This window comes from Streptomyces sp. NPDC057616, from assembly GCF_042800575.1.
Lineage (GTDB): Bacteria > Actinomycetota > Actinomycetes > Streptomycetales > Streptomycetaceae > Streptomyces.
Genome location: NZ_JBHVGU010000001.1, coordinates 1 through 112,529, shown reverse-complemented (window position 1 = coordinate 112,529; position 112,529 = coordinate 1). Strand labels below are relative to the sequence as shown.

Genomic DNA, 112,529 nt, shown 5'->3' with positions numbered 1-112,529 from the left:
CGGCGTTCGTGCGGACGACGCTCAAGCCGCGCCGCATCATCTGGTTCGGGCCGAAGGAGCAGCGGCCGTACACGCTGAACGTGCTGCGCTCCGGCGCCAACCCCACAGCCGTGGAGGGGACTTATGTGCAGCGTGGCTTCCTGCCCCGCTGGCTCGCCACCTTCTTCGGCGTCCTCACGGCACTGGCGATCACGTTCGTCATGCTGTGGATCGCGTACAAGCCGGCCGTGAGCACGGGCGCGACCGAGAAGCCGGTCGAGGCCGGCAACCCGCTCGCGCCCACCCCGACGCCCAGCCCGGTGCTGTCCACCGCCCCGGCCCCGTCCCCGACTCCCACCACCGACAGCGGCGGCGGGGACACCGGCGCCGGTGGCTCGGGCGGCGGTGGCGGGGGTGGGGGCGGCCCGGCCACGCCCACGAAGAAGAAGCCCAAGCCCGTGGTGCCCGCGACCAGCATCCTGCTGCGCAACACCACCACCAAGAAGTGCGCCGACGTCCCGGGCTACGGCAAGGGCACGTCCGACGGTCCGGTGCGCGAGTACACCTGCGACGGCACCGGCGACGACAACCAGCTGTGGAACCTCGAGGTGAAATACCCCAAGGGCGGTCCCGGCGGACGTCCGCTCTTCCAGATCCGCAACGTGAAGGACCAGCTCTGCATGGATCTGCCCAACTACGGGGCGGAGCCGGTCCGGTCGCCGATCACCGAGTACGCCTGCAACGGCACGACCGCCGACAACCAGCTGTGGTGGATCCAGAAGCAGGACAGCGGCGCCTACTGGATCCGCAACTTCGCGAGCGACAACAAGTGCCTGGACGTGGCCGGTTACAGCACCGGCGGCAACGACACCGACCTCACCCTGTTCGACTGCTCCACCACCGACGACCAGGAGTGGCTCGTCGTGCACCCCTCGGAAGGCTGACGTGACCGGTCTGTGGACCTCCCTGGAACCCGCCTCCGCGACGGTGGACCCGGGCGGCAGTACGCGCGTGCGCCTGCGGCTGCGCAACACGGGTGACGTCGTGGACGAGTACCGCTTCGAGCCGGTCGGGTCCATCGCCCCCTGGACGACGGTCGAGCCGCAGACCCTGCGGCTGTACCCCGGGACGACCGGGACGGTGGACCTGACCTTCGCGCCACCGCGCACCCCCGACGCCGTAGCCGGTCCGAACCCGTACGCGGTCCGGATCACGCCCACCGAGCATCCCGAGGCGACGGCGGTTCCCGAGGGGAACCTGACGATCACGCCCTTCACGGAGGTGCGGGCCGAACTCGTCCCGCCGACCGTCAAGGGGCGGCTCCGCGGGCGGCCGCGCCTGGCCGTCGACAACCTCGGCAACACCAAGCTCACCGCCTCGATCAGCGGCAACGACAACGGCGACCAGCTCTCCTACGAGATCTTCCCGAGCAACGTGCAGATCGAACCGGGCCGTGCCGCGTTCGTGAAGACGACGCTCAAGCCGCGCCGCATCATCTGGTTCGGCGCCAAGGAGCAGCGGCCGTACACCCTCAATGTCGTCCGCTCGGGCGCCAACCCGCTTCCGGTGGAGGGAACTTACCTCCAGCGTGGGTTCCTGCCCCGTTGGCTGGCCACCTTCTTCGGCATCATGATCGCACTGGCGATCACGTTCGTGATGCTGTGGATCGCCTACAAGCCCGCCGTGAACAGCGGTGCCACCGAGAAGCAGGTCGAGGCGGGTGCGGCGCTCACGCCGACCCCGACGCCCACGCCGGCGCTCACCCCCGCCGAACAGCAGCCGTCCACCCCGGTGCCGGCCGAAACCGTGAAGTCGGACGGTTCGGGCGGGAGTAGTTCGGGCGGTTCAGGGTCCTCGTCCTCCGGTGGGGGCGAGAAGTCCGGTGGCGGGGCGAAGGCCACGCCCAAGAAGTCCACCCCGGCAGCGGTGGGCCGGCTCATCATCGGTCAGGGGTCCGACCGATGCGTCTACGTCCCCGGAACCAAGAACGGCGTGGGCAAGGACGGCACGCAGCTGGCGATCCGGGACTGCTCCCACTCGGCGGCCAACCAGAAGTGGGACTTCCGCGGCGACGGCACCGTGCGCTCGGTCGGCATGTGCATGGATGTGGCCTGGGGCTCCTCGGACGACGGGGCGCACATCCAGCTGGCCCGGTGCAGCGGCAACCCCGCCCAGCAGTTCGTGCTGAGCCAGCAGGGGGACCTGGTGAACCCGCAGGCCAACAAGTGTGTGGACGTCGTCGACAACAAGACCGACAACGGAACCAAGCTCCAGCTGTGGTCGTGCGCGGGCACGCCCAACCAGAAGTGGCGGGTGGAGGACTAGAGGTCCGGGGTGCGGGGCGGCCGGTGTTACCAGGCGCCCTCGCCCGGCACCAGCCGGCCCGCCTTGCGGTACTCGCGGCGGGCGCCCTCCAGGAGGTCGTCCCCGGTGACGAGGTCGTCCCGTCCGGCGGCGAGATACGCGGCGGTCACCACGGCGCTGCGGATCGAGCCGCCGGCGAGCTCGAAGTCGGCCGCCACCGTGTCGAGTTGGACGCCGTCCACGCACGGGACGTGGGACAGGCTGTGCCGCCACAGCGCCAGCCGCTGCTCGCGGTCGGGGAACGGGAAGTCCACCACCAGGTCGAGGCGCCGGGTGAACGCCTCGTCGATGTTGGCGCGCAGGTTGGTGGTGAGCAGCGCGATCCCGTCGAAGGACTCCAGCCGCTGGAGCAGATAGGCGCTCTCCATGTTGGCGTACCGGTCGTGCGAGTCCTTCACCTCGGACCGCTTGCCGAAGACGGCGTCGGCCTCGTCGAACAGGAGCACGGCGTCGGTCCGGTCGGCCTCGGTGAAGATGCGCTCCAGGTTCTTCTCGGTCTCGCCGACGTACTTGTCGACCACCGAGGACAGCTGGACGACGTAGAGATCCAGGCCCAGTTCGGCGGCCACGACCTCGGCGGACAGGGTCTTTCCCGTGCCCGACTCCCCCGCGAACAGCCCGAGCACGCCCCTGCCGCGCCCGCCGCCCGCGCTGAGCCGCCAGTCTCCGAGCACGCGGTCGCGATGGCGGGCGCGCAGGGCCAGTTCGCGCAGCTGGGTGAGAGGGCGGTCGGGCAGGACCAGGTCGGTCCAGTCGACGGCCGGGCGGATCCGCCGGGCGTGCTGTTCGAGTCCCGAGGCCGACTGCTGGCGGGCGGCGAGGCGCAGATGGGCGGGGGAGAGCGGGGTGCCGTCGAACCGGGCCAGGCTCCGGGCCGCCTGCGCGGCGCGGGCGATCCGGTCGCCGGGCAGGTGGTACGGGGCGACCGTGGCGGCCAGGTCGAAGCCCGGCTCCTCGCCGAGCGCATCCGACCAGGCGTGCAGCGCGGCCGCGTGCTGCCGCGGCACGTCCAGCGCGAGCGGGTCCTCGTCGCACCACTGCGGGTCGTACGGGCGGGGGCCGGCGATCAGCACGGGTACGTCCGTCGCGGCCGCCAATTCCCGTATCAGTGAGGCCGGTTGCTCAGGCAGGCCCATCACCACGACGGCCAGCCCGCCCAGCCTCGCCTCCCGCAGCAGGTCGGGCACGCGGTCCTCGGGGCCGGAGAACCGCAGCGCCGGGACGCCCGCGAGGTCCAGGGCCGCGGCCGCGCAGGCGACGCCGTCGCCCTCCCGGCGCTCGCGGAGATAGGCGGTGAGCGGCGGACGGGCGGTGAGGCGGGCGGCCAGCCGGTGCACGAGGCGCCCGAACTCGTCCTCCGTGGAGGGTTCTTGGACGTCGTACGGCTGCGGCGGTGCGGTCGGCGGGTGCAGATGCCCGGCGAGCGCCGCGTCGGGGGTGTCGTCGCCGAGCAGGTGTGCCACGAGCCGGTCCGGCGCCCGCAACGAGCGGCTGAGGAAGGGGCGTTCGGGCTCCTCCACGGTCAGCAGCCCGAGGCCGGACAGCGGGGCCGTCGGGTGCAGCCGGGCCCGGGCGCCCGGCGAGTGGACCGGGGCGCCGAGCAGGTCCAGGGCGAGCGAGACGGTGGCCCGGCGGCGGCTGACGTCGTCGTTGAGGTAGCCGTACAGCGGCTCGAAGGTGCGGTCCAGGTCCGGGGCGACGGCGATCAGCAGCAGCGCGGCGTCCAGCTCGGTCAGGCCGAGCCGCGCGGACAACTCGGCCAGCCGGTCGTGCGGTTGCCCGCCGGGGTCGGCCGGAGCGGGCCGCACCGGCTCCACCGGCCGCAGCAGATGCCGTACCGCCTCCTCCGAGAGGTACAGCCCGCGCAGCGGATCGCCGGCGGTCGGGTCGTCGGCGGACCGCTGCTCCACGAGCAGGGCGACGCGGTCCCGCAGGGCGTGCAGCCGGGCGACGAGGGCGGCGGCGGGGCCGGAGTCCGCCGTGTCGTACGGCGTCGTCTGCGTCTGCGTGGTCACGCGACCGGTCCCGTCCCGCGCTCGCGCCGGGTGATCCGGCGGGCGTTCCTGGCCGCGGCCACCTGGGCCGGGCGGTGGGCCCGCTCCTCGGAGACCGCCGCGGTGTCGTCCATGGTGCGGACGCGGACCGCGGCGCCCTCGGTGACGGGCGGGCCGGCGTCGTACTCCGGGTAGGCCGGGAAGGGCGCGGTGACCACGAGGTCGAGGGACGGCTTGAGTTCACCGCCGAGGGCGGACCAGATCTCCGCCATGGACCGGGCCTCGGTCTGGATGCCCGCCACCGACAGCGGCACCGTCAGCCCCAACTCGCCGAGGGCGCCCGGCAGTTCCGAGGGGGCCAGCAGTTCGCGCGGGATCAGCGTGGCCAGCACGGCGGACAGCAGGCGGTGTTCGTCCTGCGGACGTTTCGTCCACGCCGTCAGCAGGTACGACAGCCGGAACCAGCGCGGGGGCTGGCGCCGCTTGACCACCACGTCCCGCTCGTCGTGCACCGGGACGTGCCCGCGCTGACGGCGGTTGATGTCCTCACGGATGTCGTACAAGTAGGCGTTGATGGTGGGGGAGTTGCGCCGGGCGGCCCAGTCGCGGGTCGGGGCGTCGAAGGCGACGTCGATGCCGGAGCCCGCCAGCGCACCGCCGCCGAGCAGGCCCTTGAGGACCTCGTCCACCTCGTGGATCACCGTGTTGCTCCCGCCCCGCGGTGCCGGTCACCGCACGAAACCTGCCGCCGTACCCGATCCTGCCCGCGTCCGTGCCGTCCGCGCAGGCACGCAGGGGACGGCGAAGGGGCGCAATCCGCTGCCCGAGGGGGCCGCGCGAACTGCCCTTTCGATCAGATGTAGCCTTCCCGAAGGGCATACGCGACCGCGTGCGCCCGGTTGCGAAGGTGCAGCCGGGTGGTCAGCCCGTGGATCACATTCTTGACCGTGCGTTCGGAGTAGGACAGCTTGCCGGCGATCTCTCCGGTGTCGAGGCCCTCGGCGACCAGACGCAGCACGTCCACCTCGCGCGGGGTCAGCCCCGAGGACGGCACGCCCGTCCGGCCGGCGGCCCCGCGGTGCAGCGCGCCCACCTGGCTGATCAGCCGGCCCAGCAGGTCGGCGGGCAGGTCCCCGTCGCCGCGCGCGGCCGCGAGCACGGCCTGCACCAGACGGGTCGCGGTCGCCTCGTGGCGCCACACGATGGCGCCGACCCCGCACTCGATGACCTCCAGCAGCTCGCTCTCCCGCAGCGAGCTCACCACCAGCACCGCCCGCGCCCCCTCGCTGCGCACCAGCCGGCGCAGCCGGGTCAGGGCCGCCTCGTCCAGTACGTCGTCGACGAGCAGCGCGACCGTGCCGGGGCCCGAGGCGCTCTCCTCCCGGAGCTCGACCTCCGGGTACCGGCGCAGCTGGCCGATCGCGCCCTCGCGCAGGATCGGGTCCATTGCGTGCACCGCCACGGGTATCCGTTCCGGCACGTCGGCCGTCCCGGATCGTCCGGTCCGCGATGAGCTGAGCAAGCGTTTCCCCCATGTCCACGTGCCGGCCACCTCGGTGGGGTCGGCGGCCAGCGTGCACTCGTCACACTCGTGTGGCGGGTGGGGCGGTTGCAATCGTGGAGCACCACGAGCAGCACCACGAGATCGGCGGTACGGCTACCACGACGGTGCCGCGGCGTCCGGTTCCCCGATGGCGGATACCGGCCGTAGTGGGACTTGTCACGCCACCGCCCGGCGGCCGGGCCCGTCCTCGACTGCGGTACACGTCACGTCCGACCAAGGAGGCAGGGATGTCCGAAGCGTCGCCTGAGCAGCCCCGCGAACACCGGGAAGCCGCCGCGCTGTTGGCGGACGCGGCCGCGCGCGCCCGGGCCGGCACGGGCGGCGTGGTACTGCTGCGCGGGGCCACCGGCACCGGCCGCACCACGGTCCTGGACGCCGCCGCGGAGTCCGCCGCCGCGCACGGCATGAGAGTCCTGCGCGCCCGCTGCTCCCCGGGCGACGCCGCGGTGCCCTTCGCGACCGTGCACCAACTCCTGCGGCGATTACCGGCGTTCGAGCGGGCGGGCGAGGTGCAGCAGGGCGGTGAGCGCGAAACGGGCGCGGAACTGCGGCAGTTGCTGCACGCACACGCCGACGAGGCACCCCTCCTGCTCGCCGTGGACGACGTCCACCTCGCCGACGCACCCTCCTGCCGCTGGCTGGTGGAGACCGCCCGGCACGTGGACCTCCTCGCCATGCCCGTCCTGCTGGCCGTCACCGAACGCAGCCAGTACGACATCGACCCGCCCGCCCCCGGATTCAGCCACACCCTCTCGCCCGCCCTCGTCCGCACCCACACCCTCACCCCGCTCACCACGGGCTCGGCGACCGCGCTGGTGCGCGCCGACTTCCCGTACGCGTCCGGCCCCTGGGTCGCCGACTGCGTACGGGCCGGCGCCGGCAGCCCCCTGCTCCTGCGCGCCCTCCTCGACGACCTGGGCGGCTCGGCCCCGCGCCCGGCCGTACCGGAGACGTCCGCCGCGCTGTACCCGGGCGAGTACCCGGCGGCCGTCTCGTGGTGGCTGGACAGCGCCGGTCCCGGTACGGCGGAGGTGGCCCGCGCGCTGGCCGCGCTCGACGAGGGCTGGGAGCGCCGCGGCGGTGTGCCCGACCCGACCGTCGGCCATCTCGGCTCGCTGCTCGCCGAGTTGGCGGGCGCCGACCCGGCGCGGGTGACGGGATGGCTCACCGCCATGACCGGGCTCGGCCTGCTGCGGCCCGACCCGGACGGCCGCCCCCGCTACACCCACCCCCTGCTGCGGGACGCGGTGCTCACCGGGGTGCCCGTCGCCCGGCGCCGCGCCGCCCACCGGGCCGCCGCGGAGGCGATGCTGCACCGCGGCGCCCCCACGGAGACCGTGGCCCGCCAACTGCTGCTGTCCGACCCGGTGGACGGCGTGTGGGCGGCGTCGGTCCTCCAGGACGCCGCCGCCCTCGCCCTGCGCGACGGCCGCAACGACGACGCCGTCGCCTATCTGCGCCGTGCGCTCGACGAACCCCTGCCCGACGAGCGCCGCCAGCGGCTGCTGACCGAGCTGGGCTCCCTGGAGGTGACGGGCCGCAGATCCTCGGCCGGCATCCCCCGCCTGACCGAGGCGCTGCGGCTGCCCGGCACCCCGCAGGACCGGGTGCGCGCCGCGATGGCCCTGGGCACCGCCCTGGCCGGACGCGGTCGGCCCCGCGCCGCCGTCGAGGTGCTGCGCACGGTGGACGAGGAACTCGCCGGCCGCACCGACCTCGGCGACCGCCTCGACCTCGCCGGCACCCTGCAGAGCGCCTCCGCCCTGCTGTCCGACCAGGACCAGACCGTACGGCAGGAGGTGTACCGGCGGATCTCCGAGACCGCCGAGCACGCGCCGGAACTCGTCGGCCCGGCCACCCGCGCCCTGCTCGTGCGCTACGCCGCCTCCGCCGGGCTGATCTCGGCGGACGAGGCCATGCGGCAGGTGCGCGCGCTGCTCGCCCAGCCCGCCGACGCGCTCACCGAGCCGTTCCTGGTCGGCACGGCCGCCGCGGTCGCCCAGTGGGCCGACGAACTCGACGAGGCCGAACGGCTCGTGGAGCGCGGACTGGCCGGCCAGCGCCCCGGCCTGCTGCACCCCATGCACCAGGCACTCCTGAACACGCGCGCCGACATCGCGGCGGCCCGCGGCGAGTACGGGCGGCTCCCGGCCGAACCGCCTCTCCCGCCCGACGCCGGGCCCGCCAACGAGCACGCGCACACCCTGATCGCCCTCGTGGAGAGCGGCCGTACGGCCGAGGCCCGGCGCCTCGCCGACGGCTTCGACCTCCACGAGGCGCCCGACAACTGGGAGTTGAACCGGTTCCTGTACGCACGGGGGGTACAGCGAGCCGCCGACGGCGACCCGGCCGGGGCGCTGCACGACTTCCTGGAGTGCGGCCGCCGCCAGTCCGCCCGCGAGGTGGTCAGCCCGGTCGTCACGCCCTGGCGCTCGGCCGCCGCCGAATGCCGCCTCGCCCTCGGCGACCCGCACCAGGCGCTCGCGCTCGCCGAGGAGGAGCTGCGGCTGGCCCGGCGGTGGGGCACCCCCCGCACGATCGGCCGCGCCCTGCGCACGCTCGGCATCGTCACGGGCGGCCGCCGTGGGCTCGAACTGGCCGAGGAAGCCGTACGGCTCCTGCGGGACGCACCCGCCGTGACCGAACCGGAGCTCGTCGCCGCGCTGATCGCGCAGGGCCGTCAGCTGACCGCGGCGGGGGAGGGCGGGCGGGCCCGGGAGTGCCTGCGCGAGGCGGCCGAACGCGCCGAACGGCTGGGCGCGCTGCGGCTGCGGACGCTCGCCGAGGACGCCCTGCGCGAGGGCGGCGCCCGCCGCCCCGCCCTCGTCCGCACCGGCTCCGGCTCCCTGACCGGCAGCGAACTGCGCATCGCCCAGCTCGCCGCCGACGGCCGCACCAACACCGAGATCGCCGGCCTGCTGCACCTGGCCCGGCGCACGGTGGAGACCCATCTCACCAGCACCTACAAGAAGTTGGGGATACGGCGGCGAGGCGAGCTGCGGGAGGCGCTGGAGGTCGGCTAGCTCCCGGCCGGCGGCGGTGGCGGCGGGACCACGGTCGCCGTGAGGCCGAGATGGTTGTCCGGGTCCTGGAGTTCGGCGCCCTGTGTCCCCAGCATCCGGCGGACCGCAGGCTCCGGCATACGGATCACCACCGGCCTGCTGAGCGTCGTCTCGCGCTCCGCCGTACCCGTACGGCCGCTGCGCACCCGGTGGGTGACCTCGGCCACCGCCCTCACGTCCAGCGTGAACTGGACCAGCACCGAGCGCATCTTCGGCTTGTGCAGCGGCATCGAGCCGGAGGAGTTCGCCGTCGCGTCGGTCGCGCCGCCCGAGCCGCCCGCGTTGCCCATCAGCTGGTTGAGCCGGAACTCGTCCGCGTTGAGCAGCCCCGCGCCCGCGAGCCCCCGGGCCTGCCTGCCGTGGTCGGCGGAGCTCTGGCCGTCCGTCTGGGTGGGGCGCGGCGCCTCGAGACGGCTCTGGCCCACCGTCTCGAACGTCATCTTGTCGCCGACGCCCAGCACCCGCCCCGCCCGCAGCCGGGCGTGCAGCGAGGCCCGCAGGTCCTGGCCCTCCGCACCGGACGCGTGCACCGGCGGCAGGTCGACCCCGGCGGAGGTGAGCAGCGGCAGCGCGGCGGTCATCCACTCGGTCGAGATCGCCTCGCCGAGTGCGTACGCGGCGGCCTGCCCCTGGTCGCGGAACCGGTCGCCGCCGCCTGCCTGCCGTACGGCTGCGGTCATCAACTCCCGTACCTGCGGCGCACCGTGGAACCCGTTGACCTGCGCCTCCATCGGCAGCCGCACGCCCGCGGCGCGCCATGCGCCGAGTCCGGTGGGCGCCGGACCCCGCCCGGCTCGCGGCGCCGGAGCGGCCGGCGCGACCACCCGGTTCAGTGCCTCCAGGTCCTTCCGCAGGACGCGGTGGGTCAGTGCGAGCCGCCGGTCGTTCAGCACGGCGAGCCCCAGCCGCCGCCCGCCCCGGTACAGCTCCAGGCTCGCCGAGATCGGCACGCGCATCCGCGCCGACGGCGCCGCGCCCGCCTCCGCGACCGTCTTCATCCCCAGCTGCCCCCGGCTCGCGGTGCCGGTGCGGCGCGAGTCCCCGGAGGCGTAACCGGCGCCCACCGCACCACCGGTGCTCTTCAACTGGCCCACTCCGCCCTCGGGTCTGCCCGATCCGGCGAGGACGCCCTCGACGCCGCTCACCGCCCCCCGGTCGTGCGAGGTGGCGCTCTGGGAGACGGCGGAGGTGATGTACTCCATGTCCCGGCCGTCGCTCGGGTCGCCCTCGTACGTCCCCGCACCCCGGCGGGTGATCCTGAACACCGCCCAGCAGGGCGTGTTGCGGCCGTCGAGCAGTTCGACGGTGACCCCGCCGTCCATCGCGCCGGACAGCAGCCCGGCGGAGCCGTCCCGGTCGAGCACACGCAGCAGCCGCTGCACGTTGTCGTTGCGGTCCTTGAGCTGCTGCCGGGGCAGCAGGTCGTCGGCGAGGCCCTGACCCCCCTGGCGTACGAGGTCCGCGCGCAGCCTGCCCAGCAGCGGGACGAAGTCCGGCAGGTCCTCGATCATGCCGAAGCCCAGCGCCGCGTCCGCCCTCAGGGAGGGGCCGGCGGGGCGCGCCGGGGCCGGCCCGGGTGCGGCGGTCCTGCCCGCGGCCGCCCGCTCCTGAGCCATCCGCGAGCTCTCCGCCCGGCTCTCGCCGTGCGGCCGGGACGACGCCGTGGTGGAGACCGCGCTCTCCTGGTCCAGCCCGAGCTGCCGCCGGATGCGGGCCGGCAGCTGCGCCTCCGTCAGCCACACGCCCGCCGCGGCCGGCAGCGTCCGGGCGCCCTTGGCCACGTAGGGTCCGCCGCCGGTGACCTTGACCTCCGCGACCATGTTGACCAGCACGTCGCACTGCACCAGGTAGAGCGGCGCCTTCTTCGGCGTGTGGGCGTTGCGCTCGACGGTGCCGGACAGCGCGGACGCCTCGCTGTTCCCCTCGCCGCTCGTACGGAACGCGGACAGGCCCTGGCCGGTGCGCCACTCGGGGCCGTTCTCCGACACGGTGGCGCCGAACTGCACCGTGCTGGAGGTGCCCTGACCGCTCTGCCCGGCGGACTGGTGGCCGCCCAGCACGAAGGTCTCCGTGCCCGGGCCCGCGCCCTGGTGCAGGAACCTGGGGTTGGCGAGGGCGAGCCGGGTGCCGACCGCGCCGTTGAGGGCCGACAGACGGCGCGGGTAGCGAAGGTTCTTCACCACCCAGCCCGAGGACGCGGCCTGCCGCAGCGCCCCCTGGATCGCCCGCTCGCCGAGCCGCTCCTCCAGCGCCTGCCGCGGCGCGAGCCCCTCCGCGGCCAGCGTGGTGTCCCGGTCGAGGCCCTTGTTGCGGGCGGCGGCCCGGGCCAGCAGCTCATGGGCGAGGGCCCGCACCGGCTCCCCGTCGAGGGTCTCCACCAGCTGCCAGTCCTTCAGCAGGCGCCCGGCGGACGGCCTCGGGGTGAGCGTGGCCAGGTCGCCGATGCCCTCGGCGGCGAAGTCCTGGTCGGGCGCGGCGGGCGCGGCGCGGCGCGCGCCGACCACCGCGTCGAGCCGGTCCTTGCCCTCCTGGTCCAGCGTGAACTCGGTGGGCGTGAGCAGCCGTACGTCCTGTTCCGGCAGCCGCAGCCCGGCCAGCAGGGCGGACTCCGGCGCGTCCTGCCCCGGGGAGCCGAGGGTCAGGCCGCGGGCCAGCTTGCGCTGCCGGGAGGTCATCGTGACGTCCACGTCCAGCCGCAGCGGCGCCGAGAAGGCGGCGGCCGAATCGGAGCCGTTGGCCACGATGTCCGAACGGCCGGTCGGCCCGGCCTGGTTGCGCCGCGTGCCGGTGCTGTGCCGCTCGTAGCGGGCCGAGCCCGTCAGGACCCCCGGGACCATCCGGGCCTGGCCGAGCACCAGACCGCCGATCGAGCGTGAACTGCTGCGCCCGCTCAGCGAGTTGCTGGTCACACCCGAGTGGGCGCGCACCAGCCAGTCCTTGATGTCGCCCTGGTAGTCGGCGTCGCCGAGCTCGCCCCTGACCCGCAGCTGCACGTCGTGGGAGTGCATCGCCGACTTGCGGCGCAGCCGGACGGTGATGCCCGTGGACAGCAACTGGTCCTTGTTGACACGCAGGTTGGTCTCCGACAGGGCGGTCATCAGCTCGCGGTGGTTGCGCCGCTGGGCCTCCGCCTCCTCCCGGCTCGCACCGGCGCCCGGCGCGGTCGTACCGAAGCCGGGCAGGTAGCCCGCGAGCCTCGGGTCGGTGGCGAACAGCTCGCTCACCGCCCGCACCATCGGCCCGGTGTCCAGTTGGCTCAGGACCACGTTCGACCCCTTGCCGCCGTAGGCGAGATGGCGCTCCACGTCCACCTCGTCGCCGTTGTCGCCGGTCCGCTTCGGCTTGCCGGTGAACTCCCCGGCCGTCATCCCCGGCGGCAGCGGCAGTCCGAGGCTCTGCGCCTCGTCGGCCCGCAGGCTCATCCACACCCGCATCGAGTGGGTGGCGACCCGGCGCCCGGGATGCAGGATCATCTCCGCCGAGCGCGGGCCCGTGCCCTCCGCCGTGAACTCCACCGTCCCGTGGTAGAGCACCTTCTCGCCCCGGACCTCGGCACCCTGCCGGCTGGAGACGGTCTGCTCGGTCGCGGTGAAGCGCGCCTTGCGGGCCGCCGCGACGGGCATCGCCGTGCCCCGTACGACGGCCGCGTTGCCGGCCGCGCCGACCCCGATGGCCGGACCCGCGCCCGCCGTGATCGCCCGGCCCTTGCCGGCGCTCTCGGTGACCGAGGTCTGGGCCTGCTGGTGGGTGCGCAGCTGGGTCTTTCCGGTGCCCCAGGCGGGGGAGAGGCCGGTGAGTGCGGCGCGCAGACGGTAACTGCCCGCCGTCTTCCCGTCCTTGGACTGCAGGTCCTCGCCGACCACGCCGTCCCGCAGCAGCCGGGGCATGTCCTCCAGGACGGTCGCCGTGGAGGTCGCCTCGTACAGCCGCGCCAGGCCCGGGGCGCCTGGTGCGGTGAGGGAGGGGTGCAGCACGGAGCGGACGGCGTCGAACAGGCCGCGGCCACCCTGGTGCGGGGCGGCGCTGTCGGTCACGGCGAGCGGCGCCAGCGAGTCGGCGAGCGAGACGCGGCCGGGCGTGGGATCACCGGCGGCGAAGGGCGTGGGCGCGGCCGGCGTCCCGGTACCGGCCGGGACCAGATGCTCGGTCGGCACGCGCTGGCTGAGCGAGCCGGAGGCACGCAGCAGCTCCTCGTGCTCGGCACCGTGCTTCTTGATCCGTACGAGGTAGCGCACCTTGCGGACCACCTCGACCGAGCCCTTGTCGCTGCGCAGCACGCGCGGCTCGGCCACACCGCGCTGGCTGCGGGACTCCCGCGAGGACTGCCAGGGCTGCACGTTGCCGGTGGCCGCCCCGCCCAGCCACAGTCCCGGCACCACCGGCGCCAGCCCGAAGGCCAGTCCGCCCGCGCCCTTGCTCGACGAGGCACCGGCCGTGGTGCTCGTGGCGGCGGCGGTGTTGTGCTGGACGTCGACCTTGGTGTCCTTGCCCTCGGCGTCGTCGTCCAGACCGGCCTTGGGAGCGCCGTACGGGTCCGCCGGCGCCTCCTCCAGCAGGTCGTTGGGGTGGAAGACGGGCGGCCGGTCGTCGGGTGCCGGGGCGACGGAGACGGTGACGTCCCACGAGTCCTTGCCCTTGATGCCCTCGACCGCGAAGGCGCGGCCCTGCCCGAAGAACGTCTCGGGCCGCCCGGCCAGCTCGCCCGCGATGTCGGCGACCGTGCCGCCACCGTGTCCGACGACCGCGGCCACCGCGTTCTTCACGAACTCGTGCCCGGTCAGCCCGTACGCGGTCGACAGCCCGCCCGCCGCCAGATCCATCAGGTACGGCGGCAGCACCAGCCCCGGGATCTGCTCGTCGACGTCCGGCAGCGGCGCGAACGTACGTGGTACGCCCGCCCGTTGGCCGCTCCGCCGCAGCGCCTTCACCGTGGCGGCGTTCCCCGCGGAGTTCTGGAAGGCGAGCAGGGGGTGGGCGGGATCCGCGGTACGGGGCATCCGGGGTGCCGCCTGCGCGTCCCCGCTCCTGCCGCCCCCCGACCTCTTCTGTGTCCGCACGGCCTCAACGTAACCAGCGCGGACGCGGCGGGAAGTCCGTCCTTCAACTCCCCATCTTCTTGCCGTCGTTGATCCATCAAGGTGTCAACTCCGGGACATCTGACGGCCATCTGCGGCCCGGGCGGCGGCGCGAGCCGCCCAACCCGGTGGGCTACTTGAGGTAACGCCTCGAACTGGTGGACGCACCGGGGCGGTTGGGGCACCGTGGACTCCGCCGTGATGAGGCGACGATCAGGGGAGGTACGTGCGTGAGCGAGGTACGGGGGTCCGCCTACGCGCGGGAGCTGACCGATCTGCTGCAGAGACTGAAGAGCCGGGCCGACTGCAGCTACGAGGCCCTGGCCCGCAGGTCGGGCGTGAGCGGCTCCGCCCTGCACCGCTACTGCTCGGGCGCGGGCGTGCCCAACGACTTCGATCCCGTCGCCCGGTTCGGCAAGGCGTGCGGGGCCGACGCGCAGGAACTCCTGGAGCTGCACCGCCTGTGGGTCCTCGTCGACGCCGGCCGAAGACGCGGGGGTCCGGCCACGACGGTGACCACGACGAACCCCGAGACCACAACTGCGGCCACCACCGCGGCCACGGCCGGGACCACGGAGGCGACCGGCGCCGAGGCGACGGAACCGCCGGCCACCTCGCCCGACAGCCCGGCCCCCGACGGGGACTCACTGAGCCTCCGGCCGTCGTACCGCCGCCTGTTGCGGCGGTTGCGACGGTGGCCGGTCGTCCTCGGGGCCCTGCTCGTCATCGGCGCGACCGTGACGGGTGCCGCCCTCCTCACCGGCGGGTCTCCGGCGGGCGCCGACGAGTCGCGCGACCGCCCTCTCCTCACGGCGAAGTGCCGGTTCGTGGCCATGGGGCACCAGGACTCCTGCGTCCGTGAACTCCAGCTCCGGTTGCAGCAGGCCGGACTCGACCTGGAGGTGGACGGCGCCTTCGGCCCCATCACCCAGATGCGGGTCGTCGTCTTCCAGCTCCTCGCGGGGCTGGAGGCCGACGGCGCGGTCGACGACCGCACCAAACGCGCCCTCTACTCCGGCCGCGTCAAGGCCCACCCCTGGTCGCCCGCGCGGGTCGACCGGCGCATCCGCGAGGTCTTCACCGAGGACGCGGACCGCGCGAGCGGCATCGCCAAGTGCGCCTCGAACCTGGACCCGCTCTACAGCCTGGGCAACAGCAACGGCACCCGGAACTGGGGGGTGTTCCAGCTGTACGACGGCACCCTGCGCACCCTGGGCGGCACGCCCCGCAAGGCTCTCGACCCGGAGTGGAACATCCAGGCCGCCCATCGGCTGTGGGCCCGCACCCACGACTTCCGCGCCTGGCAGTCGTGCGACCAGGCGTACCGGGCGGGGGCGTCCAAGGCGAAGCCGGCCACGTCGAAGGGGCCGTAGGGGCGGGCGCGAGGACGGCCGGCGTACCGGCCGCATCCCGGCCGCCGTCCCAGCCCGTCACGTCGCCGCACGTCGCACGGGGTGGGACAGCCCGCTGTCCCGATGTCCCGCAGATCGTTGGCCGCGCCGCCCGGTGCTGCCATCGTCCTCTCCGCCGCACTCTCCGGGCGGCGTGGACGCGGCGAAAGGGCTTGGACCGGTGGGCAGTTCACGGCGTGGCGACGGCCGGTCCCCCGACCGGTCCGGCCGGCGGCCGGTGCTCCTGGACGGCGCGGTCGTGCCGGGCACGGGGGTCCCGGCGGCGGCGGGCCTGCACGCCGTACCGGCGCGGTCGGAGATCCAGCCGCCGATCGCCTGCTGCGCCGACTGGGGCGCCCGGCCGCCCGCGCGGCCGGTCACGGTGCACGCCGCGCGCCCGCACAAGGTGATCGTGCACCACAGTGCGGGCGCCGGCTCCGGGGTCGGCCCAACTCCGCACGCCTTCGCCCGGTCGATCCAGGACGCGCACCTGGGGCGGGGCCGGATCGACTCGGGTCAGCACTTCACGATCAGCCGCGACGGGCAGGTCATGGAGGGCCGCCACCGCAGCCTGGAGACGCTGCTCGGCGGCGCCGCCCTGGTCGCGGGCGCGCACACCACGGCGCAGGACACCATCGCCGTCGGCATCGAGAACGAGGGGAGCTACGGCACCGCCCAGCCGCCCTCCGAGCTGTACGCCTCGCTCGTCGAACTGTGCGCCGCCGTCTGCACCCGCTACGGCCTGCGGGCGTACCAGATCTACGGGCACCGGGACTTCACCGACACCGACTGCCCGGGCGACCAGCTCCACGCCCGCCTGCCGCGGCTGCGCGCCGACGTCGCCGCCCGCGTCGGCGGCAGCCCGGCGGCCCCCGCCTGGCCGACGCTGGCGGCGGGCGCCACCGGCGAGCGGGTGCGCAGCGTGCAGTTCCTGCTCCGCCGGCACGGGTCCGCGCCGACCGTCACCGGGACCTACGACTCCGCCACCGTGCGGGCCGTCCGCACCTTCCAGTCCGCGGTCGGGGCCCGGGTGGACGGCGTCGCCGGACGGCAGACCTGGAACCAGCTCGTCGCGCCGCTCGCCGTGGGCGGCCGCGGGGAGGCCGTCCGCGCCGTGCAGGGCCAACTGACCGCGTACGGCTCCGACGTGCGGGTGGACGGCGCCTTCGGGCCCGCGACCCGGGCGGCGGTGGCCTCCTTCCAGGCCGGCGCGTCACTGCCGGCCGACGGCGTCGTGGACGCCCGCACCTGGGCCGCCTTCGTCGCCTGACACACCATCAATCAGTAGAGGAGATGAAGGACTTGAACACCAGAACCAAGCTCGCCGCCGTCCTGGGTGGCACGGTGCTCACCGTCGCGCTCGCCACCACCGGGGGCACCGCCTGGGGCGCCCCCGGGGCATCGGCGCCCGCCACCTCCGCGGCCGCCGTGACCAAGCTGAGCCAGGCGGACGCCGCGAACCGGCTGCGGAACGCGGGGGTCACCTGGTCGTCCAGCGGCAACTGCACCGACCGCAACAACGCCCACTGCACGTCCTTCGAGCAGATCAACCTCGCGACCGTGCAGGGTGCCATCACGCTGAAGCACGCCAGCGGCTGCGCGGTCGCCATCACCGGCGGCACCGAGACGGGGCACGCCTCCGGGACGTACAGCCACTGGAACGGCTACAAGCTCGACTTCAATCCGGCGACGTGCCTGAGCAACTACATCACCGGCACCTTCACCTACATCGGCCCGCGGGCGGGCGACGGCGCCCCGCAGTACCGCGCCGCCTCCGGAAACATCTACGCCCGCGAGGGCAACCACTGGGACGTCATCTTCTACTCCTGCGGCTGCTGAACACCCGCGCCCGCGACGACGGAACAGGCGCACCACCGCGTCACCCCCCACTCCCACGACCAAGGACGTTCCGCATGTTCGGCAACCGCAGTAGATCCGGCCACCGTGCCGCCACCCGCCCGCGAAGAGGCCCGCGCCGCGCGGCCCTGAGCGCGGCCGCCCTCTCCCTGCTGGCCGCGGCCGGCACCACGGCGCTGACCGCCCCGCCGGCCTCCGCGGCGACGGCCGCGCTGTGCACGACCACGCTCAGCCCGGGCGCGAGCGGATCATGCGTGTCCGCGTTGCAGTCCAGGCTCGACCAGCTCGGTGCCCACCTCGCGGTGGACGGCTCCTTCGGCCCGGCCACCCAGAACGCCGTCGAGGCGTTCCAGGGGCGTGCCGACCTGGCCGTCGACGGCATCGTGGGCCCCGCCACCCGGGGCCGTCTCGACAACCCCGGATCGGTGAACCTCGCCACCCGGTCCGCCGCCCAGATCGAGACGATGATCCGCCAGACCTTCCCCGACAACCTGGAGGACAAGGCGATCCGGGTCGCCCGCTGCGAGTCGGGCCTGAACGAGATAGCCGTCGGCCGCAACAACAACGGCTCGCGCGACTTCGGCGTGTTCCAGTTCAACAACGGCGGCACGCTGGAGTCCTACCTCGGCACCACCTCGCGGGCCCTGGACGCGCCGCAGAACATCGCCGCCGCCTACCGCCTCTACCAGGCCCGCGGCTGGCAGCCCTGGACCTGCCGCAACGCCTGACCTCCGAACGCCGCGGCCTCGTCCGCACCGGGCTCCCCTCCCTGGACGACCCACGACCGCGGCCCCGCGCCGCCCGCCGACCCCCCGGCGGGCGGCGCTCGTGGTGTCCCGGTGCGGTGGAAGGCCCCGTCGCGTCTATGTAAGATTCAATCTACGTAAGGTTTCATCTGCCTTTCTGGTGAGGGAGTCCGCCGATGGAGTTCAAGGGCAGAGCGGCCGACCTGCAGCTCCTGGGACGGCAGCTGGAACTGGTGCGTGCGGGCGCGGGGGCCACCCGGGGCCAGGCCGTGATCATGACCGGGCGCCGCCGGGTGGGGAAGTCGCGCCTGGTCCAGGAGTTCTGCGACCGGTCAGGCTCTCCCTATGTGGTCTTCCAGGCGACCCGGGGCCGTAACGCCGTGGCCGAGCGGGCGGATTTCGCCGGAGTGCTCGCGCAGTCCGCCGTGCCGGGAGCGGAGTTGGTGGCCGGGCTGCGGGCCACGGACTGGAATCAGGCCCTGCGCTCGCTGGCGATCGCCCTTCCCGACGACGTCCCGAGCATCGCGGTGATCGACGAGGTGCCGTGGCTGGTGGAGCAGGACGCGGAGTTCGAGGGGGCCCTGCAGACCGTCTGGGACCGCCACCTGTCGGCCAAGCCGGTGCTCCTGATCCTGGTCGGCAGTGACATGTCGGTGATGGAGGCCCTGCAGTCGTACGGCCGTCCGTTCTTCGGGCGGGCGACGAAGATGACCGTGCAGCCCCTGAACCTCGCGGATGTCCGGGCGATGACCCGGCTGGCCGCGGCGGACGCGGTGGACGCCCTGCTGATCACGGGGGGCTTTCCGGAGATCGTCCAGTCGTGGCGACCCGGGATGAGCCGGAGGGACTTCCTTCGCGAGGCCATGGCGAACCCCTTGGCGCCACTGCTCGTGGCGGGCGAGCTGTCGCTGCTGGGGGAGTTCCCCGAGGCGTCGCACTCGCGGGCCGTACTGGAGGCGGTCGGCACCGGTGAGCGGACCTTCTCCGCCATCGCCGCACAGGCCGGCGGCGCGCGTGCGCTGCCGTCGGGCACACTGTCTCCCCTGCTCAACACCCTGCAGGCCAAACGGGTCGTGGCGGCGGACCTGCCGCTGTCGGCGAAGGCCGACACCAAGAACAAGCGGTACCGGATCGCCGATCACTACCTCCGGTTCTGGCTGGCCTTCCTGCAACGGGGGATGCCCCTCATCGAACGCGGCCGGGGAGACCTGGCTCTGGAACGCATCGAGCGCTCGTGGACGACCTGGCGCGGACGTGCCGTGGAGCCCGTCGTCCGCGCATCGCTGCTCCGGCTGCTGCCCGACGGCCGCTGGCCGGAGACGGAGGCGGTCGGCGGCTGGTGGAACCGGCAGAACAACCCCGAGATCGACCTGGTCGGCGCCGACCGCGAACCAGTGGCGGGCGCGGTGCACTTCGTCGGCTCCGTCAAATGGCTGGAGTCCCAGCCCTTCGGCAGGCGGGAGTACGACGCCCTCGCGCGGGACGTGCTCGCCGTGCCCGGCACCGGACCGGACACCCCGCTGGTCGCCGTGTCACGCAGCGGAGTGGCCGGCGATCTGCCCCTCGCCGCCCACTGGGGTCCGGAGGACCTGGTCCGCGCCTGGGAGTAGGCCTGGACGGGGGCGGGGGCGTGCCCGTCCGTCAGGCGAGCGTCACCTCCACCGGCAGCTTCTTGATGCCGTTGACGAAGTTGGAGCGGACCCGGGGGACGTCGCCGGCCAGGCGGATGTCGGCGAGGCGCGGAATGAGCTCCTCGAACATGATGCGGATCTCGGTGCGGGCCAGCAGGTTGCCCAGGCACAGGTGCGGGCTGCCCTTGCCGAAGGTGACGTGGTCGTTGTTCCCGCGGGCCACGTCGAAGTCGTAGGGGTTGCCGAAGACCTGCTCGTCGCGGTTGCCGGAGGCGTACCACATGACGACCTTGTCGCCCTCCTTGACCCGCTTGCCGCCGAGCTCGACGTCGCGGGTCGCCGTGCGGCGGAAGTGGTAGACGGGGGAGGCCCAGCGCAGGAACTCCTCGACCGCCGTGGGGATCAGGGACGGGTCGTCCTTGAGGCGGGCCAGCTGCTCGGGGTGCTGCAGCAGGGCCAGCATGGAGTGGGTGATGGTGTGGCGGGTGGTCTCGTTGCCGGCCACCACCAGGAGCAGGAAGTAGTTGTCGAAGTCCTGCGCGGACAGCGGGACTCCGTCCCGCGGCATCGTGTTGACCAGCTTCGAGACCAGGTCCGTGCCCTCGCCGCCGCGCCGCTGCCGCGCCAGCTCGCGGCCGTACTCGAAGACCTCGATCGACGCCGGGGAGCGGAAGGGCAGGTCGCGGTACCTCTCGCTCTCCTCGCTGTGCAGCAGCACGTCCGCGTAGTCGGGGTCGGTGTTGCCGATGATGCGGTTGCCCCAGTCGATGAGCTGCTGGTTGTCCTCGGAGGGGACGTCCAGCAGACGGGCCAGGACGTTGATGGGGAAGTCCGCGGAGACGTCGGCCACGAAGTCGAAGCTGCCCTTGGCCAGCGCCGCGTCCAGCGTCTTGGCGGTCAGCCCGCGCAGGAAGTCGCTGTAGCTGTTGATGACGCTCGCGCCGAACTGCCGCTGGATCACGCTGCGCAGCGCGCGGTGGCGGACGCCGTCCATCTCCAGGATCGAGGCGCGCTTCTTGATCTGGTCCTCGTCGACCTCCTCGAGGTTGACGAACTTCGTCGAGGTGAAGGTCTCCGGGTCGCGGTCGACGGTGGCGATGTCCGCGTGCCGGGTGACCGCCCAGAAGCCGGAGTTGGGCGCCTCCTCGGGCTGCCAGTGCACCGGGTCCTCGTGGCGCAGCGTGTGGAACATCCGCCACGGCGTGATGCCGTCGGCGAAGTTGTCGAGGTTCGCGAGGTCGACCTGCTCGATCGGCAGCGGCTCGGCGAGGGCGGCGCGCAGCTCGGCGCGGGTGGTGGGGACGGCGGGAACGGTGGGACTGGTCATGGCGGTGAATCTCCTGGACGAAGGCGTCGGCGGGACTGCGGCTGCGGCCGCGGCGGGATCACAAGTGGTACGCGTACTCGGTGAACTCCCAGTCCGTGACGTGCCGGCCGAAGCGCGCGAGTTCGTCGCGCTTGTAGGTGAGGAAGGAGCTGGTGAACGCCTTGCCGAGCACCTCGGTCAGGGCGGTGTCCGCCTCCAGCGCGTCGAGCGCGGCGGACAGGGTCTGCGGGAGCAGGGCGGCGCGGGTGGTGTCGTAGCCGTAGCCCTCCAGCGGGGACGGCGGCTCCTCGCCCGCCCGCACGCCCAGCAGCGCGGCCGCGATGGTGCCCGCGATCAGCAGGTACGGGTTGGCGCTGGCGTCGCCCAGCCGCAGTTCGAGCCGGGCCCCGCGGCCCCGCTCCGGCGGGATGCGGACCATGGCGCTGCGGTTGTCGAGCCCCCAGTCGATCAGCCAGGGCGCGAGCGTGTCGGGGCCGAAGCGCTTGTAGGAGTTCACGGTCGGGTTGGCCAGCGCCGCGAGCGCGGGGGCGTGCGCGACGATGCCGGCGACGGCGTGCCGGGCGGTGGCGGAGAGGCCGTAGGAGCCCGCCGGGTCGTCGAAGGCGTTGCGGCCCTCCTCGTCGTCGCAGGACAGGTGGAGGTGGAAGCCCGAGCCGCCCGCGTCACCGAAGGGCTTGGCCATGAAGGTGGCCAGGTTTCCTTCCTGGCGCGCCAGTTCCTTCACGGCGGCCTTGAAGCGGAAGGCGCGGTCGGCGGCGTCCAGGGCGGCGGAGTGGGTCAGGTTGATCTCGTACTGGCCGCCGTCGAACTCGTGGTTGCCGGTGATGACGCCGAGCCCCAGGTCGCGCAGGTGCCGCAGGGTGCGCAGCAGGTGGTTGCCGGGGTCGGCGCGCAGGCCGGCGGTGTAGACGGAGCCGGTGGTCTCCGGCGAGCGGCGCCAGCCGGTGGGGGTGCCGGGGGCGGGCTCCAGCAGGAAGTACTCCAGCTCGGGGCCGACGACGGGGCGCAGCCCCTGCTCGGCGGCCCGGGCCAGCACGGTGCGCAGCAGGTCGCGGGGCGACTCGGGGGCCGGGGCGCCGGTGGCCGGGTCGGTGACCTCGCCGAGACAGGTGGCGACGCCGGGCTCCCAGGGCAGGACGGCCAGCGTGGACAGGTCGGGGCGGACGGTCACGTCCGGCAGGCCGGCGTCCAGACCGCCCGCGACCGCGGCCACGTCGCCCTGCGGGCTGGTGTGGTAGACGGCGCGGCAGAAGGCCAGGCCGTGGTCGCAGGCCGACGGCAGGTGATCCAGCAGCACGTCACGGGCGCGGTCGGTGCCGATCAGGTCGGGGTAGACCACCCGGACGACGTCGACGCCCTCGGCAGCGAGCCGTTCCATGTGCCGGCGGATGTCTGGAGTGGCGGATGCGCTCACCGGTGTCTCCTTGGCGGAAGGGTGGGGGACTCCCAGGCGTACTCCGGACCTACGGAGATGTCACGGAGCTATTCGTTTGAACCCGAACGGTATGGAGGGAGTCGGCGCCCCGCAAGGGGGTGGTGCAAAAAATTTATCCATCTGGACAGCTATTGACCAGGGTCCCCGGGCTTCCTATGTTGTTTGAAGCCAAACGAGTCAGGGTGGCGGCTTCCCCGGAAACCGTCCCCTGTGGCCGAGGGGCCCGGTCCGTCCGGGCCGGGCCCCTCTTTCCGCTTCCCGCCCCGACGCCTCACCCTCAGGAGGACCGCCATGAAGGTCGTCGTCGACATGAACAAATGCCAGGACCACGGCCAGTGCGTCTTCGCGGCCCCCGACGTCTTCTCCATGGACGAGGCCGGCCATCTCGCGTACGTGTCCGACCCGGACGACGCCCTGCGCGACGAGGTCGAGGAGGCCGCCGACGTGTGCCCCCTCCAGGCCATCCGGATCGAGGCCTGACATGGGCGGCCGTATCGTCGTCGCCGGCGCGTCGATGGGCGGCCTGCGCGCCGCCGAGCAGCTGCGCGCCGCCGGCTGGACCGGGGCGATCACGGTCGTCGGCGACGAGCCCCACATGCCCTACAACCGGCCCCCGCTGTCCAAGGAAGTGCTGGCCGGCAAGGCCCCCTTCGAGTCGCTGGCCTTCACCCCGAAGGCGGTCGCCGCCGACGTGGAGTGGCTGCTCGGCGCGAAGGTCGTCGAGGCCCGCCTCGACGAGCGGACGGTCGTCCTCGACGACGGCACGCCGCTCTCCTACGACGGACTGGTCGTCGCCACCGGCATGCGGCCGCGGCGCCTGCGCTGCCCCGGCCCGCTCACCGGCCGGCACACCGTGCGCACCCTCGCCGACGCCCAGGGCCTGCGCGACGAGCTGACCCGCCCCGGCGCCCGCGTCGTCGTGGTCGGCGCCGGATTCATCGGCTGCGAGGTCGCGGCCACCGCCGTGGGACTCGGCGTCCGCGAGGTCACCGTCGTGGACCCGCTGCCGCTGCCCATGGCCGGACCGCTCGGCGAACTGCTCGGCCGGGCCCTGCTCGAGCGGCACCAGGAGCGTGGGGTGCGCTTCGAACTGAGCGCCACGGTCGCGGGGTTCACGGGCGTGGACCGCGTCGACGGCGTCGTCCTCGGCGACGGCAGGGTCCTTCCCGCCGACGTGGTCGTGGAGTCGGTCGGCTCCGTCGCCAACGTCGAGTGGCTGCAGGGCAACGGCCTCGACCTCACCGACGGCGTGCTCACCTGCGAGCAGCTGCGCGTCGGCGGCCGGCCCGAGGTCGTCGCGGTCGGCGACGTCGCCCGCTTCCCCAACGCCCGCTACGACGGCGTGCCCCGCCGCGTCGAGCACTGGTCGATCCCCACGGACACGGCCAAGCACGCCGCGAAGGCTCTCGTCGCCCATCTCACGGGTGAGGAACGGGAGTTGGCGCCCTTCGCGCCGCTGCCCACCTTCTGGAGCGACCAGCACGAGTTCCGGCTGCAGTCCTTCGGGGCGCCGGTCCTCGGCAAGGACGACGTGCGCGTCCTGGACGGTGATCCCGGCGGGGACGTCCTCGTCGGCTACCACACCGACGGCCGGCTCGTCGGCGTCGTCGCGCTCGGCGGCCAGGCCGCCGCCATGGGCGCCGCCCGCTATCGCGCCCAGCTCCTGAAGCAGCCCGCCCTCACCGCGTCCCTCACCGCGTAAGGAACCCTCCCTGATGTCTGCTGTCCGTGGTTACTTCCACCCCAAGACGGCGACGGGCGCCTCGTCGCTGATCCCGTCCCCGCCGTGGCGCTACTCGGGCGACCTGCTCACGATCGAGTACCGCACCGACCCCGCCCGGGTGCGCGAACTGCTGCCCGAACCCCTGGAGCTCGCGGACGAGGACCCCGGCGCGGTCGCGCTGATCTGGGCCGACTGGCAGTCCTGCTCCGCCTCCGGCGACGAACTGCTCGACCCGGTGCTCGCCCAGTACAAGGAGGCCTTCGCGGTCGTCCGCTGCAAGTACCGCGGCCAGACCTACACCCGCTGCGTCCACATCTGGGTCGACAAGGACTTCGCGATCGCGCGCGGGCTGCACCAGGGCTACCCGAAGAAGCTCGGCTCCATCCACCAGACGCGCCCGCATCCCTACGGGCCCGCTCCGCGGATCGAGGCCGGCGCCCGCTTCGGCGCGACCCTCGCCGCCGCCGACCGCCGCCTCGCCCAGGCCGTGGTGACCCTGCGCGAGCCGTCGCAGACCAACGGCTTCGTCAACGGCCACCCCATGGCCCACCACCGCTGGCTGCCCTCGATCGAGAAGGGCAAGGGGCTCGCGCTGGACGAGCTGATCGAGTCCGGTGCGGCCTCCTTCGAGGGCGGGCAGCCGTGGACCGGCGACGCCGAGCTGGAGCTGTTCGAGGCGCCGACCGAGGAGCTGGCCCGCCTGGAGATCCGCGAGCCGATCGCCGCCTACTACCGGCAGGTCGGAGTGGTCTGGGACGGCGGCCGCCTGCTGGAGTCCGGCACCTCCGGTGCCGAGTGACCCCCGCACACAGCAAAGGACCTGGAGACCGGACATGACCGAGCACACCCTCACGGTGGCCGGGGTCGCCGTCGACACCCGGCACTGGATCGGCGGCGAGCGCGTCGCCTCCGCCGGCACCTTCACCGACGTCTCGCCGATCGACGGCAGCGTGATCGGCGAGATCGCCCGCGGCACCGCCGCCGAGGCCGAGGCCGCCGTCGCCGCCGCGAAGGCCGCCTTCCCCGGCTGGGCCGCCACCCCGCGCGCCGAACGCGCCCGGCTGCTGCACGCCGTCGCCGACGGCGTCGAGAAGCGGATCGACGAGCTCGCCATCGTCGAGACCACCGACAACGGCGCCCTGCTGCGCTCCCACCGCCGCGGCGTCATGCCGCGCGTCGCGCACAACTTCCGCTTCTTCGCGGACCGGCTGCTCACCCTGGAGCACGAGGACTTCGAGACGCGCGGGCACACCAACCACGTCAGCTGGGACCCGGCCGGACCCAGCGTGCTGATCACGCCGTGGAACGCCCCGCTGATGCTGTCCACCTGGAAGGTCGCCCCGGCCCTCGCGGCCGGCAACACCGTGGTGCTCAAGCCCGCCGAGTGGTCCCCGCTGACCGCCTCGCTGCTCGCGGACATCGCCGCCGAGGCCGGGCTGCCCGCCGGGGTGCTCAACGTCGTCCAGGGCTACGGCTCCGAGATCGGCGACGCCCTCACCGCGCACCCGGACGTGCGCCGCATCAGCTTCACGGGCTCGGTGCCGACGGCCCGCCGCATCAGCGCTTCGGCGGCGGCGAACCTCACCCCGCTCAGCCTCGAACTCGGCGGCAAGTCCCCGCTGCTGGTCTTCGCCGACGCCGACCTCGACCTCGCCGTCGACCTCGCGGTGGAGCAGTACGACAACGCCGGGCAGGTCTGCCTGGCCGCCACCCGCATCCTGGTCGAGGAATCGGTCGCCGAGGAGTTCACGCGCCGCTTCACCGCCAAGGCGGCCGGCCTCGTGCAGGGCGATCCCCGCGACGAGGCCACCGACATCGGCCCCAACATCCACCCCCGCCAGCTGGAGAAGATCGACGGCTTCGTGCAGCGGGCGCTCGCGGCCGGCGCCCGCGCCGTGATCGGCGGGCACCCCGAGGACGGCCAGTACTACGCGCCGACCCTGCTCACCGACGTGGCGCAGGACAGCGAGATCGTCCAGGAGGAGGTCTTCGGCCCCGTTCTGACCCTGCAGACCTTCCGCACCGAGGAAGAGGCCGTACGCCTGGCCAACGACACCCGCTTCGGGCTGGCCGCCACCCTGGCCACCGGCGACAAGGAGCGCGCCGGGCGCGTCACCGCCCGGCTCGTCGCGGGCACCGTCTGGGTCAACTGCTTCTTCGTCCGCGACCTCCAGGCCCCCTTCGGCGGCTCCCGCCACTCCGGCGTCGGGCGCGAGGGCGGCACCTGGAGCTTCGACTTCTACTGCGACCTGAAGAACACCGTCACCGCCCCGAAGGGATGGAAGGACCATGGGTGAGATCGTCGGGGCGGGCCTGCTCGCCCACGTCCCCACCATCGTGCTGCCCGAGGCAGACCGGCTGGAGCTGAACGAGGGCAAGGAGATCACCCTCGTCACCGGCCTCCAGCAGCTGCGCACGGAGGTCTTCGAGCGGGACGACTACGACACCGTCGTGGTCCTGGACTCCCACTGGGCGACCACCGTCGAGTTCGTCGTCACCGCCCAGCAGCGCCGGGCCGGGCTCTTCACCTCCGAGGAACTGCCGCGCGGCATGTGCCGGATGCCGTACGACTTCCCGGGCGACCCCGAACTCGCCCACAACATCGCCTCGTTCGCCGACAAGCACGGTACCTGGATCACCGCGATCGAGGACGATCACCTGCCGATCTACTACGCCACCGTCAACCTGTGGAAGTTCCTCGGCGAGGGCCTGCCCGGCAAGCGCTGGGTGACCGTCGGCGTCTGCCAGACCGGCGACATGGAGGACCACCTGCGGCTCGGGCGGGCGCTCGCCGACGGCATCGCCGCCACCCCCGGCCGCCGCGTCCTGCTCATCGCCTCCGGTGCCCTCTCGCACACCTTCTGGCCGCTGCGCGAGCTGCGCGACCACGAGGCGAGCGACCCCTCGCACATCTTCACCCCCGAAGCGCGGGCGGCCGACGAGGAGCGCGTCGCCTGGTTCAAGGAGGGCCGCCACGACAAGGTCCTCGACACCATGGACGAGTTCTGGAGGTTCAAGCCCGAGGCGAAGTTCTTCCACTACCTGATGATGGCCGGCGCCCTCGGCGAGCAGGCCTGCACCGCCCGCGCCCGGCAGTACGGCGAGTACGAGAACTCCATCGGCACCGGCCAGGTCCACCTGTGGTTCGACCGCCCGGCCGACGGCTGGACCGGCACCGGCCTGCCCGCCACGTCCGCCCCGCGCACCCCCCACAGCCGCTAGGAGCCACGACCATGCCCGAATACCGCCGCATCCTGCTCGACGGCGCCGCCGTCCAGGTCACCGTCGACGGGGACGAACTCGTCGCCGGGGACGGCCGCCGCGTCAAGACGGAGGAGGCACGGCACCTGCCGCCCGTCGTGCCCTCCAAGGTGATCGCCGTCCACCTCAACCACCGCAGCCGCGTGGACGAGTTCCGGATCAGCCTGCCCGCCACTCCGACCTACTTCCACAAGCCGACCTCGGCCCTCAACTCCCACCGGGGCGCGGTCGTCCGCCCCGAGGGCTGCAAGTGGCTCAACTACGAGGGCGAGGTCGCCATCGTCATCGGGCGGACCGCGCGCAACATCTCCCCGGCCGAGGCGGGCGAGTACATCGCGGGCTACACCGTCGCCAACGACTACGGCCTGCACGACTTCCGCGACACCGACGCCGGCTCCATGCTCCGGGTGAAGGGCTCCGACACCCTCTGCCCGCTCGGCCCGGGCCTGGTCACCGACTGGGACTTCCACGGCAAGAGCCTGCGCACGTACGTCAACGGCGAGGTGGTGCAGGACGGTTCGACCGACGAGATGCAGTGGGACATGCACTACCTCGTCGCCGACATCGCCCGCACCATCACCCTCTACCCCGGCGATGTCCTGCTGTCCGGCACCCCGGCCAACTCCCGCCCCGTGCGGCCCGGCGACGTCGTCGAGGTCGAGGTCGAGGGCCTGGGCCGGCTCACCAACCACATCGTCACCGGTCCCACCGCCGTCCGCACCGACGTCGGCGCCCAGCCCACCGAGTCCGAGGAGGTGCTGTCCACCGCGCTCGGCGGGGACTGGGAGTTCCGCGGCATCCGCCCGCCCCAGCGGTGATGCCCACCGCGAGACCGCCCGGCACCGGGCCGGCGACCGAGCCGCCCGGTGCGCGGGCCCGCGCAGGTAGGGTCGCTCGCATGACCGACTCCGCCGACGCACCCCAGAGCCGGAAGCCCCGCAGGCGTCTGCACTACGGCGAGGGCCGCGAGGCCCTGCTGAAGGCGGCGGTGCGGGTGGTGGCGCGCGGCGGGCTGCGCAGGCTCACCTACCGGGCGGTCGCGGAGGAGGCCGGGGTCACCCACGGCCTCGTCGTCCACCACTTCGGCTCCCGTGACGCGCTGATCGAGGCGACCCTGGAGCACACGATCCGCACCTCGCTGAGCACCAGCGCGCTCGAACCGGGCACCGGCAAGGTCGCGGACTTCGCGGCCGGGGTGCCCGAGATGGTCACGGCGGACCCGGACCTGCAGGCGTTCCAGTACGAGCTGCTGCTGGAGTCGCGCCGCAGGCCAGAACTGCTGCCCCCGCTGCGCGAGCTGTACGACGAGTACTTCGACGCCACGCAGCGCGAGCTGAGCCGCATGTTGCCGGCCGGCGCCGACATGGGGCTGGCCCGGCTGGTCTTCGCCGCGCTCGACGGCCTCGTCCTGCACCAGCTCGTCCTCGGCGAGCCCGAGGTCACCGTCGCGGCGCTGGACGAGCTGCGCTCCCTGCTGCGCACGCTGGACGCGAACGGCGACTGACCTGCGCCCGCGCACGGCCCCGGACGTTCCGCGTCCGGGGCCGTCGTACATTCCGAAGCGGAAAAATCATCGCCTGACCCCCTTGTCATCCGGATAGTTCCGGCCCACTATGGGGCAACTCGTTTGGCTCTAAACAATCCCCTTTCCCTTCCCAGGCAGGTGATCCGTGTGGACAGTCAAACCGTCCCGAGGAGTCAGACGACACAGGGCGACTCCACGGCAGGCCGGCTCAAACCCAACTCCCTCGGGGTGCTGGGCATCCTCTTCTTCGTCCTGTCCGCACAGGCTCCGCTGACCGGTATCGCCGGGGCCGTGCCCATCGCCGTCGCCATCGGCAACGGCGCGGGAGTGCCCTCCGCCTACGTCGTGGCCGGCCTCGTCGTCCTGCTGTTCTCCGTCGGCTTCGTCGCCATGGGGCGCCACGTCGTGGACGCCGGCGCGTTCTACACGTACATCGGGAAGGGGCTCGGCCGCCCCGTCGGCTCCGGCAGCGCCGGTGTCGCGCTCTTCGCCTACTGCGCGATCCAGGCCGCGATGTACGGGCTCTACGGCAACATCGTCAGCGGCCTGGTCCAGCAGTACGCGCACGTGCACATCGCCTGGTGGGTCTTCGTCCTCGTCACGATGGCGATCGTCCAGGTCCTCGGCGCGGCCGGGATCGAGATGGGCGCCAAGGTGCTGGCCGTGTTCGTGCTGGCCGAGTTCAGCATCCTGTTCGTCTTCGCCCTGGTCACCTTCTTCAAGGGCGGCGGCCCGCAGGGCCTGGACTTCTCCGGCAGCTTCTCGCCCGGCGCGGCGCTGCAGGGCGCTCCCGGCGTGGCGCTGATGTTCGCCGTGGCGTCGATGTTCGGCTTCGAGGCGACCGCCATCTACGGCGAGGAGGCGCGCGAGCCCCGCAAGACGGTGCCCCGGGCCACCTACCTCTCCGTCGTCGCCATCAGCCTCTTCTTCGCCTTCACCTCGTGGATGCTGGTCTCCGCCCACGGCGCCTCCCACGCCACCGCGGACGCCGGCAAGGCGCTGTCCGGCGGCGACGCCTCGGGCTGGGTCTTCGCGCCGATCACGGCGCTGTTCGGCGGCTGGGCGGGCGACGTCCTGCCGGTGCTCCTCGCGACGTCCCTGTTCGCGGGCATCCTCGCCTTCCACAACTCCGCCAACCGCTACCTGTTCTCCCTCGGCCGCGACGGGCTGCTGCCCGGCGGGCTGTGCAAGCTCAACAAGCGCCACTCCCCGTGGTCGGCGGGTGTCGTGCAGACCGCGGTCGGCGTGCTGCTGGTCATGCCCTTCGCCCTGCTGGGCAAGGACCCGGTGCTGACCCTCTTCTCGTGGTTCAGCGGCGTGGCCGTCCTGGCGATCATGCTGCTGTACTTCCTGACGTCCGTCTCGGTGGTCGTCTTCTTCCGCCGCGAACGCCTGGACACCCGCACCTGGAACACCCTGATCGCCCCCGTCCTGGGCGCCCTCGGGATCGCCGGCGCGATCTGGCTGATCCTGGCCAACTTCACCACCCTCATCGGCGGCGATCCGGCCACGGCGACCTGGCTGGGCCTGGCCGTCCCGGCGGTCCTGGTGCTGGGCGTGGCCGCCGACCGCGTGACCCGCAACAGGCCGGCGACGCAGCCGGCCCCGGCCGCCGAGGCGGCCTTAGTCCGCGGCTCCCGGCAGCCATGGTCCGGGGGGTGCACCGACCCGTGTGCCCCCCCGAACCTCCAGCCCGGATCCCTGCCACCCGCTCCAGGAACGCGTCCACCAGCCGGTGGGCGTTGCCCCGGGCCACCGTCTCCAGCTCCCGGGTCCGGGCGAGCAGCTCACCCGGGTCCACCCCGTGCTGCAGGCACTGCTCGGTGCCCCCGTTGGCGAGGTACAGCTCCACCGTCGCCGCGGTGATCTCCGGATGGAACTGCACCCCCAGACTGCGTCCGGCCCGGAACGCCTGCGGGCACACCGCGTTGCGGGCCAGCTCGGCCGCGCCGGGCGGCAGGACGCAGCGGTCGTAGTGCCACTGGAACCACGGGCCGGGGCCGATCAGCGACGGGTCGTCGGTGTCGATCCCGACCCAGCCGATCTCCGCGCGCGGTGACGCCTCGACCGAGCCGCCGAGCGCGGTGGTCAGCGCCTGGGCGCCGAAGCACACGCCGAGGACCGGGACGCCGCGGTGGTGGGCCTTGCGCAGCAGGGCCAGCTCGCCCGGTATCCAGGGGCCGACCGCCGTCTCGTCGTACACCGACCAGGGCGCGCCCAGCGAGACGACCAGGTCCCAGGCGTCGGCCGCGGGGAAGTCGAAGGCCACGTCCGGCGCGTGGTGGCGGTCCTCGGGCACGACCGTCACGACGGTGAGGCCGTAGCCGCGTTCCACGAGCCGGGCCCCGACCGGGCCGGGGTCGGTCACGTGGTCGTGCTGGATGACGAGTGCGCGCACGGGCGGGCTCCTTCCCGGGGTCCACGGACCGCCGCGGGCGGCCGTGAACTCTTGTGATGGCGGTCCCCGCATCATATCGTTTGGAATCAAATAAACGGGAAGCCAGATCGAAGCCAGATCGACGACGTCCGGAGGGACCGCATGCGGGACATCACCCACGACGAGTGGCTGCGCCGGGCCAAGGCCCTGGAGCCGTCCGGCGCACACCACATCGACGGCGCCGGCGAGGCCGGCTCGGGAGCGGCCTTCGCCGCCGTCTCGCCCCGCGACGGCCAGGTGCTCACCCAGGTCGCCGACGGGGGAGCGGCGGAGGTCGACGCGGCCGTCGCCGCCGCCCGCCGCGCCTTCGACTCCGGCCCCTGGCCGCGCCTCGCCCCCGCCGACCGAGGCCGCCTCCTGCTGCGCATCGCCGACCTGCTGGAGGAGCGGCGCGCCGAACTCGCCCTCACGATCAGCCTGGAGATGGGCAAGCCGATCACGGACGCGTACGTCGTCGAACTGCGGGCCGTGATCAACACCTTCCGCTGGTACGGCCAGCTCGCCGACAAGCTGACCGACGAGTCGCCGCACACCGCCCCGGACGCCCTCGCGCTGGTCACCCGGGAGCCCGCGGGCGTGGTCGGCGCGGTCGTCCCGTGGAACTTCCCGCTGACGCTCGCCGGCTGGAAGCTGGCCCCCGCGCTCGCCGCGGGCTGCACCGTCGTGCTGAAGCCCTCGGAGAACTCCCCGCTGTCCGCGCTGCTGCTCGGCCGGATCGCCACCGAGGCCGGGCTGCCGCCGGGCGTGCTCAACGTGGTGAACGGCGAGGGCCCGGTGGCCGGCCGCGCCCTCGGCCTGCACCCCGACGTGGACGTCCTGGCGTTCACCGGCTCCACCGCCGTCGGCCGGCACTTCCTGCACTACGCGGCCGACTCCAACCTCAAGCGGGTCTGGCTCGAACTCGGCGGCAAGTCGCCCAACATCATCCTCCCGGACGCCCCGGACCTGGAGAAGGCCGCCGCCACCGCCGCCTGGGGCATCTTCTTCAACCAGGGCGAGATGTGCACCGCCCCGTCCCGGCTGCTCGTCCACTCATCGGTCGCCGACCGCGTCACCGAGGCGATCGTGGCGCGGGCCGGTGAGCTGAGGGTCGGCGACCCGCTCGACCCGGCGACCGAGATGGGCGCCATGGTCGGCGAGGGCCATCTGCAGCGCGTCCTCGGCCACATCGGCACCGGCATCGAGGAGGGCGCCCGCCTGCGCGCAGGCGGCGGCCGCGCGGGCACCGGGTCCGGCGGCAGCTTCCTGCAGCCCACCGTCTTCGATCGGGTGGACCCGGGCATGCGGCTGGCCCGCGAGGAGATCTTCGGCCCCGTCCTGTCCGTCCTCGCCTTCGACGACCTGGAGGAGGCGGTACGGCTGGCCAACGCCACCGAGTACGGCCTCGCCGCCGGCCTGTGGACCTCCGACCTGTCCACCGCCCACCGGGTCTCGCGCGCCCTCAGGGCCGGCACGGTCTGGGTCAACTGCTACGAGGAGGGCGACCTGACCGTCCCCTTCGGCGGCATGAAGCAGTCCGGCAACGGCCGCGACAAGTCCGCCCACGCCATCGAGAAGTACACCGAACTGAAGACCACCTGGATCCAGCTGTGAGCCCTGCGACCACACCCGCGCGCCCCCTGATCGCGGTCCCCGCCCGCTTCGCCGCCACCACCTCCGCGCTGCGGTACGCCGCCGAGGTCAACGCCCGCGCCCTGATCGAGGCCGTCTGGCGGGCCGGCGGCGAACCGGCGAGCATCCACCCCGCCCCCGGCGACGTGGCCGGCCGGCTCGCCCGCTTCGACGGCGTGCTGCTCCCCGGCGGCGGCGACCTCGCCCCGCACCGCTACGGCGCCACCGACACCCACGACAGCGTCTACGACGTCGACGACGTCCAGGACGACTTCGACCTCGAACTCGCCCGGCAGGCACTGCACTTGGGCCTGCCGCTGCTGGCGGTCTGCCGCGGCCTCCAGGTCGTCAACGTCGCCCTCGGCGGCACCCTGGAGCAGGACATGGGCGGCCCGGAGCGCGAGCACCGGCACGTCGTGCACCCGGTGGCGATCCTGGAGGGCTCCCTGACGGCGCGGGCCACGGGTGAGGAGAAGGTGGAGGCGTCCTGCTACCACCACCAGCGGATCGACCGCACCGGCACCGGCCTCACGGTCACCGCACGCGCCGCGGACGGCACCGTGGAGGGGCTCGAACGGCCGGGCTCCGCCGGGTGGTTCACCGCCGTCCAGTGGCACCCGGAGGACACGGCCCACGAGGACCCCGCCCAGCAGGGCCTCTTCGACGCGCTCGTCCGGGCCGCCGCGCGCGAGCGGCACTGACCCCGGACCCCCCGCGCCGTCCCGGCCCGTCCCGTCCCGGCCCTGTGCGTCTCAGCCCTGCGCGCGTCGTCCGCTGCGGCGCGGGGCGGGCGGTGCCCCGTCGAGGAGGGCGAGCCGGCGCTCCTCCCCCTCCTCCTCGACCTGGAGCACCACCTGGCGCAGCCCCTGCGCGATGCCGCGGCATTCCTCGTCGCTGAGCCGCGAGGCGACGAACGCCTCCTCCTCGTTGAACGCCGGGAAGAGCCGCCGCATCAGCTCCTCGCCCTCGTCGGTGAGGCTGAGCAGCACCAGCCTGCCGTCGGTGGGGTGACCGGCCCGCCGCACCAGCCCGCGCTTCTCCAGCGTCCGCGCGACCCCGGTCAGCGTGCCCTTGGAGATGCCCGCCTCCTCCGCCACGTGCCGGGTCTCCGACTCGCCCCACACCCAGACCACCCACAGCACCACGAACGCCGTCCAGGTCAGATCGGCACCGCGCAGCACGGAGTTCTCCAGGTGCTGGCGGACCGCGGAGGCGGCGCGGTAGATGTTCGCGACGACCGCCATCTGGTCGCGGCGGATGGGAAAACCGCCGAGCTTGGCCTCCGCCAGCTTCTCGGCTTGCGTGATGGATCGTTCGCCGGGCACGGGCACACTCCTCGGGTGTCGTTCGGATCCAAATTGTACGGAACCGTGGAATTCCGCGACGGCGGCAGGCCGGAGCGACCCCGGGCGGCGCGCGCTCAGTAGCTCTCCTGAAGCCGCCCCGCCACGTACTCCTCCCGCAGCACGTTCTTGCGGATCTTGCCCGAGCCGGTCAGGGGGAAGGTCTCGACGAAGATCCAGGAGCGGGGGGTCTTGTGCGGGGCGAGGTGGGCGCGGACGTGGTCGAAGAGCTCCTTGTCGGCCACGGTGCGGCCGGGGGCGAGGCGGACGAAGGCGGCGACGCGTTCGCCCCAGACCGGGTCGGGCACGCCCACGACGGCGACCTCGGCGACGGCGGGATGCTCGGCGAGGACCTGCTCGATCTCGCGCGGGTAGATGTTCTCGCCGCCGCGGATGATCATGTCCTTGAGGCGGCCGTCGATCCGGCAGTAGCCGCGGGCGTCCATCGAGGCGAGGTCGCCGGTGTGCAGCCAGCCGTCGGTGTCGACGGCGGCGGCGGTCTCGGCCGGGGCGTCGAGGTAGCCGGTCATGACGTGGTAGCCGCGGGTGCACAGCTCGCCGGTGACACCCGGCGGGACGACCGCGCCCGCCGCGTCCACGATCTTCACCTCGGTCAGCGGCAGCGGCCTGCCGACCGTGTGGGCGCGGTCCTCGGGGGAGTCGTCGAGCCGGGTGATGGTGATGCCCGGGGACGCCTCGGTCTGGGCGTAGATGATGCACATCGGCACGTTGAACGCGTCCTCGACCCGGCGGACCAGCTCGGGCGGCACCGAGGCGCCGCCGGAGAGCATGTAGCGCAGGGAGGAGAGGTCGGTGCGGGGGAGCGCCGGGTGCTCGAGCATCGCGAGGAGCATCGTCGGCACCCCGCCCATCACCGCGCACCGCTCCGACTCGGTGAGTTCGAGCATCAGGCCCGGGTCGAAGTGGGGAGGCAGGACCTGGGTGCCGAGGCTGCTGATCGCGGAGAGCGTGGCCAGCACGCAGCCCGCCGTGTGGAACAGCGGCATCGGGTTGAGCTGGGCCTCGCCCGGCCGCAGCCCGAAGGTGCGGACGTAGGCGAGGCGCGCGTTGTTGGTGATGCCGCGGTGGTGCAGGACCACGCCCTTGGGCAGGCCGGTCGTGCCCGAGGTGTACTGGATCTGGGCCGGTGACAGCGGTCCGGCCACGGGCAGCTCGCGTTCGCCGGAGCCCTCGGCGCAGAACTCCGCCCAGTCCTCGAACAGCACGCTCGTGTGCAGGCCGGGCAGGTCCGCGCGGATGTCCGCGAGGGTCCGCTCCATCGGGTTGCCGCGGTACTCGCGCAGCAGGAAGACACCGGCCGCCCGGGAGTGGCCGAGCACGTGCCGCAACTCCGCGGCACGCAGCGCCGGGTTCACCGTGACCAGGGTGATGTCCGCGAGCGCGGCGGCGAGTTCGAGGATCACCCACTCCGGGATGTTGTTCGCCCACACCGCGACCCGCTCGCCCGGTGAGAAGCGCTCGAGCAGGGCCCGGGCCGCGCGCTCCGCCTCACCGAGCAGTTCGGCGTACGTCCACCGGCGCCGCGCGGCGGGATCCGTCACCCCCTCGACCAGGGCGACCGTGTCCGGTGCCCGCCGGGCGGCGCCGCGCAGCAGCGATCCGACGGTTTCCTCGAGCAGTTCCTCGCCGCCGGTCTCGCCCGGCCAGTACGACGTCGCCACCATGTCAGCCCCCGGAGGTCCCGCGTGCCGTGGTCGGTCGGCCACGGCGCCAGTATCCAGGACCCGGGCCCGCGGCCCAATCCCCGCGGGCGCACGCTCAGTTGCCGGCGGCGGACGGCCCGACGGAGCGTGCGGCGACCTTCGCCAGATGGTGCGAGAACACCTCCCGCGCCTCCGGCGTGAGCGTGCGCAGGGCGACCAGGGCCGTGATCACCACGTCGCAGAGCTCGCCCTGGACGTCCTCCCAGGTGTGCGTCACCCCCTTGCGCGGGTTCTGCCCCGTCGCCCCGATCACCGCCTCCGCGACCTCGCCGACCTCCTCCGACAGCTTGAGCACGCGCAGGAGCAGGCCCTCCCGGCCGTCGAGGGGGCGGTGGCCGTCCAGCCAGGTCCACAGCTCGTCGACGGTGGACCAGAGGTCGGCGGAGGAAGGCGCGGGGGGCTGATCGGTCATGCGCCCAGCCTGCCCGCCCGCGTCACTCCTTGAACAGCGCCTCTTCCTCCTCGAACAGAGCCTGCTGCTCGCCCTGCTGCCCCTGGCGCACTCTCTTGTTCCGGGCGCCCACGACCAGGGCCGTGGCGGCGGCCGTCACACCGAGGGCCGCCGGGACCATCCAGCCGCGGTCCACGACATGGCCGAGCGCGTGGTCGAGGGAGAGGCGGCCGGGGCCCGTGATCGCGAGTCCGGTGGCGGCGAGCGCCAGGGAGGCGGCGTACTCGTAGCCGCCGTCCATGGCGAAGAAGCCGTTGGGGGCGTGCACCGCGGAGGCGCCCACCATCGCGCCGGCCGCCGCCGCGCCCGCCGCCGGGGTGGCGAGGCCCACCGCGAGCAGCGCGCCGCCGCCGGTCTCCGCGAGACCCGCCGCCGTCGCGCTCGCCTTGCCCGGCGCGTAGCCGACGGACTCCATGAACTGGCCGGTCCCCTCCAGCCCGTGCCCGCCGAACCAGCCGAACAGCTTCTGCGCGCCGTGCGCCATCAGCACACCGCCGGTACTCAGCCGGAGCAGCAGCAGCCCCAGATCACGCCGGTCGTAACAGCTCATGGTCTCTCCCGGTACAGGCGACAGGAACAGTTCCCTCCGTGTTCCACCGTCGCACCTCCCCGCGCCCCCGTACCCGCTCGCGCCGCCGTTCGGGTGGCGGCTCCCGACGCGTGGTGTGAGTCTGACTGCCATGACGATTCAGCCAGCCAAACTCAGCGATCCGGCCGTCCGCGCGTTCGTCACCGCCGTCAACGCCCACGACCGCGACGGCTTCCTCTCCCTCCTCACGGAGAACGCGACGATGTCGGACGACGGCTCCGACCGCGAACTCACCGAGTGGGTCGACCGGGAGATCTTCTCCTCCAACGGCCACATGGACGTCGACAACGAGTCCCAGGGCGGCCGCGCGCTCCTCGCCCACTACCGCAACGACACCTGGGGCGAGATGCGCACCCGCTGGAGCTTCACGGTCGACGACGACGGCCGCATCTCCCGCTTCGAGACCGGCCAGGCCTAGCGAGTTCCCTGAATCGTCCTCCGAGGGCTTGTCCTGGCGTGCACTCCAACTCCTAGCGTCTGTGGGCATGGAGACGAACAGAACTCTCGGACGCAGCGGTATCGACGTCAGCCCTCTCGGCTTCGGCTGCTGGGCGATCGGCGGTGAGTGGTCCGACCCGGACGGACAGCCCCTCGGCTGGGGCAAGGTCGACGACGAGGAGTCCGTACGGGCGATCCGCCGTGCCCTCGATCTCGGCGTGACCTTCTTCGACACCGCCGACGCCTACGGGACCGGGCACAGCGAGCGCGTGCTGGGCCGCGCGCTCGGCAAGCGGCGCGCGGACGTGGTCGTCGCCACCAAGTGGGGCAACGTCTTCGACGAGTCCACCCGCACCGCCAAGGGCCAGGACGACTCCGTGGAGCACGTCCGCGAGGCGCTCACCGCCTCGCTCGCCCGGCTCGGCACCGACTACGTCGACCTGTACCAGCTGCACATCTCCGACGCCGGCCCCGACCAGGGCGCCCGACTCCGGGACGTCTGCGAGGAGTTGGTCGGGGAGGGACTGATCCGCGCCTACGCGTGGAGCACCGACGACCCCGCCCGCGCCGCCGTCTTCGCCGAGGGCGCCCACTGCGCGGCCGTGCAGCACGCCCTCAACGTCTTCCAGGACGCCCCCGACATGCTCGCCCTGTGCGAGCGGGAGGGCCTCGCGAGCATCAACCGCAGCCCGCTGGCGATGGGGCTGCTGGCCGGCCGGCGCCAGGACCGGCTGGAGGCCGGCGACATCCGCAGCAGGCCGCCGGCCTGGCTGCCGGGCTTCGGCGAGGGCACCGGCGCCGACCCCGGCTGGCTCGCCCGCGTCGACGCGGTGCGGTCCGTCCTCACCAGCGACGGCCGTACGCTCGCGCAGGGCGCCCTCGGCTGGATCTGGGCCCGCAGCCCGCGCACGATCCCGATCCCGGGCTTCCGCTCGGTGGCCCAGGCCGAGCAGAACGCCGGAGCCATCGCCAAGGGGCCGCTCACCGCGGCGCAGCTGGCCGAGATCGACCGGCTGCTGGAACGGTGAACGGCCCCCGCGGGGACGCGGCTCAGTAGCCCTGGTTGCCGTACCGGGCGTACTGCTGCTCGTCGCCGTGGACCTGCTGCTCCGTCAGCGTCAGCCGGCCCGCCGCGATGGTCGCCAGGCGCGGTGCGCGGCGGGCGATGGACGAGTCGTGGGTGACCATGACGAAGGTCAGCCGGTACTCGTGCCACAGGCCCTCCAGCAGGCCCATGATGTCGTCGCGGGTGCCCTCGTCGAGGTTGCCGGTGGGCTCGTCGGCGAGCAGCACCTTCGGCTTCTTGACCAGGGCGCGGGCGATCGCCACGCGCTGCTGCTGGCCGCCGGAGAGCTCGGCGGGCGCATGGCCGAGGCGCTCGCCGAGGCCGACGGAGCGCAGGGCCTCGGCCGCGCGCTCGCGGCGCTCGGCCGGCTTCACCCCGAGGGGCACGAGGGCCGTCTCGACGTTCTCCTGGGCGGTCAGCGTCGGGATGAGGTTGAACGACTGGAAGATGATGCCGATCTTCTCGGCGCGCAGCCGGGTCAGCTTCGCCTCGCCGATGCGGGCGAGGTCCACCCCGTCCAGTTCGACGCTGCCCTCGGTCGGCCGGTCCATGCCGCCGATCATCTGCAGCAGGGTGGACTTGCCGCCGCCCGTGGGGCCCTGGATGACGAGCTGGTCGCCGTCCTCGATGGTGAGGTCGATGCCGCGCAGCGCCTCCACCGTCTCCTTGCCCCGCGTGTAGCGCTTGGTGACGCCGGTGAGTCTGTACATGGGTTTCTCCGTCAGGGAAGCAGGCGTGAGGGAAGCAGGGGGTGGGGCGTCGCGTCCCGGGGGGAGTGGAGGCGGCGCCCCGGATCGGGGGCGGGTGTCACGAGACGCTGCGCAGCGCGTCCGCCGGGCGCATCCGGGAGGCGCGCCAGCCGCCCATCGCGCCGGCGATCAGACCGCCGGTGACCGCCAGGCCCACCGCGAGCGCGATGGTGGTCGGCGAGACCGGGGCGGAGAGGGCGATCTCCATCGTGCTCGCGGCGGACTGCCCGCCGGGACCACCGCCGCCCGGGCCGCCACCGGGTCCGCCCATGCCGCCACCGCCGCCGGTGCTGCCGAGCTGCGCGGTCAGCTTCGGGCTGATCGCGGTGACCGCGTAGGCGGCCGCGAGGCCGAGGGCGATGCCGAGGGCGCCGCCGATGAGGCCGTTGACCATGGACTCGCCGACGACCTGGCGGGTCACCTTGCGGCTCGGCCAGCCGAGCGCCTTCAGGGTGCCGAACTCGCGCACCCGGCGGGAGACGGCGGAGGAGGTGAGCAGCGCGGCCACCAGGAAGGCGGCGGCCAGGACCGCGATCGACAGCCACTTGCCCACGCTGGTCGCCAGGTTGGAGGCCGTCGACAGCGAGCCGGAGACGGTGGAGGCGAGGTCGGCGGAGGTGGTGACCGTCGTGCCGGAGATGTTCTTCTGGATCGTCTTCTTGACGGCGGCGATCTGCTTCGAGTCGGTCGCCTTGACGTAGATCGTGGTGACCTTGTCCTTCGCGTCGGCCAGGGTCTGCGCCTGCTTCAGCGGCAGGAACACGTCGGTGGTGGACTCGCTGCTGTCGGGCGTCGCGATGCCGATGACGGTGTACTTGGTGCCCGAGACCTTGAAGGTCGAACCGACCTTGTACTTCTTCGACTTGGCGTACGACTTGCTGACCACCGCGACCTTGGCGTCGGTCTGCGCGGCCGTGAAGGCCCGGCCCGAGGTGATCTTCGATGTGGCCAGCGGGCCGAGGCCCTGGTCGGCGACGTCGACGCCGGCCACCGAGTAGGCGTTGACGTTGAAGGAGGCGCCGCCGCCCTGGACCTGCGGTTGCCCGCCCCCGGTGGAGCCGCCGGGGCCGCCCTGCTGGGCGGAGCCGGAGGTGGACGTCTTGGCCTCGCCCTGGGTGAAGGAGCCGTCGACCTTGGTGACGTTCAGGGCGATCGAGCCGACCGCGGCGGACACGCCCTTCTGCCCGGCGACCTTGCCGACCAGCGAGGACGACAGGGCCTGACCGCCCTGCGTCATGACGCGGTCCGAGCTCTGCTTGCTCTTGCCGCTCGACTTGGCGTCGAACTTGAAGTTCGGGCCCTGCGAGCTGCCCGCCTTGGGAGCCGACTGCGCCTTGGTCACCGTCATGTCGGTGCCGAGGCCGTAGAGCGACTTGAGGACCTTGTCCTGCGCCTGAGTCATGCCGGCCGACACCGAGTTGACGGTGATGACCAGAGCGATACCGAGCGCCAGACCCAGTGCGATGACCAGAGCCGCCTTCTTTCTCCGGCCCAGTTCGCGCTTGAGATAGATGCCAAACATCCCGTTCCTCGAAGGTTCTTGGCGCCCGCTGTGGGCGCTGCCACAAGCTAGGGAGAAACCTTTGAGGGGCACTGAGTAAAAGGTGTGTCAGAGCTGAGAAAGCCGGTTTCCGGGTCAGAATTCCGTAAGACAGGCAATTCTTATGCTCCCGACGGGCTACTGCCAGGAAGCTCCTGTTGGGTGCGGTGTACGGTCCCGGGATGCGCGATTTCTCTCCGCCGACGCGGCGTGCCGCTCTCGGCCTGGCCGCTGCCGCCGTTCCGCTCGCCGCGGCGGCCCCCGCTTCCGCCGCGACCGCCGTCGTCGGCGGTGCGCGACTTGCCCGCAAGGGAATTCAGGTGAGCGGTGTCACAGGCCTGCCGGAGAAACTCACCGCGAGCGCCTGGATCGTCGCCGACGGCGACAGCGGGGAGGTGCTCGCCTCCTTCGACGCGCACCGGCGCCTGGCCCCCGCGTCCACGCTGAAGATGCTGTTCGCCGACACGGTGCTGACGAAGTTCCACCGCACCGACCGGCACAAGGTGACCGCCGCCGACCTGGCCGACATCCCCGCGGGCTCCAGCCTGGTCGGGATCAAGCCCGGGATCACCTACACCGTCGAGCAGTTGTGGCAGGGCGTCTTCCTGCGCTCGGGCAACGACGCCGTGCACGTGCTCGCCCACATGAACGGCGGCGTGGCGAAGACGGTCGCCGAGATGCAGGCCAAGGCCGAGGACCTCCAGGCGCTGGACACGCATGTCGTCAGCCCCGACGGCTTCGACCACAAGGGCCAGCTCTCCTCGGCCTACGACCTCACCCTGTTCGCCCGGCACGGGCTGAAGAACGCCGACTTCCGCGAGTACTGCCACACCCGCACCGCCGCCTTCCCGGCCGGCGGCAGCAAGACCTTCCAGATCCAGAACACCGACCGCCTGCTCACCGGCGCCTGGGGCCTGAAGACGTACGACGGGCTGATCGGGGTCAAGAACGGGTTCACCAGCCACGCGGGCAACACCTTCACCGGCGCCGCCACCCGCGGCGGCCGGACCCTGCTGGTCACGGTCATGCATCCCAAGAGCGGCTACAACGCGGTCTACGAGGAGACCGCCGCTCTGCTCGACTGGGGCTTCGGCAAGGGGAGTTCGGCCAAGTCGGTGGGCACGCTGGTGGAACCGGTCAGCGAGGGCGGGGCGCGCGCGAAGCCGACGCGAACGACCGCGCGGGCCGCGGCCGGGGCGCCGGGCACACCGGCCGGCAGCCCGTCCGCCTGGCGCCTGCTGGAGGGCGCGGGCAGCACGGTCGTGCTGCTGGCGGGCGGGGTGTGGGCGCTGCGCAGGCGGCTGCGGGGAGACGGCGGCCGGCACGCGGGCTGAACATGCGGCAGCCGCTCCACCCACCGGTGCTTCTCTCGCGGTCCCACGCGAGATCCACCCCCACCCGGTGCGGTGGAACGGCTGCCGTTCCCCCCTCGGTTAGGACTACGGAACGAGGGCCCTCCAAGTGTGAAGCTCCTGTGGAGGAGATTCGAGCATAAGCGTCCGACCGGCCGCTATGGTCCGGATGTTCAGATTCCGCTTGTGCAAGTTGATGAGTTGAGCACCGGTGCGCGCGGCTCAGCCCCGGCCCACGTACGGCATCGCGGTGGCCAGGACCGTCGCGAACTGCACGTTCGCCTCCAGCGGCAGCTCGGCCATGTGCCGCACCGTGCGCGCCACATCGGCCACGTCCATCACCGGCTCGGGCGCGATCTCGCCGTTGGCCTGCAGCGCCCCGGTCTGCATCCGGGAGGTCATGTCGGTCGCCGCGTTGCCGATGTCGATCTGCCCGACCGCGATGCCGTAGGGCCGCCCGTCCAGCGACAGCGCCTTGGTCAGTCCGGTCAGCGCGTGCTTGGTCGCCGTGTACGCCACGGACATCGGCCGCGGCGTGTGCGCCGAGATGGAGCCGTTGTTGATGATCCGCCCGCCCTGCGGGTCCTGCTCCTTCATCCGCCGGTAGGCCGCCTGCGCGCACAGGAACGCCCCGTTGAGGTTGGTGTCCACCACATGCCGCCAGGCGTCGTACGGCAGCTCCTCGACCGGCACCCCGCCCGGGCCGAAGGTCCCCGCGTTGTTGAACAGCAGGTCCACCCGCCCGAACCGCTCGACGGTGGCGGCGAACAGCGCGTCCACCTCGTCCGGCCGTGAGACGTCCGTCCGTACGGTGAGACCCGCCGCACCGGGCACGAGGGCCGCCGTCTCCTCCAGGGTCTCCGGGCGCCGTCCCGCGAGCGCCACCGACCAGCCCGTCCGCAGCAGCTCCACGGCGACCGCCCGCCCGATGCCGGAGCCGGCACCGGTCACGACCGCGGTCTTCGGCTGCTCTTGAGTCTGCATGGCATTCATGGCCCGCAGCGTAGGCGAGGGTCCGGCATGCGGGACGCGAGCGTCCGCCATCCGGCGGCTCAGGCCGGTGTGACAGCCTCGCCCGGGTAGCGGACGCCGATGCGGTCGCGGATCGCGTCCAGCGTCCGCATCACCGCGAGGGTGCCGTCGAGCGGCACCAGCGGCGACTCCGTCTCGCCGGCCCGCAGGGCGCGCATCACCTCCCGTGCCTCGTGCTTGAGGCTGTTGCGGGGCCCGTCGGCGGGGGCGGCCGCGAACTCCTCCGGGTCACGGCCGTCGCGGTGCAGCACGAAGCGGTCCGGGAAGAAGAAGCCGTGCGGAATGTCGATGCGGCCCGCGGAGCCGGTCACCGACGCCGTGGTGCCCGTACCGCCGGCGATCGAGCAGTGCACCGAGGCGAGCGCGCCGTCGCCGAAGCCGAGCAGGGCGCCCGTCTGGAGGTCGACGCCCTCCTCGGAGAGCACCGCCCGCGCCGTCACGTCCGTCGGCTCACCGAGCAGCAGCTGCGCGAACGACACCGGGTAGACGCCCAGGTCGAGCAGCGCGCCGCCGCCCTGCCCGGGATCGCGCAGCCGGTGGGTGGGAGGGAACGGCCCGGCCAGCCCGAAGTCGGCCTGCACCGTGCGGACCTCACCGATCGCCCCGTCGTCGACGAGGTCCTTGAGGCGCCGCACCAGCGGATTGCAGTACATCCACATGGCCTCCATCAGGAAGCTCCCGCGGCCCCGCGCCAGCGCGACCAGCTCCCCGGCCTCGCGCGCGTTGAGCGTGAACGCCTTCTCGCACAGCACGTTGCGCCCGGCCTCCAGGCACAGGCCCGCGGCCTCGCGGTGCGCCGAGTGCGGGGTGGCGACGTACACGACATCGATGTCCGTGTCCCCGGCGAGCGCGGCCCAGTCGCCGTACGCCCGCTCGATCCCGAACCGCTCCGCGAACGCCTTCGCCGACGCCTCGGTCCGCGAGGCCACCGCGACGACCTCCGCGTCCGGCAGGTCGATCAGATCCGCCGTGAACGCGGCGGCGATCCCGCCCGTCGCGAGGATGCCCCACCGCAGTCTCTCCGCCGTCATCCCGGACCCCGTCCTCGTCTGGCACTCGTATGGCATTCGGCACTGTGTACGAGCTGAGAGCATAGGTTGCGGACGACTCGGAGAGGGAGGGGCGCATGACGGCCGAGCAGGGGGCCTCGACAGCACACATACCGCGGGCGGCCGGAGCGGACGACGAACCGGCCGCTCCCGCTGTCCGCCGCACCGGACTGCTCGTCACCCTGATCCTCGGCGGTCTCACCGCCACGCCGCCGCTGGCGATGGACATGTACCTCCCCTCGCTCCCGGAGGTCACCGGCGCCCTGCACGCGCCCGCCTCCACCGTGCAGCTCACGCTCACCGCCTGTCTGCTCGGCATGGCGCTCGGACAGCTGGTGGCCGGCCCGATGAGCGACCGGTGGGGCCGCCGCCGCCCGCTGCTGACCGGTCTCGTCGCCTACGTCGTCTCGACCGTCCTGTGCGCGTTCGCGCCGACCGTCGAAGTGCTGGTCGCCTTCCGGCTGGCGCAGGGCCTGGCGGGCGCGGCGGGCATCGTCATCGCGCGGGCCGTGGTCCGGGACCTGTACGACGGCGTCGTGATGGCCCGCTTCTTCTCCACCCTCATGCTGATCAGCGGGGCCGCCCCGATCGTCGCCCCGCTGATCGGCGGGCAGATCCTGCGGGTGACGGACTGGCGGGGCGTCTTCGTGGTGCTCACGGTCGTCGGCACGGCGCTGACCGCGCTGGTGTGGGCGAAGCTGCCGGAGACCCTGCCCGGGCCCCAGCGGCACGGCGGGGGAGTGGGCGAGGCCCTGCGCACCATGCGCCGCCTGCTCGCCGACCTCCCCTTCACCGGCTTCATGCTCACCGGCGGCTTCGCCTTCGCGTCCCTGTTCGCCTACATCGCGGCCTCCCCGTTCGTGATCCAGGAGATCTACGGCGCCTCCCCGCAGACCTTCAGCCTGCTCTTCGGCCTGAACTCGCTCGGGCTCGTCGCCGTCGGCCAGCTCAACGGCAAGGTGCTGGTGGGCCGGGTCCGCCTGGAGCGGGTGCTGGGCCTCGGACTGGCCGTCGTCGCCGCGGCGGCGACCGCGCTGCTGCTGATGTCCACCGGCGTCCTCGGCACGGCCGGCCTCGTGCCCGTCGCCGCCGCCCTGTTCGTCCTGATGTCCGCGATGGGGGTGACGCTGCCGAACGCCCAGGCGCTCGCCCTGATGCGCACCAAGCACGCCGCCGGGTCCGCGTCCGCGCTGCTCGGCACGTCCTCCTTCCTCATCGGCGCCGTCGCCTCCCCGCTCGTCGGGGTCGCCGGGGAGCACACCGCCGTCCCGATGGCCGTCGTCCAACTGGCGGCAGCACTGGTGGCGCTGGCCTGCTTCGTGGGAATGTGCCGTCCTTGGAACGGGCGTGCGAACGCGGAGGGAGCAGAGAGCTGAGCGCACCGAGACTGCGCAGGGACAGCCCCGAACGGGCGGGCCTCGACCGCGGTGAACTCCGCCACCTCGTCCAGGAGGTCCACGACCTCACCACCGGTGAGCGGCCGTGGGCCGCCGGCACCGTCGTGGTCGCCGGACGCGGCCCGGTGATCGCCGTCGAGGAGGCGGCGGGCTGGGCGGTGCGGTACACCGCCTACGACCCCGACCGGGACCGCGGGGTCGAACTGCCCGCCGGGGCACGGGTCGCCATGACCGTCGACACCCCTTTCGACCTGGCCTCCCTCACCAAGCTGTTCACCGCGGTCGCCGCCGTGCAGCAGATCGAGCGCGGCACCCTCGGCATCGACGCCCGGGTCGGCGCGTACCTGCCCGAGTTCGTGGCGGCCTCCCGGCACGGCATCACCGTGCGGCAGCTGCTCACCCACACCTCCGGACTGCGCCCCGAACTCCCTCTTCACGACTGCGCGGACGACGGCGAACGGCTCGCGATGCTACGCGCGGAGAAACCCGTGGGCGTGCCCGGCACCTACACCTACTCCGACCTCAACTTCCTGCTGCTCCAGTTCGTCCTGGAGCGCAGCACCGGCCGCACCCTGGACGTCCTGATCCACGACGGGATCACCCGGCCGCTGGGCATGCTCTCCACCGACTTCGGGCCCTGCCCCGGCGCGGCCGCGACCGAGGACCAGCGCCGGTCGTGGGCCAAGGCCGACCGGGGCATGGTGCGCGGCGTCGTCCACGACGAGAACGCCTGGTCGCTCGGCGGGATCGCGGGCCACGCGGGCATGTTCTCCACCGGAGGGGACCTCGCCGTTTTTTGCCGCACGCTCCTCGCCGGCGGCTCCTACGGCCCCGCCCGCATCCTCGGCGCCGACTTCGTGGAGCTGCTGCTGACCCCTCCCGGACTGGGCTTCGCGATCGACCAGCCGTGGTTCATGGGCGAGTTGGCGGGCCACGGGGCCGCCGGGCACACGGGGTTCACCGGGACGTCCCTGGTGCTGGACCCCGCGACCGGGACGTTCCTGGTGCTGCTCGCGAACACGGTCCATCCGGTACGGCGGCGGGCGGACAGCCGGCCCCGCGCCGCCGCGGCGACCCGGATGGCCCGGGCGGTACGGCCGGTGTAGCCGTGCGGGCGTCGGGCCCGCCGGACAGGCTGAAATAATCGCCCGGTGAACGCCCCCGCATCCCCGGCCGAGACCCTGCGCACCGCCCTCGCCGCCCTCCTCGACGGACTTCCGCCCAAACGGGCCGCGCAGGCCGTCGAGCGGCTGATCGCCCACTATCGCGGGGCCACCCCGACCGACGCCCCGATCCTGCGCGACCGCGCGGACGTGGCCGCCTACGCCGCCTACCGGATGCCGGCGACGTTCGAGGCGGTACGGGCCGCGCTCGGGGAGTTCGCCGACGCGGTGCCGGACTGGGAGCCGGGCAGCCATGTGGACGTCGGCGGCGGCACGGGGGCCGCGACCTGGGCCGTCAGCGCCACCTGGCCCGGCACCCGCGGCGTCACCGTGCTCGACTGGGCCGAACCCGCGCTCGCCCTCGGCCGGGAGATCGCGGCCGCCAACCCGGCGCTGGAGCAGGCCGGTTGGCGGCGCGCACGGATCGGCCGGGAGCTCGCCCTCGACGACACCGACCTCGTGACCGTGTCCTACGTGCTCAACGAGCTGACCGAGGGCGACCGCGCCGCGCTCGTGGACGCCGCCGCGTCCGCCGCCCGGGCCGTCGTGATCGTCGAGGCCGGCACCCCCGGCGGCTACGCCCGCGTCATCGAGGCCCGCGACCGGCTGATCGCGGCCGGCTTCCGCATCGCCGCGCCCTGTCCGCACAGCGCGGCCTGCCCGATCGTGCCCGGTGAGGACTGGTGCCACTTCTCGGCCCGGGTCAGCCGCTCCTCCCTGCACCGGCAGGTCAAGGGCGGTGCGCTGCCGTACGAGGACGAGAAGTTCAGCTACGTGGCCGCCACCCGCCTGCCGGCCCGGCCCGCGGCCTCCCGCGTCGTGCGGCGGCCGCAGATCCGCAAGGGGCAGGTCCTGCTGGAGCTGTGCGAGCGCGACGAGCAGCTGCGCCGCTCGACGGTCACCAAGCGCCACGGCGACCTGTACAAGGCGGCCCGGGACGCGGACTGGGGCGACGCCTGGCCGCCGTACGCGCAGGAGCCGTAGGGCCGCGGAACGATACCGTCGCATCATGGTCAAGAAGCCCGCCCCCGACGCCACCCGCCGCAGCGAGCGGTCCCGTCGCGCGATCTACGACGCCGCCCTCGCCCTGGTCGCCGAGGTCGGCTACCCGAGGACGACCATCGAGGGCATCGCCGCCCGGGCCGGCGTCGGCAAGCAGACGATCTACCGGTGGTGGGGGTCCAAGGCGGACGTCCTGCTGGAGGCGTTCCTCGACCTGAGCACACAGGCGGCCCGGGAGGCGGGCCAGGAGCCGTACGTCATCCCCGACACCGGCGATCTCGCGGCCGATCTCAAGGCCGTCCTGCGGATCACCGTCGACCAGCTCAAGGACCCCCGGTTCGAGGGGCCCTCCCGCGCCCTGGCCGCCGAGGGGCTGGTCAACGAGCGGCTCGGCCGCGAGTCCGTGGCCAAGCTGCTCGAACCCTCGCTCCAGCTCTACGCCGCCCGCCTGCGCTCCGCCCAGCAGGCCGGCCAGGTGCGCCCCGAGATCGACCCGCGCATCGCCCTGGAACTCTTCGTCTCCCCGCTCGCCCAGCGCTGGCTCCAGCACACGGGCCCGATCTCCTACGAGTACACCGACACCCTCGTCGAGTACGCCCTGCACGGTCTCGCCCCCCGTACCCGGGATGTCCCTTCTGACACCCCGGAGCGCGGCCCGGTGGGACCATAGGGCATGCTGGTCCGCACGACGGCAAGGCGAGGAGATTGATGAGCGCGGAGTTCGGCGGCCGAACCGGCCGGCAGGGCAAACTCTCCCAGTGGCTGCGCGGACGCCGCCCGAAGGAGGACGGCGCCGACGACGGCGGCCGTGAGGCCCTGCTGGTGGCCGCCGCCGGAGCGGGCCTGCCGCTCGCCCCCGCCGCCCATCCCGCCCCCGGCTACGGATGCTCCTGCGACCGCGTGGGCTGTCCCACCCCGGCCCGCCACCCGGTCTCGTTCGCCTGGCAGACGCAGTCGACCACCGACCGCGCGCAGATCGAGCGCTGGGCCCGGCACCAGCCGCGGGCCAACTTCATCACCGCGACCGGCATGGTGCACGACGTGCTGGACGTCCCCGTGGAGGCGGGGCGGCAGGCGCTGCAGCGGCTGCTCGCCTCCGGCATCGAGGTCGGCCCCGTCGCGGAGAGCGACGACGGCCGGCTCCTCTATTTCACCCTCACCCGCGGCACCCCCGAGGACGAGGACGAGTGGTGGCCCTGCGAGCTGGACTGCCACCCCGAGACGATGGACGAGCACCCCGGACTGCGCTGGCACTGCCGCGGGTCCTACGTCCTCGTACCGCCCGCCCGGCTGCCCGGTGACGACGGCGCGGCCGTGCACTGGGTGCGCGGCCCGGAGCATCCCCTGCCGGACCCGCTGAGCCTGCTGGAGATCCTCACCGACGAGTGCGCCCGCCACGCCGGCGAGGAGACCGACCACGTTGGCGCGGCCTGGCCGCTGCGCCACTGAGACCGGCCCGCCCCGGCACCACGGAACCCGGAACCCGGTTCGCTACGACCCCTGGGCCGAGGTCAGTCCCTCCAGCCGGGACAGCACCGACACCTGCCCGCCGCCCGCACCCTGCCTCGGGTCCAGTGCGATGCCGTTCGAGATGAACTCCATCGTCAGCGACTGCTTGATCTCCCCGGTCGTCAGCGCCTTCACGCTCGCGTTCGGGGTGGGGATCGAGGTGCCCGCGGCCGCCGTCTGCTTCTGGTAGCGGCGGGTGGTGAAGAAGACCAGCGCGCCCCCGTCCGCGGTGCGCAGCGCCAGGGGCGCGTAGTCGCCGCTGATCAGCGGCTCGTCGATGTACTGCGTGACCAGGCCGGGCCGCTTGCCGTCCTTCGCGCGCTGCGCGCGCCAGCGGTCGGTGTACGGGCCGGCGGCGAAGGTCCTGCCGCCCCTCTTCAGGTACGTCGCGTAGTTCCGGCTCATGTCCTGCGGCGCGACGGCGAGTTCGGTGGAGTTCGCGGGCACGGCCTCGGCCCAGCCGTCCGCGTCCTTGCGCACCTTCGGCAGGGTGCCGGGGGAGACCAGCGTCAGGTACGCCACCCGCCACGTCCGGCCCAGGCCGTCCCGGGTGAACACCAGCACCCAGCGCAGCGAGCCGCCCTTGTTGCCCTTCGCCTCCGCCACGAACCAGCGTGGCCAGCCCGCCTTCTTGGGGATCGTGTACGTCACGTCGGTCAGCTTCAGCGGTGTGTGCGACGGATTGCCGCCCGGGTTGATCGCATGGCCGGCCTTGAGGCGGGCCGCGTCTATGTCGCCGAGGGCACCGGTGACATGGTCCGCGTCGAGCGAACTGTCGTACGCCTTGTCGGCCTTGTTGTACGCCGTGGTGAACTGCTCGAGGGCCTTGGCGGCCTCGGCGCGGGTGGAGGAGGGGAGCACCTCGCGCTCCCCGTGGACCACCACGCAACCGCTCGCCGTCATCGACAAAGCGGTCACCGAGGCCGCGATCAGCGCAGTCCGGTCAAGCCTGCGGAGCCTTCGAGGGCCGCGATCCCTGCTCATCAGGTGCCTTCACCTTCCCCTTCCCGGAGGCGAACCCTACCGGGGCGAAGAACACCGCGAGCGTCGGGATCAGGTACAGCAGCCACACCGTGACCTGGAGAACGGTCGGGTCGGGCTGGAAGTTGAAGACGCCCTTCAGGAGCGTGCCGTACCAGCTGTCCGGCGGGACGGTCCCGCTGATGTCGAAGGCCAGATGCGTCAACCCCGGGATCCAGTCCGCCTCCTGGAGGTCGTGGAAGCCGTACGCCAGCACGCCCGCCGCGACCACGACCAGCATCCCGCCGGTCCAGGTGAAGAACTTCGCCAGGTTGATCTTCAGGGCGCCGCGGTAGAACAGCCAGCCCAGCAGGATCGCGGTCGCGAGACCGAGGGCCACGCCGATCAGCGGGCGCGGGGTGCCGTCGCTGGCCGCGTGCACCGACGCCCACACGAACAGGGCGGTCTCCAGGCCCTCGCGGCCCACGGCGAGGAAGGCGGTGGCGACCAGGGCGCCGGTGCCCATGGCGAGGGCGGCGTCCAGCTTGCCGTGCAGTTCGGACTTCAGATGGCGGGCGGTGCGCCGCATCCAGAAGACCATCCACGTCACCAGGCCCACCGCGATGATCGACAGGGAGCCGCCGAGGGCCTCCTGCGCCTGGAACGTCAGCTCCTGGGAACCGAATTCGAGCGCGCAGCCGAAGCCCATCGCGATCAGGACGGCGACGGCGATGCCGATCCAGATGGGCCGGATGGCGTCCCTGCGGCCCGTCTTGACCAGATAGGCGATCAGGATGCAGACGACGAGGCTGGCTTCCAGACCCTCGCGCAGACCGATCAGGTAGTTGGAGAACACGGGCTACGCCTCCTTGGAGAACAGCGTGCTGCCCCACCAGTCGTCCTTGTCACGGACGCCGGGCGGGACCGCGAAGACCGCCGAACCCACGTGCTGGATGTACTCGTTGAGCGCGTCCTGCGCCGACAGCCGGCGCTGCAGCGGGATGAACCCCTTGCGCACGTCGCGCTGGTAGGCGAGGAAGAACAGACCGGCGTCGAGCCGGCCCAGGCCGTCGGTGCCGTCGGTGAAGGAGTAGCCCCGGCGCAGGATCGTGATCCCGTCGTTGGAGTCGGGGTGCGCGAGCCGCACGTGCGCGTCGGGCTTCATCGCCTTCAGGAACGGCTTGTCGTGCTCCTTGGCCTTGCCGACCGGGGCGCCCTCGCCCTTGTCGCGGCCGAACACGTCCTCCTGCTCCTGCAGCGAGGTGCGGTCCCAGGTCTCGATGTGCATCCGGATGCGGCGCGCGACGAGGTAGGACCCGCCGGTCATCCAGTCCGCCCCGTCCTTGTCGCCGACCCACACGAACTTCTTCAGCCGGTCGGTCTCGGTGCCCGCGATGTTGCGGGTGCCGTCCTTGAAACCCATCAGGTTGCGCGGGGTCTGCGCGCCCGGGGTGGTGGACGAGGTCTTGCCGAAACCGAGCTGCGACCAGCGGATGTTGACCTTGCCCATGCCGATGCGGGCCAGGTTGCGGATCGCGTGCACCGCCACCTGCGGGTCGTCCGCGCAGGCCTGGATGCACAGGTCGCCGCCGGTACGGGTCCTGTCCAGGTTGTCGCCGGCGAACTGCGGCAGGTCCACCAGGGCCTCGGGCCGCTTGTCCTTGATGCCGAACGCCTCGCCGTACTTGGCGAACAGCGACGGCCCGAAGCCAATCGTCAGCGTCAGCCGCGAGGGCTTGAGGCCCAGCGCCTCACCGGTGTCGTCCGGCGGCGCCTCGGCGAGACCGCCGTACGCGCCGTCGCCGACCGCCTTCCCGGCGCTCATCCGGCGCGCGGCCTCGGTCCAGTCCTTCAGCAGCTGCACGAACTCGGCGCGGTCCTCGGTCTGCACGTCGAACGCGGCGAAGTGGAGTCTGTCCTGCACCGGCGTGGCGATACCGGCCTGGTTGGCGCCGTGGAACGCGATGGCGGCGCCGGTCTCGGCGGCGGCCGGGTCCACGTCGTTGCCGACCCGGCTCATCGCGACGCCGCCGCCGGCCGCGGCGGCACCGAGCGCGAGCCCGGCCCCGCCCCAGCCGATCAGCGAGCGCCGCGACGGCTTGCGGTCGGCGTCGGCGGTGGTGGCTTCCTGGGTGTCCGTCATGTCGGTGCGTCCCTACTTCGCGACGGCGGCGGCGAGTTGGGAGAGCGGCTCGGCGAGCGCGTTCACCGCGTCCGAGAGCTCCTTGCGCTGTTCCTCGGTGACCTTGTCGTACGAGACGAACCCGTCCGAGGTCGCGTCGGTGCGGTACTTGTCGAGCGTCTTGTCCAGCGTGGCGAACTGCTTGTCGAGCTCGGTGGTCAGCGCCTTGTCGTTGGTCTGCGCGACCGGCTTCAGCAGCTCGTACGCCTGCTGCGCGCCCTCGACGTTGGCCTTGAAGTCGCTCAGGTCGGTGTGCGAGTAGCGGTCCTCCTCGCCGGTGACCTTGCCGGTGGCGACCTCGTCGAGCAGCTCCTTGGCGCCGTTGGCCATGGAGGTCGGGGTGATCTCGGCCTTGCCGACCCGCTGCTGCCAGTCCTTGAGGTCGGTGACCAGCTGGTCGGCGAGCGTCTTCTGCGCGGCGCCGATCTTCTTGTCCTGCCACAGCGCCTTCTCCAGCGCGTGCCAGCCGGTCCACTTCTGGCCCTTCTCCAGGCCGTCGGCGCGGGTGTCGGTCTTGGGGTCGATGTCGCCGAAGGACTCGGCGATCGGCTCCGTGCGCTCCCAGCCGACGCGGGAGGGGGCGTAGGCGTTCTGGGCGGCCTTGAGATCACCGGTCTTGATCGCCTTGGCGAAGGTCTCCACCTTCGGGATGGTCGCGTCGGCCTGCTCCTGCGCGTACTCGCGGTAGGCGGCGACGGCCTTGTCCAGCCGCGGGTCGCGCTTGGCGGCGGCGCCGGAGCCGGTGACGGTGAGCTTCTGGCGGACGCCGTGGCCCTTCATGCCGGGCCGGCAGGCGATCTCGTACGAGCCGGCCTTCACCTCGGCGGTCAGCGAGTACTTGGTGCCCGGGCCGATGTTCTCCTTCTCCGACACGATCCGGTCGTCCGGGAAGAGGATCTCGACCTCGGTCGCCTTGGAGCCCTTGTTCTCGATGCTCAGCGTGACCTGGCCGGCCGGCACCGACTTCGAGGAGGTGTCGCAGGTGGAGTCCGCTGCCGTCACCTTGATCGCGGCGTCCCCGTCGGCCTTGCTCTTCTGGGTGCATCCCGTGACGGCGGTCAGGGCCGTCACGGCGGTGACGGCGGTGACGACGGAGAGTCTGGCGGCTCGCATGCACGCTCCTGAGGCTGGCGAAAAATCGAGGTCCGGGCTCACGAAGGATGGTGAGGCTCGCCTAACTTATCTAAGGCTTGCCTGCGTGATACCCACCCATACGGTGATTCAGCTCTCATGGACGCTGTAAGGGCACGGGGCGATCACGCCGGCCTAAAACGAACGTCAAGGACGGGTCAACGGAAAGTCAAAGGTGGGATCGTCCCGGAGAGTGTTCCCGTGGACGGAGGGCACAGGGAACTGCTCGGGCCGGGACGGCTGGTGCTGCGGATGCAGGACCGCCCCGTGCTGCTGGGCCGGTCGGCGGGCGGGGGATGCTGTCCCGATCTGTATCTCCACCGTCTCGACGGCTACCGCTCACCGCTGCCGCCGCTGCGGTCAGTACGCGCGTTGGCTGGAGGAGGCCCAGGGCACGCCCCTGCGGGACGGGCGCTGGGGGCTGTCCGCACGGGCCGCGTTCCAGCCGGGCGTGCGGACCGAGGACTTCGTCCGGGAGTGGCCGGGCGGGCGGCTGGGGTTGTCTCGACGGCTGGCTGATCCTCGACGGCCACGACCGTGCGGTGGCGGCGCTGGCGGAGGACCGGGTCCCGGAGTGCGTGGAGCTGACCCGGCTGGTGGACGAGGAGCAGTGGCGGCGGGACGTCGCGGAGGTCGCCGAGGGGCACGAGTGGCGCATGGCCGGGCTCGCGCGCCGGCCCGCCGGCCCCGGTGTCGACCGCCGGCGCCGCACGCTGGAACGGGCGTACGGCGACACGCTCGCGACCCTGCCGTACATCGCGGGCGCCATCCGGTTCCTGCCCCTGCCCGGCGGCCCCGCGGCCTGGGACGCCCTCGCGGCCCGCGCAGTGTTTCAATGCCCGGGTGACTGATTACGACGTGCTGCGCGTCTTCTGCGCTCCGAACGGCGGCTACGGCAACGAACTCGGCGTCGTCCGTGAGGGATCCGTCATGCCCGGACGGGCCGAACGGCAGGCGTTCGCCGCGAAGCTCGGGTTCAGCGAGACCGTGTTCGTCGACGACCCGGAGCGGGGGGTCGTCGACATCTACACGCCCACGCTGCGGCTGCCCTTCGCCGGGCACCCCTGCGTCGGAGCGGCCTGGCTGCTCGACGTGCCCGAGCTGGTGACGCCCGCCGGGGTCGTCGGGGCCCGCCAGGACGGGGAGTTCTGCTGGATCGAGGCCCGCGCGGAGTGGGCGCCGCCGCGGACGCTGCGCCAGTACGCCACGGCCGCCGAGGTCGACGAGCTGCCCGTGCCGCCGAAGGGTGAGTGGATCTACGCCTGGGCCTGGGAGGACGAGCCCGCCGGGCGGGTGCGGGCGCGGGCCTTCCCCGGGCGCGACGACGGCATCGACGAGGACGAGGCGACGGGCGCGGCCGCACTGCTGCTGACCGTCCGGCTGGGCAGGGCGCTCAACATCACGCAGGGCGCCGGCTCGCAGATCCTGACCGCCCCGCAGCCCTACGGCTGGGTGGAGATCGGCGGCCGGGTGTACCTGGAGCGCCAGCCGGAGCGGTGACGGCTACGCGCTGAGCGGGAACTCCTCGCCCAGCGCCCGGAAGACCTCCGTGTTCAGGCCGAAGGCCCGCCGGCACTCCGACACGATGCGCTGCTTCTCCAGGTCGTCCGCGCGGACGGCGTCCAGGAGCTCGCGGTAACTCCGCTTGAAGGCGGCCGGGTTGGCGATCCGCTCGAAGACGTAGAAGCGCACGCCGTCGCCCTTGCGGGCGAAGCCCCACGTCCGCTCCGCCCTGCCGCGGATGATCTGCCCTCCGGAGAGGTCGCCGAGGTAGCGGGTGTAGTGGTGGGCGACGTACCCGCCCGGCCACCGCTCGGCGCACTCCCGTACCCGCGCCGCGTACGCCCGCGTCGCGGGCAGGGCGGACAGTCCCGCCCGCCAGTTCGGCCCGCGCAGATGCTCCAGGTCGCGCTCCAGGGCGGCCAGCCGGTACAGCTCGGGGCGGACGAAGGGGCCGGCCACCGGGTCCGCGGCCAGTCGCTCCGTGCGGGACTCCAACGCCTCGTACACGAACCAGAGTTGCTCGGTGTAGCGCGCGTAGGCGGCCAGGCCCAGGCGGCCGCCCAGCAGGTCGCTCATGAACGTCGAGCTCTCGGCCTCCGTGTGCTGCTCGTGGGAGGCGCTGCGGATGACGGTCGAGAAGGGGTCCATGCGCCTCATCTTCTAAGGTAAGGCTAACCTAAGTCAATGCTCGGTCGAGGGCTTCCCGACCTCTCGTCGGTAAGGTTCCCGACATGGTGTCGGGAAAACGCGCAGGAAAAAACCCGCCCCGGGCAGGAGCGGGTTCCCGGCGCGTGGTGTCACGGGAGGGTGAGGATCTCCGCGCCCGTCTCCGTGACCACCAGCGTGTGCTCGAACTGGGCCGTCCGCCTGCGGTCCTTGGTGACGACCGTCCAGCCGTCGTCCCACATGTCGTACTCGTGCGTCCCCAGCGTCAGCATCGGCTCGATCGTGAAGGTCATGCCGGGCCGGATGAGCGTCGTCGCGTGCGGGCTGTCGTAGTGCGGGATGATCAGGCCCGAGTGGAACGACGAGTTGATGCCGTGGCCGGTGAAGTCGCGGACCACGCCGTAGCCGAAGCGCTTGGCGTACGACTCGATCACGCGGCCGATGATGTTGATCTGGCGGCCCGGCTTGACCGCCTTGATCGCGCGGTTCAGCGACTCGCGGGTGCGCTCCACCAGCAGGCGGCTCTCCTCGTCGACGTCCCCGACCAGGTACGTGGCGTTGTTGTCGCCGTGGACGCCGCCGATGTACGCCGTCACGTCGAGGTTCACGATGTCGCCGTCGCGCAGCACCGTCGAGTCCGGAATGCCGTGGCAGATCACCTCGTTGACCGAGGTGCACAGGGACTTGGGGAAACCGCGGTAGCCCAGCGTGGAGGGGTAGGCGCCGTGGTCGCACATGTAGGCGTGGGCGACCTTGTCCAGCTCGTCGGTGGTGACGCCCGGCGCGATCAGCTTGGCGGCCTCCTCCATCGCCTGCGCGGCGATCCGGCCCGCGATCCGCATCGCCTCGATCGTCTCGGGCGTCTGCACCTCCGGGCCGGTGTACGGCGTCGGCGCGGGCTTGCCGACGTACTCGGGGCGGCGGATGTTTCCGGGCACGGAACGGGTGGGGGACAGGTCCCCTGGTACGAGCAGCGACTGGCCAGACATGCCAGCGAGTCTAACGAGCCGCTGTGGGGGAACATGTGCTTGGCGAGAGGAGCAGGTCATGGCGTTGTTCAAGAAGCGCACGGTCGGCAAGCCGGGCGAATGGTTCTACTGCCTGAAGCACAAGAAGGTCGAGGAGGGGCCGGAGTGCCCCGCCAAGGACCGGTTCGGGCCCTACGCGTCACGGCAGGAGGCCGAGCACGCGATGGAGACGGCCCGGGAGCGCAACCTCCAGTGGGACAACGACCCGAAGTGGACCGACGCCCCGGCCGGGCGCCCCGACGACGACTGACCGGACACCGCTGCCGGGCGACGGCCGGTCAGATCTGGGCCGGTGCGCCGTCCGACGGCGCATCGGCCGCCACGGCCGCCGTGCGGCCGGCCCGCAGCCGCGACGCGTGCTCGTTCGTGCGGACGTCGTAGGTCATCAGATTCGGCAGGCACAGCGCGAGCAGGCCGACGGCGCCCGCGCACAGCAGGCCGCCGGACCACACGGACGCCCGTACGCCCCACCACGCGGCGAAACCGCCCGACCGCACCTGGCCGACCGTCGGGCCGACCGAGTACGACAGCAGCTCGATCCCGGCGAGCCGCCCGCGCAGCTCGTCCGGGATCGTCTGGTTCCACATGGCCCCGCGGAAGATCCCGCTGACCATGTCGCAGCCGCCCGCCACGGTCAGGAACAGCAGGACGAGCCATACGTCGCCCACGACGCCGGCCGCCGCGATCGCCAGGCCCCACAGCGCGGCCGACAGCACGACCAGCCGGCCGTGGCGGTGCACCCGTGAGGTCCAGCCGCTGGTCAGGCTCACCAGCAGCGAGCCGAAGGGGACGCTCGCGTACATCAGGCCCAGCGACCAGTCGGCGTCCAGTTCGTCCGCGAGGAACGGCAGCACCGCGAGCGGCATCGCCAGGAACATCGCGGCGAGGTCGACGGCGTAGGTGCCGAGGAGCTCCTTGCGGCTCCAGGCGTAGCGGGCGCCCTCGGCGATCGCACGGAGCGACGGCTTCGCGGCCTCGTGCGCGGCGGGGGAGGCGGCGATGCGGACCACCAGGGCGACGGAGACGGCGAAGGTCAGCAGGTCCGCGCCGTAGGCCCAGCCGAGTCCCGCGTACGCCACGACGACGCCCGCCACCGCCGGGCCCGCGACGCCGCCGACCGTCCAGCGCAGGGAGTTGAGGGAGGCCGCGGCGGGGAGGTGCTCATGGGCCACGATCCGCGGGAACAGCGAGTCGAGGGCCGGCCGCTGCACCGAGACCAGCGCGGAGGACAGGGCCGCCACGGCGTACAGCGGCCAGACCGCGGGGTGCGGCAGCAGGGCGTTGAGCAGCAGGGCCGCGGACAGCAGGCCCTGTCCCGCCTCCGTCCACACGATCAGCTTCCGCTTGTCCAGCGCGTCGGCGAGCGCACCCCCGTACAGCCCGAACACCAGCAGCGGCAGCAGCTCCACCGCCCCGATCGCCCCGACCGCCGCGGCCGACCCCGTGAGCTCCTTGAGCTGCACCGGCACCGCGACGAACGTCAGGAAGCTCCCGAAGTTCGAGACCGTCCCCGACACCCACAACCGCCGGAAGTCGGCGGAGGCCCGCCAGGGCGCGAGGTCCGGGAGCAGGGCGCGCAGCCGGGAGGAGCGGGGGGCGGCGGGTTCGGAGGAGTCGGCGGTCACGAGCGGCCATGCTCGGCCGCGCCGCCCCCCACGGCAACTGCTTTTCGGCACGGCAGAAGCCCTGTCGCTCCGCTCGCCGGCACGCTCGCCGCGCCGGGCGAGGGCAAGACGGCCCTCGGCTGCCGCGGCCGCGGGGCCGGTGCGCCGCGACCGGCGTCGCCCGCCTCCGCGCTGACGCCCTGGGCGTCCGGTCGCCGGGGGCCGGTTCGTGGGGGAGCCCTGGTGGATGGGCTGACGCGCCGCTCCGGGTGACGGCGTGGTGGCCCTCGGCTGCCGCGGCCGCAGGGGCTGGACGCCCCGGGCATCCGTGCGCCGGGGTCCGGTTCGCCGGGAGCCCGCGGGGCTACCAGCCCGCCGGTGGTGGGGCCGTCAGGTGGTCCGCCAGGCGGGCCAGGCGGTCCCGCAGGCGGCGCCGGCCGCGCGGGGACGGCAGGGCGTTCTCCCCGGCCGCCGCGCTGACCAGGTGCTGGACGGTGTCGAGGTCGAGTTCGGACGGGGCCGGGACCGCCAGGCACTCGTGGGCCATCCCGGTGAGGTCGTTCTCGTCCGCGCCCAGCGCGAGGACCGTCGTGCCGGCCCGGCGGGCGTCGTGGACCCGCTCCAGGAGCAGCGCGTCCGGTCCGCCCGGGGAGACCACGAGCAGGGTCTCGCCGCGCCGGGCCGCGGCCAGCCGGCCCAGCCCGACCGCCAGGTGCGCGGGATCGGTGGGACGCGCGTCGTGCCGTACCAGGGTCGGGGTCAGCTCCGGAGTGCCCGACCAGGCGGCCTCGTCCACCAGATGGGCGGCGAGGTGCCAGGGCTCGTACTCCTCGGTGCCGACGAGCAGCAGCCCCCCGCCGTGCGACACCACCGAGCCGCGCAGCGCCCCGGCGAAGCGCCGGGTGGCGCCCAACCACTCGGTTCCGGCGAGGACTTCGCGCAGCAGCGCGACCCGTACGGCATCCATGCGGACGCATCCTGCACCCAACGGGCACCCGTGACCGGGAGTTCACCCCCAATTCGCCTGCCCGGGGGACAGGAGGCGAATGACTGAAGCCACCGTCCCCTTCCGCGCGGGCCGCGAGGGATACGCGAGTTACCGGATCCCCGCCGTGGTCAGCACCGCGAACGGCACCCTGCTCGCCTTCTGCGAGGGCCGGGTGACGTCCGCGAGCGACCACGGCCACATCGACATCGTGCTCAGACGTTCGACCGACGGCGGCCGCACCTGGGGCCCGCTGCAGGTCGCCGCGAGCAACGGCACCGACCTCGCGGGCAACCCCGCCCCGGTCGTCCTCGACACCGGCCGCATCCTCCTCGTGCACGTCCGCTCGGCGGCCACCGCCTCGGAGGACCTGATCGTGCGCGGCAAGGTGAAGGATGCCGACGGGCGCCGCGTCTGGGTGCAGCACAGCGACGACGACGGGCTCACCTGGACCGGCCTGACGGAGATCACCCCGCAGGTGAAGAAGGCGGGCTGGCGCTGGTACGCCACCACGCCGGGGCATGGCATCCAGCTGGGCACCGGCCGGGTCGTCGTCCCCGGCAACCACACCCTGCCGCCGGCCGGCACCGACGTGGGCGACGAGGGCAGGTACAACGGCGGCCACTGCCTGCTCAGCGACGACCGCGGCGCGACCTGGTCCCTCGGCTACGTCGACGACACCCCCGACGGCTACATCAACGCCAACGAGACCACCGCCGCCGAACTCCCCGACGGCCGCGTCTACTTCAACACCCGCACCGACTCCGCCTCGCCCGGCAACCGTGCCGACGCCCGCTCCGGCGACGGCGGGCTGACCCTGCGCACCGGCTTCCGCCCGCAGGCCGGCCTCGACGGCCCCGTCTGCCAGGGCAGCCTCCTGCAGCTGCGCGACCCGGACGTCCTGCTGTTCTCCGGCCCCGCCTGCCCGTCCGCCCGGGCCCTGATGACCGTGCGCGCCTCCACGGACGGCGGCATCACCTGGCGCCCGGTGTGCACGGTCGACGGACTGCCCGCCGCCTACTCCGACCTCGTACGGATCGACGCCTCCACCGTCGGACTCCTCCACGAGACGGGGGACTTCGGGGCGTACGAGCGGATCGTCCTGCGGCGGCTGCCCGTGACGCGCCTCACCCGGGAGCCGGTGAACGGGCTCTGACCGGCGGGGCCGCCCGGGCCGGACGTACAGTCGGCCCATGACCTCTACCGACAGTGCTGCACAGACCCCTGCGAAGGCCCCCGCCAAGGACCCCTGGGACCTCCCCGACGTCTCCGGACTCGTCGTCGGAGTCCTCGGCGGGACCGGGCCGCAGGGCAAGGGACTGGCCTACCGGCTGGCCAAGGCCGGGCAGAAGGTGATCATCGGCTCGCGGGCCGCCGAGCGCGCGCAGGCCGCCGCCGACGAGCTCGGGCACGGTGTCGAGGGCGCCGACAACGCCGAGTGCGCGCGCCGCAGCGACGTCGTGATCGTGGCCGTGCCGTGGGACGGCCACGGCAAGACGCTCGAGGCGCTGCGCGAGGAGCTGAGCGGCAAGCTGGTCGTCGACTGCGTCAACCCGCTCGGCTTCGACAAGAAGGGCGCGTACGCGATCAAGCCGGAGGAGGGCAGCGCCGCCGAGCAGGCCGCCGCCCTGCTGCCGGACTCGCGGGTCACGGCCGCCTTCCACCACCTGTCGGCCGTGCTGCTCCAGGACCCGGAGATCGCCGAGATCGACACCGACGTGATGGTGCTCGGCGAGGTGCGCGACGACGTCGAGATCGTGCAGGCGCTCGCCGGCCGCATCCCGGGCATGCGCGGCGTCTTCGCCGGCCGGCTGCGCAACGCCCACCAGGTCGAGTCGCTGGTCGCGAACCTGATCTCCGTGAACCGCCGCTACAAGGCGCACGCCGGACTCCGTGTGACGGACGTGTGAGTGCGTGGGGGACACTGGAGCCGTAGCAGTGTCCCCCCGAACAGGAGCGGTGTTCTCCCGAGCCCGCCGACAGGAGCCGAACGACATGCCCCGCCTTGGCGTCTATGCCTTGATCGTCTTCGTCCTCGCCGTGGCCGCGGCCGTGGTCTCCTTCGCGCAGGGCAGCTGGCTGGGGATCGTGTGGATCCTGCTGGCGGGACTGTCCAGCAACATGTGCCTGTACTACGTCAGGCGGTCCCGGGGCGCCTACCAGAAGCGGTAGAGGCCGTAGCCGAACGAGGTGTCCCAGTCGCTGACGCCGAGCCCGCGCAGGATCGCGTCGACGAGGTCGAAGAACACCGCGTTGATCGACGGCACCCACAGCAGCGCGAACACGAACAGCAGGCCGAACGGCGCGAACGGCTCCACCTGGCGCTTGAGGCCGGGGGACAGCCAGGGCTCCAGGATCCCGTAGCCGTCCAGGCCCGGCACCGGCAGGAAGTTCAGGATCGCCGCGGTGACCTGGAGCAGGGCGAGGAACGCGAGGGCGTAGCGGAAGTCGCTGGGCACCCCGTCCAGGGCGTGCAGCCAGAACGGTGCCGTGCACACGGCCGCGAACAGGACGTTCGTCAGCGGGCCCGCCGCGGAGATCAGGCTGTGCCGCCAGCGCCCCCGGATCCGGCCCCGCTCGATGAAGACGGCGCCACCGGGCAGGCCGATGCCGCCCATGATGACGAAGATCACCGGGAGCACGATGCTCAGCAGCGCGTGCGTGTACTTCATCGGGTTCAGCGTGAGGTAGCCCTTCGCGCCGACCGTGATGTCGCCGCTGTGCAGGGCGGTGCGCGCGTGCGCGTACTCGTGCAGGCACAGCGAGACGACCCAGGCCGCCGTCACGAACAGGAAGACGGCCAGGCCCGGTTGCGCGGCGAACCCGGTCCAGGTGGCCCATCCCGTCACCGCCGTGACGGCCAGGATCCCGAGGAAGACGGGGCTGACCCTCCGGTCGCTGCGGCTGGTGGTGGCGGTGGTCATGGGGCTCCCTGGACGATACTTTCCCGCGGTGGGACTGCCCGACGGTACCGGGCGCACGGGGAAAACGTCTCGCGGTGGTGCGGGGGTTCCGTGGAAGGGTGGGCGGTCGGGGCCCCGGCGGCCGTCGCGGGCGCCACGCGTTCCGGGCCGCGCGCCGCACCGCCCGCCCGAACCCCGTGACCGGCCCCGACGTCTACGGAGACAATGGACCCCGTGCGCTACCGCATCCTCGGCACCACCCAGGCGCTCCGCCCCGACGGCACCCCCGTCCAGGTCGGCGGGGCGCGGTTGCGTGCTCTGCTGACCGTGCTCGCCCTGCGGGCCGGCCGCACCGTGCCGGTGAGCCTGCTGCTCGACGAGGTCTGGGACGGCGATCCGCCCGCCGACGCGCCGGGCGCGCTGCAGGCGCTGGTCGGGCGGCTGCGCCGGGCCGTCGGCGCGGACGCCGTCGCCTCCGACGAGGGCGGCTACCGGCTCGCGGCCCGGCCCGACGACGTCGACCTGCACCGCTTCGAGCGGCTGACCGGCGAGGGCACCCGCGCACTCGCCGACGGCGACCCCGCCAAGGCCGCCGTCGTCCTCGACGACGCCCTCGGCCTGTGGCGCGGCCCCGCGCTCGCCGACCTGCCCGACCGCGCGGCCGAGGCCGCCCGCTGGGACACCCGCCGCCTCGACGCCCTGCGGGCCCGCCACGGCGCCGCCCTCGCCCTGGGCCACGCCGAGCAGTCCCTGCCGGAGCTGACCGCCCTGTGCGACACCCACCCGCTCGACGAGCCCCTCCAGGCGCTGCGGCTGCGCGCCCTGCGCGACGCGGGCCGCACGGCCCAGGCGCTGGCCGCCTTCGAGGACGTACGGCGGCTGCTGGCGGACCGGCTGGGCTCCGATCCGGGACCCGAACTGGCGGCCCTGCACGCCGAGTTGCTGGGCGCGAGCCCCAAGGCCGCTCCCGTGCGTCGTGAGCAGCGGCCGGCCGTCGGTGCGCCCACCCCGCATCAGGCTCCGCGCCCCGGCAACCTCCGCGCCCGTCTCACCTCCTTCGTCGGCCGGGAGGCCGACATCGATGCCATCCGCGGCGACCTCGCCACGGCCCGGCTGGTGACGCTGCTCGGCCCCGGCGGGGCCGGCAAGACGCGGCTGTCGCAGGAGGCCGCCGAGACCGTGTCCGACGCGGCCCGGGACGGGGCGTGGCTGGCCGAACTCGCCCCCGTCGACGACCCTGAGGCCGTGCCGGAAGCCGTCCTCACCGCCCTGGGAGCCCGCGAGACCGTGCTGTACGGCGCCGGGGCCGAGGCGATGCGGGCCGCCGGCAGCGAGCGGCACGACGACCCCCTGGAGCGGCTCGCCGAGCACTGCGGCAGGCGCCGCATGCTGATCGTCCTGGACAACTGCGAGCACGTCGTCGACGCCGCCGCCCGGCTCGTGGAGGCGCTGCTGGAGCGCTGCCCCGAGGTGACGGTGCTCGCCACCAGCCGTGAACCCCTCGGCGTACCGGGGGAGTTGCTGCGCCCGGTGGAACCGCTGCCGGAACCGGTGGCGCTGCGCCTGCTCGCCGACCGGGGCGCCGCCGCCCGGCCGGGCTTCGCCGTCGAGGAGGACCCCGAGGCGTGCGCCGAGATCTGCCGGCGCCTGGACGGACTGCCGCTCGCCATCGAACTCGCCGCCGCCCGGCTGCGGATGCTCACGCCGCGCCAGATCGCCGACCGGCTCGACGACCGCTTCCGCCTGCTCACCTCCGGAAGCCGTACGGTGCTGCCCCGCCAGCAGACGCTGCGCGCGGTCGTCGACTGGTCCTGGGACCTGCTCGACGAGGACGAGCGGGAGGTGCTGCGCCGGCTGTCGGTGTTCGCCGGCGGCTGCGACCTCGCCGCCGCCGAGGCCGTGTGCGGGCCCGCGGCGCTGGAGGCCCTCGGCTCGCTCGTCGACAAGTCCCTCGTCGTGGCCGCCCCTTCGGGCGACGGCGAGATGCGCTACCGGCTCCTGGAGACGGTCGGTGAGTACGCGGGCGAGCGGCTGGCCCAGGCAGGCGGACAGGCCGAGGCCGGGGCCGCCCACCGCACGTACTACCGCGAACTCGCCCGCCGCACCGACCCGTTGCTGCGCGGCCCCGACCAGCGCGGGGCCATCGGCCTGCTGGAGCGCGAGTACGAGAACCTGCGCACCGCGCTGCGCCACGCCGTCGCCGAGGGCGAGGAGCAGGAGGCGATCTGCCTGGTGCTGTCGCTGGCCTGGTACTGGCAGATGCGCGACCTGCGCATCGAGGCCCGCAACTGGTCCCGCGAGGTCCAGGCTCTCGGCCCCGACCCCTTCACCGAGCCCGTCCGACCCGCCGTCGCCGTGTGGGAGCGCTGCACGGACACCCCGCCGCCGTGGAGCGGCGAACTGCTCCTGGAGGCCCGGCGCGGCCTGCACCTCGTCCATCTCGCCTGCATGGACACCGAGTTGGACGTCTGGCAGACCCCGCAGGCGCAGACCAAGCTGCGCATCATCGCCGAGACCTACGCCCCGGGCCTGCCGCAGACCTGCCGCAGCCCGGGCTCGCTCTGGTTCTTCGCCGTCATGCTCACCGGCGACATGACGAAGCTGCGCGAGCTGGTGGAGGCCACCGTCCGCACCTGCCGGGCCACGCCCGGCTACGAGTGGGAGCTCGCCGCCGGCCTGCACATGCGGGCCAACCTGCTCGCCAACCGCAGCGACTGGGCGGGCGACGCGATCAGGGACGCCGACGAGGCACTGGAGATCTACCGCCGCATCGGCGACCTGTGGGGCACGGCCGAGGCGCTCTCCGCGCGCGGTGAGGCGAACGAGAAGCGGGGCAAGTGGCAGGCGGCCGCCGGCGACTACACGTCCGCGATCGAGCACGCCGAGCGCCTCGGCGCCCGGGCCCAGGTGGCCGTGCTCACCGCCCGGCTCGGCGCCGCGCTGCTGGAGGCGGGCGACACCGAGCGCGGCGAGCGGCTGCTGCTGGAGGTGATCGCCCAGCAGGACGGCTCGGGCAACGAGGCGATGCCCGCCGCCCGGCTGTTCCTGGCCGGCCGCTACGGAATGACCGGCCGGATCCCGCAGGCGCGCGAGCAACTCCGGCTGCTGCGCGAGCAGTTCAAGATCGCGCACTTCGTCGTCTTCGACGCGTTCATCCTGGGCACGGAGGCCTGGCTGGACGGCGCCGACGGCCGCCACGAGGAGGCCCTGCACAAGATCCGGGGGGCCCTCGCGCGGGCGGGCGACCCGCTCTCCGAGGCCATCGCCCCGTCCATGCGCTCCACCTACCTGACGATCGCGGCGATCGCCCTGGCCGGTCTGGACGGCGGCGGCCGCGCCCCCGACGCCGCCCGCTGCCTCGGCGCCGCGGAGCGGTTCCTGCCGCCCGGGCACGTCCCCTCGTACCTGGAGCGCGAGGCCCGCGAAAGGGCCGAGGCGGCCACCCGGGCCGCCCTGGACGACGCGGCGTACGAGGCCGCGTACGCGGAGGGCGGCGGCCTCTCCACGGAGGAGGCCACCGCCCTGGTCTGAGCTCCGGGGGTGAACGTCAGCTCTTGGTAAGGCAGTTGTGGATTCAGCTCTTGGTACGGAACTTGTGGATGGCGTACGGCGCGGCCACCGCGGTGATCGCCACCGACCAGCCAAGGGTCACCCACAGGTCGTGTGCGACCGGGCCGCCCACCATCAGCCCGCGCGCCGCGTCGGCGAGCGTGGACAGCGGGTTGTAGTCGGTGAAGGCCTGCAGCCAGCCCGGCATCGACTTCGTCGGCGCGAAGATCGAGGAGCCGAACTGCAGCGGGAACAGCACCAGGAAGCCCATCGCCTGCACGGACTGCGCGTTCTTCAGGACCACGCCCAGGGTGAGGAACACCCACATGATCGAGGAGGCGAACACCGCGGACAGGCCGACGGCCGCGAACAGACCGCCCCAGTGGTGGATGTCGAACCCGACCAGCACGGCCACGATCATCAGCACGGTGGTGGCGAACAGCATCCGCACCAGCTCGACCGAGATCTTCGCGAAGAGCACCGAGCCGCGGCCGATCGGCAGAGACCGGAAGCGATCCATGACACCGGAGTTGAAGTCCTGGCTGAAGCCGGTGCCGACGCCCTGGGACAGCGTCATGCTCATCATCGCGATCATGCCCGGGATGACGTACTGGACGTACCCGTCCTGACCGCCGCCCAGGGCCTGCCCGATCGAGCCGCCGAAGACGTACACGAACAGCAGGGTGAAGACGACGGGCATCAGGATCGCGTCGAACATCGACTCCGGGTCCTGCTTGATCCACAGCAGGTTGCGGCGGACCAGGGCGCCGGTGTGGCGCAGGTGGCCGCGCAGCGAAATACGGGCGTCGGCGACCGGAGCGGTGGCGGTTGCGGCACTCATACGGCGACCTCCTCGCGGGTCTCGGTGGGAACGGCGTCCTGGGGGGCACTGGCGCGGTGGCCGGTGAGGGACAGGAACACCTCGTCCAGGCTGGGCAGTTCGGTGGTGATGGAGCTGAGCGTGATGCCGTGCGCCATGACCACGCCGACCACGGCGGTCAGCTGCTCGTCGCTGAGGATCGGGACGAGTACGGTGCCGCTGTCGGCGTCGACGGTCGTGGTGGCCAGGCCCGTGATGCCGAGCCCGTCCAGGGCGCCGGCGAGCGGCTCCAGCTGCAGCCGGTCGGCGGGCCGCACCCGCAGCGTCCGTCCGCCCACCTTGGCCTTCAGCTCGTCGATGGCGCCGCCCGCGATGACCTTCCCGCGGTCCACGACGGTGAGTTCGGAGGCGAGCTGCTCGGCCTCCTCCATGTACTGGGTGGTCAGCAGGACGGTCACGCCCTCACCGACCATGGTCTTGACCTCGTCCCACACCTCGTTGCGGGTGCGCGGGTCGAGCCCGGTGGTGGGCTCGTCGAGGAACAGGACCTCCGGGCGCCCGATCATCGAGGCGGCCAGGTCGAGCCGGCGGCGCATACCGCCGGAGTAGGTGCTCGCGGGCCGCTTGGCGGCGTCCGTGAGGGAGAACCGCTCCAGCAGCTCGTCGGCACGGGCGCGGGCGTCCTTGCGCGGCAGGTCGAGCAGCCGCCCGATCATGTAGAGGTTCTCCCAGCCCGGGAGCTTCTCGTCGACCGAGGCGTACTGCCCGGTCAGTCCTATCACCCGGCGCAGCTGCCGCGGCTGGCGCAGCACGTCGTACCCGGCGACGGTCGCCTCGCCGGCGTCCGGCGCGAGCAGGGTGGACAGAATCCGCACGAGGGTGGTCTTGCCGGCCCCGTTCGGCCCGAGCACACCCATCACGGTGCCCTCGCGCACGTCCAGGTCGACGCCGTCCAGCGCCTTGGTCTCGCCGTAGTGCTTGACCATCCCCCGCACGGTGACGGCCATGCCGCCGCCACTGGCGTTGTTGTCGATTCGCGTCATGTCCGGAACGGTGCCAGGCCCCACCGACAAACGACCGACAGGCCACCGACACGCACCGACGAGCACCGACAGACCGCCGACGGGGAGGAGAGGCCGGCAAAGAAGCAGCCCGCCGACGGGGGACGATCGGCGGGCTGCCTTGGTGCCGCAGTGGCTCAGTGGACGGAGTTCTCCTCGGCCGGGAAGGTCCCGCCGACGACGTCCTCGGCGTACGCCTTCACGGCGTTGCCCATGACCTCGCGCAGGTCGGCGTACTTCTTGACGAACTTCGGCACCCGCCCGGGGGTCAGGCCGAGCATGTCGGTCCACACGAGGACCTGCGCGTCCGTCTCGGGACCGGCGCCGATGCCGACCGTCGGGATGTGCAGCACCCGCGTCACCTCGGCCGCCAGCTCCGCCGGGACCAGCTCCAGCACGACCGCGAACGCGCCCGCGTCCTGCACGGCCTTGGCGTCGCGCAGCAGCTGCTGGGCGGCCTCCTCGCCGCGGCCCTGGACGCGGTAGCCCATGGCGTTGACGGACTGGGGGGTCAGGCCGATGTGGGCCATGACCGGGATGCCGGACTCCACCAGGAGGCGGATCTGCTCGTGCGAGCGCTCGCCGCCCTCCAGCTTGACCGCGCCGACACCGGCGTCCTTGACCAGCCGGGTCGCCGAGCGCAGCGCCTGCACCGGGCCCTCCTGGTAGGAGCCGAACGGCAGGTCGCCGACGATCAGGGCGCGCTGCGTGCCGCGTACCACCGCGGCCGACAGCATGGTCATCTCGTCCATGGTGACGGGGACGGTCGTCTCGTACCCGAGGTGGCAGTTGCCCGCCGAGTCACCCACCAGGAGCACCGGGATGCCGGCCTCGTCGAACACGGACGCGGTCATCGCGTCGTAGGCGGTGAGCATGGGCCACTTCTCGCCGCGCTCCTTGGCGAGAGCGATGTCGCGCACGGTGATACGGCGCGTGCTCTTGCCCCCGTACAGCGCCTTGCTGCCGTCGGAGGGCTTGTTCTGCGCAGGCTGGGCAGCCGAGAGCTGCGTCATGACAACGGCTCCTTCAGTCATCTCGAGGCGCCCTGACGGCGTCCCCGGATCACGTCCATGGTGGCACCTCGTGCCAGCCCGAGCCAAGGGGACCTACGTCACGCATGCTGCACGCGGCGGTCGGCCCGTGTAAGGGCTGAGTAAAATAATTTCGATACGGTACGGTCTCGTATTCTAATTATCTACCCTGGTGGCCATGACCACTCCTCCTGCCACCGCCGGCCGGATCCCCGAAGAGGTGCACCGGCGCCGCTGGGCGATCCTCGGCGTGCTGATGCTGAGCCTGCTGATCGTGGTGCTCGACAACTCGATCCTGAACGTCGCGATCAAGACGATCTCCACCCCGGCTCCGATCGGCCTCGGCGCCACGCAGAGCGAGCTGGAGTGGGCGATCAACGCCTATACGCTCGTCTTCGCGGGCCTGCTGTTCACCGCGGGCCTCATCGGCGACCGGGTGGGCCGCAAGAAGGTGCTGCTCGGCGGTCTCGTCGTGTTCGGCATCGGATCCGCGCTGGCCGCCGAGTCCGGCTCGCCGGCCCAGCTCATCGCCTTCCGCGCGCTGATGGCGATGGGCGCCGCCTTCGTCATGCCGGCCACCCTCGCCGTCCTCATGAACGTCTTCGAGCGCGACGAGCAGCCCAAGGCCATCGGCATCTGGGCCGGCGGCGTCGGCCTCGCGATCGCCATCGGCCCGATCACCGGCGGTCTGCTCCTCGACCACTTCTGGTGGGGCTCCGTCTTCCTGATCAACGTGCCGATCGTGCTGCTCGCGCTCGCGCTGATGGTCTGGCTGGTGCCGGACTCCCGCGACCCCCGGCCCGGCCGGGTCGACCCGATCGGCGTGGTCCTGTCCGTCGTCGGCCTCGTCCTGCTCGTCTACGGCATCATCAAGGGCGGCCAGCTCGCCGACTTCACGGACACCACCGTGCTGTCGACCATCGGCGCCGGCATTCTCGTGCTCGCCCTGTTCGTGGTGTTCGAGAAGCGCAGCGACCACCCGTCCCTGGACGTCACGTACTTCAAGAACAAGGTGTTCTCGGCCGCCATGGCCGCCATAGCGCTGGTCTTCTTCGCGCTGATGGGCGTGACCTTCTTCTCCGTCTTCTACACCCAGAGCGTGCGCGGCTACTCGCCGCTGCAGTCCGGTCTGCTGATGCTGCCGCTGGCCGCCGCGCAGATGATCTTCGCGCCGCGGGCCCGGCTGGTCGTCGACCGCTTCGGCAACAAGGCCACCACCGGCGGCGGTCTGCTGCTGCTCGCCGGCATGCTCGCCGCCTTCGCGGGCTTCGAGGCGGACACCCCGATCTGGGTCCTGGAGGTCGTCTTCTTCCTCATGGGTGCCGGCATGGCGCACGTCATGACCCCGACCAGCGTGGTCATCATGCAGGCCCTGCCGCGCGAGAAGGCCGGCTCCGCCTCCGCGCTCAGCAACACCTTCCGCCAGGTCGGCGGCGCGCTCGGCATCGCCGTGCTCGGCTCGGTGCTGTCCACCGCGTACCGCACCGGCATCGAGGACAAGCTGGGCCTCCTCCCCAAGGGGCTGAGGGACACCGCCGGCGAGTCCATCGAGGCCACGCTCGGCGTCGCCGCGAAGCTCGGCCCGCAGGGCAAGGGCCTCATCACCCCGGCCAACGACGCCTTCCTGCACGCCATGCACGTCACCGCCCTGTGCGGCACGGGCGTCGCGCTGCTCGGCGCGCTCGTGGTCTTCCTCTTCCTGCCGGGCAAGCCGGCGGCGCCTCAGAAGGGCGAGGAGCAGCAGGAGTTGGTGGCAGCGGCGGAATAACTCCTTCCGGCCTGCTCGGGGGTGCCGTACACAAGGGAGAATCGGACCAGCACACCGAAGGGACGCAGTCACGTGAGCCTCGCCGACAGCCAAGCCGATCCCGGGGCGCCCACCAGGGGCCGCCCCCGCAGCGAGGCCGTCGAGCGCGCCATCGTCGAAGGCGTGATGAAGCTCCTGGAGGACGGCGTGCCGCTGGCCGAGCTCTCCATCGAGCGCATCGCCCGCACCGCGGGCGTCGGCAAGGCCACCATCTACCGCCGGTGGAACGGCAAGGAGGAGCTCTTCGTCGACGTCATCCGCGCCGCCGAGCCGCCGGACCCCGAGCTGCCCGGCACCTCGATGCGCGACGACCTGGTGGCGATGCTGGAACAGCTGCGCCGGCGTGGGGTGATGACCCGGTCGTCGGCGCTGCTGCACAACGTCTTCGCCCAGATGAAGAGCAGCCCGCGGATCTGGCGGGCGTACCAGGCCGCCGTCGTCGAACCGCGCCGCCGGCTCCAGGTCGAGGTGCTGCGGCGGGGCCAGGCCAACGGCGAGATCCGGGCCGACGTCGACGTCGAGTTGCTCAACGACATCGTCGTCGGCCCGATGCTGCTGCGCAGCGTCATGCGGCCGGACGCGGACCTGCCCGAGGGCCTCTCGGAGGAGATCGTCGACACACTCCTCGAAGGTCTACGGCCCGTCAGCTGACCTCCGGCCCGCCGGTATGTGCGCGTTCCGTCACAGAGCACGCTTTCCGTCCGCGCATGCGGAACTCACCGCCCCGACTTCTTCGTCCCACAGCCCGTACGGCCGTCACGGGACGGCGAGATCGAAGCCGAACATCCCCTAGGGTCGTAGACAGGGGGACGGACGGTGGGCATGGCAGGCAGTGAGGCGACGCGGTATGGCGCAGCAGGCGTACATGACGGAGACCGACAACGGCGGCTCGGGGCCCGAGCGCCGGGGTGACCGCTTCCGCCGCCTGCTGAACCGCCTGTTCTCCGGCTGGCGGGGCGATCCCAGAATCTGGCGCCGCGGCATCGTGACGGCGGCGGTGGCCGTCCTCCTCGCACTCGTGATGCTGCTGCACGCCCGGATCCCCAACAGGGTCGGCAACCTGGGCAGTCTCACCGAGACCTTCCTGCCCTGGCTCGGCCTGCTGATCCCGGTCCTGCTGCTGATCGGGCTGGTACGCAAGTCGGCCACCGCGCTGATCGCGCTGGTGGTGCCGGTGGCCGTGTGGCTGAACCTCTTCGGCGGCCTGCTCACCGACAAGACCGGCGGCGGCGGCGACCTCACCGTCGCCACGCACAACGTCAACGCCGACAACCCCGATCCCTCGGGCACGGCCCGCGACGTCGCCGCCTCCGGCGCGGACGTGGTGGCCCTGGAGGAGCTGAAGGCGTCGGTGGTCCCGGTCTACGAGCGGGCGCTGGCCCCGACGTACAAGTACCACTCGGTGCAGGGCACGGTCGGGCTGTGGAGCAAGTACCCGATGACCGGCGTCAAGGCCGTCGACATCAAACTGGGCTGGACCCGGGCGATGCGCGCCACGATCGCCACCCCCGAGGGACAGGTCGCGTTCTACGTCGCCCATCTCCCGTCCGTCCGCGTCAAGTTGGAGGCAGGGTTCACGGCGCGCCAGCGCGACACGAGTGCCGACGCGCTGGGCGAGGCCATCGCCGACGAGCCGCTGAAGCGCAAGGTGCTGCTCGGCGATCTCAACGGCACCATGAACGACCGCTCCCTGAACGGCGTGACGGCGCAGATGCGTTCCACGCAGGGCGCGGCGGGCAGCGGCTTCGGGTTCAGCTGGCCGGCCTCGTTCCCGATGGCGCGGATCGACCAGATCCTGGTCCAGGGCGTCGAGCCGGTGAGCTCGTGGACGCTGCCCGCGACCGGCAGCGACCACCTTCCGATCGCCGCTCGTGTGAACCTGGACACCGGCTCCTGACCCCTGGGAATTCTGAGCCTGGCAGAGTTTGTTCCGCAACTGAACATAGACTGTGGAACACACGTACCTCTGCTCTCCGAAAGGAACAGGCTCCTCCATGCCCCTGGCCCTGCTCGCTCTGGCCGTCGGCGCTTTCGGTATCGGCACGACCGAGTTCGTGATGATGGGACTGCTGCCCGACGTCGCGGACGACCTGCACATCTCGATCCCTGCCGCGGGGCACCTGGTCTCGGCGTACGCGCTGGGCGTCGTCATCGGCGCCCCGCTGCTGGCCGCGGTCACCTCCCGGATGTCCCGCCGCTCCGTCCTCATCGGCCTGATGGCGCTGTTCGTGGTGGGCAACACCCTGTCCGCCTTCGCCCCCGGCCCCGACTCGCTCCTGGCCGCCCGGTTTTTGAGCGGGCTGCCGCACGGCGCCTTCTTCGGCGTGGGCGCCGTCGTCGCGACGACCATGGTGGCGCCGGAGCGCAAGGCGCGCTCCGTCTCGCTGATGTTCCTCGGGCTCACCGTCGCCAACGTCGCCGGCGTCCCCGTCGCCACGCTCATGGGCCAGCACCTGGGCTGGCGGGCCACCTTCCTCGCCGTCGGCGCGATCGGCCTCGCGGCCATCGCCTCACTCGCGCTGCTGATCCCGCACGACCACACGCCCGCCCCCGCCGCGGGCCTGCGCGGCGAGCTGGCCGCGCTGCGCTCCCTGCCCGTCTGGCTGGCGCTCGGCACCACGGTCGCCGGGTTCGGCGCTCTGTTCGCCGCCTACAGCTACGTCACGCCGATGCTCACGAACGCCGCCGGCTACGCCGAGACCAGCGTGACGCTGCTGCTCGCCCTGTTCGGCGTCGGCGCGACGATCGGCAACCTGGCGGGCGGCCGCCTCGCCGACCACTCCCTGCGCGGGACGCTGTTCGGGGGCCTGCTCGCTCTGGCCGCCGTCCTCGGCCTGTTCCCGCTGCTGATGTCGGCGCAGTGGAGCGCGGCCCTCGCCGTGGTCCTGCTCGGCGCGGCGGCCTTCATCACCGGCTCGCCCCTCCAGCTGATGGTCATGGAGAAGGCTTCGGCGGCCCCGTCCCTGGCGTCCTCCGCCAACCAGGCCGCATTCAACCTGGCCAACGCGGGCGGAGCCTGGATCGGCGGCCTGGCCCTGGCGGCCGGCTTCGGCGTCACGTCCCCGGCCTTGACGGGCGCGGCGCTGGCGGTACTCGGACTGGGCGTGGCGGGCGCGGCGTACGCGGTGGACCGGCGGCGGGAGGTCGTCCGGGTGGGCCGCGTGGTCGCCGCGCATGTACCGGAACGCTCGGGGATGCTGCACCGCTGACCTGGGCTCCGCCTCCTGGCCCCGTCGTGTCGGTGCGCTCACCGCTGAACCGGCCCCGACGGACCGCTCCGACGGCCCGCTCCGGTCCGGCCGTTCAGTCCCGGTCCGCGCCGGCGAAGTCGGGCAGTTCCGTGGACAGCAGCCCGGCGGCCGCGCCGTCGAGGAGCCGGGCCGTCTCGGTGGAGCGGGGCACCATGGTCTTCTCGTAGGCGCGGACGGCCTCGTCGACGGTGTCGGTGTGCGCGATGGCCAGGGCGAGTTCGCAGGCGTCGAGCATGGCGAGGTTGACGCCGACGCCGAGCGGCGGCATGAGGTGGGCGGCGTCGCCGAGCAGGGTGACGGTGGGGTGGTGGTCCCAGGTGTGCGGCACCGGCAGGGCGAAGATCGGGCGGTCTACGTAGGGGCCGTCGTTGCCGGTGATCAACTCGCGCATACGGGGCGACCAGTGGGCGTAGCGCTCCAGCAGGACGTGGCGGATGCCGTCGGTGTCCTCGGGCGTCAGGCCGGCGGCGGTGATCCAGTCGGCGGGGACGCGCTGGATGACGTAGACGCGTATGTGGTTGCCGCTGTTGCGCTGGGCGAACAGGGCCCGCTCTCCGTCGGCCGCCGCGGCGCTGCCCTGACCGACCAGCTCGGCGATGCGAGGATGCCGGTCGTCGACGTCGTCGAACCGGGCCTCGAGGAAGCTCACGCCGCTGTACTCGGGAGTGGCGCGGGAGACGGCTCGCCGGACCGTGGACCAGGCGCCGTCCGCGCCGATGACGAGATCGGCCTCGGCGGTGGTGCCGTTCGTGAAGTGCAGGGTCCGCGGTCCGCCGGCGGGGCCGGAGACCTCCTCGAGGGTGTGGCCCCAGCGCACGGTGCCCGGGCGCAGGGAGTCGAGCAGCAGGTCACGCAGCTGGCCGCGGTCGATCTCCGGCTTGAACTGCTCGCCCTCCTCGGGGAGATGGTGGAAGAGCATCGTGCCGGCCGTGTCCAGCTGGCGCATCTCCTGCCCTTCGGGGCGAGCCAGCCGGAAGAAGGCGTCGAGCAGCCCGGCTTCACGCAGGGCGATCTGGCCGTTGTCGGCGTGCAGGTCCAGGGTGCCGCCCTGGTTGCGGGTGCCGGGACCGGCGTCCCGGTCGTGGACGGTGGCGGTGATGCCGTGCCGCTGGAGGATGCGGGCGCAGGTCAGGCCGCCCGGGCCGGCGCCGATGACCGCGATGCGGGGTGCGTGGGTGGTGTTCATGGTGGTCTCCGCTCGTGACGTGCACACGGCTGTGCCGCGGCTGCCGGTGGGTGAGGGGAGTCCAAAGAAAAGCACACCGACTCAATAAGTGCAACGACTCAACTTTTGAAGTGGTATCACCTTGGCGGTACGCTACGGGCATGCCCGACACCACGACCGACACCGGATCCACCGCCGCGCCGGCGCCCCAGGGCCGCCGCGAGCGCAAGAAGGCAGCCACCCGCCGGGCCATCGCTGACGCCGCGCTGCACCTGTTCCTCCAGCGCGGATACGACGACGTCGGCATCCGCGAGATCGCGGACGCCGCCGACGTGTCCACCACGACGCTGTTCAAGCACTTCCCGGTCAAGGAGGCCCTCGTCTTCGACGAGGAGGACGACGTGGAGACCGCCCTGCTCGCCGCGGTACGTGAACGGCCCGAGGGCCTGACCGTGCCCGCGGCGCTGCGCGAGCACGCACTGCGCTCCCGGATGCTCACCGCGGACGGCGACCCCCGCTTCGCGGCCTTCCTGCGCCTGGTGAACGACACCCCCGCCCTGCGCGACTACCGGCAGAACATGTGGCTGCGCCACACCGCCGCCCTGGCGCACGTCATCGCGGAGGAGAGCGGACTTCCCGCGGACGATCCCGCCTGCACCGCCCTCGCCCACTTCGCCCTCGAAGCACCCCGTGCCGCCCAGGGCCATGACGACCCCCGCCAGGCCGTCACCCGCGCCTTCGAACTGCTGGAATCCGGCTGGAGCACGCTTGCACCCACCCGTGGGCAAGCGTCCTGAGCGCAGCTCTCGCCGCTACGGTCCGGCCAGCTCGCACCAGACCGTCTTGCGGTCCGCCGCCTGCTCCACGCCCCAACGCCGGGAGAGCTGGTCCACCAGGGCCAGACCGCGGCCGGACTCCGCTGTTCCGGTGGCGGACAGGAGGGTCGGCAGCGCACGGGGGTCCGGATCGGTGACCTCGACGCGGGTGTGGCCGTGCGGCGTGCCGGTCACGCGCACGGTCACCGGCGTGCCCGCGCCGACATGGTCGATCACGTTCGTCACCAACTCTGTCGCGCACAGGCGGACTTCGAAGCCGAGCGAGCGGAGGTGGTGGCGCAGCTCGGGCACCGCCTTCGGGGTCGCGAGCAGGCTGAGTTCGAACGTCATCGCCCGGCTGCCGTCGTGCGGAGGGCGGTGGCGAGCGCCTGGGCCGTGGCGGTGTTGCAGTTTCCGAGCGCGACGAGGCCGGCGGGCGGGGCGTACGCGCCCGCGAAGCTCGGCAGGTCCGCGCGGAGGGACGGCAGTGTGATGCCGTGCAGGGCGAGGGCGGCGCGCAGGTTCTCGATGCAGAGGGTGACGTCGTACGGGGTGGGGGGATGGTCGGGCATAGGGGGTGTCAGCCTTCTGTGCGGTGTGTGACGAATACCTCACAGAGTGTCGCCAAGGTCGCTAGCGTGGAAGGGGATTCGCGTCCGCGACGCGAACGGCGGAATCGGCAGGGCGAGTTACGGCGGTGAGCGTGTGGTCCGGCGCAAGGACATCGACGGTTCGATGAGCGTCCCCGACTTCTACGGCAAGGAGTTGCGGTGGAAGAGGGAGGCGGCGGGGCTGTCACTGGAGCGGCTGGTCGAGGGCAGCTTCTACGGCAAGTCGTACTTGAGCGACATCGAGCACGGCAAGCGGCGCATGCCCATGGATCTGGCGCGGCACGTGGACGGGGTGCTGGGGACCGACGGGTACTTCGAGCGGCATTGTGAGGATGTGCGGCGGGCCAGGCGGGGGCCGCACGCCGCGTACTTCGAGCGGGTGCTGGAGGCGGAGAAGTACGCGGAATCCATTGAGGAGTGGTGCCCCAGCACCTTCCCCGGGCTGCTCCAGACAGCTCCTTACGCGCGGACACTCGTCCGGTCCGCCCATCCGGCGGCCGCCGAGGAACGGATCGAGGAGAGGGTGCGGGCCCGGCTCGAGCGGGCGCGCCTCTTCGAGGACGACCATTCCGTCCCTGAGTACTGGGCGATCCTGCACCAGTCGCTGCTGACCGACGCCATCGTGCAGCCGGTCGAGATGGCTGCGCAGCTCGACCGGATCTTGGAGCTGGCCGGTCGGCGCCGGATCACTCCGCAGATCGTTCCGCGGACGTGCGGCGCGTATCCCCTGATGGCAGCTTCCATCAAGGTCATGACGTTTCCGGACGCCCCTCCGTTGATCTACAGCGAGGCGTCCTACAGCGGGGACACCATCGACGATCCGGCCCTCGTGAAGCAGTACCGCAAGGCATACGATCGGCTCAGGGCCGTCGCGTTGTCGCCAGACACGTCCCTCGCCATGATCAAGGCCGCCGCAGAGGATTATCGAAATGGCAAGCACCCGGATCGACTTGAGTGACGCGCTCTGGATGAAGAGCAGTTACAGCAACGGGGACGGCGGGGACTGCGTCGAGGTCGCCGCCCACATCCCCGGCCTCGTCCCCGTCCGGGACTCCAAGGACCCCGGCGGCCCCGCGCTCCTCATCACCGCCGCCGCCTGGGCCCCCTTCGTCGACGCGCTCAAGTCGTAGGGTCGTCGAAGCGGGCAAGATCCCGCAGCCAGGCCCGTGCGTTGCTGTCGGACGGCGCGCGCCAGTCGCCGCGCGGTGACAGTGAACCGCCCGCCAACACCTTCGGCCCGTTCGGCATGGCCGAGCGCTTGAACTGCGCGAAGGCGAAGAAGCGTTGGCAGAACACCTCCAGCCAGCGCCGGATCTCCGCGAGGTCGTAGGCGACCCGCTTCGCGTCGGGGAAGCCCGGCGGCCAGGCACCGCCCTCCGCGTCGTGCCAGGCGTGCCACGCCAGGAACGCGATCTTCGACGGCCGGAACCCGTACCGCAGCACGTGGAAGAGTGTGAAGTCGTGCAGCGCGTACGGCCCGATCTTCGACTCCGTCGACTGCATCTCCTCGCCCGGCACCAGCTCCGGGCTGATCTCGGTGTCGAGGATCGCGGCGAGCGTCTTGCCGGTCTCGTCGTCGAACTGGCCGCTGCTGATGACCCAGCGGATCAGATGCTGGATCAGCGTCTTCGGCACGCCGCCGTTGACGTTGTAGTGGCTCATCTGGTCGCCCACGCCGTACGTGGACCAGCCGAGCGCCAGCTCCGAGAGGTCACCGGTGCCGAGCACGATGCCGCCGCGCTGGTTGGCCAGCCGGAACAGGTAGTCGGTGCGCAGCCCGGCCTGGACGTTCTCGAAGGTGACGTCGTACACCGGCTCGCCGGTGGCGAACGGATGGCCCATCTCCTGGAGCATCAGCCGCGCGGTGGGCGTGATGTCCAGTTCGGCGGCGGTGACGCCCAGCGAGTTCATCAGCTTGTGGGCGTTGTCCTTGGTGTGGTCGCTGGTGGCGAAGCCGGGCAGCGTCCAGGCCAGGATGTCGCTGCGCGGGCGCCCCGCGCGGTCCATCGCGCGCGCGGCGACGATCAGCGCGTGCGTGGAGTCCAGACCGCCGGAGACCCCGATGACGACCTTCGGGCCGCCGATCGAGGCGAGGCGCTGCTGGAGCCCCTCGACCTGGATGTTGTACGCCTCGTAGCAGTCCAGGGCGAGCCGCTCGGCGTCGGCCGGCACGAACGGGAAGCGCTCCAGGCGGCGGCGCAGCCCCAGGTCGGTGAGCGGCGGGGCGAGTGCGAAGGAGACCGTGCGGAAGTCGTCCGTCCGCGCCTTGTGCGTACGGCGGTTGTCGTCGAACGTGCCCATCCGCATCCGCTCCTGCCGCAGCAGGTCGAGGTCCACGTCCGCCACCGCGTAGCTGTCGCCGAGCGGGAAGCGCTCGGTCTCCGCCAGCAGCACGCCGTTCTCGTACACCATGGCCTGGCCGTCCCAGGACAGGTCGGTGGTCGACTCGCCGAGGCCCGCCGCCGCGTAGACGTACGCGGCGAGGCAGCGGGAGGACGCCGAGCGGCACAGCAGCTTGCGGTCCTCGGCCCGCCCGACCGTGATCGGGCTGCCGGAGAGGTTGACCAGGACGCTCGCCCCGGCGAGGGCGGCCTCTGCGCTGGGCGGCACCGGCACCCACATGTCCTCGCAGATCTCCGCGTGCAGCACGAGACCGGGGACGTCCGCGGCGGCGAAGAGCAGGTCCACGCCGAACGGCACGCTCTCGCCGCCGACCCGGATCGAGCCGCCGCGCTCGTCGGCGCCGTCGCCGATCTGCCGGCGCTCGTAGAACTCGCGGTAGTACGGCGGGTACGACTTGGGCACGACGCCGAGGATCCGGCCGCGGTGCACCACGACCGCGCAGTTGTAGACCCGGTTGCGGTGGCGCAGCGGGGCCCCGACGATCAGCACCGGCAGCAGCCCGGCCGACCCGGCCACCACGTCCCCGAGCGCCCCCTCGACCTGGTCGAGCAGCGCGTCCTGGAGCAGCAGGTCCTCGATCGAATAGCCGCACAGCACCAGTTCGGGGAAGACCGCGACGGCGACGCCCTCCTCGGAGCAGCGGCGCGCGTGGCGCAGCACCGCCTCCGCGTTGGCGGGCGGGTCCGCGATGACGGTGTGGCCCGTGCACGCGGCGACGCGCGCGAAGCCATGCTGATAGATCGACCAGAAGTTCAATTCAGGCACGCCCCCAGTGTAATCGTCAGAGCGACACAATCCGCGGTGCGGGGGGTGGGGGCGGCCCGGGCACGGCGAAGGGGCGCGGGGTGAAGCCACCCCGCGCCCCCTCAGGCTGCCGTTGCCGGCGGCGCCTCAGTGACCCTTGTACGAGTTGACGTAGCCGTTCGCGGGCGTGCCCACGCCGGTGACGTCGTCGTAGCCCTTCACGGCGGACAGCGAGCTGTCCTTGCCGAGGGAGCGGACCGAGGTGGACAGACCGCCCGACGCGTCGACGCCGTTCACGAAATCGACACGGGCGACGGCCAGGTCGTAGCCGACCGGGTTGTCCGTGACGTCGTGGTACAGCTTCGAGCCGTACTTGGAGTAGATCGTCGGGTTGGCGAAGCCGATCGCCTTGCCGCCGCGCGCCTCCTGGGCCAGGGCCTGTACGGCCGCGATCACCGGAGCGGCGAGCGAGGTGCCGCCGATGCGGTACTCGCTGTACTGCTCCGACCCGTCCGGGAAGGTCTGCGTCTGGCCGACCTTGAATCCGGTGTTGGGGTCGGCGATCGCCGAGATGTCAGGCACGACCCGGTTGCCGGCCGCGTTGTTGGCCGTGGCCAGCGCGTTCGGCACGACGCCCTTCTGGTACGCCGGCTCGGGCACCGTCTTGCTGGTGCCGCCGCCCGCGCCCGAGGTGAAGGCGCCCGGGAAGCCGACCCAGCTCTTGCCGTCGGTGGCGAGGTTGGCCTTCTCCGTGCCCCAGCCGGTCTCCCACAGGTACTTGTCGTCCTTGCCGACCGCCAGCGAGGTACCGCCGACCGCCGTCACCCAGGCCGAGTTGGCGGGGGTGTCGACCTGCTTCGTGCCGGTGTTGGCGACCTCGTCGCCGTTGTCGCCGGAAGAGAAGTAGAAGCCGATGCCCTCGACCGCGCCGAACTGGAAGACCTGGTCGTACGCGGCCGCCAGGTCCGGCGTCTGGTTGGCCTCGATGTCGCCCCAGGAGTTGGAGACGATGTCGGCCAGATGCCTGTCGACGATCTTGCTCAGCGAGTCGAGCAGGTCGTCGTCCATGCAGGAGGAGGCGCCCACGTACGTGACGTTGGCGTTCGGCGCGACCGCGTGCACGGCCTCGACGTCCAGGGTCTCCTCGCCGTACCAGCCGGAGGCGTCGCACTCGTCGGCGCCGGTGTGCGTGTACTTCTTGGGCAGCACCTGGCTGAGCTGGCCCGTCTTCCAGGTGGCGTCGCCGTGCGCCTTCGCGTAGGTCTGTGCGTCGAAGGCGATGGTCGGCGAGGCGTACGCGTCCGTGATGGCGACACGGACACCCTTGCCGGTGTACGAGCCGGCGCCGTAGGCGGCGCGCAGCTGCTTGCCGGTGTACCCCTTGACCGCGTACGGGATCTTGTGACCGTACGCCTCGGGCAGCGTGCTCGCGACATTGGAGCCGTAGTACGAGGAGAACGGCCCGGAGTTCTTGAACACCGCCCCGGGACCGGGCAGTTGGTCCTTGTGGTTCGCCTTGTGCGGCGCGTTGTCCAGACCGGTGACGGTCAGGACGGCACCCTTGAGGCTGTCGGGCGCCGAGGCCGTCTTCGACGGCGCGCGGTAGGTCTTGGAGCCCTTGGTGAAGTTGTGCAGCTGGGTGCCGAACGCCTTCTCGGCGGCGGCCACGTCACCGGTGACGGAGACGTAGTGCTGCGTGACGCCCGTGACCTTCAGGCCCGCGGACTTCAGCCACGACGTGACCGCGGCCACCTGGGCCTTGGTCGCGCCGAAGCGGGACTGCGCCTTCTTGGCGCTGAGGTACTTGCCGTACGAGGCCGAGCTCGGGTCGGAGACGGCCTTCGCGTACGCGGCGAGGCCCGCCGCGTTCTTGCCGGCCAGATAGACCCGGGCGGAGACCTGGGCGCTGTTGGACGTTGCGCCCTTGTCCGCCTTGGCCGTCGCCCACGCGGGCTTGGTGCCCGCGAGAGTCTGCCGGCCCGGGTTGTCCGCGGCGTGCGCCGCGGGTATGCCGAGCGCCAGCGCGCCGGCGATCATGGGCAGTGTCGCTGCCATGCTCGCGGCGCGCATCGTGGCGCGGTTGGATCTCATAGAACCCCCTGCGATGCGGTTCTTCGCATGTGTCGGTTGCCGCCTGCCCCTGGTGCCCGGCACCGCGGCGGAGGCGCGGGCAGTGATCAAGCGATAGGGGCAACTCTTGCGATGAACCGTTCATGCCAGGGTGATGCGTAAGCCAAGAGAAGCCCAAGGAACCGTCAGGTTGGGCGATTTGGGGCTTTCGTTCCTTCGGTGGCGTTACGAACGGGCCTGTGCGCCACGTTCCTTGAGCATGCCGGCCATCAGCTCGATCTCCGACTGCTGGGCGTTCACCATGCCCTGCGCGAGGTTCTTCTCCACGCCGACCGTGCACTTGGCCACGCAGCCCTCGGCCATGTGGATGCCGCCCTTGTGATGCTCCGTCATCAGTTGGAGGTAGAGGATCTCCGCCTGCTTGCCGTTGAGGGTGCCGAGCTTCTTCAGCTCCGCGTTCGTCGCCATGCCGGGCATCAGCGAGCCGTCGCCGCGCTCGGGCATGTCGCCCATGCCCATCCAGGCCATCGGCGGCTTCGCCGACACCTTCGGCAGCTCCCACAGATCCAGCCAGCCCAGCAGCATGCCGCGCTGGTTGGCCTGCGTCTGCGCGATGTCGTAGGCGAGCCGCCGCACTTCGGTGTTCTTCGTGCGGTCCCGCACGATGTACGACATCTCGACGGCCTGCTGGTGGTGCACCGCCATGTCGCGGGCGAAACCGGCGTCGGCGGAGTCGGCGGCCGGAGTGCTCGGGGCGGAGTCGCCGCCGTCCTCGGCGACCGCGTAGGTGATCGCGCCGGCCGCGACGAGCACGGCCGCCGCGGCCCCGGTGATCCAGCCGATGTACGCCTTCACGTCACATCGTCCCGCCGGTGCAGGAGGCACCCGGCTCCGGCGTCTGCTTGCCCTGCACGTACGTCTCGAAGAAGGCGCCGACCTTCGGGTCGTCGGCGCTCTTGACGCTCAACTGGTGCCCCCAGGCCGACAGTTCGATCGGCGCGGACTGGTCGGCGTACGGGCTCATCAGCGAGTACGGCGTCTGCTTGACCTTCGCCGCGAGCGTCGCCACGTCCTTCTTGGCCGCCTTGTCGGTGTACGTCACCCACACCGCGCCGTGCTCCAGGGCGTGCACGGCGTTCTCGTCCTTGACGGGCTTGGTGTAGACGTCGCCGTTGCAGTTGAGCCAGACCGGGTTGTGGTCGCCGCCGACGGGCGGGTGCATCGGGTACTTCACGGCCGTCTGGACGTGGTTGCGGGTCAGCTTGCCCGTCCAGGTGCGCACCCCGTCCGCGCCGGTGACGAAGTGTCCCGAGCCCTGGGCCTTGGAGTCGGCCGCGGTGTCCTTCTTGCCGTCGTCCTGCGACTTCACGACGTAGACGCCGCCCACCACGAGCCCGGCGACGACCACCACGCTCGCGGCGACCGTCAGGATCCGGTTGCGCCGCTGCCGGGACTGCTCGGCGCGCCGCATCTCCTCTATCCGCGCCTTGCGTGCCGCACCGGTGGTCTTGTTGGCGGAGCCCATGGAGTGTCCTTCGGGGGAAAGGGACGGTCGGGTTCGCTGATGGTAATGGGGCGGGCGGGACGTTCCACGGGCAGGTCACAGGAATGGCCGGATCGACAGGAACCCGACAGGATCCGGCCGGTGACCGCAGCGCCGATAAGTTGAACCCGAGATGCACATTATTTAGGCTGGTGGTATGCGGCTGCTCCGATCCACCGACCTCGCGTTGCGCGTGCTCATGCGGCTCGCGGTCGCCGACGAGGCCACTCCCACGACCCGTGAGGTCGCGGCCGACATGGACGTGCCCTACACGCACGCGGCGAAGGTCGTGGCCGAACTCCAGCACATGGCGCTGCTCGACGCCCGCCGCGGCCGGGGCGGCGGCCTCTCGCTCACCGCGAAGGGCCGCGCGGCCTCCGTGGGCGCGGTCGTCCGCGCCTTCGAGGGCGACGGCGACGTCGTCGACTGCGAGGGCGCGACCCCCTGCCCCCTCGCCCCCGCCTGCCGCCTGCGCGGCGAACTCCGCCGCGCCCAGGAGGCGTTCTTCGCCTCCCTGGACCCGGTGACGGTGCAGGACATCGTGGCGGCCCCCACGGGGACGCTGCTGCTGGGACTGCCGACGGTCCGCTGACGCGGGTCCCGTGCGTACGGCACGCAGCCGGCACCTGACGCGACCGAACGAGCCGGCGCCCCCTGCAGGGAGTGCCGGCCGTGGGGCTCGGGGCGGGTCAGGCGCGGGTCAGCCAGAGGTCCGGGCCGAAGACCTCGTAGTGGATGTCGGCCGGGGCGACGCCCTTCTCGAGGAGCTGGGTGCGGACCGCGCGCATGAAGGGGAGCGGGCCGCAGAGGTACGCGCGCGTGCCCTCGGCGACGGCGACGTCGGTGAGGTCGACGAGGCCGGTGCGGGTGCCCGGGGCCGCGTCCGCCTCGTACCAGAAGTGCGCGGAGGCGTCCGGGAGCTTCTCGGTGTACGCCTCGTGGTCGACGCGCAGGGCGTGGTCCGCGGGGGAGCGGTCGCCGTGGACGACGGTCACCGGGGTGCGGTGACCGGTCTCGGCGAGCCGCGCGAGCATGGCGACCATCGGGGTCACGCCGATGCCCGCGGACGCGAGCAGCAGGGGCGTGCCGTCGCCGTCGTCGAGGACGAGGTCGCCGTACGGGGCGGACAGCTCCAGGACGTCACCTTCCCGCACGCGCGCGTGCAGGTGGTTCGAGACCTCGCCGTCGGGGGCGGCGCCGTCGCCCGGCACCCGCTTCACGCTGATCTGGCGGACCGTCGAGCCGGGCGCCCCGGACAGGCTGTACTGCCGTATCTGACGGGCCCCGTCCGCGAGCTCCGCGCGCACCGACACGTACTGGCCCGCGCGGAAGCCCGGGACCTCCCCGCCGTCCACCGGGCGCAGCCGGAACGTGGCGACGTCCGCCGTCTCCGCGAACCGCTCCACGACCTCCCAGCGCCGCCAGCCGGTCTCGGCGGACTCCTCGTACAGCCGCCTCTCGATGGCGGTGAGGGCGTTGGCCATCAGCCAGTAGACCTCGTCCCAGGCGGCCGCGACCTCGGGCGTGACGGCCTCGCCGAGGACCTCGGCGATCGCGGCGAAGAGGTGCTCGTGGACGAGCTCGTACTGCTCCGGCGTGACGCCCAGCGAGGCGTGCTTGTGGGCGATGCGGGACAGCATCGCGTCCGGCCGCCGGTCCGGGTGCTCCAGCAGGTGTGTCGCGAAGGCGGCGATCGAGCCCGCCAGCGCCTGGCGCTGGGTGCCGGCGGCCTGGTTCCCGCGGTTGAAGAGGTCGCGCAGCAGCTCGGGGCGGGCGGCGAACAGCCCGGCGTAGAACCGCTCCGTGATCTCGGCGAGCGACGCGCCGACGGCGGGGAGGGTGGCGCGGACGGTGGCGGCGGCTGGTTCGGAAAGCATCGGGGCTCCTCGTGAACTCGGTACGACCGCACGCTAGTTAAACTTGCATCTGAGATGCAAATTAAAACGGCGTGGCGCTCCTCACGTGCGAGGTGGGGCGGGGCATTACGGATGGCGGTCCGAGCAGGCAAGATGGGCAGCGGAGCCGTGCACCCGCCGTATGCGAGGGATTCAGACCCGCGCCGTCCACGTCGATCAAGGTCGGCAACGCGCATGAAATGCTGTTGTGGTGTGATGCTCAGGTGCCCGACCGCCTCCTGCGGGACAGGGAGACAGGCGGCCTGACCAGCAAGGATGGGGAAGCGGAAGATGGACAAGCAGCAGGAGTTCGTGCTCCGGACCTTGGAGGAGCGCGACATCCGGTTCGTACGCCTGTGGTTCACGGACGTGCTGGGCTTCCTCAAGTCCGTCGCCGTGGCCCCGGCCGAGCTGGAGCAGGCCTTCGACGAGGGCATCGGATTCGACGGCTCCGCGATCGAGGGCTTCGCCCGGGTCTACGAGTCCGACATGATCGCCAAGCCGGACCCCTCGACCTTCCAGATCCTGCCCTGGCGTGCCGAGGCCCCCGGTACCGCCCGCATGTTCTGCGACATCCTCATGCCGGACGGCTCCCCGTCCTTCGCCGACCCGCGCTACGTCCTCAAGCGCGCCCTGACCCGCGGCTCCGACCTGGGCTTCACCTTCTACACCCACCCGGAGATCGAGTTCTACCTGCTCAAGGACCGTCCGCTCGACGGCACGCGCCCGACCCCGGCCGACAACTCCGGCTACTTCGACCACACCCCGCAGAACATCGGCATGGACTTCCGCCGCCAGGCCATCACCATGCTGGAGTCGATGGGCATCTCGGTCGAGTTCTCCCACCACGAGGGCGCCCCCGGTCAGCAGGAGATCGACCTCCGCTACGCCGACGCCCTCTCGACGGCCGACAACATCATGACCTTCCGCCTGGTCATGAAGCAGGTGGCGCTGGAGCAGGGCGTGCAGGCGACGTTCATGCCGAAGCCGTTCTCGGAGTACCCGGGCAGCGGCATGCACACGCACCTGTCGCTGTTCGAGGGCGACCGGAACGCCTTCTACGAGTCCGGCGCGGAGTACCAGCTCTCCAAGGTCGGCCGCTCCTTCATCGCCGGTCTGCTCCGGCACGCGGCGGAGATCTCCGCGGTCACCAACCAGTGGGTGAACTCCTACAAGCGCATCTGGGGCGGCTCGGAGCGGACGGCCGGCGCCGGCGGCGAGGCCCCGTCGTACATCTGCTGGGGCCACAACAACCGCAGCGCCCTGGTCCGCGTCCCGATGTACAAGCCGGGCAAGACCGGTTCGGCGCGCGTGGAGGTCCGCTCCATCGACTCCGGCACCAACCCCTACCTCGCCTACGCCGTCCTGCTGGCCGCCGGCCTCAAGGGCATCGAGGAGGGCTACGAACTCCCGCCGGGCGCCGAGGACGACGTCTGGGCCCTCTCCGACGCCGAGCGCCGCGCCATGGGCATCGAGCCCCTCCCGCAGAACCTCGGCGAGGCCCTGGCCCTGATGGAGCGCAGCGACCTGGTCGCCGAGACCCTCGGCGAGCACGTCTTCGACTTCTTCCTGCGCAACAAGCAGGCGGAGTGGCACGAGTACCGCTCCGAGGTGACGGCGTTCGAGCTGCGGAAGAACCTGCCGGTGCTGTAGGCGCGCGTTCGCCGCCGTTTCGGTGAATGGGGCCGATGGTCACAGACTGTCGGCCCCGTCGCGTCAAGCCGGTCCCCTGTGACGCCCTGTCAGGCGGCGAAGAGTGTCAGCAGTGTGGCGATCCTGCCCTCGCGCACGGTGATGACGTCGATGCCCCGCGCCGCGGGTTCCCCTTCGGGGCCGAACGCCCAGGCGAGAGCCCCGTCGCCGGGTCCGGCGTAGCGCTCGCCGTCCTCGGTGAAGCGGAAGGACGGCGGCACCCTGTCGAGCAGGGCGCGCGCCTTCTCCTCGAGCGCGTCCCAGCCTGTGACGGCGCCCTCCGGATCGGTGAACACGACGTCCTCGGTGTAGATCCGCTCGATCGCGGCGCGGCGGGAGTGGGCGTCGCGGTTGCCGAACACCTCGTGCAGATTGGCGGCCAGCAGGTCGGTCACGGTGTGCATGAAGCTCCTACGGTGTGGTCGCCGGGGCGCGTGCCGGGCCGGTCGGTCACGGCAGGCGCCCCGGCGGTGGTGCACGGTGGCGGGGTCAGTGGATCATGACGGTCAGATCTGGCTGGCGCCGCCGTCGACGTAGATCTCGGCGCCGGTCATGTAGCCGCTGGCGTCCGACGCCAGGAACAGCACGGTCTCGGCGATCTCGTCGGGGCGTCCGAGCCGGTTCATCGGCACGCCGGAGGCCAGGCCCTTGAGCAACTGCTCGGCGGCTTCGGCGTCGCCCGCCAGACCGCTCAGGCCCGGCGTCTCGATCGGACCCGGCGCGATGCTGTTGACCCTGATGCCGCGGCCGACCAGCTCGGCGGCCCAGCTGCGCGTCAGCGAGCGCAGCGCGGCCTTGGTGGCGGCGTAGACGCTGAACGACGCGGCGCCCTTGGTGTCGATGTTGGAACTGGTCACGATGACGGAGGAGCCCTGCTTCAGCAGGGGCAGCGCCTTCTGCACGGTGAACAGGGTGCCGCCGACGTTGGTGTTGAAGGTGTCGGCGTAGTGCTGCCAGGTGATGTCGGGCAGTGCCGCGAACTCGCCGCCGCCGGCGTTGGCGAACACGATGTCGAGCCCTCCCCGTCCGCCGATGGCCGTGAACAGCCGGTCGAGGTCGTCGAGGTTCGCGACGTCGGCGCGTACCCCGGTGGCGTGGTCGCCGATCGAGGCGACCGCCTCGTCCAGGGCCTGCTGTCGGCGGCCGGTGAGGAAGACGTGTGCGCCCTCGGCTGCGAGCCGCCGTGCGGCGGCGAGGCCGATGCCGGAGGTGGCACCGGTGACGAGAGCGGTCTTGCCGTCGAGCTGTCCCATGATCAGGTCTCCTTGAAGGAATCGCGGTCTTTTTCTGTACCGTTCGGTACTGAAGAACAGCGGCTCCTCCCGGGCTATTTCCGTACCGGCCGGTTAAGATTGACGGCACCTGATGACGGGGGTGTGGGGATGGCGGGACGAGGCAGACCTCGTGGCTTCGACGCCGACGCGGCGCTCGACCGCGCGATCGAGGTCTTCTGGCGTCGGGGGTACGAAGGCGCCTCGCTGAGCGATCTCACCGACGCCATGGGGATCAACCGGACCAGCATGTACGCGGCGTTCGGCAACAAGGAGGAGCTGTTCCGCCGTGCCGTCACCCGCTATGCGCTGGCGGACATGGCCTACGCGCGCGAGGCGCTCACACAGCCCACCGCGTACGCCGTCATCGAGACCTTCCTCCGGGCCAACGCCGACGCGCTCACCCGCGCCGACCGCCCGCCGGGATGCCTGTCGGTGCAGGGAGGCCTGGCCGAGGGCGGCGAGAACGGCCACATCGCCAGGTTCCTCGCCGACAGCCGTCTCGCCGGCGAGCAGGCACTGGCCGCACGCCTCGCCGAGGCGGTGGCGGCGGGCGACCTGCCGGCGGACACCGATCCCGTCACCCTGGCCCGCTACGTCATGGTCGTCAGCGAAGGCAATGCCGTCCACGCGGCCGCGGGCGCGGACCGCGGTGCTCTGCATGCCACGGTCGACATCGCCCTGCGCGCCGTCCCGGCCTCCGGCGCGGAAGGCGCCGACTGGGCCGGGACGGGCGGTCAGGTTCCCTGATCTCGCGGGGAGCCTGGGCGGCCTGGCCCCCTGCTCGGGGATCTCGGCAGGTCAGGGGCGGGTCAGGCGTGTCTGGAGGATCGGTCGCGGGGGTCGGTGAAGCCGAGGGCGCGGTAGAGGGTCTCGCCGTCGGTGGTGGCGGTCAGGCGGACCGTCGTGGCGGCCGTCTCGTCGGTGAACCAGGTCGGCAGCGCGCTCACGCAGGTGCGGGCGAGTTCCCGGCCGCGGAGGTCCGGTGCGGTGACGACGTTGGCGATCTCCCGCGCAGGCCGTGACGGTTGCGCGGGCTCGGGGCGTGGTCGTCGATCGTCCCGACGGCGCAGCCGACCGGGCCGGCATCCGGCAGCTCGGCGACGAAGGCCAAAAGGCCACGAAGGCGGCGAAGGCGCTCCCGTCCTTCATCCGGCGGGCGCCGCGTTGACGTGTCCATAGTTTGCCGGGATTGTCACAGGTCGCGGTGATCTCGGTAGTGAAGTGCGGCTTCGTGCTACTCAGTTGAGGATGACGGGTGGACGAGGGACGGCCGGGCGGCGCCTGGCGAGGTCTGTTCTGGCGGTGGTCGGCTTCGGCGGCGCCGCCGTCTTCTCCCACTACTTGCTGGGGGATTCGTGGAGTGACGTGATGTGGCTGGCCGCTTCGCTGGCGTTCGTGTGGATCGCCGTGCAGGAGGCGTGGGACGCCCGCGGGCGTCGGGGCGGTGAGTGAAGGGCGTCAGCGGAGCGGCTGGCCGATGCCCATCAGATTGCCCTCGCTGTCGCGGAACCACGCCGCGCGTTCGGCGCGGGCGCCCTTGCTCGGATAGTGGCCCTGGACCTCGGTGATGCCGTTCACGGTGCGCAGGCCGGGGACGTCCACGTCCTCGAACCGCACGCCCCGTGACCTGAGTTCGGCCACGACGGCGTCGAGGTCGTCGACCTCCCACGCCATCTGCGTGAAGGTGCCGGGCGAGGCGCCCGTGGACTGGAACACCACGAACTCCGTGCCCGCGGTGCGGTAGAGCAGTCCGCCGGGCCGTTCGTCGACGGGGTCGAGGCCGAGCTTCTCGGCGTAGAACCGCCGGGCCCGTTCCAGGTCGCTCGCGGGGAGCCGGGGCATCACCCGGGCCCCGGCCATCGTCTTCCGGTCGTCTGCGGTCATCCCTCCACTGTGCCCCGCCCGGCGTCCCCGGGCGCGCGGTCAGCCGACGTACGCGGGGGACACCGCCGCCCTGCCGACGCGCCGTGCCGGCCCCGTGCCGTCCGCCGGGACCTCGTACAGGTCGGCCCCGTAGTCGCCGGCCAGGGCGTAGACCAGCGTCCTGGAGTCGCGCCAGACGGCCTGGTCGTCGACGCTGCGGGACTCGGCGAGTGCGGTCTCGTGCATCGTGCGCAGGTCGAGGATGTAGAGCCGCCACGGGGCGTCCTTCGGGAGGCCCGGAACGCGCTTCTTGAAGGCGATGCGGGTGCCGTCGGGGGAGAGGGACGGGCACTCGACGTTCGTGTGCAGCGTGGTGACCGTGCGCCTGCGCACGTCGCCGCGGACCAGGTAGGTCCGGCCCTTCGTCGCGAGCGTGGCGTAGAAGGTGCGGTCGTCCTTCGCGAACGTCACGCCCCAGAAGTTCACGTCCGCGGCGTGGTAGTCGTGGCCGTCCTTGACGATCCGGAACTCCTCCAGGGACGGGGTCAGTTTCCCCGTCCGTACGTCCACGATGGCCGCGCGGGTGGAGAAGTTCGTGCCCGCGTACGAGTCGCCGCCGACGAACGCCGTCCACGCGGCGAAGTGCCCGGTGGGGGAGACGCGGGCGCGGGAGGGGATGCCGGGGACGTCGTAGCGGTCCTTCTCCTTCAGGTGCGCGTCGAGGATCAGGGCGCGGTAGGTGTCCGAGACGGCGCCGTGCACCGCCTGCAGACACACTCCCGTGCCCGAAGCGGCGTGGAAACGAAGGCACTTGACGCCGGATGCGGTGCGCGGGCCGGACGGGTCCGCCGCCGGGACGGCCGTCAGCTCGTCGCGGTGCGGGCCCCAGGCCAGGTTGCGGAAGACCATGCTGCCGGGGGCGGTAAGGCTGACGGTCCCCGAGGTCACGCGGGGGCCGCCGGGCTGGGCCTGGTCCCTGCGGTCCGCGCGCGCCGACGCGTGCAGGATCGACGCCACGGCGACGGCCGCGAGCGCCACCACGGCCGACAGCAGGATCAGGATGCGGTTGCGTACGGTCATGCGGTGGCCTCCGGGGGAGCGGGGCGCAGGGCCGTCAGGGAGAACGCGAAGCACAGCGCGAGCGCGGCCGTCGACGCCAGCAGCGCCGTACGGTCGCCCCACAGGGTCCACGCGGCGCCGAAGCCCAGCGAGCACACGAAGCGGGCCAGCGCCTGCCCCGTCTGCACCACCGCGAGACCCGACGAACGCAGCTCCTCGGGCACGCCGTCCGAGGCCGCCGCCATCAGCACGCCGTCGGTCGCCGCGTAGAAGCAGCCGTGCAGGAGCAGGACGGCGTACGGCAGGGCCGTGCCGTGCCAGGAGGTGAGCAGGAGGGCGTACACCGCGAGCAGCGCGGCGTGGCCGGCCAGGAAGATCCGTCGGCGGCCCACCCGGTCGGCCAGCCGGCCCAGCGGTACGGCCAGCAGCAGGAAGGCCGCCGCGGTGCCCAGCGGGAGCAGGGCGAACCAGCGGTCGGGGACGCCGAGCCGGCGTTGGAGGAGCAGATAGACGAAGGAGTCGCTGACCGTCGCCAGGCCGAGCAGCAGGGCGCAGACGGTGATGCGGCGCAGGTCGCGCCGGCGCAGCAGGCCGAGGGCGGCGCGCAGGGTGGGGGCGGCGCGCAGGGTGGGGGCGGCGCGCGGGGCAGGGGCGGCGCGCAGGGTGGGGCGCACCGCCTGATCCACCGCGGGCGCGGCGGAGGTGCCGGGCACGAACAGCACCAGCACCAGCACGCCGAGCGCCGCCACGCAGAAGCTGACCGTGAACACGGCGTCGTAGCCGTCCACCGTCGCCCGCAGGATGAGGAAGGCCGCCGGCGGGCCGAGCAGCGCGCCCGCCGTGTCCATCGCGCGGTGCACGCCGAAGGCGCGGCCGCGGTTGTGCGGCGTGGACGACAGGGAGATCAGCGCGTCGCGCGGGGCCGTGCGCAGCCCCTTGCCGGTGCGGTCGGCGGCCAGGATCAGGCCGATCGGCGTCAGGGAGTGCGCGAGCAGGAGCAGCGGCTTGCAGAGGGCGGAGAGGCCGTAGCCGAGCCCCGCCACCCACTTGTGGCGGCCGCCGCCGCGGTCGGCGAGGTGGCCGCCGACCAGGCGGACGAGCGCGGAGAAGCCGTTGTAGATCCCGTCGAGGAGCCCGAAGCCCAGCGGGGACAGGCCGAGGCCCGCCACCAGGTAGAGGGGGAGGACGGCCGTCACCATCTCCGACGAGACGTCCGTGATCAGGCTGACCGAGCCGAGCGCGAGGACCGTGGGGGCGACCGCGGCGCGGCGCCGCCCGGCGAGTGGCCGGACGGCGCCGTCCGCGGACGCCGGCGCATCAGGAGTGCTTGCGCGGCTGTCCGCTACGTACATCTCAGGAGGCCCAGATCCCCGTGATGTCGGACGCGGAGGAGGCGTTGCCCGCGTGGGTCGTCAGGCCCTGCGAGTCCTCCAGCGTGCGGAGCAGGTTGTAGTGGTTGTACGTGGTGGCGCTGCTCGACCCGGCCGTCGCCGGCTGGCCGTACAGGACCGTCGGGATGCGGTTGCCGGCCAGCCTGTTGTCCTCGTCGAAGGTGACGACGAGCAGGCTGTTGTGGGTCTTGGCCCAGGTGGCGTAGGCGCCCAGGTTGTTCTTCAGCCAGGTGTCGCCGGTCGACACCGAGCAGTCGTGCATGTCGCTGCACAGGTTGGGGGTGACGAAGGAGACGTCGGGGAGGGTGGAGTAGTCGGTCGGGAACTGGGCGAAGGTCTTCGCGGACGACGTCGGTACGTTGGAGAAGCCGAACCACGGGTTGTGCTTCTGCGCGTAGTTGCCGCTGCTGCAGGTCGTCGAACCCTGGCTGGGCAGCGACTCGTTGTAGCTGGCCCAGGTCTTTCCGGCGGCGATCAGCTCCGAGGCGAGGTTGGCGGCCGAGGAGAAGCCCGGTGTGACGCAGCTGTCGTCGGTGACGCCCTGGGTGGAGCCGGAGAACAGGGCGTAGTAGTTGGGCTGGCTCGGGTGGGTCTGGGCGTACGACTGGGTGAGGACCGCGCCGCCGGTCTTGAGCGAGTTGATGTACGGGGCGCTGGAGGAGCCGATCACCTGGCTGTACGCGTGGTTCTCCATGACCACGACCACCACGTGGTCGGGGGCCGGCACGCCGGACGCGGCCGACGAGGAGCCGCCGAGGCCTGTCCACAGGCCGGCGGCCGCCGCCGCGAGGGCGAGGGCGGACGCGACCGCCGCGCGGCCGCGACGGTACGTGGGGCTGGCGGAGCGTGCTGTACTGCCGGACACATCAACCTCCGGAGGGGGGAAGGGCGGGGGCGGCGGTGCGGACAGAGCATGCACACGCCAAGATTCCCCCTCCCCACGTCACCCAACCCGCCCGGTGAAGAGCGGGTGAACTACTCCCCGGTGACTCGTTCCGCTCTCAACTACTCCTGCCGGGCGGCCTGTTCGGCCAGCACCCGGTGCAGCGGCTCGCTCTCCCGGCGCCGGTACTCCTGGATCGCCCAGCCGTTGCCGTCCGGGTCCTTGAAGTACATGAAGGTGGCCCCGTCCTGCGGCGCGAACTGCTGCGGCTCGGTGACGTCGAGGCCGCGCGCGGTCAGCTCCTCGTACGCGGCCTTCGCGTCCGTCACGCACAGCTGCATGCCGTGGTACGTCCCCGGCTGCGGCGTGCCCGTCGGCACCTGAAGGCCGTCCACGAGCGCGATCGAGCACCCCGACCCGGGCGGCGTCAGCTGCACGATCCGCACGCCGGGCATCACCTCACCGTCGAGGTCCACATGGAAACCGACCTTGTCCCGGTAGAACTCCTTGGCCCGGTCCACGTCCGAGACGGGCATCAACAGCACTTCGAGACTCATGTCCATCGAACGACTCCTTTGTCGTGCGTCGGTCACTGCCTGGATCACTGACATGTCCCTCACGCGCATCGCCACCGTCCACGACGGCACGGCTCCCCCTCACCGAAGCCGAAATCGGCGCGGAGCGCCACCGAGAACCCGAAGACGCGCCCAAGTCCCAGGTCAGACGGCCACCACCTCGGGAAACACCCGGGCCACCGCGGCCGTACGGCTGGAGACGCCGAGGCGCGCGAAGACGTGCTCCAGGTGCTTGCGGACCGTGCTCGGGGCGACGACGAGCTGCGCGGCAATCTCCCCGGTGCTCAGGCCGCGGGCCACGCAGCGCAGGACGTCCAGTTCGCGCACGGTCAGGTGGACCGGGGGCCGGCGCCGGCGGGCGGCGTCCCGGTAGATCTCGTAGAGGTGGGGCGCCATGAGCCGGAGCGTGGTCATCTCGTGCTCGCTGAACGGCTTCGCCTCCTCGCGCAGGAACTGGAAGACGCGGGTACGGCCGGGTGCGGTGGGCAGGGCGACGGCGGCGATGCACTTGAAGGGGCTCAGCGCCTCGCTGTAGATCGGCAGGTTCATCAACTCGCGCACCGGCATGAAGTCCGTCATCTGCGTGACCTCAGGCGCGGCGTGCGGCCCCTCGACCCACAGGCACTGCAGGTGCTGGTGGCGCCAGCGCCAGTAGCCCGCCAGATCGGCGTCCCAGCCCAGGCCGCCCCAGTTGTCGTACGGCGTCTCCTGCTCGTTGACGTGGATGCGTGTGGGGACGTCCAGCTCGGAGAAGCAGGCGCAGTCGCACGGGACGAGGCGCTGCATGCCGGTGAGCAGGGACTCCGGGGGCACCGCGTCCGAGGGAGCGTGCCGGGCCCCGTCCAGCACGTCCGCCATGTGCCGCAGATGAGCCTGTGCCGTGGTCATGTCGGCCTCCCGGGGCCGGACTTCGTCCTGTTCGCAATGTAGGGCCTCCACCCGCCGCCAGCCCGGGATTCGTCAAATGGCGAATGGGCTCGGGGCCTTGGTGCGCGCACGGTCGAGGGGTACGGCCGTTGCGGCCGCAGGCCCGAAGGAGGCATCCCATGCGGTACATCCGTTCACGTCCGTGCCGCGCCGCGGCGGCCGCCGCCGGGGCCGGTGCCCTGACCGCCGCTCTGCTGACCACCGGCTGCGACGGCCCGTCCGCCGCTTCCGCGGCCACGGACGGCAAGGCGGCGTTCTCGGCCGTGCGCTTCACCTTCGGCGCCCGCGGCGGCATCGAGTTCTCCGGCGCCTCGCGCGCGGCGGTCACGCCGGCCGGCAGCCACCCGGTGACGGCGGGGCGCCCGTACCGCTTCGGGCGGCCCGGCGACCGGCTTCTGGTCGTGCTGCGGCACTGGCCCGGGGCCCGCACGGAACGGGCCTCCCGCGCGCACCTGCCGCGCCTGTGGCCGCCGGACGAACCGGCCGTCGAAACAGGGTTCCTCGTCGACACCGCCGGCTGGGTGCGGGCCGGCCTCGACGGGAACCCGCTGCAGTGGCTGCGCCGCGACGTCATCCGCGTCGACGCCACGAACAACGCGGCCGGCGACCTCACCCGGCTCACCCTGTCCGAACCGCACGGCCGGCCCGTGCCGCCGCCCGCTACGCGCGCGTGCGCGCGCCACGACGGCTCCGCCCCTCGCCGGGCCGCATTGCCCGGGGTCGAGCGGGGCACGGACGTCCGGGACGCACTCGCCCGGCTGAGCGCCCTGTGCCTCGACGTCCAGTACGCCGGCGCCCGCGGCGGCGGCCGACCCGGCACTGTCCGGCAGGTCCTGGTGCCGCTCGCCGAGCCGCTCGTGCCTGTCGTGGCCGTGCCGTCGGTCGGTGGCCCGTCCCCCGGTCGCGCCCCCGGCGACCAGGTCCTCCTGGACCCGTCCCGTCCGGCCACGGTGGTGGTGGCCCGCTGAGGCCGGGGCGGCCGGCTTCGCCCGTTCCACCCATCGAAACCGGACCCCCGCCCCGGCGCTTCCGTCCTGGTCTCCGGCTAGGCTCGGGCCAGTACGACCTTGATCCGACGGGAGGACCGGGGATGACGGTGCCGGGGCGCAGGAGCAGTACCTTCTCGCGGCTGCTGCGGCACGGCTTCACCGACCCCTCCGCCGCCGAGCGGCTGCTGGACAGCGACGAGCTGACGCCCGTACGCAGCGACCCGGTGCTGCTGGAGGCGCTCGGGGCGACCGCCGATCCCAACCTCGCGCTGCTCGGTCTCGTACGGCTGCTGGAGGCCCAGCCCGGCCCCACGCGCCGCGAGCTGCTGGACACGCTGATAGCGGCCAAGCCGCTGCGCGACCGCCTGCTCGGGGTGCTCGGCGCCTCCGCCGCTCTCGGCGACCACCTGGCCCGGCACCCGCGCGACTGGGAGGCGCTGGTCACCTACGAGCCGCGGGACCTGCACCCGGGGGTGGAGGAGTTCGAGCGCGGCCTGTCCGGGGCCGACGACCCCGTCTCGCTGCGCATCGCCTACCGCCGCTGCCTGCTGTCCATCGCCGCCCGTGACGTGTGCGGCACCACCGACGTCGCCGAGACCGCGGCCGAGCTCGCCGACCTCGCGACCGCCACCCTGCGCGCGGCCCTGGCCATCGCCCGCGCCGCCGCGCCCGAGGATGCCGCGCTGTGCCGGCTCGCGGTCATCGCGATGGGCAAGTGCGGTGGCCACGAGCTCAACTACGTCTCCGACGTCGACGTGATCTTCGTGGGCGAGGCCGTCGACGGCGCGGACGAGGCCAAGGCCCTGCGGTCCGCCACCGCGCTCGCCTCGCACATGATGCGGGTCTGCTCCGAGACGACCGTCGAGGGCTCCATCTGGCCCGTCGACGCCAATCTGCGGCCCGAGGGCAGGAACGGCCCCCTGGTGCGCACGCTCTCCAGCCACCTCGCCTACTACCAGCGCTGGGCCAAGACCTGGGAGTTCCAGGCGCTGCTCAAGGCCCGCCCGGTGGCCGGCGACATCGAGCTCGGCGAGGAGTACGTCGCCGCCCTCGAACCCCTCGTCTGGAAGGCGGCCGAGCGCGAGAACTTCGTCGCGGACGTGCAGAAGATGCGCCGCCGCGTCGTCGAGAACATCCCCGCCGCCGAGATCGACCGCGAGCTGAAGCTCGGCCCCGGCGGCCTCAGGGACGTCGAGTTCGCCGTGCAGCTGCTCCAGCTGGTGCACGGCCGGGCGGACGCCGGCCTGCGCAGCGGCACCACCCTCGACGCGCTCCAGGCGCTGGCGGCCGGCGGCTACGTCGGACGGGCCGACGCCGTGCAGCTCGACGAGGCGTACCGCTTCCTGCGCTCCATGGAGCACCGCATCCAGCTCTACCGGCTGCGCCGCACCCACCTCGTTCCCGAGGACGAGGCCGACCAGCGCCGCATCGGCCGCTCGCTCGGCCTGCGCGTCGAACCGGTCGCCGAGCTGAACCGCGAGTGGCGGCGCCACGCCGCCGTCGTACGCCGGCTGCACGAGAAGCTCTTCTACCGCCCGCTGCTCGACGCGGTCGCCCAACTCGCGCCCGGCGAGGCCCGGTTGAGCCCGGAGGCGGCCCGCGAGCGGCTGGTCGCGCTCGGCTACAACGACCCCGCCGCCGCCCTGCGCCACCTGGAGGCGCTGGCCTCCGGCGTCACCCGCAAGTCGGCCATCCAGCGCACCCTGCTGCCCGTCCTGCTGGGGTGGTTCGCGGACTCCGCCGACCCGGACGCGGGCCTGCTCAACTTCCGCAAGGTCTCGGACGCCCTGGGCAAGACCCCCTGGTACCTGCGGCTGCTGCGGGACGAGGGCGCCGCCGCCGAGAACCTCGCGCGCGTGCTGTCCGCCGGCCGCCTCGCCCCCGACCTGCTGATGCGCGCCCCGGAGGCGGTGGCCCTGCTCGGCGACGGGGACGGCGGCGGGCTCACGCCGCGCGGGCGGGAGCACCTGGAGCAGGAGATCCTCGCCGCGGTGCGCCGCGCGGAGAACGCGCAGCAGGCGGTCACCGCGGCCCGTGGTGTACGGCGCCGGGAGCTGTTCCGCACGGCCGCCGCCGACATCGTCGGCTCCTACGGCACCGAGACCCGGCCCGCCGAGGCCGACGAGGGTGCCCTGGTGGACCGGGTCGGCGGCGCGGTCTCCGACCTGACGGCGGCGACGCTGGCGGGCACGCTGCGCGCCGTCGTGCGCGAGGGCTGGGGCGACACCCTGCCGACCCGGTTCGCGATCATCGGAATGGGCCGCTTCGGCGGGCACGAACTGGGCTACGGCTCCGACGCCGACGTGCTCTTCGTGCACGAGCCGCCCGAGGGCGCCGACGAGCGGGCGGCCTCCGACGCCGCGAACCGGGTCGTCTCGGAGATGCGCCGCCTGCTGCAGATCCCGAGCGCGGACCCGCCGCTGCTGATCGACGCCGACCTGCGCCCCGAGGGCAAGTCCGGGCCGCTGGTGCGCACACTCAACTCCTACGAGGCCTACTACCGCCGCTGGTCGCTGGTCTGGGAGTCGCACGCGCTGCTGCGGGCCGAACCCGTCGCCGGGGACGAGGAGCTGGGCCGCCGCTTCGTCGAGCTGATCGACCCGCTGCGGTACCCGGCGGAAGGGCTCGGCGAGGACGCGGTACGCGAGATCCGGCGGCTGAAAGCGCGCATGGAGACGGAGCGGATGCCGCGTGGGGCCGACCCCAAGCTGCACACCAAGCTCGGGCCCGGTGGCCTGTCCGACGTCGAATGGACCGTCCAGCTGCTCCAGTTGCAGCACGGCTGGGCCGAGCCGGGCCTGCGGACGACCCGCACGCGCGAGGCGCTCGCGGCGGCGTGCGCTGCCGGGCTGATCTCCGCCGAGGACGCCGCGATCCTGGACGAGGCCTGGGTGCTGGCCACCCGCGTGCGCAACGCGGTGATGCTGGTGCGCGGTCGCGCCGGGGACACGTTCCCGTCCGACGGGCGCGAACTGGCCGCGGTGGGGCGGTACTTGGGCTACAGCGACGGGCACGTGGGCGACATGCTGGACGCGTACCGGCGCTCCACGCGGCGTGCGAGGACCGTGGTGGAGGAACTCTTCTACGGGGCGTAGGTCTCCGGCGGTCGAAGCCGCCCGGTGCACGGCCTCGTCTTCAAGCGCCGGAGGTCAAGTGCTGGAGGTCAAGTGCTGGACGTCACGCGCTGGACGTCACGCGCCGGACGTCACGCGCCGGATGGGCTGAGGAGCAGCGTCCGGGCATGGCTGAGAAACCCCGCGAGCCCCACCTCGAACGCCCGGTCCGCCCGTCCCTCGCCGACCGCCGCCAGCACCTCGCCCAGCCGCGGTGTCGCCGTCGCGTCGTCGAGGACCCACATCGTCTCCGGGGCCGCCAGGTCGAGCGCCGACCCCAGCACCAGGTTCTCCAGGGCGATGATCAGCACCATCACGTCGGCCGGCGCGAAGCCCGCGTCGAGCAGCAGGTTCACCGCCCGCTCGTACTGCTCCAGCACCCGCGGCGCCCGGACGGGCGAGGTCATCAGCAGCGGGATCGCCCTGGGGTGCGCGGCGAAGGCGGCGCGGTAGGAGCGCGCCCACCCCTCCAGACCGGCGTCCCACGGCGCCACGTCCAGCGTGCCGGGGTCGATCGAGTCGGCGACCCGCTCGCGCAGCAGCTCCACGATCCCGTCCCGGCCGTCCACATGGTGATACACCGAACCGGTCTGCGCCCCGAGCCGCTTCGCGATCTGCGGCACGCTGAAGTCGCCCTGCTCGTCGACGAGTTCCAGTGCCGTGGTGGTGATGCGCTCACGGTCGAGGAGCGGTGTGCGCGGCCGTCCCATGCGTGTGTTCTCCCCTGGAGGTGCGAGATGGGGCTTCCCGGATGCCCACGATGAGGCTACATTGCCGAAACCGAAAGCCTTTAGGTTTACGGGTCACCGGAACCCTCCCCGTCCGCCGCGCCCGAAGGACTCCCCATGTCCGTCACCAGCCCCGACGCCTCCGAGGAGAGCACGCCGCCCGCCGCGGCGACCCTCCGCTCCGGCTCCCTCGGCACCGCCGACATCGCCTTCTTCGTGGTCTCCGCCGCCGCCCCGCTCACCGTCATGGCCGGTGTCGCCCCGCTCGCGATCCTGCTCGGTGGCATCGGCGCCCCGGCCGGATACCTCGTCGCGGGCATCACGCTCGCCGTCTTCGCCGTCGGCTTCACCACCATGAGCCGTCATGTGCGGAGCGGCGGCGCCTTCTACGCGTACATCACCCGCGGCCTCGGCCGCCCGGTCGGCATCGGCGCCGCGCTGCTCGCCCTGGTCGGCTACAACGGCATGGAGATCGGCGTCTACGGCCTCCTCGCCTCCGCCACCAAGGACACCCTGCATGCCCTCTTCGGCGCCGACGTGCCCTGGCTGCCGATCTCCCTCGCCGGCCTCCTGCTCATCGGCTACGGCGGCTTCCGCTCGATCGACTTCGGCGCCAAGCTGCTCGGCGTGCTGCTCGTCGCCGAGACCGGCATCCTCGCGCTCCTCGCGGGCGGGGTGCTCGTCAAGGGCGGCTCGCACGGGCTGTCCGGGGCTTCCTTCGCGCCGGGCCACGTCCTCGTCCCCGGCACCGCGGTCGTCCTGGCCTTCGCCTTCGCCGCGTTCACCGGCTTCGAGTCGACCGTGATCTACCGCCGCGAGGCCCGCGACCCGAACCGCACAGTGCCCCGCGCCACCTACGCGGCCGTCGGATTCCTCGGCCTCTTCTACGCGTTCATGGTCTGGATCGTCATCCAGGCCTTCGGCGACGAGGAGGTGCTCGCGGCCGCGGCCAAGGACCCCGGCGGCCTGTTCTTCTCCGCCATCACCACCTACGTCGGCGGCTGGGCGGCCGACCTGATGCACCTGTTCATCGTCACGAGCGTCATCGCCTCCCTGCTCGCCTTCCACAACGCGATCAACCGCTACGTGCTCGCGCTCGCCGAAGAGGGCGTCCTGCCGCGCCGGCTGGGCCGCATCCACGACCGCCACCGCTCCCCGTACGTCGCGGGCGTCGCGCAGACCGTGCTCGGCGCGATCGTCGTCCTCGCCTTCTGGGCGGCCGGCGCCGACCCGTACGGGCAGCTGCTGCTGTGGGTCAACACCCCGGGAATGATCGGCCTGTTCATCCTGCAGCTGCTCGCCGCGATCGCCGTACCCTGCTACTTCCGGCGGGTGCGGCACCAGGAGGGCGTCCTGCGCACGGTCGTCGCGCCCGTCACCGCCGCCGTCCTGCTCGCCACCGCCATAGCGCTCGTCATCACCCACGTCGACCTGTTCACCGGCGCCTCCGCCACCGTCGACACCGTCCTGGTCGTCACGGCGCCCGCCGTCTTCCTCGCGGGCCTCGTCCTGGCGTGGTGGCTGCGCCGCGAACGGCCGCGGGTGTACGCCGACTTCGCGGCAGAGCCGGCCGGATAGCCGTACCGAACAACCGGATAGCCGTACCGAACAAGCCGTACCGAAAGCCGAACGACCGCATCGAACAAGGGAGTTCACCCCGCATGTCCAGCCCCGCCCTGATCCTCACCGGCGCCGAGGTCCGTACCCTCGACCCCGCCCGGCCGTACGCCACCGCCGTCGCCGTGCGCGACGGGGTGATCGCCGCGGTCGGTGACGAGGCCGACGTACGCGACTGGCGCGGGCCCGGCACCGAGGTCGTGTCGCTGCGGGGGGCGCACCTCGTGCCGGGACTCGTGGACGCGCACAGCCACCCTGTGTGGGGGCTGGAGATGGCGAGCGGGGCCGATCTGTCGGGGGTGACCGACCTCGCGGGCCTGAAGGCCGCGCTCGCGCGGGCCGAGCGGATCGACGGCTGGGTGGTCGGCCACGGCCTCGACCACAACGCCTTCGAGGGCCGCCCCGTCGACCGCGCCCTGATCGAGGACGTCCTCGACGGAGCACCGGCCTTCCTGCGTCTCTACGACGGCCACTCCGCGCTCGCGAGCGGCGCGGCCCTCGACGCGGCGGGCGTGACCGGGCCCCGCACCTTCGCCCAGCGCGCCCAGGTGGTCTGCGACGCCGACGGCCACCCCACCGGGCACCTCGTCGAGCACGCCGCGATGGACCTGCTGGCCGGTGTGGTGCCCCGGCCGTCGTACGCGGCCCGCCGGGCCCGCCTGGTGGAGCTGCTGTCGGAGATGGCGGCGACCGGGCTGACCGGGGCGCACGTCATGGACGGCGGCGACGAGGAGCTGGTCGCCTCCGTGGCCCGCGAGACGGTCCTGCCGGTGCGCCTGCGGTTCGCGCCCTGGTGCATGCCCGGGGTCGACGAGGCGGGCCTGCGGGAGCTGGTCGGCGCACAGGGCCGCGGGGGACGGCACTGGCAGGTCGGCGGGGTCAAGTTCTTCATGGACGGCACGGTGGAGGGCGGCACGGCCTGGCTGGAGCACGCCGACTGCCACGGGCAGGGCACCGAGGCGTTCTGGCCGGACCCCGAGGCGTACGCCGCCGCCGTACGGCACCTGCACGCGGCCGGTGTCCGCACCGCCACGCACGCCATCGGCGACGCGGCCGTCCGCCACGCCCTGGACGTCGTCGCGGGCCTCGGCCCGGACGGCCGCCACCGGCACCGCATCGAGCACATCGAGACGGCCCCCGACGACCTGCTCCCGCGCTTCGCCGAGCTCGGCGTGGCGGCGTCGATGCAGCCGCCGCACACCGCCTACACCCGCGCCGACGGCAGCGACGAGTGGTCCCGTCGCCTCGGCACCGCCCGAGCCGCCCACGCCTGGCGTCTGCGCGACCTGCGCGACGCGGGCGCGACGGTGGCCCTCGGCTCCGACTGGCCCATCGCCCACTACGACGCCCGCGCCGTCCTGGCCACCGCCCGGGCCCCGCGCGGGGCGGCCTCGGCGCGAGCGGGCCTGACCGGCCTGGAAGCACTGGAGGGCTGCACGACCCACGCCGCGCAGGCGGCGGGCGAGAGCGCGACGGCCGGCCGCATCACGCCCGGCCACAGGGCGGACCTGACGGCCCTGGCCATGGACCCGGTGAACACCCCACCGGACGAACTGGCGCAGGCCCCGGTACGCCTGACCGTGACGGGCGGCCACGTGACGCACCGCGGCGGCTGAGGGCTTTCAGGGGCGCGGGGAACCGCGCGACCGGCCACCTCCCATGCCGCACCCGCCCGACAACCTAACGCGGCACCTCGGAAGGCGGCATTTTCGGCAGCGCGTACGGCAGGACCCCGTACCAGGCCCACGACACCCCGAACCCGAAGGCGAGGCACAGCAGTCCGCCCACCGCGTCCAGCCAGAAGTGGTTCGCCGTGGCCACGATGACGATCAGCGTGGCCACGGGGTACAGCAGCCCGAGCACCCGCACCCATGGCACCTTGGCCAGGAAGAAGATCGTCAGCCCGCACCACACGGACCACCCGATGTGCATGGACGGCATCGCGGCGTACTGGTTCGACATGTGCTTCAGATCGCCCGACGCCATCGAGCCCCAGGTCCGGTGCACCATCACCGTGTCGATGAAGCTGCTGCCGTTCATGAGCCGCGGGGGTGCGAGCGGATACAGGTAGTAGCCGACCAGGGCCACACCGGTGGTCGCGAACAGCACCAGCCGGGTCGCCGCATAGCGCCCGGGATGACTGCGGAAGAGCCACACCAGCACGCTCAGCGTGATCACGAAGTGCAGGGTGGCGTAGTAGTAGTTCATGCCGACGATGAGCCAGGAAACGGAGTTCACCGCATGGTTGACCGACTCCTCGACGGCGATGCCCAGTTGGTGCTCGGTCTTCCAGATCCAGCCGGCGTTGCGCAGCGCCTTGCCGCGCTGCTCCGGGACCGCGTTGCGGATGAGCGAGTACGTCCAGTAACTCACCGCGATCAGAAGGATCTCGAACCAGAGCCGGGGCCGGCGCGGGGTGCGCAGCCGGCGCAGCAGACCCGGGCTCCCAGCGGCCGTGAGGGAGTCAGGAACGGCCGTCTGATCACGGTCTTCCAGACTGGTCACGGTCGGATCACCCATGGGCACAAAGTCTGCCAGAAACGTCCTGCCCGACCGATCATCCTCCGGTCGGGTTCGGCCCGCATGTTCTACAACGCCGAGACGCCCGCGCCTACTCCCGGCGAAGGGTGGAAAACCCCGGAATCTCCACCCTAGGGACGATTCCGGTCCCCAGGTGCCGAAGCGGTCGAACCGCGCACCACCAGCTCCGGCATGAACACGAACTCGCTGTGCGGCGCAGGCGTCCCGCCGATCTCCTCCAGCAACGTCCGCACCGCCGCCTGCCCCATCGCCGGGACCGGCTTGCGGATCGTGGTCAGCGGCGGGTCGGTGAAGGCGATCAGCGGGGAGTCGTCGAAGCCCACCACCGAGATGTCGCGCGGGACTTCGAGGCCGTGCTGCCGGGCCGCGCGTATCGCGCCGAGCGCCATCATGTCGCTCGCGCACACCACCGCCGTGCAGCCGCGGCCGATCAGCGCGGTGGCGGCGGCCTGGCCGCCCTCCAGCGTGTAGAGCGAGTGCTGGACCAGCTCCGTCTCGATCGCCTCCGCGCTCAGCCCGAGCTGGTCCTGGACGGCGCGGACGAAGCCCTCGATCTTGCGCTGCACCGGCACGAACCGCTTCGGTCCGAGCGCGAGCCCGATCCGCGTGTGCCCCAGCGAGGCCAGGTGCGTCACCGCCAGCGTCATCGCCGCGCGGTCGTCGGGGGAGATGAAGGGCGCCTGCACCTTCGGCGAGAAGCCGTCGACCAGCACGTAGGGCACGCCCTGGGCGCGCAGGCGGTCGTAGCGCTCCATGTCGGCGGTGGTGTCCGCGTGCAGTCCGGAGACGTAGATGATGCCGGCGACGCCGCGGTCGACGAGCATCTCCGTCAGCTCGTCCTCGGTCGAGCCGCCGGGGGTCTGGGTGGCGAGGACCGGGGTGTAGCCCTGCCGGGTCAGCGCCTGGCCGATCACCTGCGCCAGCGCGGGGAATATCGGGTTCTCCAGCTCCGGGGTGATCAGGCCCACCAGGCCCTCGCTGCGCTGCCGCAGACGGACCGGGCGCTCGTAGCCCAGTACGTCGAGGGCGGCGAGCACGGACTGGCGGGTGGTGGCGGCGACGCCCGGCTTCCCGTTGAGGACGCGGCTGACGGTCGCTTCGCTCACCCCCGCCTGAGCAGCGATGTCGGCAAGCCGTGTGGTCACGGCACCGGACTGTACCGGCCGTATCGTCATCGCGGTCCCTCAGTTCTGGTCGGTGCCCCTTGTCCCGCAAGAGGATGATTCCCGTGCCGGAGCAGGATGGCAAGAGCTTGCAGAGTCTTGCACAACCCGGTCCGTCCCCGCTCAGCCCCGTAGAACATGGGTCTCATGGCGGTCGAGGAGGGGTCACGGCGACGTAACTTCCGTCGTCGCTTGCACTTTTTTTCTGCAAGGTCTTTCGCAACGCTTGCATCGCTGTTACGTTCCCACTCGCCCGGCGGCCGCAACGGCGCAGTCGGCAAGACGGGAGCGGCGGACGGGGTCGCTCCCACCACACGGGCTTTCACCCTCAAGGAGAACTCATGCGGCGTGGCATAGCGGCCACCGCGCTGGTGGCGTCCCTCGCCCTCGCGGCGACGGCCTGCGGCGGCAGTGATAGCGGCAGCGACAAGAACAGCGGCCCGGTCACCATCACCTGGTGGGACACCTCCAACGCCACCAATGAGGCGCCGACCTACAAGGCCCTGGTCAAGCAGTTCGAGGCCGCCAACAAGGGCATCAAGGTCAACTACGTCAACGTCCCCTTCGACCAGGCGCAGAACAAGTTCGACACCGCCGCCGGTTCCAAGGGCGCCCCGGACGTGCTGCGTTCCGAGGTCGGCTGGACCCCCGCCTTCGCCAAGAAGAGCTACTTCCTGCCGCTGGACGGCACCGAGGCGCTCAAGGACAAGGACAAGTTCCAGTCCAGCCTGATCAAGCAGGCCCAGTACGAGGGCAAGACCTACGGCGTCCCGCTGGTCACCGACACCCTCGCGCTCGTCTACAACAAGGCCCTCTTCAAGAAGGCCGGCATCACCGAGGCCCCGAAGACCTGGGACGAGCTGAAGGCCGACGCCGCCAAGATCGACTCCAAGGCCAAGGTCTACGGCTACTGGGGCTCCACCCAGGCCTACTACGCCCAGACCTTCCTCTACGGCGAGGGCACCGACACGGTCGACGCCTCCGCCAAGAAGATCACCGTGAACTCGCCCGAGGCCCAGAAGGCCTACGGCACCTGGCTGAGCCTGTTCAAGGGGCAGGGCCTGCACAAGGCCGACACCACCGCCGACGCCTACGCCCACATCCAGGACGCGTTCGTCAGCGGCAAGGTCGCCTCGATCATCCAGGGCCCCTGGGAGATCACGAACTTCTACAAGGGCTCGGCCTTCAAGGACAAGTCCAACCTCGGCATCGCCAACATCCCGGCCGGCTCCACCGGCAAGGGCGGCGCCCCGACCGGCGGTCACAACCTGTCCGTCTACGCCGGTTCGGACTCCGCGCACCAGAAGGCCGCGCTGAAGTTCGTCAACTTCATGACCTCCGCCAAGTCGCAGACGGAGATCGCCCTGAAGAACTCCACGCTGCCCACCCGCGACGACGCCTACACCGCCGAGGTCAAGGCCGACCCGGGTATCGCCGGCTACCAGACGGTCTTGCCCGCCGCCCAGCCGCGGCCCGCGCTGCCGGAGTACAGCTCCCTGTGGGGCCCGCTGGACACCGAGCTGCCGAAGATCGCCGGTGGCAAGGAGTCCCTGGACAAGGGTCTGAGCAACGCTGAACTCGCCATCGCCAAGCTGGTGCCCGACTTCAGCAAGTAAGCCCCGCGTGGCCGTCGGATTCGTTGTGGGGAACGGATCCGACGGCCATCCGCCTGCGCCCAGCCGCTTCTCAGAGCCGTAGAACTTCCAGAAGGTGCCGAACATGACAGTCGCCATCGACCGCGCGACCGGCAAACGCCACGGTGACCGCGCGCCACGGCCCGGGCTGGGCCAGCGCCTCAAGCACAGCTATCAGAAATACTGGTACGCGTACGCGATGATCGCCCCGGTGGTGATCGTCCTCGGCGTCCTGGTGCTGTACCCCTTGGTGTACGGCCTCTACCTGACCCTCACCGACGCCAACAGCCTGAACACCGCGCGGACGATCGGCGTCAACCACATCGACGCCACGTACAAGTTCATCGGGCTGGACAACTACAAGGACATCCTCTTCGGCCCGCTGTCGTACGACCGCTTCTGGTCGCACTTCATCTGGACCGTCGCCTGGACGGCCCTGTGCGTCGCCCTGCACTACACGATCGGCCTCGGCCTTGCGCTGCTGCTCAACCAGAAGCTGCGCGGCCGGACCCTCTACCGGCTCCTGCTCATCGTGCCCTGGGCCGTCCCCACGTTCGTCACCGTCTTCGGCTGGCGCATCATGCTCTCCGACGGCGGGATCATCAACACCTTCCTCGACGCCCTGCACCTGCCGGCGCCGTCCTGGCTGGAGGACACCTTCTGGCAGCGGTTCGCCGCCATCATGGTCAACACCTGGTGCGGTGTGCCGTTCATGATGGTCTCGCTCCTCGGCGGCCTGCAATCCATCGACGCCTCCCTGTACGAGGCCGCCGAGATGGACGGCGCGAGTGCCTGGCAGCGCTTCCGCCACGTCACCCTGCCGGGCCTGCGCTCCGTGAGCTCCACGGTCGTCCTGCTCGGCATCATCTGGACCTTCAACCAGTTCGCCGTCATCTTCCTTCTGTTCGGCGCGAACTCGGCCCCGGACGCCCAGATCCTGGTCACCTGGGCCTACTACCTCGGCTTCGGGCAGCAGCCACGCGACTTCGCGCAGTCGGCCACCTACGGCATCCTGCTGCTGGCCATCCTGATCGTCTTCACCTCGTTCTACCGCCGCTGGCTGAACCGCAATGAGCAGCAGCTCGCGATCTGAGGCAGGAGTTCCCATGAGTACGACCACTGTCGCGACCTCAGCCGCGGTGACCGACGACGGCCAGGCCAAGCGCCCGCCCACGGCCCGGCGCCGGGGCCGGCGCAGCCTCGCGGCGTCCCTCACCTCCCACGGCATCCTGATCGCCGGGAGCGTGATCGCCCTCTTCCCGATCGTCTGGCTGGTCTTCCTGTCCCTCGGCCCGGACAAGGACGACTACCTCCACCCGGGCGGCATCTGGAAGAAGATGACGCTCTCCAACTACTCCTTCGTGCTGCAGCACACGAGCTTCTTCGACTGGCTGAAGAGCTCCCTGATCGTCTCGCTCGGCACCACCGTGCTCGGCGTCCTGGTCGCCGCCACCACCGGGTACGCGGTCTCGCGCATGCGCTTCCCGGCCTACCGCAAGTTCATGTGGGTGCTCCTGGTCACCCAGATGTTCCCGGTGGCCGTGCTCATGGTGCCGATGTACCAGATCCTGTCCGACCTCGGCCTGATCGACAGCTACCTCGGGCTGATCCTCGTCTACTGCTCGACGGCCGTGCCGTACTGCGCATGGCTGCTCAAGGGCTACTTCGACACCATCCCGTTCGAGATCGACGAGGCCGGACGCGTCGACGGGCTCTCCCCGTTCGGGACGTTCGCGCGACTGATCCTGCCGCTCGCCAAGCCCGGTCTGGCGGTCGCCGCCTTCTACAGCTTCATCACCGCGTTCGGCGAGGTCGCCTTCGCCACGACGTTCATGCTGGACGACCAGAAGTACACGCTCGCCGTCGGCCTGCAGACCTTCGTCAGCGAGCACGACGCCCAGCGCAACCTGATGGCCGCCACCGCCGTGCTGATCGCGATACCCGTCTCCGCGTTCTTCTACCTCGTGCAGAAGAACCTGGTGACCGGCCTGACGGCCGGCGGCACGAAGGGCTGACGCCGGCCCGGCCGCCCCAGAGAACCGAGACGGTCGCGGTGCCCATCCGACCCCGCAGTCACCGCGACCGTCTCGTCCCACCGATGTATCTCCACCCGACCCCATGACCCCGTTACGTACCAAGGACGCCATGAGCCAGCAGCACTCCGCCATTGCCCCGGCCCCGCACTCCGCCGAAGCCAAGCGCAGCGACTGGTGGAGAGACGCGGTGATCTACCAGGTGTATCCGCGCAGTTTCGCCGACAGCAACGGCGACGGCATGGGCGACCTGGAAGGCGTACGCTCCCGACTCCCGTACCTGCGCGACCTCGGCGTGGACGCCGTGTGGCTCAGCCCCTTCTATGCCTCTCCGCAGGCCGACGCCGGCTACGACGTCGCCGACTACCGTGCCGTCGACCCCATGTTCGGCAACCTGCTGGACGCGGACGCGCTGATCCGCGACGCCCGCGAGCTGGGTCTGCGCATCATCGTCGACCTCGTGCCCAACCACTCCTCCGACCAGCACGAGTGGTTCAAGCGCGCGCTGCGGGAGGGCCCGGGCTCGCCGCTGCGCGAGCGCTACCACTTCCGTCCCGGCAAGGGCGAGAACGGCGAACTGCCGCCCAACGACTGGGAGTCCATCTTCGGCGGACCGGCGTGGACCCGGGTGACGGAGCCGGACGGCACTCCCGGCGAGTGGTACCTCCACCTCTTCGCCTCCGAGCAGCCCGACTTCAACTGGGACCACCCGGCGGTGGGCGACGAGTTCCGCTCCATCCTGCGCTTCTGGCTGGACATGGGCGTCGACGGCTTCCGCATCGACGTCGCCCACGGCTTGGTGAAGGCACCCGGTCTGCCCGACCTCGGCGCCCACGACCAGCTGAAGTTGCTGGGCAACGATGTCATGCCCTTCTTCGACCAGGACGGCGTGCACGAGATCTACCGCCAGTGGCGGCACGTCCTCGACGAGTACGCGGGCGAGCGCATCTTCGTCGCCGAGGCATGGACGCCGACCGTCGAGCGCACCGCGAACTACGTCCGCCCCGACGAGCTGCACCAGGCCTTCAACTTCCAGTACCTGTCGACCGCCTGGGACGCCGAGGAGCTGCGCGCGTGCGTCGACCGCACGCTGGAGGCGATGCGCCCGGTGGGCGCCCCCGCCACCTGGGTGCTGTCCAACCACGACGTCACCCGGCACGCCACCCGCTTCGCCAACCCGCCCGGCCTCGGCACCCAGATCCGCCTGGCCGGCGACCGCGAGCTGGGCCTGCGGCGCGCCCGCGCCGCGAGCCTGCTCATGCTGGCGCTGCCCGGCTCCGCCTACGTCTACCAGGGCGAGGAGCTCGGCCTGCCGGACGTCGTCGACCTGCCGGACGAGGTGCGCCAGGACCCGGCGTACTTCCGCGGCGCCGGCCAGGACGGCTTCCGCGACGGCTGCCGGGTGCCCATCCCGTGGACGCGCGAGGGATCGTCGTACGGCTTCGGCGGCGGTGGCAGCTGGCTGCCGCAGCCGGCGGGCTGGGGCGAGCTGAGCGTCGAGGCGCAGCAGGGCGTGCCGGGCTCGACCCTGGAGCTGTACCGCGCCGCCCTCGCGGCCCGCCGTGAGCACCCCGACCTGGGTGCGGGCGAGGCGGTGGAGTGGCTGCGCGCCCCCGAGGGCGTACTCGCCTTCCGGCGCGGGGAGTTCGTGTGCGTCGCGAACACCGGTGGCGAGTCGGTGACGACTCCGGCGTACGGCCGCGTCCTGCTCGCCAGCGGTGAGGTGACCGAGGCGGACGGCGAGACGAAGGTGCCCGCGGACACCACGGTGTGGTTCACCACCCGCCTCTGAAATTTCTTGCATCAACTTCACACGGCCCGCTGCCTTTTCAGGCAGCGGGCCTTTAACATCTCCGTCACCGCAAGTTGGTTGAAAACTTGCAGCAAGAGCCTTCAACGGTGAAGGAGCCCCCACATGGCACGCAGAACGCTCTCCGCGGCGGTCGCCCTCTCGGCCGCCGCCCTTGTCATGACCCCGACGGCCGCACACGCCTCGCCCCCCGGGACCAAGGACGTCACCGCCGTCCTCTTCGAGTGGAAGTACGCCTCGGTCGCCAAGGAGTGCACCAGCACGATCGGCCCGGCCGGCTACGGATACGTCCAGGTCTCCCCGCCCGCCGAGCACATACAGGGCTCGCAGTGGTGGACGTCGTACCAGCCGGTGAGCTACAAGATCGCGGGCCGCCTCGGCGACCGCGCCGCCTTCCAGAACATGGTCAGCACCTGCCACGCGGCCGGCGTGAAGGTCGTCGTCGACACCGTCATCAACCACATGTCCGCGGGCAGCGGCACCGGCACGGGCGGGTCGTCGTACACGAAGTACGACTACCCCGGCCTCTACTCCTCCTACGACTTCGACGACTGCACCTCGCAGGTCTCCAACTACCAGGACCGCTGGAACGTCCAGCACTGCGAACTGGTGGGCCTCGCCGACCTGGACACGGGGGAGGAGTACGTCCGCAAGACCATCGCCGGATACATGAACGACCTGCTCTCCCTCGGCGTCGACGGCTTCCGCATCGACGCGGCCAAGCACATCGACGCCGCCGACCTGGCGAACATCAAGTCCCGCCTGACCAACCCGAACGCGTACTGGAAGCAGGAGGTCATCTACGGCGCCGGCGAGGCCGTCCAGCCCACCGAGTACACCGGCAACGGCGACGTCCAGGAGTTCCGCTACGCCTACGACCTCAAGCGCGTCTTCAACAACGAGAACCTCGCCTACCTGAAGAACTACGGCGAGGGCTGGGGCTACATGAGCAGCTCGGTGGCCGGCGTCTTCGTCGACAACCACGACACCGAGCGCAACGGCAGCACGCTCAACTACAAGGACGGCGCCAACTACACCCTGGCCAACGTCTTCATGCTCGCCTACCCCTACGGCGCCCCGGACATCAACTCCGGCTACGAGTGGTCCGACGCGGACGCCGGCCCGCCCAACGGCGGCACCGTCACCGCCTGCTGGCAGGACGGCTGGAAGTGCCAGCACGCCTGGCCGGAGATCAAGTCCATGGTGGCCTTCCGCAACGCCACCCGTGGCCAGGCCCTGAGCAACTGGTGGGACGACGGCAACGACGCCATCGGCTTCGGCCGCGGCAGCAAGGGCTATGTCGCCATCAACCACGAGACGAGCTCGCTGACCCGGACCTACCAGACGTCCCTGCCGGCGGGAACGTACTGCAACGTGCAGAACAACACGTCGGTGGCGGTGAACTCCAGTGGGCAGTTCACCGCCACCTTGGGCGCCAACACGGCGCTGGCGATCTACGCCGGGAAGTCGAGCTGCTGAGGCCCTACTTCCAGGTGTCGCTCGTGGTGTAGCCGGACGAACCGCCCGTCGTGTACGAGCGGTTCGTCCCGGGCTCCCAGGTCACGTTCCCGGAGCCGGCTTGACCGCCTTCGAGGCGGACGTCGTCGGGGCGTACTCGTCGAACGTCGCGCTCACCGTGGAGCCGGACGAACCGCCCCCGCCTCCCGGGTCGTCGCAGCCGACGGTGCACGTGCAGGACGCGTCGTAGAAGGCGACCGTGCTCTTCGCCGGGATGGTGAGCGAGGCGCTGCCGCCGGAGACGGTGACCGTGCTCGCGCCGCCGTCGACGACGTTCCTGCAGGTGCCGTCCGCCATGCCGGTGGTGAAGGTGTTGTGCCAGGCCACCATGCCGACGAGCCCGGTGTCACGGTCCAGGCAGTACCAGCTTCCGCCGGAGCAGTCGGTGTCCGTCACGAAGCCCGAGGAGTTCGGCGGGGCCTGGTCGCTCTGGAGGACAGGTCGCTGACGTTCCCCTGGAACGCGCTCTCCATCCTGCTCGCGTCGGTGAAGTCCAGGACGTCGCCGGAGGCTAGGTCGTGTCTCTCAACTTCGTAGCCAAGTGATGACGGCCGCCAGTACGGCTGCAGAGCGATAGACGATCGCGAGTTTGTCGTAACGGGTGGC

At 72.3% G+C, this 112,529-nt stretch carries 100 protein-coding genes and 1 pseudogene (1 of these 101 running past the window's edge); 53 read left to right on the top strand and 48 right to left on the bottom strand.

Annotation, left to right across the window (positions count from 1 at the left end; all coding sequences use genetic code 11):
* Both ACFU97_RS00505 and ACFU97_RS00500 read left to right on the top strand, forming a co-directional pair.
* On the top strand, positions 1-923 hold the 3' portion of the coding sequence (locus tag ACFU97_RS00505) for an RICIN domain-containing protein (protein ID WP_384248852.1). 508 nt of this gene lie to the left of the window's left edge; the window shows 923 of its 1,431 coding nt (coding positions 509-1,431); the start codon falls outside the window, past its left edge; its stop codon occupies positions 921-923.
* Between the two features lie 43 nt (positions 924-966).
* A complete protein-coding gene (locus tag ACFU97_RS00500; RefSeq protein ID WP_384249469.1) occupies positions 967-2,304 on the top strand; it encodes a ricin-type beta-trefoil lectin domain protein in 1,338 nt (445 codons plus the stop codon).
* A 26-nt stretch (positions 2,305-2,330) separates the two neighbouring features.
* Here ACFU97_RS00500 and ACFU97_RS00495 read toward each other — a convergent pair whose 3' ends face one another.
* The 3 genes from ACFU97_RS00495 to ACFU97_RS00485 all read right to left on the bottom strand — a co-directional run bounded on the left by ACFU97_RS00495 (position 2,331) and on the right by ACFU97_RS00485 (position 5,859).
* The gene (locus tag ACFU97_RS00495; protein ID WP_384248849.1) at positions 2,331-4,358 is read right to left on the bottom strand and encodes an AAA family ATPase; all 2,028 of its coding nucleotides are present in this window, start codon (positions 4,356-4,358) and stop codon (positions 2,331-2,333) included.
* On the bottom strand, positions 4,355-5,038 hold the full coding sequence (locus tag ACFU97_RS00490; RefSeq protein ID WP_384248846.1) for a DUF4255 domain-containing protein: 684 nt from the start codon (positions 5,036-5,038) through the stop codon (positions 4,355-4,357). The genes ACFU97_RS00495 and ACFU97_RS00490 overlap by 4 nt, the downstream gene beginning before the upstream one ends.
* 152 nt (positions 5,039-5,190) lie before the next feature.
* Positions 5,191-5,859 (bottom strand): LuxR C-terminal-related transcriptional regulator, encoded by a 669-nt coding sequence (locus tag ACFU97_RS00485; protein ID WP_384248843.1) that lies wholly within the window; start codon positions 5,857-5,859, stop codon positions 5,191-5,193.
* A 269-nt stretch (positions 5,860-6,128) separates the two neighbouring features.
* Between ACFU97_RS00485 and ACFU97_RS00480 the strand changes: the two genes are divergently transcribed.
* Complete coding sequence (locus tag ACFU97_RS00480; RefSeq protein WP_384248841.1) at positions 6,129-8,924, top strand: AAA family ATPase; 2,796 nt, start codon at positions 6,129-6,131, stop codon at positions 8,922-8,924.
* On the opposite strand, the gene ACFU97_RS00475 is transcribed toward ACFU97_RS00480, so the two are convergent.
* Positions 8,921-14,020 (bottom strand): hypothetical protein, encoded by a 5,100-nt coding sequence (locus tag ACFU97_RS00475; RefSeq protein WP_384248839.1) that lies wholly within the window; start codon positions 14,018-14,020, stop codon positions 8,921-8,923. The genes ACFU97_RS00480 and ACFU97_RS00475 overlap by 4 nt on opposite strands.
* Before the next feature lie 248 nt (positions 14,021-14,268).
* Between ACFU97_RS00475 and ACFU97_RS00470 the strand changes: the two genes are divergently transcribed.
* The 5 genes from ACFU97_RS00470 to ACFU97_RS00450 all read left to right on the top strand — a co-directional run bounded on the left by ACFU97_RS00470 (position 14,269) and on the right by ACFU97_RS00450 (position 19,642).
* On the top strand, positions 14,269-15,411 hold the full coding sequence (locus ACFU97_RS00470; RefSeq protein ID WP_384248837.1) for a peptidoglycan-binding protein: 1,143 nt from the start codon (positions 14,269-14,271) through the stop codon (positions 15,409-15,411).
* A gap of 199 nt (positions 15,412-15,610) precedes the next feature.
* The gene (locus tag ACFU97_RS00465) at positions 15,611-16,699 is read left to right on the top strand and encodes an N-acetylmuramoyl-L-alanine amidase (RefSeq protein ID WP_384248834.1); all 1,089 of its coding nucleotides are present in this window, start codon (positions 15,611-15,613) and stop codon (positions 16,697-16,699) included.
* 23 nt (positions 16,700-16,722) lie between these two features.
* Positions 16,723-17,268 carry a hypothetical protein gene (locus ACFU97_RS00460; protein ID WP_384248831.1) on the top strand — a complete coding sequence of 182 codons (546 nt, stop codon included), beginning with the start codon at positions 16,723-16,725 and terminating at the stop codon, positions 17,266-17,268.
* 74 nt (positions 17,269-17,342) lie between these two features.
* Positions 17,343-18,014, top strand: coding sequence for a peptidoglycan-binding protein (locus tag ACFU97_RS00455; RefSeq protein ID WP_384248828.1), 672 nt, complete (start codon positions 17,343-17,345; stop codon positions 18,012-18,014).
* A gap of 194 nt (positions 18,015-18,208) precedes the next feature.
* The gene (locus tag ACFU97_RS00450) at positions 18,209-19,642 is read left to right on the top strand and encodes an ATP-binding protein (protein ID WP_384248826.1); all 1,434 of its coding nucleotides are present in this window, start codon (positions 18,209-18,211) and stop codon (positions 19,640-19,642) included.
* Positions 19,643-19,673: 31 nt separating this feature from the next.
* Here the strand turns inward: ACFU97_RS00450 and ACFU97_RS00445 are convergent, their stop codons facing one another.
* Complete coding sequence (locus ACFU97_RS00445; RefSeq protein WP_384248823.1) at positions 19,674-20,990, bottom strand: cytochrome P450; 1,317 nt, start codon at positions 20,988-20,990, stop codon at positions 19,674-19,676.
* A gap of 58 nt (positions 20,991-21,048) precedes the next feature.
* Positions 21,049-22,404 carry a glutamine synthetase family protein gene (locus ACFU97_RS00440; RefSeq protein WP_384248821.1) on the bottom strand — a complete coding sequence of 452 codons (1,356 nt, stop codon included), beginning with the start codon at positions 22,402-22,404 and terminating at the stop codon, positions 21,049-21,051.
* A gap of 312 nt (positions 22,405-22,716) precedes the next feature.
* Here ACFU97_RS00440 and ACFU97_RS00435 point away from each other — a divergent pair, with 312 nt between their 5' ends.
* From ACFU97_RS00435 to ACFU97_RS00400, 8 genes and pseudogenes are all read left to right on the top strand, one after another.
* Positions 22,717-22,905: a ferredoxin gene (locus ACFU97_RS00435; RefSeq protein WP_359498288.1), complete on the top strand. Its 189-nt coding sequence runs from the start codon at positions 22,717-22,719 to the stop codon at positions 22,903-22,905.
* 1 nt (position 22,906) lies between these two features.
* Entirely contained in the window at positions 22,907-24,127 is a 1,221-nt protein-coding gene (locus tag ACFU97_RS00430; RefSeq protein WP_384248818.1) for an NAD(P)/FAD-dependent oxidoreductase, read from the top strand.
* A 13-nt stretch (positions 24,128-24,140) separates the two neighbouring features.
* Positions 24,141-24,947, top strand: coding sequence for an acetoacetate decarboxylase family protein (locus ACFU97_RS00425; protein ID WP_384248816.1), 807 nt, complete (start codon positions 24,141-24,143; stop codon positions 24,945-24,947).
* Positions 24,948-24,981: 34 nt separating this feature from the next.
* Positions 24,982-26,445 (top strand): aldehyde dehydrogenase, encoded by a 1,464-nt coding sequence (locus ACFU97_RS00420; protein ID WP_384248813.1) that lies wholly within the window; start codon positions 24,982-24,984, stop codon positions 26,443-26,445.
* On the top strand, positions 26,438-27,370 hold the full coding sequence (locus tag ACFU97_RS00415; protein ID WP_384248811.1) for a 3,4-dihydroxyphenylacetate 2,3-dioxygenase: 933 nt from the start codon (positions 26,438-26,440) through the stop codon (positions 27,368-27,370). The genes ACFU97_RS00420 and ACFU97_RS00415 overlap by 8 nt, the downstream gene beginning before the upstream one ends.
* An 11-nt stretch (positions 27,371-27,381) precedes the next feature.
* Positions 27,382-28,227 (top strand): fumarylacetoacetate hydrolase family protein, encoded by an 846-nt coding sequence (locus ACFU97_RS00410; RefSeq protein ID WP_384248808.1) that lies wholly within the window; start codon positions 27,382-27,384, stop codon positions 28,225-28,227.
* Between the two features lie 80 nt (positions 28,228-28,307).
* Complete coding sequence (locus ACFU97_RS00405; RefSeq protein WP_384248806.1) at positions 28,308-28,913, top strand: TetR/AcrR family transcriptional regulator; 606 nt, start codon at positions 28,308-28,310, stop codon at positions 28,911-28,913.
* Positions 28,914-29,081: 168 nt separating this feature from the next.
* A pseudogene (locus tag ACFU97_RS00400) lies at positions 29,082-30,527 on the top strand (APC family permease); the annotation flags it as partial.
* Here ACFU97_RS00400 and ACFU97_RS00395 read toward each other — a convergent pair.
* A complete protein-coding gene (locus ACFU97_RS00395) occupies positions 30,424-31,404 on the bottom strand; it encodes a type 1 glutamine amidotransferase (RefSeq protein ID WP_384248804.1) in 981 nt (326 codons plus the stop codon). The pseudogene ACFU97_RS00400 and the gene ACFU97_RS00395 sit on opposite strands and share 104 nt — an antisense overlap.
* A 69-nt stretch (positions 31,405-31,473) precedes the next feature.
* On the opposite strand from ACFU97_RS00395, the gene ACFU97_RS00390 reads away from it, so the two are divergent.
* Entirely contained in the window at positions 31,474-32,964 is a 1,491-nt protein-coding gene (locus ACFU97_RS00390) for an aldehyde dehydrogenase (RefSeq protein ID WP_384248801.1), read from the top strand.
* Positions 32,961-33,683, top strand: coding sequence for a gamma-glutamyl-gamma-aminobutyrate hydrolase family protein (locus tag ACFU97_RS00385; protein WP_384248799.1), 723 nt, complete (start codon positions 32,961-32,963; stop codon positions 33,681-33,683). Before ACFU97_RS00390 ends, ACFU97_RS00385 begins: the two co-directional genes overlap by 4 nt.
* Positions 33,684-33,734: 51 nt before the next feature.
* On the opposite strand, the gene ACFU97_RS00380 is transcribed toward ACFU97_RS00385, so the two are convergent.
* The 4 genes from ACFU97_RS00380 to ACFU97_RS00365 all read right to left on the bottom strand — a co-directional run bounded on the left by ACFU97_RS00380 (position 33,735) and on the right by ACFU97_RS00365 (position 37,050).
* The gene (locus tag ACFU97_RS00380) at positions 33,735-34,307 is read right to left on the bottom strand and encodes a MarR family winged helix-turn-helix transcriptional regulator (protein ID WP_384248795.1); all 573 of its coding nucleotides are present in this window, start codon (positions 34,305-34,307) and stop codon (positions 33,735-33,737) included.
* Positions 34,308-34,402: 95 nt separating this feature from the next.
* Positions 34,403-36,010, bottom strand: a complete 1,608-nt coding sequence (locus tag ACFU97_RS00375; RefSeq protein ID WP_384248793.1) for an AMP-binding protein — start codon at positions 36,008-36,010, stop codon at positions 34,403-34,405.
* Positions 36,011-36,104: 94 nt separating this feature from the next.
* The gene (locus tag ACFU97_RS00370; protein WP_384248790.1) at positions 36,105-36,461 is read right to left on the bottom strand and encodes a MazG-like family protein; all 357 of its coding nucleotides are present in this window, start codon (positions 36,459-36,461) and stop codon (positions 36,105-36,107) included.
* Positions 36,462-36,483: 22 nt separating this feature from the next.
* On the bottom strand, positions 36,484-37,050 hold the full coding sequence (locus ACFU97_RS00365; protein WP_384248788.1) for a DoxX family protein: 567 nt from the start codon (positions 37,048-37,050) through the stop codon (positions 36,484-36,486).
* Between the two features lie 130 nt (positions 37,051-37,180).
* Between ACFU97_RS00365 and ACFU97_RS00360 the strand changes: the two genes are divergently transcribed.
* Entirely contained in the window at positions 37,181-37,507 is a 327-nt protein-coding gene (locus ACFU97_RS00360; RefSeq protein WP_384248785.1) for a nuclear transport factor 2 family protein, read from the top strand.
* A 67-nt stretch (positions 37,508-37,574) separates the two neighbouring features.
* Positions 37,575-38,555 (top strand): aldo/keto reductase, encoded by a 981-nt coding sequence (locus ACFU97_RS00355; RefSeq protein WP_384248783.1) that lies wholly within the window; start codon positions 37,575-37,577, stop codon positions 38,553-38,555.
* A gap of 22 nt (positions 38,556-38,577) precedes the next feature.
* On the opposite strand, the gene ACFU97_RS00350 is transcribed toward ACFU97_RS00355, so the two are convergent.
* Together ACFU97_RS00350 and ACFU97_RS00345 are read right to left on the bottom strand one after the other, a co-directional pair.
* Positions 38,578-39,303: an ABC transporter ATP-binding protein gene (locus ACFU97_RS00350; protein ID WP_384248781.1), complete on the bottom strand. Its 726-nt coding sequence runs from the start codon at positions 39,301-39,303 to the stop codon at positions 38,578-38,580.
* Between the two features lie 97 nt (positions 39,304-39,400).
* On the bottom strand, positions 39,401-40,864 hold the full coding sequence (locus ACFU97_RS00345; protein ID WP_384248778.1) for an ABC transporter permease: 1,464 nt from the start codon (positions 40,862-40,864) through the stop codon (positions 39,401-39,403).
* A gap of 200 nt (positions 40,865-41,064) precedes the next feature.
* On the opposite strand from ACFU97_RS00345, the gene ACFU97_RS00340 reads away from it, so the two are divergent.
* A complete protein-coding gene (locus ACFU97_RS00340; protein WP_384248776.1) occupies positions 41,065-42,216 on the top strand; it encodes a D-alanyl-D-alanine carboxypeptidase family protein in 1,152 nt (383 codons plus the stop codon).
* A 240-nt stretch (positions 42,217-42,456) separates the two neighbouring features.
* Here ACFU97_RS00340 and ACFU97_RS00335 read toward each other — a convergent pair whose 3' ends face one another.
* Both ACFU97_RS00335 and ACFU97_RS00330 read right to left on the bottom strand, forming a co-directional pair.
* Positions 42,457-43,227 (bottom strand): SDR family oxidoreductase, encoded by a 771-nt coding sequence (locus ACFU97_RS00335; protein WP_384248773.1) that lies wholly within the window; start codon positions 43,225-43,227, stop codon positions 42,457-42,459.
* 59 nt (positions 43,228-43,286) lie between these two features.
* Positions 43,287-44,297 (bottom strand): Gfo/Idh/MocA family protein, encoded by a 1,011-nt coding sequence (locus tag ACFU97_RS00330; RefSeq protein ID WP_384248772.1) that lies wholly within the window; start codon positions 44,295-44,297, stop codon positions 43,287-43,289.
* Between the two features lie 95 nt (positions 44,298-44,392).
* Between ACFU97_RS00330 and ACFU97_RS00325 the strand changes: the two genes are divergently transcribed.
* Genes ACFU97_RS00325 through ACFU97_RS00305 form a run of 5 tightly spaced genes read left to right on the top strand, consistent with a single transcriptional unit; the run spans position 44,393 to position 49,326 of the window.
* Entirely contained in the window at positions 44,393-45,691 is a 1,299-nt protein-coding gene (locus ACFU97_RS00325) for a multidrug effflux MFS transporter (protein ID WP_384248769.1), read from the top strand.
* Positions 45,643-46,818: a serine hydrolase domain-containing protein gene (locus ACFU97_RS00320; RefSeq protein WP_384248767.1), complete on the top strand. Its 1,176-nt coding sequence runs from the start codon at positions 45,643-45,645 to the stop codon at positions 46,816-46,818. The genes ACFU97_RS00325 and ACFU97_RS00320 overlap by 49 nt, the downstream gene beginning before the upstream one ends.
* A gap of 45 nt (positions 46,819-46,863) precedes the next feature.
* The gene (locus tag ACFU97_RS00315) at positions 46,864-47,859 is read left to right on the top strand and encodes a small ribosomal subunit Rsm22 family protein (RefSeq protein ID WP_384248764.1); all 996 of its coding nucleotides are present in this window, start codon (positions 46,864-46,866) and stop codon (positions 47,857-47,859) included.
* Positions 47,860-47,884: 25 nt separating this feature from the next.
* Positions 47,885-48,547 (top strand): TetR/AcrR family transcriptional regulator, encoded by a 663-nt coding sequence (locus tag ACFU97_RS00310; protein WP_384248762.1) that lies wholly within the window; start codon positions 47,885-47,887, stop codon positions 48,545-48,547.
* A 38-nt stretch (positions 48,548-48,585) separates the two neighbouring features.
* The gene (locus ACFU97_RS00305) at positions 48,586-49,326 is read left to right on the top strand and encodes a bifunctional DNA primase/polymerase (RefSeq protein WP_384248759.1); all 741 of its coding nucleotides are present in this window, start codon (positions 48,586-48,588) and stop codon (positions 49,324-49,326) included.
* A gap of 42 nt (positions 49,327-49,368) precedes the next feature.
* On the opposite strand, the gene ACFU97_RS00300 is transcribed toward ACFU97_RS00305, so the two are convergent.
* The 4 genes from ACFU97_RS00300 to efeO are packed head-to-tail and all read right to left on the bottom strand — an operon-like array spanning position 49,369 to position 53,641.
* A complete protein-coding gene (locus tag ACFU97_RS00300) occupies positions 49,369-50,370 on the bottom strand; it encodes a hypothetical protein (RefSeq protein WP_384248757.1) in 1,002 nt (333 codons plus the stop codon).
* The gene (gene efeU / locus ACFU97_RS00295; RefSeq protein WP_384248754.1) at positions 50,330-51,202 is read right to left on the bottom strand and encodes an iron uptake transporter permease EfeU; all 873 of its coding nucleotides are present in this window, start codon (positions 51,200-51,202) and stop codon (positions 50,330-50,332) included. Before efeU ends, ACFU97_RS00300 begins: the two co-directional genes overlap by 41 nt.
* A 3-nt stretch (positions 51,203-51,205) precedes the next feature.
* Entirely contained in the window at positions 51,206-52,489 is a 1,284-nt protein-coding gene (gene efeB / locus ACFU97_RS00290; protein ID WP_384248753.1) for an iron uptake transporter deferrochelatase/peroxidase subunit, read from the bottom strand.
* A gap of 12 nt (positions 52,490-52,501) precedes the next feature.
* The gene (gene efeO / locus ACFU97_RS00285; RefSeq protein WP_384248751.1) at positions 52,502-53,641 is read right to left on the bottom strand and encodes an iron uptake system protein EfeO; all 1,140 of its coding nucleotides are present in this window, start codon (positions 53,639-53,641) and stop codon (positions 52,502-52,504) included.
* Positions 53,642-54,201: 560 nt separating this feature from the next.
* Between efeO and ACFU97_RS00280 the strand changes: the two genes are divergently transcribed.
* Positions 54,202-54,510, top strand: a complete 309-nt coding sequence (locus tag ACFU97_RS00280) for a hypothetical protein (RefSeq protein ID WP_384248749.1) — start codon at positions 54,202-54,204, stop codon at positions 54,508-54,510.
* Positions 54,503-55,159, top strand: a complete 657-nt coding sequence (locus ACFU97_RS00275) for a PhzF family phenazine biosynthesis protein (protein ID WP_384248746.1) — start codon at positions 54,503-54,505, stop codon at positions 55,157-55,159. Before ACFU97_RS00280 ends, ACFU97_RS00275 begins: the two co-directional genes overlap by 8 nt.
* A gap of 3 nt (positions 55,160-55,162) precedes the next feature.
* On the opposite strand, the gene ACFU97_RS00270 is transcribed toward ACFU97_RS00275, so the two are convergent.
* Entirely contained in the window at positions 55,163-55,810 is a 648-nt protein-coding gene (locus tag ACFU97_RS00270; RefSeq protein WP_384248744.1) for a heme oxygenase (biliverdin-producing), read from the bottom strand.
* 149 nt (positions 55,811-55,959) lie between these two features.
* Positions 55,960-56,817, bottom strand: a complete 858-nt coding sequence (gene map / locus ACFU97_RS00265; protein ID WP_384248742.1) for a type I methionyl aminopeptidase — start codon at positions 56,815-56,817, stop codon at positions 55,960-55,962.
* 58 nt (positions 56,818-56,875) lie between these two features.
* Between map and ACFU97_RS00260 the strand changes: the two genes are divergently transcribed.
* On the top strand, positions 56,876-57,106 hold the full coding sequence (locus ACFU97_RS00260) for a hypothetical protein (protein ID WP_384248739.1): 231 nt from the start codon (positions 56,876-56,878) through the stop codon (positions 57,104-57,106).
* 28 nt (positions 57,107-57,134) lie between these two features.
* Here ACFU97_RS00260 and ACFU97_RS00255 read toward each other — a convergent pair whose 3' ends face one another.
* A complete protein-coding gene (locus ACFU97_RS00255) occupies positions 57,135-58,481 on the bottom strand; it encodes an MFS transporter (protein ID WP_384248737.1) in 1,347 nt (448 codons plus the stop codon).
* Positions 58,482-58,824: 343 nt separating this feature from the next.
* Positions 58,825-59,427: a hypothetical protein gene (locus ACFU97_RS00250; protein WP_384248734.1), complete on the bottom strand. Its 603-nt coding sequence runs from the start codon at positions 59,425-59,427 to the stop codon at positions 58,825-58,827.
* Between the two features lie 79 nt (positions 59,428-59,506).
* On the opposite strand from ACFU97_RS00250, the gene ACFU97_RS00245 reads away from it, so the two are divergent.
* The 3 genes from ACFU97_RS00245 (at position 59,507) to ACFU97_RS00235 (ending at position 61,617) form a co-directional block, all read left to right on the top strand.
* Positions 59,507-60,601: an exo-alpha-sialidase gene (locus tag ACFU97_RS00245; protein ID WP_384248732.1), complete on the top strand. Its 1,095-nt coding sequence runs from the start codon at positions 59,507-59,509 to the stop codon at positions 60,599-60,601.
* 37 nt (positions 60,602-60,638) lie between these two features.
* A complete protein-coding gene (gene npdG, locus ACFU97_RS00240; protein WP_384248729.1) occupies positions 60,639-61,355 on the top strand; it encodes an NADPH-dependent F420 reductase in 717 nt (238 codons plus the stop codon).
* 85 nt (positions 61,356-61,440) lie between these two features.
* Positions 61,441-61,617, top strand: coding sequence for a hypothetical protein (locus ACFU97_RS00235; protein WP_384248726.1), 177 nt, complete (start codon positions 61,441-61,443; stop codon positions 61,615-61,617).
* On the opposite strand, the gene ACFU97_RS00230 is transcribed toward ACFU97_RS00235, so the two are convergent.
* Positions 61,602-62,369, bottom strand: a complete 768-nt coding sequence (locus tag ACFU97_RS00230) for a site-2 protease family protein (RefSeq protein WP_384248723.1) — start codon at positions 62,367-62,369, stop codon at positions 61,602-61,604. The two genes, ACFU97_RS00235 and ACFU97_RS00230, sit on opposite strands and share 16 nt — an antisense overlap.
* Positions 62,370-62,573: 204 nt before the next feature.
* Between ACFU97_RS00230 and ACFU97_RS00225 the strand changes: the two genes are divergently transcribed.
* Positions 62,574-65,879 (top strand): BTAD domain-containing putative transcriptional regulator, encoded by a 3,306-nt coding sequence (locus tag ACFU97_RS00225; protein ID WP_384248720.1) that lies wholly within the window; start codon positions 62,574-62,576, stop codon positions 65,877-65,879.
* A 43-nt stretch (positions 65,880-65,922) separates the two neighbouring features.
* Here ACFU97_RS00225 and ACFU97_RS00220 read toward each other — a convergent pair whose 3' ends face one another.
* From ACFU97_RS00220 to panB, 3 genes are all read right to left on the bottom strand, one after another.
* A complete protein-coding gene (locus ACFU97_RS00220; RefSeq protein WP_384248717.1) occupies positions 65,923-66,738 on the bottom strand; it encodes an ABC transporter permease in 816 nt (271 codons plus the stop codon).
* Positions 66,735-67,760, bottom strand: coding sequence for an ATP-binding cassette domain-containing protein (locus tag ACFU97_RS00215; protein ID WP_384248714.1), 1,026 nt, complete (start codon positions 67,758-67,760; stop codon positions 66,735-66,737). Before ACFU97_RS00215 ends, ACFU97_RS00220 begins: the two co-directional genes overlap by 4 nt.
* A gap of 155 nt (positions 67,761-67,915) precedes the next feature.
* Positions 67,916-68,791, bottom strand: a complete 876-nt coding sequence (gene panB, locus ACFU97_RS00210) for a 3-methyl-2-oxobutanoate hydroxymethyltransferase (protein WP_384248711.1) — start codon at positions 68,789-68,791, stop codon at positions 67,916-67,918.
* A gap of 196 nt (positions 68,792-68,987) precedes the next feature.
* Between panB and ACFU97_RS00205 the strand changes: the two genes are divergently transcribed.
* The 4 genes from ACFU97_RS00205 (at position 68,988) to ACFU97_RS00190 (ending at position 73,825) form a co-directional block, all read left to right on the top strand.
* Positions 68,988-70,577, top strand: a complete 1,590-nt coding sequence (locus ACFU97_RS00205) for an MFS transporter (protein WP_384248709.1) — start codon at positions 68,988-68,990, stop codon at positions 70,575-70,577.
* A gap of 72 nt (positions 70,578-70,649) precedes the next feature.
* The gene (locus ACFU97_RS00200) at positions 70,650-71,267 is read left to right on the top strand and encodes a TetR/AcrR family transcriptional regulator (protein WP_384248706.1); all 618 of its coding nucleotides are present in this window, start codon (positions 70,650-70,652) and stop codon (positions 71,265-71,267) included.
* 196 nt (positions 71,268-71,463) lie between these two features.
* Positions 71,464-72,513 carry an endonuclease/exonuclease/phosphatase family protein gene (locus ACFU97_RS00195; protein WP_384248703.1) on the top strand — a complete coding sequence of 350 codons (1,050 nt, stop codon included), beginning with the start codon at positions 71,464-71,466 and terminating at the stop codon, positions 72,511-72,513.
* A 97-nt stretch (positions 72,514-72,610) separates the two neighbouring features.
* Positions 72,611-73,825 (top strand): MFS transporter, encoded by a 1,215-nt coding sequence (locus tag ACFU97_RS00190; RefSeq protein WP_384248701.1) that lies wholly within the window; start codon positions 72,611-72,613, stop codon positions 73,823-73,825.
* 94 nt (positions 73,826-73,919) lie between these two features.
* Here the strand turns inward: ACFU97_RS00190 and ACFU97_RS00185 are convergent, their stop codons facing one another.
* Positions 73,920-75,053: an FAD-dependent oxidoreductase gene (locus ACFU97_RS00185; protein ID WP_384248697.1), complete on the bottom strand. Its 1,134-nt coding sequence runs from the start codon at positions 75,051-75,053 to the stop codon at positions 73,920-73,922.
* Positions 75,054-75,193: 140 nt separating this feature from the next.
* Between ACFU97_RS00185 and ACFU97_RS00180 the strand changes: the two genes are divergently transcribed.
* Positions 75,194-75,829, top strand: a complete 636-nt coding sequence (locus tag ACFU97_RS00180) for a TetR/AcrR family transcriptional regulator (RefSeq protein ID WP_384248695.1) — start codon at positions 75,194-75,196, stop codon at positions 75,827-75,829.
* 15 nt (positions 75,830-75,844) lie between these two features.
* Here ACFU97_RS00180 and ACFU97_RS00175 read toward each other — a convergent pair whose 3' ends face one another.
* Together ACFU97_RS00175 and ACFU97_RS00170 are read right to left on the bottom strand one after the other, a co-directional pair.
* Positions 75,845-76,198, bottom strand: coding sequence for an ATP-binding protein (locus tag ACFU97_RS00175; RefSeq protein WP_384248692.1), 354 nt, complete (start codon positions 76,196-76,198; stop codon positions 75,845-75,847).
* The gene (locus ACFU97_RS00170; RefSeq protein ID WP_384248690.1) at positions 76,195-76,419 is read right to left on the bottom strand and encodes a hypothetical protein; all 225 of its coding nucleotides are present in this window, start codon (positions 76,417-76,419) and stop codon (positions 76,195-76,197) included. The genes ACFU97_RS00175 and ACFU97_RS00170 overlap by 4 nt, the downstream gene beginning before the upstream one ends.
* A gap of 133 nt (positions 76,420-76,552) precedes the next feature.
* On the opposite strand from ACFU97_RS00170, the gene ACFU97_RS00165 reads away from it, so the two are divergent.
* Both ACFU97_RS00165 and ACFU97_RS00160 read left to right on the top strand, forming a co-directional pair.
* Entirely contained in the window at positions 76,553-77,416 is an 864-nt protein-coding gene (locus tag ACFU97_RS00165) for a helix-turn-helix domain-containing protein (protein ID WP_384248687.1), read from the top strand.
* A complete protein-coding gene (locus ACFU97_RS00160; RefSeq protein ID WP_384248685.1) occupies positions 77,388-77,588 on the top strand; it encodes a DUF397 domain-containing protein in 201 nt (66 codons plus the stop codon). Before ACFU97_RS00165 ends, ACFU97_RS00160 begins: the two co-directional genes overlap by 29 nt.
* On the opposite strand, the gene ACFU97_RS00155 is transcribed toward ACFU97_RS00160, so the two are convergent.
* The 4 genes from ACFU97_RS00155 to ACFU97_RS00140 form a co-directional block, all read right to left on the bottom strand.
* Positions 77,578-79,626 (bottom strand): NAD(+) synthase, encoded by a 2,049-nt coding sequence (locus ACFU97_RS00155; protein WP_384248682.1) that lies wholly within the window; start codon positions 79,624-79,626, stop codon positions 77,578-77,580. The two genes, ACFU97_RS00160 and ACFU97_RS00155, sit on opposite strands and share 11 nt — an antisense overlap.
* A 126-nt stretch (positions 79,627-79,752) precedes the next feature.
* Positions 79,753-81,696, bottom strand: coding sequence for a protease pro-enzyme activation domain-containing protein (locus tag ACFU97_RS00150; RefSeq protein ID WP_384248679.1), 1,944 nt, complete (start codon positions 81,694-81,696; stop codon positions 79,753-79,755).
* Between the two features lie 204 nt (positions 81,697-81,900).
* Positions 81,901-82,530 carry a DUF305 domain-containing protein gene (locus ACFU97_RS00145; RefSeq protein WP_384248676.1) on the bottom strand — a complete coding sequence of 210 codons (630 nt, stop codon included), beginning with the start codon at positions 82,528-82,530 and terminating at the stop codon, positions 81,901-81,903.
* A 1-nt stretch (position 82,531) separates the two neighbouring features.
* Positions 82,532-83,200 carry a DUF3105 domain-containing protein gene (locus ACFU97_RS00140; protein ID WP_384248673.1) on the bottom strand — a complete coding sequence of 223 codons (669 nt, stop codon included), beginning with the start codon at positions 83,198-83,200 and terminating at the stop codon, positions 82,532-82,534.
* A gap of 175 nt (positions 83,201-83,375) precedes the next feature.
* Here ACFU97_RS00140 and ACFU97_RS00135 point away from each other — a divergent pair, with 175 nt between their 5' ends.
* Positions 83,376-83,810 (top strand): RrF2 family transcriptional regulator, encoded by a 435-nt coding sequence (locus ACFU97_RS00135; RefSeq protein WP_384248671.1) that lies wholly within the window; start codon positions 83,376-83,378, stop codon positions 83,808-83,810.
* A 97-nt stretch (positions 83,811-83,907) separates the two neighbouring features.
* On the opposite strand, the gene ACFU97_RS00130 is transcribed toward ACFU97_RS00135, so the two are convergent.
* A complete protein-coding gene (locus tag ACFU97_RS00130) occupies positions 83,908-85,095 on the bottom strand; it encodes a globin domain-containing protein (protein ID WP_384248669.1) in 1,188 nt (395 codons plus the stop codon).
* Between the two features lie 309 nt (positions 85,096-85,404).
* Here ACFU97_RS00130 and ACFU97_RS00125 point away from each other — a divergent pair, with 309 nt between their 5' ends.
* Entirely contained in the window at positions 85,405-86,766 is a 1,362-nt protein-coding gene (locus ACFU97_RS00125) for a glutamine synthetase family protein (RefSeq protein WP_384248666.1), read from the top strand.
* Positions 86,767-86,855: 89 nt separating this feature from the next.
* Here ACFU97_RS00125 and ACFU97_RS00120 read toward each other — a convergent pair whose 3' ends face one another.
* On the bottom strand, positions 86,856-87,209 hold the full coding sequence (locus ACFU97_RS00120; RefSeq protein ID WP_384248664.1) for a nuclear transport factor 2 family protein: 354 nt from the start codon (positions 87,207-87,209) through the stop codon (positions 86,856-86,858).
* 102 nt (positions 87,210-87,311) lie between these two features.
* A complete protein-coding gene (locus ACFU97_RS00115) occupies positions 87,312-88,058 on the bottom strand; it encodes an SDR family NAD(P)-dependent oxidoreductase (RefSeq protein WP_384248662.1) in 747 nt (248 codons plus the stop codon).
* Positions 88,059-88,187: 129 nt separating this feature from the next.
* Here ACFU97_RS00115 and ACFU97_RS00110 point away from each other — a divergent pair, with 129 nt between their 5' ends.
* Positions 88,188-88,826: a TetR/AcrR family transcriptional regulator gene (locus tag ACFU97_RS00110; protein WP_384248660.1), complete on the top strand. Its 639-nt coding sequence runs from the start codon at positions 88,188-88,190 to the stop codon at positions 88,824-88,826.
* A gap of 62 nt (positions 88,827-88,888) precedes the next feature.
* Here the strand turns inward: ACFU97_RS00110 and ACFU97_RS00105 are convergent, their stop codons facing one another.
* A complete protein-coding gene (locus ACFU97_RS00105) occupies positions 88,889-89,026 on the bottom strand; it encodes a hypothetical protein (protein WP_384248658.1) in 138 nt (45 codons plus the stop codon).
* A gap of 301 nt (positions 89,027-89,327) precedes the next feature.
* Between ACFU97_RS00105 and ACFU97_RS00100 the strand changes: the two genes are divergently transcribed.
* Positions 89,328-89,531, top strand: a complete 204-nt coding sequence (locus ACFU97_RS00100) for a hypothetical protein (protein WP_384248656.1) — start codon at positions 89,328-89,330, stop codon at positions 89,529-89,531.
* Between the two features lie 6 nt (positions 89,532-89,537).
* On the opposite strand, the gene ACFU97_RS00095 is transcribed toward ACFU97_RS00100, so the two are convergent.
* The 6 genes from ACFU97_RS00095 to ACFU97_RS00070 form a co-directional block, all read right to left on the bottom strand.
* Positions 89,538-89,963, bottom strand: a complete 426-nt coding sequence (locus ACFU97_RS00095) for a VOC family protein (RefSeq protein ID WP_384248653.1) — start codon at positions 89,961-89,963, stop codon at positions 89,538-89,540.
* Positions 89,964-90,002: 39 nt separating this feature from the next.
* Positions 90,003-91,022 carry a TolB family protein gene (locus ACFU97_RS00090; RefSeq protein ID WP_384248650.1) on the bottom strand — a complete coding sequence of 340 codons (1,020 nt, stop codon included), beginning with the start codon at positions 91,020-91,022 and terminating at the stop codon, positions 90,003-90,005.
* Complete coding sequence (locus ACFU97_RS00085) at positions 91,019-92,353, bottom strand: MFS transporter (protein WP_384248648.1); 1,335 nt, start codon at positions 92,351-92,353, stop codon at positions 91,019-91,021. Before ACFU97_RS00085 ends, ACFU97_RS00090 begins: the two co-directional genes overlap by 4 nt.
* Position 92,354: 1 nt before the next feature.
* A complete protein-coding gene (locus ACFU97_RS00080) occupies positions 92,355-93,257 on the bottom strand; it encodes an alkaline phosphatase family protein (RefSeq protein WP_384248645.1) in 903 nt (300 codons plus the stop codon).
* A gap of 140 nt (positions 93,258-93,397) precedes the next feature.
* Positions 93,398-93,838 (bottom strand): VOC family protein, encoded by a 441-nt coding sequence (locus tag ACFU97_RS00075; RefSeq protein WP_384248643.1) that lies wholly within the window; start codon positions 93,836-93,838, stop codon positions 93,398-93,400.
* Positions 93,839-93,994: 156 nt separating this feature from the next.
* Positions 93,995-94,738 (bottom strand): response regulator transcription factor, encoded by a 744-nt coding sequence (locus ACFU97_RS00070; RefSeq protein ID WP_384248640.1) that lies wholly within the window; start codon positions 94,736-94,738, stop codon positions 93,995-93,997.
* Positions 94,739-94,896: 158 nt separating this feature from the next.
* Between ACFU97_RS00070 and ACFU97_RS00065 the strand changes: the two genes are divergently transcribed.
* A complete protein-coding gene (locus tag ACFU97_RS00065; RefSeq protein WP_384248638.1) occupies positions 94,897-95,745 on the top strand; it encodes a hypothetical protein in 849 nt (282 codons plus the stop codon).
* A 122-nt stretch (positions 95,746-95,867) separates the two neighbouring features.
* Positions 95,868-98,861: a bifunctional [glutamine synthetase] adenylyltransferase/[glutamine synthetase]-adenylyl-L-tyrosine phosphorylase gene (locus ACFU97_RS00060; RefSeq protein ID WP_384248635.1), complete on the top strand. Its 2,994-nt coding sequence runs from the start codon at positions 95,868-95,870 to the stop codon at positions 98,859-98,861.
* Positions 98,862-98,971: 110 nt separating this feature from the next.
* Here the strand turns inward: ACFU97_RS00060 and ACFU97_RS00055 are convergent, their stop codons facing one another.
* Entirely contained in the window at positions 98,972-99,589 is a 618-nt protein-coding gene (locus ACFU97_RS00055) for a TetR/AcrR family transcriptional regulator (RefSeq protein WP_384248633.1), read from the bottom strand.
* A 135-nt stretch (positions 99,590-99,724) separates the two neighbouring features.
* Between ACFU97_RS00055 and ACFU97_RS00050 the strand changes: the two genes are divergently transcribed.
* Positions 99,725-101,185 carry an APC family permease gene (locus ACFU97_RS00050; protein ID WP_384248630.1) on the top strand — a complete coding sequence of 487 codons (1,461 nt, stop codon included), beginning with the start codon at positions 99,725-99,727 and terminating at the stop codon, positions 101,183-101,185.
* Positions 101,186-101,268: 83 nt separating this feature from the next.
* Entirely contained in the window at positions 101,269-102,840 is a 1,572-nt protein-coding gene (locus ACFU97_RS00045) for an amidohydrolase (protein WP_384248628.1), read from the top strand.
* A 64-nt stretch (positions 102,841-102,904) separates the two neighbouring features.
* Here the strand turns inward: ACFU97_RS00045 and ACFU97_RS00040 are convergent, their stop codons facing one another.
* Both ACFU97_RS00040 and ACFU97_RS00035 read right to left on the bottom strand, forming a co-directional pair.
* On the bottom strand, positions 102,905-103,744 hold the full coding sequence (locus tag ACFU97_RS00040) for a phosphatase PAP2 family protein (RefSeq protein ID WP_384248626.1): 840 nt from the start codon (positions 103,742-103,744) through the stop codon (positions 102,905-102,907).
* Between the two features lie 131 nt (positions 103,745-103,875).
* On the bottom strand, positions 103,876-104,910 hold the full coding sequence (locus ACFU97_RS00035) for a LacI family DNA-binding transcriptional regulator (protein ID WP_384248623.1): 1,035 nt from the start codon (positions 104,908-104,910) through the stop codon (positions 103,876-103,878).
* Between the two features lie 359 nt (positions 104,911-105,269).
* Here ACFU97_RS00035 and ACFU97_RS00030 point away from each other — a divergent pair, with 359 nt between their 5' ends.
* From ACFU97_RS00030 to ACFU97_RS00010, 5 genes are all read left to right on the top strand, one after another.
* Complete coding sequence (locus ACFU97_RS00030; protein WP_384248621.1) at positions 105,270-106,544, top strand: extracellular solute-binding protein; 1,275 nt, start codon at positions 105,270-105,272, stop codon at positions 106,542-106,544.
* Positions 106,545-106,647: 103 nt separating this feature from the next.
* The gene (locus ACFU97_RS00025; RefSeq protein WP_384248618.1) at positions 106,648-107,655 is read left to right on the top strand and encodes a carbohydrate ABC transporter permease; all 1,008 of its coding nucleotides are present in this window, start codon (positions 106,648-106,650) and stop codon (positions 107,653-107,655) included.
* Positions 107,656-107,668: 13 nt separating this feature from the next.
* Positions 107,669-108,577 carry a sugar ABC transporter permease gene (locus ACFU97_RS00020; RefSeq protein WP_384248616.1) on the top strand — a complete coding sequence of 303 codons (909 nt, stop codon included), beginning with the start codon at positions 107,669-107,671 and terminating at the stop codon, positions 108,575-108,577.
* Between the two features lie 130 nt (positions 108,578-108,707).
* Positions 108,708-110,387, top strand: a complete 1,680-nt coding sequence (locus ACFU97_RS00015; protein WP_384248614.1) for a glycoside hydrolase family 13 protein — start codon at positions 108,708-108,710, stop codon at positions 110,385-110,387.
* 123 nt (positions 110,388-110,510) lie between these two features.
* Positions 110,511-111,884 carry an alpha-amylase family protein gene (locus ACFU97_RS00010; protein ID WP_384248611.1) on the top strand — a complete coding sequence of 458 codons (1,374 nt, stop codon included), beginning with the start codon at positions 110,511-110,513 and terminating at the stop codon, positions 111,882-111,884.
* A gap of 81 nt (positions 111,885-111,965) precedes the next feature.
* Here ACFU97_RS00010 and ACFU97_RS00005 read toward each other — a convergent pair whose 3' ends face one another.
* Entirely contained in the window at positions 111,966-112,319 is a 354-nt protein-coding gene (locus ACFU97_RS00005) for a hypothetical protein (protein ID WP_384248609.1), read from the bottom strand.
* Between the last annotated feature and the right edge of the window lie 210 nt (positions 112,320-112,529).

Excerpts from the sequence above, each read along its gene's own strand:
- ACFU97_RS00355 (WP_384248783.1), top strand. The coding sequence starts at position 37,575 with ATGGAGACGAACAGAACTCTCGGACGCAGCGGTATCGACGTCAGCCCT.
- ACFU97_RS00405 (WP_384248806.1), top strand. The coding sequence starts at position 28,308 with ATGACCGACTCCGCCGACGCACCCCAGAGCCGGAAGCCCCGCAGGCGT.
- ACFU97_RS00460 (WP_384248831.1), top strand. The coding sequence starts at position 16,723 with ATGAAGGACTTGAACACCAGAACCAAGCTCGCCGCCGTCCTGGGTGGC.
- ACFU97_RS00270 (WP_384248744.1), bottom strand. The coding sequence starts at position 55,810 with ATGGACCCCTTCTCGACCGTCATCCGCAGCGCCTCCCACGAGCAGCAC.
- ACFU97_RS00365 (WP_384248788.1), bottom strand. The coding sequence starts at position 37,050 with ATGAGCTGTTACGACCGGCGTGATCTGGGGCTGCTGCTGCTCCGGCTG.
- ACFU97_RS00205 (WP_384248709.1), top strand. The coding sequence starts at position 68,988 with ATGACCACTCCTCCTGCCACCGCCGGCCGGATCCCCGAAGAGGTGCAC.
- ACFU97_RS00340 (WP_384248776.1), top strand. The coding sequence starts at position 41,065 with ATGCGCGATTTCTCTCCGCCGACGCGGCGTGCCGCTCTCGGCCTGGCC.
- efeB (WP_384248753.1), bottom strand. The coding sequence starts at position 52,489 with ATGACGGACACCCAGGAAGCCACCACCGCCGACGCCGACCGCAAGCCG.
- ACFU97_RS00325 (WP_384248769.1), top strand. The coding sequence starts at position 44,393 with ATGACGGCCGAGCAGGGGGCCTCGACAGCACACATACCGCGGGCGGCC.
- ACFU97_RS00100 (WP_384248656.1), top strand. The coding sequence starts at position 89,328 with ATGACGGGTGGACGAGGGACGGCCGGGCGGCGCCTGGCGAGGTCTGTT.
- ACFU97_RS00090 (WP_384248650.1), bottom strand. The coding sequence starts at position 91,022 with ATGACCGTACGCAACCGCATCCTGATCCTGCTGTCGGCCGTGGTGGCG.
- ACFU97_RS00180 (WP_384248695.1), top strand. The coding sequence starts at position 75,194 with ATGCCCGACACCACGACCGACACCGGATCCACCGCCGCGCCGGCGCCC.
- ACFU97_RS00085 (WP_384248648.1), bottom strand. The coding sequence starts at position 92,353 with ATGTACGTAGCGGACAGCCGCGCAAGCACTCCTGATGCGCCGGCGTCC.
- ACFU97_RS00075 (WP_384248643.1), bottom strand. The coding sequence starts at position 93,838 with ATGGACATGAGTCTCGAAGTGCTGTTGATGCCCGTCTCGGACGTGGAC.
- ACFU97_RS00350 (WP_384248781.1), bottom strand. The coding sequence starts at position 39,303 with ATGTACAGACTCACCGGCGTCACCAAGCGCTACACGCGGGGCAAGGAG.
- ACFU97_RS00250 (WP_384248734.1), bottom strand. The coding sequence starts at position 59,427 with ATGGATGCCGTACGGGTCGCGCTGCTGCGCGAAGTCCTCGCCGGAACC.
- ACFU97_RS00390 (WP_384248801.1), top strand. The coding sequence starts at position 31,474 with ATGCGGGACATCACCCACGACGAGTGGCTGCGCCGGGCCAAGGCCCTG.
- panB (WP_384248711.1), bottom strand. The coding sequence starts at position 68,791 with ATGACGCAGCTCTCGGCTGCCCAGCCTGCGCAGAACAAGCCCTCCGAC.
- ACFU97_RS00305 (WP_384248759.1), top strand. The coding sequence starts at position 48,586 with ATGAGCGCGGAGTTCGGCGGCCGAACCGGCCGGCAGGGCAAACTCTCC.
- ACFU97_RS00360 (WP_384248785.1), top strand. The coding sequence starts at position 37,181 with ATGACGATTCAGCCAGCCAAACTCAGCGATCCGGCCGTCCGCGCGTTC.
- map (WP_384248742.1), bottom strand. The coding sequence starts at position 56,817 with ATGTCTGGCCAGTCGCTGCTCGTACCAGGGGACCTGTCCCCCACCCGT.
- ACFU97_RS00060 (WP_384248635.1), top strand. The coding sequence starts at position 95,868 with ATGACGGTGCCGGGGCGCAGGAGCAGTACCTTCTCGCGGCTGCTGCGG.
- ACFU97_RS00160 (WP_384248685.1), top strand. The coding sequence starts at position 77,388 with ATGGCAAGCACCCGGATCGACTTGAGTGACGCGCTCTGGATGAAGAGC.
- ACFU97_RS00425 (WP_384248816.1), top strand. The coding sequence starts at position 24,141 with ATGTCTGCTGTCCGTGGTTACTTCCACCCCAAGACGGCGACGGGCGCC.
- ACFU97_RS00330 (WP_384248772.1), bottom strand. The coding sequence starts at position 44,297 with ATGACGGCGGAGAGACTGCGGTGGGGCATCCTCGCGACGGGCGGGATC.
- ACFU97_RS00370 (WP_384248790.1), bottom strand. The coding sequence starts at position 36,461 with ATGACCGATCAGCCCCCCGCGCCTTCCTCCGCCGACCTCTGGTCCACC.
- npdG (WP_384248729.1), top strand. The coding sequence starts at position 60,639 with ATGACCTCTACCGACAGTGCTGCACAGACCCCTGCGAAGGCCCCCGCC.
- ACFU97_RS00170 (WP_384248690.1), bottom strand. The coding sequence starts at position 76,419 with ATGCCCGACCATCCCCCCACCCCGTACGACGTCACCCTCTGCATCGAG.
- ACFU97_RS00225 (WP_384248720.1), top strand. The coding sequence starts at position 62,574 with ATGGACCCCGTGCGCTACCGCATCCTCGGCACCACCCAGGCGCTCCGC.
- ACFU97_RS00055 (WP_384248633.1), bottom strand. The coding sequence starts at position 99,589 with ATGGGACGGCCGCGCACACCGCTCCTCGACCGTGAGCGCATCACCACC.
- ACFU97_RS00040 (WP_384248626.1), bottom strand. The coding sequence starts at position 103,744 with ATGGGTGATCCGACCGTGACCAGTCTGGAAGACCGTGATCAGACGGCC.
- ACFU97_RS00095 (WP_384248653.1), bottom strand. The coding sequence starts at position 89,963 with ATGACCGCAGACGACCGGAAGACGATGGCCGGGGCCCGGGTGATGCCC.
- ACFU97_RS00135 (WP_384248671.1), top strand. The coding sequence starts at position 83,376 with ATGCGGCTGCTCCGATCCACCGACCTCGCGTTGCGCGTGCTCATGCGG.
- ACFU97_RS00415 (WP_384248811.1), top strand. The coding sequence starts at position 26,438 with ATGGGTGAGATCGTCGGGGCGGGCCTGCTCGCCCACGTCCCCACCATC.
- ACFU97_RS00190 (WP_384248701.1), top strand. The coding sequence starts at position 72,611 with ATGCCCCTGGCCCTGCTCGCTCTGGCCGTCGGCGCTTTCGGTATCGGC.
- ACFU97_RS00065 (WP_384248638.1), top strand. The coding sequence starts at position 94,897 with ATGCGGTACATCCGTTCACGTCCGTGCCGCGCCGCGGCGGCCGCCGCC.
- efeO (WP_384248751.1), bottom strand. The coding sequence starts at position 53,641 with ATGCGAGCCGCCAGACTCTCCGTCGTCACCGCCGTCACCGCCGTGACG.
- ACFU97_RS00050 (WP_384248630.1), top strand. The coding sequence starts at position 99,725 with ATGTCCGTCACCAGCCCCGACGCCTCCGAGGAGAGCACGCCGCCCGCC.
- ACFU97_RS00260 (WP_384248739.1), top strand. The coding sequence starts at position 56,876 with ATGGCGTTGTTCAAGAAGCGCACGGTCGGCAAGCCGGGCGAATGGTTC.
- ACFU97_RS00230 (WP_384248723.1), bottom strand. The coding sequence starts at position 62,369 with ATGACCACCGCCACCACCAGCCGCAGCGACCGGAGGGTCAGCCCCGTC.
- ACFU97_RS00375 (WP_384248793.1), bottom strand. The coding sequence starts at position 36,010 with ATGGTGGCGACGTCGTACTGGCCGGGCGAGACCGGCGGCGAGGAACTG.
- ACFU97_RS00235 (WP_384248726.1), top strand. The coding sequence starts at position 61,441 with ATGCCCCGCCTTGGCGTCTATGCCTTGATCGTCTTCGTCCTCGCCGTG.
- ACFU97_RS00215 (WP_384248714.1), bottom strand. The coding sequence starts at position 67,760 with ATGACGCGAATCGACAACAACGCCAGTGGCGGCGGCATGGCCGTCACC.
- ACFU97_RS00070 (WP_384248640.1), bottom strand. The coding sequence starts at position 94,738 with ATGACCACGGCACAGGCTCATCTGCGGCACATGGCGGACGTGCTGGAC.
- ACFU97_RS00195 (WP_384248703.1), top strand. The coding sequence starts at position 71,464 with ATGGCGCAGCAGGCGTACATGACGGAGACCGACAACGGCGGCTCGGGG.
- ACFU97_RS00430 (WP_384248818.1), top strand. The coding sequence starts at position 22,907 with ATGGGCGGCCGTATCGTCGTCGCCGGCGCGTCGATGGGCGGCCTGCGC.
- ACFU97_RS00175 (WP_384248692.1), bottom strand. The coding sequence starts at position 76,198 with ATGACGTTCGAACTCAGCCTGCTCGCGACCCCGAAGGCGGTGCCCGAG.
- ACFU97_RS00025 (WP_384248618.1), top strand. The coding sequence starts at position 106,648 with ATGACAGTCGCCATCGACCGCGCGACCGGCAAACGCCACGGTGACCGC.
- ACFU97_RS00015 (WP_384248614.1), top strand. The coding sequence starts at position 108,708 with ATGAGCCAGCAGCACTCCGCCATTGCCCCGGCCCCGCACTCCGCCGAA.
- ACFU97_RS00310 (WP_384248762.1), top strand. The coding sequence starts at position 47,885 with ATGGTCAAGAAGCCCGCCCCCGACGCCACCCGCCGCAGCGAGCGGTCC.
- ACFU97_RS00435 (WP_359498288.1), top strand. The coding sequence starts at position 22,717 with ATGAAGGTCGTCGTCGACATGAACAAATGCCAGGACCACGGCCAGTGC.
- ACFU97_RS00245 (WP_384248732.1), top strand. The coding sequence starts at position 59,507 with ATGACTGAAGCCACCGTCCCCTTCCGCGCGGGCCGCGAGGGATACGCG.
- ACFU97_RS00220 (WP_384248717.1), bottom strand. The coding sequence starts at position 66,738 with ATGAGTGCCGCAACCGCCACCGCTCCGGTCGCCGACGCCCGTATTTCG.
- ACFU97_RS00045 (WP_384248628.1), top strand. The coding sequence starts at position 101,269 with ATGTCCAGCCCCGCCCTGATCCTCACCGGCGCCGAGGTCCGTACCCTC.
- ACFU97_RS00150 (WP_384248679.1), bottom strand. The coding sequence starts at position 81,696 with ATGAGATCCAACCGCGCCACGATGCGCGCCGCGAGCATGGCAGCGACA.
- ACFU97_RS00185 (WP_384248697.1), bottom strand. The coding sequence starts at position 75,053 with ATGAACACCACCCACGCACCCCGCATCGCGGTCATCGGCGCCGGCCCG.
- ACFU97_RS00125 (WP_384248666.1), top strand. The coding sequence starts at position 85,405 with ATGGACAAGCAGCAGGAGTTCGTGCTCCGGACCTTGGAGGAGCGCGAC.
- ACFU97_RS00395 (WP_384248804.1), bottom strand. The coding sequence starts at position 31,404 with ATGCGGGGACCGCCATCACAAGAGTTCACGGCCGCCCGCGGCGGTCCG.
- ACFU97_RS00300 (WP_384248757.1), bottom strand. The coding sequence starts at position 50,370 with ATGAGCAGGGATCGCGGCCCTCGAAGGCTCCGCAGGCTTGACCGGACT.
- ACFU97_RS00480 (WP_384248841.1), top strand. The coding sequence starts at position 6,129 with ATGTCCGAAGCGTCGCCTGAGCAGCCCCGCGAACACCGGGAAGCCGCC.
- ACFU97_RS00110 (WP_384248660.1), top strand. The coding sequence starts at position 88,188 with ATGGCGGGACGAGGCAGACCTCGTGGCTTCGACGCCGACGCGGCGCTC.
- ACFU97_RS00020 (WP_384248616.1), top strand. The coding sequence starts at position 107,669 with ATGAGTACGACCACTGTCGCGACCTCAGCCGCGGTGACCGACGACGGC.
- ACFU97_RS00140 (WP_384248673.1), bottom strand. The coding sequence starts at position 83,200 with ATGGGCTCCGCCAACAAGACCACCGGTGCGGCACGCAAGGCGCGGATA.
- ACFU97_RS00450 (WP_384248826.1), top strand. The coding sequence starts at position 18,209 with ATGGAGTTCAAGGGCAGAGCGGCCGACCTGCAGCTCCTGGGACGGCAG.
- ACFU97_RS00115 (WP_384248662.1), bottom strand. The coding sequence starts at position 88,058 with ATGGGACAGCTCGACGGCAAGACCGCTCTCGTCACCGGTGCCACCTCC.
- ACFU97_RS00030 (WP_384248621.1), top strand. The coding sequence starts at position 105,270 with ATGCGGCGTGGCATAGCGGCCACCGCGCTGGTGGCGTCCCTCGCCCTC.
- ACFU97_RS00420 (WP_384248813.1), top strand. The coding sequence starts at position 24,982 with ATGACCGAGCACACCCTCACGGTGGCCGGGGTCGCCGTCGACACCCGG.
- ACFU97_RS00335 (WP_384248773.1), bottom strand. The coding sequence starts at position 43,227 with ATGAATGCCATGCAGACTCAAGAGCAGCCGAAGACCGCGGTCGTGACC.
- ACFU97_RS00130 (WP_384248669.1), bottom strand. The coding sequence starts at position 85,095 with ATGCTTTCCGAACCAGCCGCCGCCACCGTCCGCGCCACCCTCCCCGCC.
- ACFU97_RS00120 (WP_384248664.1), bottom strand. The coding sequence starts at position 87,209 with ATGCACACCGTGACCGACCTGCTGGCCGCCAATCTGCACGAGGTGTTC.
- ACFU97_RS00410 (WP_384248808.1), top strand. The coding sequence starts at position 27,382 with ATGCCCGAATACCGCCGCATCCTGCTCGACGGCGCCGCCGTCCAGGTC.
- ACFU97_RS00455 (WP_384248828.1), top strand. The coding sequence starts at position 17,343 with ATGTTCGGCAACCGCAGTAGATCCGGCCACCGTGCCGCCACCCGCCCG.
- ACFU97_RS00345 (WP_384248778.1), bottom strand. The coding sequence starts at position 40,864 with ATGTTTGGCATCTATCTCAAGCGCGAACTGGGCCGGAGAAAGAAGGCG.
- ACFU97_RS00010 (WP_384248611.1), top strand. The coding sequence starts at position 110,511 with ATGGCACGCAGAACGCTCTCCGCGGCGGTCGCCCTCTCGGCCGCCGCC.
- ACFU97_RS00445 (WP_384248823.1), bottom strand. The coding sequence starts at position 20,990 with ATGACCAGTCCCACCGTTCCCGCCGTCCCCACCACCCGCGCCGAGCTG.